Raw genomic sequence first — 115,343 nt, forward strand, 5'->3', positions numbered from 1 at the left:
TATATTACTGGTCGCAACATTAGCTTACTTTCCACAAAAGAGGAAAATATATATAGACTTTACAAATACTAAAAATAGCAAACTAGATAGTTTTATTACCGCATCACATAAAGTGAAACTTTAATCAGTGGGGGTTTTGTTCATCCCCACTGATTATTAGCCCACACCAATCGGGCTTTTACGGGCAAATAGCGAGATAAACTTATTATTAATTTCCAAATACAATAGTTGTTAATCAACCAAAAACTTCAATAACCAAGGTGCACAGTAAATTGACATCAAAACAATTCTTACTACAATATCAGGTTTTGCTTATTCTATGAAAAAAGAAATATCACTTAAAAACTATTCCTTTATATCGATTTAGACATAAAACATTTTATTATATCGGCTTAAGTATTATGGAATTAAAATTGCAAATAACACCAAAACTCTTTAAAGGGTTCATACATCGCTCGTATCGAATTTATCACCTTTCGATACCTACGTCATTAACATAACTAAAAAACATCATTACAAAGGAATCTGAGAGGTTTTTTCAATTCCGAAATTTATTTTTTTGTAAATTAAAGGAAAAATAATCCGTATATATACGGATTATTTTCTTAGTGTAGTCTGTATTGACCTGTTAACTGTTTTTCAGCCATTCGAACTAAGCGTTTTGTAATCTCTCCACCGATCCGAACCATTTGCAGATGATGTGATGTATCAGGTCCCAGTGTGACTCCTAGTTCAAAAGCAATTTCATACTTCATTTGCTCAATAGTACTTGTAGTAGCAGAAATAAGAATTTCATTTGTATCACTTTCGTATCTTTGAATATTTATAAATAACATGTGCCTAATTATGCTATTTATGCATGATCAACCTAATTTATTCCAGTATTTTTATAGGAACCCTTTCCCTCCCCTTATTCCACCAATTAAATTTGAAACACAAATGTACATTGCATTTCAATATAACAATAAAAGCTACAAAAGCAACGAATTTACTACTTTAAAGTTAAGTGTTTAACCTTGAAGTACTTAAATTCTTTTTTCCAGATAAAGCATACATTATATCTTGATGTTTTATTGTCCTCTTATAATTATGTGGTATCGGGAATTTTTTTCGGTATTCTTTCATTATAATTAAAGTTTGAAGTTCTATGCTCAATACTTTTGCGAGGATATGATAGTTATATCCATTGTTTAACAGAGAAATTATGTCATAAAACATAGTTTTTCCACCCACTAATTTTACTAATTTATTCTTTAACTCATCCCCCTTTTCTTTAGCTTTATCAATTTCTAACAACATAGATTTTTTATTTGTCTGCTTAATGTATTGAGTATACAACTCTGGGAATTCTTTTTGTACTTCTTTGTTTAATACTGGTCTATATTTAATCATATAAGTAACTTGTAACAAAGAGCGTTTTAACAAACTATCTTCAATGAGATACGCTACTTTATTAAATAAATGTACATATTCCTCAATATTGGAATAACTATTAAAATGAGCTAATACTCTACTTTTTATACTAAAAGCCTTGCCTACATAAATAATATTGTCATTATAGTCTTTAATGAAATAAATACCACTGTCAGATTTTTTCAATTTATTATCCAATTCTTCTATACTCATAAAATGCAATTCACTCATACTTCTCTCTCCTTAGCAGTGTTAAATCGTAAAAAACAAGCAAGGTTTCTAAAAAAGTACTTAGCTGCCCTAGCATCTCTTATTTTATCTCTTGCTAAATGTCAAAAAACTGTTTCTATGTTACTCAACTATCAATATGATTATTAATAAAATTTTCGATCGTTATTATCTCGCAATTTTATCATGTAATTTCGAGATCGTTTCCTCATTTAAATTACTGTATTTTATCGAATAAAGGAAATATACTACTACCCCAATAGTAATCCAAATACTAAAGTACACCCATGTCCTTAACGGTAAATTTAGCATTAAAAACACACAGCATACAATTGCAACGCATGGTAATACAGGTACAAAAGGTACCATAAATCCACGTTTTAAATTTGGGTGTGATTTACGAAGGATAATAACTGATAGACAAACTAACGCAAATGTCACCAAACTACCGATATTAACTAAATTAACTAATTCTTTCAAATCAATAAACCCAGCTATTATAGAGCTCCCTATTCCTGCTAATCCAGTTATAAAAGTGGGTGCTCCAGTTTTCTTATTAACTTTCGCAAATGATTTCGGTAACAATCCATCACGACTCATTGCAAAGAATACTCGTGTTGCCGCATACATATTGGAAAAAATAACAGCCATAAGGCCAATTACAGCACCTGCAGCAATTGCACCAGCGACTTTTCCTTGTCCTACAACTTCCATTACATAAGCCATTGCCTCAGGAACATTTAATTCTTTATAGGAAACCATTCCTGTCATAACAAGGCATACCATAACATAAATAATTGTACATATGATTAATGATGCAATAATACCGATGGGAAGATTACGTTTCGGATCTTTTACTTCTTCTGCTGAAGTTGCTAATATATCAAAACCCGTAAAAGCGAATAAAATAGCTGCTCCACCCGTAAAAACTCCACTTAAACCGTATGGTGCAATTGGTATCCAGTTCATTGGTTTTACATAGAATATACCAACCGTAATAAACAACAAAATCATTCCAATTTTAATCAATACCATTATATTATTGATTCGTTTACTTTCTCTCGTACCACGAGATAACATCCATGCCAATATCAATGTAATAATTACTGCTGGTAGATTCACAATACCACCATGCGAAGGAATCGTTACTAGAGCTTTAGGTATCTCTAATCCAAATCCCTTTATTAAATTGTGGAAATAGCCTGTCCATCCAGCAGCGACAGCTGCTGTTGCCACGATATATATTAACAGCAATGACCAACCTACTAGATGAGCAACAAACTCACCAATTGTTGCATATGAGTACGTATATACACTACCAGACGCCGGGAGTGTAGAAGCAATTTCCGCGTAACATAATGCTATAAATCCACATATAATTGCTGCAAGTATAAATGAAAAAACAACTGCTGGACCAGCATTTCTTGCTGCTACTAATCCAGTTAACACAAGAACACCCGTTCCAACTATCGAGCCTACCCCTAACATAATTAAATCAAATGCTCCTAATGTTTTCGTTAAAGTCTTGCTTTGATTATGCTCTAACAATTGTGTAACGGATTTCTTTTTTAGTAAATTACTCATATTTTCTGTATCCCCTTTAAAATAAGGTTTGTTCTTCTCGTTAGTGTTGTATATAAATTTACTTAGTTATTAACTAGCCTCATAATATTTCTTTTACATTAAATAGATTTGAAATATTATATAAATTCGCTTCTCACTTACTAGTTAAACTAGACATTTCCATAGATTTTTGCGTACAACGTTTCATAGCTGAAATGATAGCTGTTCTTAAACCTTTTTCTTCTAGCGTTACTACAGCTTCTATCGTCGTTCCACCTGGAGAACAAACCATATCCTTCAATTCACCTGGATGTATTCCTGTTTCCAATACCATTTTTGCAGAACCTAATACAGCCTGAGCCGCAAATTTATAAGCTTGTTTTCTAGGCATACCGCCAAGTACAGCAGCATCTGCCATGGCTTCTATAAACATATACACATATGCTGGAGAAGAACCACTAATAGATGTAACAACATCCATTAGTTTTTCATTTATGACCTCCGTCTGGCCGAAAATATTAAATATGTTCAGTACCTCTTTTATATCTTTTTCTGTAACCATTTCATTAAAACATAACGCAGACATTCCTTCTCCAACAAGTGCCGGTGTATTAGGCATTACTCTAACAACCTTTAACTTTCTACCAAATTCATTCTCAGTGCTCTTAATACTTTTTCCTGCAGCAATAGTTACAACGATTACATCATTTTTTATTTGATCTTTTATTTGGTTAATTACCGATGAGTATAAATCTGGTTTGATTGATAAAATTAAAATGTCAGCACTGTTAGCGACTTCATTGTTGTTAGTAGTTATAGTTATGCCATATTCATTACTAGCATTTTTTAAATTAATGACGTTTAAATCTGAACAAATTATTTGATCTGGAGAAACTATATATTTTTTTATCATCCCACCTATCATAGCGATACCCATGTTTCCACATCCGATGAATCCTATTTGTTTATTCATAATAATTTGCTCTTGCTCCTTCTACTCTAAATTTTATTGATTTTGAAATTATTATTCTAAATAAGGGCTATTACAATTACTTGGTTTATTAATAGAATTTCAAAATTCTCCTTCCTATATAGAGCTTACATATACCTCTAATAACTTCTTTGCTTTCGCTGAATTTTGAGGTGGGGGTCTTACTGCCCGGCAAATAGCCGGATAAAATCATTTCTTTAATCTATAATAAGAAGGACATAAAAAAACAAAAAGTTACAAAAATTTTCAAATTAAAACTTTTATAACTTTTTGTTTTGATGCAAATATAATATTAATTAAGGTATCTCACCGTTTTAAACTTGACGCTCCATAATCTTGTATAGTTACATTTATATGATATTTAATCGGTACCTTACTAAATGTTTGATCCCAATTTTTTTTGACTTTCTCCCATGTTCTCGGGTGTTTAATTCTTAATTGGTTGCCAAAACCCGCAATATCGACTTGGTATTCTTTTTGTATTTTTTTTGTAACATGATGTACTAAGTGCTTTACTTCTTTTTCAATAGCTTTTTCTTCCCTTTTTAAAAATTCATTTTCAAAATCTTTTCCTGATTGCATCCAATTTTCAGACAAACGCCCTTCTGATTCAATGTTTACATCAAAGGAAATATTATTTCCGTTAACATGTGGTATGATTTTGCTTTTTATTGACTTTATTTCGTATATAATGAGTTTCTTTGATTCTTTATCAAAAGTTTTTACCACACCACCATTCCTTTTTCCGTTTATCCATACTACTCCTTCCAATTCCTGCTCATTTAAAAAGCCCATCAACTTTTTTGTCTTCCCTTTAATTACAGCAGCTCCTGCAAATTTTGTTTCCCCATTTATCGAGATTACATTTTGCAAAAGAAAACTGGCCCCTGACCGCATCTTTCCTTCCAATTTAGCGAGCGATACAGGAGGTAAAATCCTTGTTGTTCTATTTCTATTATCTGCAATTCCAGACAAACGAAATGCTGGGATTTCTCCTTTTTTGTTTGATTCCAGTACCTCCTTCGCTAGACCCTTGCTAATTAAGAGCATACAGCTAAGCCGAACTTCATTGTCACGGAGATACTGTTCAAGTAATTGTTCTAAACTGTATGTACGTACAAGACTATCGCTAATAACAATATTTTTTAAATGTGGGCTGAACATTGTGCTCTCTCTTTTCAATGAAAACTCACGAACAATTTGATGAATGGAATCACCGGTCTCAGAAACATTTATATAACGTTTTTGTTGTCCATTTCCTTTACTTTGTGCTTGCGAACTAACAATTTGATAAGTAGCTGTTATAAGGTTTCTTTTAGGATAACCTCCTTCCTCATCCTCTTTCTCAATTGTTGAATCCTTCCCTTTATCTAGTGCTATACCTGCAGTTAAACTCAATTCTTCTACTTCTTTACTGCTCCAACACCCTGTTAAAAATAGAAGCAAAAGCGTCCATAACAAAGCCAAATAGAACCGCATATAATTAAATTTATGTTTCACACTACTCCTCCTTTTAATCGCGTAATAATAAGAAGAAGCAGTGGCAGTAAACCAAATAAAAATAAAGCAGCATTACCGAGCATATCCCCCAATTTAAGCAAGTCATTTATATTTTTCGAAGTCATAGCAATGATGTAAATGATTGGAATCAAAGCAAAAATAAATGGATGAATACTCTTTTTAAAGAGTTGCGCTAATCCTAATGCAGCTGCATAATAACTAATCGTATAGGTAGCAAATATTTGCATAATCCATATTACAAGCAGTAAAGATTCAAAACGTTCAAATATCAAACCAGAAATTTCAAAACTGCGCATAAGGTCAATTGTCGGCCATGTTCTTGTTACAACCCCATCAATTGATAATGCACCAATGACCATTACAACAGTTATTACATAAAAGATTAACGGAATAGAAATTCCAACTAAAATAGCTTTTACTGCTTTCTTTCGTTGTTCCATAAATACCAAAAGAATTAACATAATTTCAGGACCTGTATATGCGAGAGACGTTGTTTTTATCCCATCTAACACTGGTTTAATTCCCAAACCTAATACGGGACGGAGATTATCTATCTCGAATATTCCGATACTCATAAAGGAAATGATTAAAAAAATAAAAACAGTAATAGGAAATATTATTTCAAACATCCGTGCAATTGAATTAATACCACCCATAATCAAATAGAGACCTATCCACATAAAAGGCATAACAATAGCCCATGTGGGGGTTCCTTCTAGTAAAAAAAAGCTTATTACTTCTGCCATTGAACGAATTTGAAATGCTGAAGTTGTAAGAAAATACCCTATAATAAGAAAACTAAGCAATCTCCCTATCCATTTCCCTACAATATCTTGACTGTATTGGTAAAATGTTTTTTCTGGAAACTGCTGACTTAATTTGACCATAATTACTCCTGAAACCATTGCCAGTATCCCACCTAATATCACACTTAACCATACATCTGGTGTTTTCACTTTTTCCACAGATGCTCTGGGCAAAGTAAGAATTCCTGTCCCAAGTATGTAATTTACAATAATAACAACTGCTTGTGAAGTTGTTATTCGGTCTTTAGGTATAGTAATCACTGAAGGCCACTTCCTTTCGTCATCAGCTACCTTTTGCGGATAGTTTTTTTGGTATGCATTATTTTCGGTCGACGTCTCATTATTTTTAATGGCATGCGAACCATAAAATCTTTCCAATCACTGAATCGATATGGAACAGCAGGGCTGGTATAAGGAACGCCAAAACTTTTCAGTTTCACTAAATGACTGCAAAGTAAAAGAAAGAAGAGAATAACTCCATACAATCCAAATATCGCAGCACAAAACATAGCTACAAAACGAAGAATGCGTAACGTAATTCCCACACTATATTGCGGAATAGTAAAAGAAGAAATAGCTGTTACCGCAACAACGATAACCATTATTGGACTAACAATTCCTGCTTCTACGGCAGCCTGACCAATTATTAAACCGCCCACAATTCCCATTGCCGGTCCAATCGGTTTAGGCAGACGTAAACCTGCTTCTCGTAAAACTTCGATAGCTACTTCCATAATTAACGCTTCTATTAAAGCGGGAAAAGGAACTCCTTCTCGCGATCCGATAATAGAAATAGCGAGCTTAGTGGGAATTAATCCTGGATGAAATGAAATAAAAGAAATATACAGTGCTGGAGCAAATAATGAAACAAAAGCTGTCATGAAGCGTAATAAGCGGAGAAGCGTACCAGGAAGCCACCTTTCATAATAATCTTCTGGTGATTGCAGCAGCATACTAAATGTAACTGGAGCAATTAAAACAAATGGTGTTCCATCTAACAAAATAGCTACTCGACCTTCCATCAAAGCACTAATAACACGATCAGGTCGTTCTGTATTTTGAATCTGCGGAAAAGGACTGAGATAATTATCTTCAATAAGTTGCTCTATATAACCAGATTCGAGTACACTGTCTATGTCAATTTTCTGAATTCTGTTTTTTATTTCATCCACCAATTCTGTACTAGCAAGATCTTTAATAAATGCGACGACTAACTCTTTCTTTGCACGTTCTCCTACTGGTAGCTTTACTAATGATAAGCTCTCATCCGCACAGTGTCGTCGCAAAAGTGAGGTATTATCACTTAATACTTCAGTAAAACCGACCCGTGGCCCTCTGACTAATGCCTCCGATACTGGTTCTTCAATGTTTCGTTTATTTGCTTTTGTTGTACCAAGAATAAACACATCTGCTAAACCATCAATTAAAAGAGCTGTTGAACCTATCAATACTTTGGGTATTAAATCTTTTATGTAATGGACTTCTGCTACTTCACTAATTGTAAGAACTTTATTTTTAATATATTCTTTTGAAACAGTCCCCTCCACATAAGAAGATTCATTTTTATATTCATCAGAAAAATCATCCATTAGTAATTTCATAATATGTTTGTCAATTATCTCTTTATCTGATAGACCATCAACAAAAACGATCCCAGCCTGAATATCTGTGCGTCCAATATTAAACTTCCGAAATCGAACATCAGAATTATGTCCGATTTGTTGCTTTATAAGTTCTAAGTTAGAGGCAAAATCATTTGTGAAATGAACGTTTGTATTTTGAGATGGTTTATGCTCTTGTTTCGTTTTACTTTGAATATTATTTTTTTTCACTTGTTTGTCTCTTGACTTCCACCAACTCATTCTTCCCACTCTTTCTCTGACATACGAACCCAATGAAAAAATCTTGAGATAGTATACGGAATTAAAAACAAGATAAAAGCTTGTACAAAGACTTTCCAATCTGGAAGATAAGAAGTAATTATGTTCCACATTTTTATCACCCAATTTATATACTCTGCTAGGATTGAGATTTCTAAAAAACGATATGTACTTAATAAAAAATAACGATAAGATTAAAGAGCAGAAAAGCGAGACATTATGCTTATTTAGTACCAATAACCTAATTAGTATAAAAACATTTCTGACCTAAAATACCATTTCCAATTATAATTTGTTAAATATTATCTCCTTTTCCCTTATTTATATGCCCGCATTTGAATTTCAAATAATATAAGGATCAATGATATTTCCTCTTAAAGAAAAAAAGATGCCAGAAGATAGCATCTTTTTTTCAATTCAACTTACTATGTATTTATATTTTATTGTGAAAATACTCGTTTTTTTTAATGAATATTAATGTGTAAAAAATACATATTCTTTTGTTTTAAGTTCATACACTTCTACCGAATCGATACGGAATTTTCTGATTTTAAAGCCAATATGAAATAAAGGAAAATCCTCTCTTAGAAAAACTATATAAAACCAATAACATAAAAACAATTATCAATCTATCAATTGAAAATAATACTTAGCAAGAGTTTATCATCTTAACTCCAAGTGTATTCGTTTTGCTTCAAAATAAAGAACTTGAATAAATTTTTTCGTATCAATACGAGCAGGTAATGTTGGTTCATTATTCAATTCTGTCATCTTTCTCCTTACGGTAGTAAAATCAAAAAATCTAGAAGCATAATTTTCGAACTTCGGGTTTAAAAAATCAGTAAGTCCAAGGGATGCTAAATGGTTTAATGATTGATAAATTGCTCTCCGAATCCGTTGTTTGGAAGCTTCTATGAACCTTTTTAATTCGGCATCTTCAGCTGAATCCCCAAGTTTTTTTTGAGCTAAATTCATAAAAATCTCTTTTAGTGAGGGAAAGCCTTGTTCCAACGTGTTATCTTGTTCATATTTATATAAATAATCTAGCATATCCATTAAATCTTTACTTCCACTTTCACTGGCTATTCCTAATTCAGACAAAAGAAAATGAATGGAATTTTGAAAATGATTGAAAGTATTTAAATGTTTTTCATTACGGTATTTTTCTTGCACAATTGAATTACTATCCAATTTTAGTACCATATTAAGCGATTCTTGAATGTTTTTTATTGATTTTTCCAAACGAATTCGTTCAATGACTTTCCGAACAACTGTTAATACTTCAATCCGGTTAATTGGCTTAATAATATAGTATTCAACACCAAGCGAATAAGCTTCAGCAATTAATTCTTTTGATTCTACTTGAGAGACCATGATGATTTTCCCTTTAAACGAAGGCTTTATTTGACGAATTGTTTTTATTCCATCTTGATTCGGCATTAACAAATCGATAAATAAAATGTCTATATTTTTAAGGATTACCATTTGTTGCTCTAAAGATAAACCATCCTCAGCTTCTCCTATAACCTCCCCAAGATCTTCATCCTCGATAATTTGAGCCAACATTGAGCGAACCGCTTTTTCATCATCTACTATATAAAAATACATAGAATCACCCTTTCGAAATTATATGATCAATCCCTAATCTAATTATAAAAATTGATCCTTTTCCTTCGGTTCTGTCCTCAAACGTAACATCACCTTCAAGTTGTGCGACCATTTCTTTAACATACGATAATCCGATACCTGTCGATGGGTTGCCTAAATCATCATATTTAGAAGTAAACCCAGGCTCAAAAATTGAATCTTTATATTTTGAAGAAATACCAGGACCATTATCGCCTATTTGAAATTCAACAAAATGGTGGTCTTTATTAATGTCAATTGTGATGGTTCCCATACCTTGGATAGCTTCTACAGCGTTTGTAACGATATTATTTATAATAGATAAGATTGTGTAAATATGATAATGAGGATGCACACCATCAATTTTATACACAAATTGGATGTCTTTCTCTAGCAACCGTGCATATTTCGTATTTGCCCGTATAATGATATTTACTAGTTCATGCACAGACATATAATCTGTAAAACTTTCATCAGAAATTAATTTTGAAAGTCCCGCAAAAATACGTTGGTTATCCTTTTTAACATCATGGACCTCACCAGCAATTTGTAATGCCTGTTGCCTTAAATCCTCAAACTGAAAATCCATCTGTTTGTGCTCAAAAGAGTCTAAGGTTTTATATAAATCATAGGATTTTTTTGTTATATTCTCAGCATCTTGTAATGTTTTCTTTAAATGAACAGCATCTTCATATAAATTAGAGATGAGCATGAGCATGTGTTCATTTTGCTTCTTTATATGTCTCTCCCTTGATTGTGCTTCATACAATTTCATCATATTGAAAAAGCTTAGAACTATAAAACTATGGGAACATGCGATAACAATGATCTCATTTATTGCCTCGGATGTGATCGATGTTTTTAATACGAAATATTGAATCATTAATTCCACACAGTCTGACAGTATTTCAATCATGCAACCAATAAAACCAATCATTAGTGGTTGATGATAAAAACGTTTAATTTTTGCTAAATGAAAGAGATACGAATAAGTAAAATAAAAGAAAAAACTAGGATAGTGAGTATGAAAAGCGGCTAGCCAATCCATATTTCCCTTTATAATGACATCCATTGAGATACGAAATACTACCACGACTATCGCTGTTAAAAAACCCGGTAAAAATGCTGGAATTCGTCGAAACAATAACAAAAAAAAGAAAAATGTTGGTGCGCCAAAGCTCATTCTAAATGTTTCATTTAAAGGAAATGACTTTATTTCACCTACTAAGGGTACTGTAAGTATCATTAAAACGAGAATATAGATGTCTTTTTTTACTAAATTACTAAGATTCAAAATAATCACTTCTCACTTTCGCCTAACAGTCAGTATACAAACCTATTTGCATTAATACAATACTTACTCTATTTTTTTCAAAAGCTGATAAATAAGATATAAACGAAAGCATTATAGATTGTGAGTATTCATTACACCCTTCTACTTTAGAAAGATACTTTATAACTCAAAAATGTTCAGACACAATATAAGGTCTGAACACTTTTGGACTCGCTCTAACACCAAAATATCTGTGCTCCTTTTTAAAATATACTTAAATCCCATTCTTTTGCAATATGTTCTAACAACATAATTCCTGGTAAACTATTCCCATATTCATCAATGGCTGGTCCGTAAATACCAATACCACATCCATCTTGGAACGATAAATCCTTCCTAGATTTTGAGGGAACAAGTGTCATAATTCCGCCGGATACCCCACTCTTAGCTGGTAATCCAATGAAAGCAGCAAATTTTCCAGAAGCATTGTACATTCCACAAGTTAGCATTAAAGCTTTTGTTAACCTAGCTACTTCTTTAGGGAGCACTTGTTCTTTGCGAATAGGATGATATCCATCATGTGCTAGTATAAGCCCTATTAAGGCAATATCTTCTGTATTTATTTCAATCGAACATTGTTTTAGGTAAACCTCTAGTGTCTCCTCCACATCTGATTCTAGAAAACCATTCTCCTTTAAATAGTATGCTAATGCTCTATTACGATGAGCCGTTTCCCATTCTGATTGAAATACTATTTCATTAATAGCGGGACGCTTCTCTATCATTTTTTCAATTAATACGTATAGAGATTCTAATTTTTCTTGCACCGATGTCCCTGGCAAAAGTGAAGCTATCGTAATCGCTCCAGCATTGATCATAGGATTAAAAGGTTTTCCTGGTTTATGTATCTCTAAACGAATAATTGAATTAAAGGCATCTCCAGTTGGCTCTACGTCAACTCGTTCTAATACATAAGAAATACCGCGACTTAAACAAGCGGCTATAAAACCGATTACTTTTGATATACTTTGTAATGTGAAAGGTATCTCCCAATCTCCTGATTTTATCATTGTTCCATCTGGCTTTACTATACAAATACCTAACTGCGATACATTTATTTCCCCCAGAGCGGGAATATAACTGGCGCTTCGTCCCTTAGCTGCATACGCTCGATAATGAGCTACCCATTGATCTAAGCAAACTTTTTCTTGACCCTCAACTTGAACGCTAGAATCCTTTATCATTTAATCATATTCCCCCGTACTATTAACTTTATATAGAATGATTTTTTCTTTACTATAATCAATAATATTTGCACTAGAACCAAGAAAAATATTCAGACATATTGCAGTCTGAATATCCTTCTTATTACACACTTTTCTTTTTTGAAGTTTTCTCATAACTATCCCAACATTCAATATTTTCAAGCCCTTTAATGTTTTCTTTATAAAAAATAGGATCTTTACCAGCTTTTTTCTGGTTTATATAATCTTGTAACGCCGCAAATGCTACTTTTGAAAGTAAGGTAATAGCAATTAAATTAATAATAACCATAAAGCCCATAAATAAGTCCGCTAAATCCCATACAATTTGAATCTTTGCAACAGAACCAAATACAATCATAGCCAACACACTTATTCTGTATATCATTAACCACACTTTACTTGTATGTAAGAAGCGAATATTTGTTTCACCATAATAATAGTTGCCAATTAACGCACCAAATCCAAATAAAAAAACAAAGATAGCAAGACAACCCGATGCCCAAGGACCTATGTGTTCACTTAATGCTGCTTGTGTAAGTGCAATACCATTTAATCCCGGTTGTTTATATGCATCAGACAGCAAAATAATAAAGGCAGTGCTAGTACAAATGATCAGTGTATCCGTTAATACACCAAATGCTTGAATCAGTCCTTGTTTCACCGGATGACTTGTTGTTGCTGTTGCGGCAACGTTTGGTGCACTTCCCATACCAGCTTCATTTGAAAATAAACCACGTTTAACTCCATTCATAAGTGCTGCACCAATTGAACCGCCTGCTATTTGTTTAAAACCAAATGCGTTTTGAACAATAAGAGAAAGAACTTCCGGCATTTTTGATATGTTGGTAACTACAACAAATAATGCAACTCCAATGTATAATACCGCTAAAAATACCACCTTGTATTCAGCCATTTTTGCAATACGTTGTACACCACCAAAAATAATCGCAGCGAAAGCAATGGCCATGATTATCCCAACTGTTAGACGATCTGTACCAAATGAGTTTTGAAAAGCAATTGTAACTGTATTTGATTGTACTGAATTGAATACAAGTCCAAAAGTAATTGTGATTAAAATAGAGAATAATACTCCCATCCAACGTTTATTCAACCCTTTTTCCATATAATAGGATGGACCACCGCGGAAACCAGTTTTATCTTTTACTTTATATATCTGTGCTAATGTGCTTTCGACAAAACTGGAGGCCGAGCTAATAATAGAAATAATCCACATCCAAAATACAGCTCCAGGACCACCTAATGCAATTGCAATCGCAATTCCTGTAATATTCCCTGTTCCAACGCGGGCTGCCATACCAATACAAAACGCTTGAAAAGGAGAAACTTGATCTTTAGCACCACTTTTTCCCTCCATTAATACACGGACCATCTCTTTTAACATTCGAAACTGTACAAAATTCAATTTAAATGTAAAATAAATTCCGCAAATAACAAGCATAATAATTAACAATTTAGACCATAAAAAATCATTTGTTGATCCGACTAAATCTACAAAAAACCTTTCCATATCATCACTCCATACCAAAATTTATCTATCATAATCTATATAAAATCACCTATATTTCCTGGTATAAATACCTCTTTCATATTCAAATACAACAAGGATAAAAATTTTCTATATGAATCGGATTGGCCTGTTTAAGCAAACATCACAACATGTAACCGTAAAACTGAAATTTTGAAGTACTTAACAATTATACAAACGGATGCTCTACCCCTTTCTGCAAAACTAATATTTTTATCCACTAACATTGTTGTACTACTATGTTTGTTTCGTTTACCGGTGATTTAAATCATAATAATCAATAGTGATTAAGTGGTTTTTTGTTAATCTTCTCAAGAACATGGAAATATCTCCTTTCTCACTACTAATCTCAAAAATAGGCTAGGTAAAAACTTCGCGAAAAACTCTATAAAGCGCTTTCACTATTCAACTAAGAAAATCTTGTCTTTAATTTATAATTAAAAGTACAGAATGTTACGAAAAAGTACAGATTTTTATAAAAACAAAAAATATTTTAAGTTTTTTCCATCTAAAAAACACTGAGATTTTGTAAATTTTATACAGTATCCAAACGTCGCAGATTCTGTTCTACCTAACCTTTGACAAGCCTCTATTTTCTTCATAAAAAACATGCATACTTTTTCTCTTTTAGAACTTCTTATAAAGTATTTGAAATCAAGAATCAATAGAATATTATAAGAATATTAAAAAAATAAAGCATTTAATTTATTTATGGTATCATACAAAAAACATTTGTTTTCTCAATTAATCCCCCTAGCTGGATTCGTCTATATTGCACATATTTACAACATGAAAGACACTAAGCAAAAAAGGATTTTATTGAAGGGATGAAACATTACAAAACTCTTATTTAGGAACTTATGACATCCTCTTTTCTAGCAATATCGAGTTATCCCAAAAAACGTATATTTACTAACATAGATTACAGGTGGTGTATTGTGAAAGAAATAGTATTCGTTCAAAATAAAAAAAGACTCCTTATGAAATTCGGATTTTTAAAAAAAGATTTAGTACTTACCATTTCACTAATACTAGCAATTGTAAGCTGCTTAATACATTCGCCAAAGATCGAATATATTAACTTTGAAGTGTTAATTAGCTTATTTAATCTAATGGTGGCCATTAAGGCCTTGGAACAGCTAAAGATATTAGACAAACTTGCCGTTGCCATTTTAAATAAATGCAATAACAGCAGGTCAATATCTATTATTCTAATTTTGTTATGCTTTATTTGCTCCATGTTTGTAACAAATGATGTCGCTCTTCTCACTTTTGTACCAATAACACTTGTCATTAGTAAAAAAACACAAATGAACATGATGGATACAATCATCCTGCAAACAATTGCGGCAAACATCGGTAGTAGCTTGATGCCTATGGGAAACCCACAAAATTTATACCTATACTCTTACTATGGAATTAAGCTCATCCCATTTTTAGGTTCAATCCTGCTTTTAGCTGTACTTGGAATTAGTTTGTTATTTATATGTACTCAAAAACTTCAAAAAACAGATTTGAAAATAGAACTACCTGTTATTACCGTGAAAAATCGAAAAAAAGCTACCGTCTGGATTTTAATACTTATCACTATCATTGCATCTATTTTTGGTGTCATTAATTATTACATTGCGCTAATAGTTACATTAGTGGCAGCATTTACATTAGATAGAAACTTACTATTTAAGATCGATTACTTTCTTCTAATAACCTTTGTCTGTTTTTTTATTTTCATCGGAAACATTTCACATTCGGATGCACTGGAGACATTTGCTCGCGCTAATTTAAGAGGAGATACTTCAGTCTTCTTTAGTTCCATATTTTTGAGTCAATTGATTAGCAATTTTCCTACTTCAATTCTTCTATCAAACTTTACTTCTGATTGGAAAGCTTTATTACTAGGAGTAAATATTGGAGGGCTTGGAACAATTATCGCATCTTTAGCCAGTGTAATCTCCTATAAACTATTCATTCAGGCCAATGTTAAAGAGAGTAAGGCGTATTTAATTAAATTTAGCATTTACAACTTTTCATTTTTAATCATACTTACATGTATACAATACTTTATGTTTAAATTTCTAAAAATTTTTTAAAAAATTAATTCCTTTAGAAAAACCCAAATTTCTCAATTTAATGCTGAGATATTTGGGTTTTAATATAGGTATGTTTAAAGAGCTACAACAAAGTTACCATCAATTTAATATTTTGAGATGTTCTCACAGCGAAAATCTTTTAGCTTTTACGTTGTTTATTAGATTTCAGTTCATTTTTGAAGTCTTCTTCACAAAATCCTTAATGTCCCTCAATTTTTTCCTGCTAATATTATCTTTAATGGTTGAATCTATTTCAATTTTTAATTTTGCAAATGCTGCTCCTACACAATTATAGATACTTAATCCAAAAGCAAGATGTCTTGCAGTACCACTAAATGCCTTTTTAATATCAATGTCAGGACGATAAACGTTGAATTTATCAGGCCTTTCAAATACGTTAGAGTCACAATTTGTTGCACCAATCATACAGTAGTATCCACATAACTAGTTACATTCTCCTTTTTTCTATTGTTAATAGCTTCGTAATAAAAGCTGTTAAACAGCAAAAGTGCGAAGTCTTAAATTAGACTTCGCACCTTATACAAATTTACAATCCGTGAAGATACCAATACAAATGCAATACTAGATACATACTAATCACTCATTATATCTGTTGCTCTTTTAATTGGCCAATGTATAAACAAATCCTTTTACTTAGCCATTCTTCATGATTGGCTTGATTGTTTCTAGATACTTAATCCCTCTATACTCTTTCAAGCGGTAATCCATTCCGATGGAAATTACAAATGACAAAATTTATCCGTTTTTCCTACTTTCTAAATTCAGCAAGTAAAATGTTCTTAAAAACTTCCGGGTTATTAAGGTTTAAACTGTTCGAATTGATAGCGAGTGTATGTTTACCTCCAAGTGTTCCACCAGCAAAAGTGGAAAAACCTGGAACGGCACCCCTGTGTCCCCATACCGAGACACCGTTCGGAAGCTTAATTTCAAGTATTCCAAGACCATATCCGGTTCCCTCTCTATTTGTAGGAACTGTAGTAAGCATTTGTTTTAACTGCTGTTCCTTCAGTAATTTGCCACCTAGTAAGCAAGAGAAGAATTTGTTTAAGTCGTCAGCAGTAGAAATCATATCTCCATCCGAGCTACCTGGGTTAATATAAGTAACATCTTTTAGCTCACTCGCTCCGTCTAGTTGCAAGTAGCCACGGGCATGCTTGGTGCCTGGAATCACGCTTGAATTACCAGGTAGAAATGTATTTGACAAATCAAGCGGTTCAATAATCCGATTTTCAACCTCTTCCGCATAGCTGTTTCCTGTTACTTTTTCAATAAGGATTCCTAGTATTACATATCCTGTATTTGAATAAGACCAACCCTTTCCTGGTGCAAAGTCTGGGGGAAGTGAAATCCCCATCTTTACAAATTCTTCAGCCGTATACGATTTTTTTATATCCGTAATATCGAAGTCTTTTGAATTTATATAATCAGCAATACCACTTGTATGATTCAATATTTGACGGATCGTAATCTGGTTACCATCATATCCGTTTCCTTGAATAACGCCAGGTAACCATTTTTCAATGGAGTCGTCTAGATTCAAACGGTTCTCTCCAGATAATTGAAGTAGAACTGTTGCAATGAACGTTTTCGTCACACTGCCAATGCGAAAGCGAAAATCTGCTTTCATTGGTTTCTTAGTTCTCAGATCCGCTATCCCAGCCGTATAACTCCAAGTTTTACCACCCTTAGAAATTTGAGCGAGTATTCCTGGGTATCCAAGTTGCAGTTCATCTCGCATTGCTTTCTTAACGGAAGTACGATCGCTTTGCGTACTTGTTTGTAACGAACTAGATACATTTTGCGTAGGTTCTGCTTTTACAACTGATGTTGGTGTTATGTATAACAGGGAACTTCCACCTATTAAAAGTGCTAGACTTGCACATGTAATTTTACTGCGTGTTTTCATAAAGAATTCCTCTCTTCTATTTAAATTGTATTGATGGCTAATAGCTGTCTCATATACGAACCACACAGCTATCAACTCTCCCAATGATAAAAGTCAACACTGAATTTGCAATCAACGTACTAATCATTATTTTCACAAACACCATTGTGTTCTAACAATCTCTAAATCACTCTTTTTCTACATACATATTAATCATAGAAATTACTTCTTTTCCTTAAAACACTCTTGTTACTGATTATTTGTTTTATATGTAGGCCGTACTTGTTCCCCCCTTCATGCCTCCTTATATTTTTATCCTACACAATGAAAATCTCTTTTTTCTTACCTATTCCTTACAAATTCCTTACATACAAAATCACTTCTACAATAGGATTGAAGTAGCATCTGTGCCCGAAAGCGCAAAAAACACCGATGCTTTTCGCTTCAGTGTTTTTGCGCTTTACATATTGTAAGATTCGTTTTACTCTTAACAGGTTAAACTGCTGATTTTTTCTAATGCGATTATTCTTCTTGCTATATAAAACAAATTTCATTGTGTTATATGAAACACTATGAAATTTGTCATTAAGGCACATGATTCTAAATTTATTGATGTACTTGAGATGGACTCACTTTTTGAATTTGAACAAGTATATCAAACGCTTTACCTAATGATATATCAACAGTTTTTGGTATATCAGGCCCTTCGGTAGTTATTCCAGCGAAAATTGGATGTTGTTCGTTTAACCAAGTTTTTGTCACGCCGTTCGCCTTACGTAAATCAATAAAAAATTGATCTTTTTTAACTTGTCCAAAGATGTAGTTATAACTGTTTGGATCATCCGATTTTAATGTTCCATAGGGGCCAAATTCACCATTGCTATTCTTCACATTGTATTGTCCTTCATAAACTGACGTTCCAATAGATACGTACCGTTTTCCGTAATATTCTGCTAAATGCTGCCCTGCTACTTTAGGGTATATAAAAGAAAGCATATTTGTTTTCGAAACGTGTCCATTATGTCCCCATACAATGGTTTTTCCTAAATGTTCTTCAGTCCACTTCGCATTTTCATACATTGCAATATCATGTTTCAAATAAAAATCCGCTGGTTTATCAGGAGGTGTCGCTAACATTGTAGTAAACTGTTCAATAATACGAGCATTTTGCTTTATCCATACGAACTCTTTAGATTTCCCATTTAAATGACTTTTATTTTCCTCTAATAAAGCACTAATTTGTTTAGCATCTAAAACATACTTTTCTTTTTCTTCTTTCGTAAGGCTTTCAAAAGTATTCATATCCTTTGTTACAGGAATAAGCCCTTTTATCTTCTCTTCTACTCTAGGCAACAGTTTTGAATTATTCGCTTTAATATATTCTATTATATTATTATAAACATTTTCGTTTACTGATTGAATGTCCATCCCGATGACACGTACTTTCGATTTATGTTTTGGATTAGCATTATATTGCCGAATCCAATCAAGTAAATCTAGCATTTCTTTCGTCTTAAATACAGGTGTTAGATGTTGGCTTGGGTTTCCCTTACCAGTAAGAACATATCGATCAAGTTCCAAGGCCCTGTCCCATCCCTCTTCTAAAACTAGATTGGTAAAGCCCTTTTCAGATACTAAATACTTAACAATGCGGTGTTTCATCGTAAAAACTTCATGAGCCCCATGCGTAGCTTCACCTAAACCTACAATTGAAGCTGAACCTACCATATCCTTAAGTGGTTTCAAATCATTAAGAGATGCAGTTGGATTAGTTGTTTTTAAAGGCTTTGCATGTGCTTCTAACCATTTCGCTATTTGATTTGTATTATAGGGAGCTGTAACAGAAACCTCTGTTTTCGAATCTGCATAAGTATTTCCTACAAAATGAGTCATTGTTATAGCAGAAACAACAATTGCAATAATCATTTTCTTTTTCATAAAAAACCTCCTGAAATATTTACTTATAGCTTTTTGACATACTCTGCCAACTTCCGTTTAAAACATTCATTTTCTTATTACTGTTAAGATACATTTATTCTAGTTCCTAAAACTCACTTATTTCTTAATAGGTTCTTAAGAAATTCTTAATTCATTTATACGAATATAAAACTAAATAAGCTTCAATTCATTGTATTGTAAATTCCTCATTGCATAACATTATAATGTACAGATATTCGTTATAAATGATGTTATCTAAAGTATTCAATTTCAGTATGTATTATTAACGTAGTTAATATATGGTTAATATGAAGTTCCAAATTTTGATTGTTTGTAGTCTCTTTATCATAGAGTTAATTTAGGGGTTATTTTTTGTTCACTTCATTTTTTTCGGCACTCTGCATCTAGACGGTATACCCATTGGCCACAGTTAGACTATTTCAAATCAAAAAAATAGATTACCTGCACACTAAAGAGTATAGCGCACAGGTAATCTAGTTGTTTTTGAGATTAATAAAAAACTAATTTATCTTTTGAATTCTTCCATCAATAATAGACTGAATTGGTTCTTTTGATTTTTTTATATAATCTACTAATGCTTCAAAATCAGTTGGTCCTGTTTCAGCATCTTTACCGTTTTTAAAGGATACAAATCCATCTCCACCTGAAGCTAGAAATGCGTTCGCAACGACGCTGTAAGTTTTAGAAGGAATAATTTCTTCTCCATTTGTTAAGCGAATACTTGTTACTTTTTCTCCATTAGGCTTGTTCGCATCCCAAGTGTATTGGATACCTGAAATTTGAAGCATTCTTGTTATGTCTTTTTGCCATTGTTGATTTAAAATATCACGAATGTCTTGACCTGTTAAATTTACTTTTATTAATTGATTTCCGAATGGTTGAATACCATATATCTCTCCCCATGTAATATCACCAGCATCTAAGTCATTACGAATACCACCAGGATTCATAAGTGCAATTTGGGATTGCATTGTTGTACGCTGAGCATCAGCAACTAAATTTCCAAGAGTAGATTCACCAGCCATATTTTGTTTGCGATCTAGTGGAGCGATAGACTTACCTACAACTTCATTAACAAGAGGTGCGATTTTTGCTTGATATTTCTCCATCTTCTTCTTTATTTTTTTATCAGGCTCTATGCCTTCATGATAAGTTGTAACAATTTCTGCTTTTTTCTCAACAATATCTTGTGTCTTACGATCAATCTTTACATCAACATCAGCAAAAGCCATACCATAAGAATTTGCTTGTACGACAAGTTTATTATTAACAGTTCCATTTACATAGGTGTGGCTATGGCCACCAAAAATAACATCGACTTCTGGATCAGTCTCATTTGCTAATCGGACGATATCACCATTTGTTACGCCGTTCCCATCTGTTATACCTCCGTTATGTGCAAGAACAACGATAGATTTAACGCCTAGTTTTTTTAATTGCTTTACGGATTTGTTAATAGCTTCAACTTCATCTGTAATTTCTACATTCTTTAGCATAGTAGGCATAACAAGGTTAGGAACATCCGTTGTTACGACTCCGATAAAGCCAACAGGAACTCCTTGTACCTTTTTTATAGTGAATGGTGGTAAAAATAAACGACCGGTGGATTTATTATAGAAATTTGCAGCAACATATGGGAATTTTGCTCCTTTAAAATTTCCTGTTTTCTCATGGTATCCACCATAAATAAGGCGGTTCATTTCTTCAACACCTTCATCAAATTCATGATTTCCTATCGTTCCAACATCGAATTTCAAATCATTTAGAAATTCAATTGTAGGTTCGTCTTGTAATAATGCTGAAACAGGAGTACTTGCTCCAACAACATCTCCAGCATGTACCTTTAATGTATTTGGATTTTGTTTTTCACGATCACGTAAATAAGCCCCTAAGTACTCAATTCCCCCTGCATCTTTATTGTTAATTTTTTTTACAGTGTCTAGTTGCCCATGAAAATCGTTAATACCGAGCATTTGTACATCTATGTAGCGATTTTGTTCTGTACTTGCTTGGATTGAAGGCGCAACAAATACACTAGTAAAAGTAACTGTACTTAATGCTAAAGCAACTGGAATAATTTTTTTCAACATAAAATTTCTCTCCCCTAATTAAAATCTGACATAATACGATGTTATTTTAATATATTAAGAGAATTATTTCCATAAAAATTCTACCAATTATAAAAATTAATAAGATTTTATTGTTTTCTGACAAGATATTTCTTCCTCAAAAAATGTACATTTCTTTGTTTTGAGGATTATTCAAAATATTATCTTGATAGTAATATAGCAATACATCTAAAAGACCTAAAAAACTCTAAACAATAAATTTTTGCTGTTAAGAAGAATATTCAATTCGAAACTAATGAAGATTTATCAACCTAACATATCAATACCACCATTTAAAAAGATGCTCCTGGATTTATCCAAGAGCATCTTTTATAAAGCTTTATTTTTTACTTATTTATAATTTATCAACTAACAATTATATAGTTGTAATCAGTCCTTTAAAAATAATAGGAGTGCTTCATTAAATTCTTTAGCATGCGTTGCATTTAGCCCATGTGGACCACCCTTTATTAAGGCTACTTTAGAATTAGGAATTGCTTCATGTGTTAATTTCCCACTATATTCATATGGTACAGTTGCATCAGAATCACCGTGAATAATAAGAGTAGGTATATTAAACTTCTCCAAGTCTTTTCTAAAATCTGTCTTACTAAAGGCGGTAATACAATCAAGTGTTCCTTTAGGTGATGCACTGGCTGCAATATCCCAATTATATAAACGGAATGGCTCACTAACTAAATCTGTTCGATTACCAGCCGCGAAAAATCCCTTAGTAAATTCATCAAGAAATGCAAGGCGGTCATTTATCACACCACTTTTGAATGCTTCAATTGTTGCATCATCTAAGGCCCCTTCAGGATGATCCTCTGATTTGTATAAATACGGAGGAACTGCCCCAGCAAAAACAGCCTTTTCAATACGATCTGTTCCATACGTACTAATATACCGGGCTACTTCGCCTCCACCCATAGAAAAACCAACAAGTGTGACATTTTGAAGCTCTAAATGTTCTAATAGTTGATGTAAATCAGAAGTAAAGGTATCATATTCATACCCTTCCCACGGCTGAGATGATTGTCCAAATCCTCGACGATCATATGTTATAGCTCTGTATCCAGCCTCAACAAGAGCGGGAACTTGGTATTCCCAAGATCGACCACTTAACGGCCAACCATGAATGAGTACAACTGGTTTTCCTGTGCCATGATCCTCATAATATATCTCAATTGGTTCTTGCTTTTCGGTTCCTACAGTAATTTTAGCCATGCTTCTACCTCCCAAAAATATTCCAATATGTATCCTTTTCTTAAATAATCTGGATGAACGTCATAACCTATTCATGCACGTTTATGTTGTGAATTCTAAGTATGAAACTCTATTGTTCCAATGCATTCATTTTCTCCTTTTGGAACAATCCCCCCCCTCTAATACCTTTTGCATCATAAAATAATTACTGAACATTACTCCTATTCAATTGTAATAACAAAAATAGGTGACTATCAATATCGTTCTATCTATAGGATGTATAGGTAAAACCAATCTATTTTATAGTGAAAACAACTATAGTTACGACCTATACGAATTATAGATAATTTAGAATTGATTAACGAATCAGTTTTCAAATACTATAAATTTGTATAGCACTTCATGTTCTGTGAATGCTGCTATAACCAATATTATTGGTCAGCTTAGTTATAAACGAAGAAACTTATGATAGTATCCGACTATTTAAACTTTCTTCGATTACTTAATTTTTAGGAGGAATACATAATGACTGATCTCTATTCTCGTATTAACAAAGATGATGCTGTTGTGCTTTTAGTAGATCATCAAACTGGTCTTATGTCCGGACTAGTACGTGACTATGGTGTTGATGAATTCAAGAACAATGTTTTAGCTCTTGCTCATACTGCTAAGTTTTTTAATTTACCAGTTATTTTAACAACAAGTTTTGAAAACGGGCCTAATGGACCTTTAATGCAAGAATTGGTTGATCTCTTTCCTCATGCACCAAAAATAGCTCGACCTGGACAAATTAACGCATGGGATAATGATGATTTTGTAAAAGCAATCGAAGAAACTGGAAAAAAACAACTTATCATCGCAGGCGTAGTTACGGACGTTTGTGTTGCTTTCCCGGCACTTTCCGCTATAAAAGCTGGATATGAAGTATTTGCTGTTACTGATGCTTCAGGAACTTTCAGTAAACAAGTTGCAGATGCTGCCAATACACGTATGGCACATAGTGGCGTGCAACTTATGAACTGGTTTAGCGTAGCTTGCGAATTACAACGCGATTGGCGCAACGATGTCGAAGGTTTTGGCAATTTGCTTGCTAGCAATCTTCCAGGTTATCAAAATATAATTGGAAGCTATAGAGGCGCTCAGCGAGATCTTAGTAAACAAAATGCATAAATGTATCTCAAGGAAATAGCTTTAAATCACCTTTTTTAAAGTAGATAGTATAAATTTAGTGCTGATTAAATCAGCACTAAATTTAAATTAAAAAGTATAGTAGAGCTTCAATTGACAGAAGATACATTACTTTCAATAAACAATTGAAAAAGGAGCGTTTTATTATGAGTAATTTAGAATTGTTAAATCCGGAGAACAGTGCCTTAATTTTAATTGATTTTCAACCTCAAATGACTTTTGGAGTTGCAAGTATTGATAGACAAACATTGATTAATAACGTTATGCTACTTGCTAAATCAGCAAAAACTTTTAACGTACCTACTATTCTTACTACAGTTGAAACACGCAGCTTTTCTGGTTATTTTTGGCCACAAATTCTTGATATATTCCCAAACCATGAAATTATAGAACGTAGTTCAATGAACTCTTGGGAAGATCCGAAATTTGTTGAGGCAGTTAAAGCAACCGGTAGAAAGAAATTAATATTTGCAGCACTTTGGACTGAAGTTTGCCTTGCATTCCCTGTGCTTGAAGCAATTAAAGCTGGCTATGAGGTATATGCAGTTGATGATGCTTCAGGTGGTACTAGTTTGACAGCACATAACGCTGCTATGCGTCGTGTAGAACAAGCTGGTGCAATTCCAGTGACAGCAATTCAAGTTTTACTTGAATACCAACGTGACTGGGCACACAAAGACACTTATGATGCTGTAATGGAGATTGTAAAGGAACACACTGGTGCTTATGGTCAAGGTGTAGAATACGCATATACTATGGTGCATGGCGCGCTTCCAAGCAGGAAAATATGAAACAAGAAGGAGTAGCTGTCGAAGAGACTTATACAGGGAACACGATGGATGCTGGCAATCCAGTAACAACCATTGTTACATGGGAAATTCAAGAAGGTAGAGAAAAACAGTTTGAAACATGGAGACATGAAATTGAGGCTGCGGCTACTAAATTCCCAGGACATTTAGGTGTAAATCTAATAGTCCCAAGTAACGAATCCAGAGAGTATACTGTTATTTTTCGCTTTGATACGTATGAGCATCTACGTACTTGGCAAGAATCAGATGTTCGCCGGGATTTGTTAAAAACGGCGGAGCAATTTCAAGCCACTAATCCAACTTACAAAACTGAAAGCAGTTTGGCTTATTGGTTTGTTACTCCGAAAACGCCAGTTCCACCGCCAAAATGGAAAATGTCTATCGTTACCCTTCTGGGTGTATGGCCTCTTAGCATGTTAGTTCCTAAAGTGATAGGACCTATTATAAAACATATGAATCCTATTATGTCAGCTTTTTTTGTTTCTGTATGTATAGTGTCCTTGCTATCATGGGTAGTCATGCCGATTTTCGGTAAATTATTTCATCCATGGTTACAAAATAATAGAAAGTAGACGAGGTGTGAACATGAATTTACCGGATATGATCTTATATAACGGAAAAATTACTACCCTTGACCCTTCTCAGCCTGAGGTATCTGCTATCGCCATAACTGATGGTTTAGTCACTGCAGTAGGTGGAGATGAGCTTCTTAATAGTGCCACGGAAAAAACAAAAAAAATAGACCTTAAAAGAAAGAGAGCTATTCCAGGCCTGAATGACTCCCATATACACGTGATTCGTGGTGGTCTGCATTATAATATGGAATTACGTTGGGAAGGCGTGCCATCACTTTTTATTGCTCTAGAAATGCTCAAAGAACAGGCAAGGCGTACACCTGCTCCTCAGTGGGTAAGAGTAGTTGGAGGTTGGTCTGAATTTCAATTTAAAGAGAGACGGATGCCAACATTAGAAGAGATTAATGCTGTTTCTGAAGACACGCCTGTCTTTGTGCTACATCTTTACGATAGAGCACTTGTAAATCGTGCAGGGCTACGTGCACTGGGATACACGAAAGATACCCCAGACCCTCCAGGCTGTTTAATTCAGCGGGATAAAAGAGGTAATCCAACGGGCCTTTTAATTGCTAACCCTAACGCTTCTATTCTTTATTCAAGTTTGGGTAAAGCTCCAGTACTTAATCTTGACGACCAGATTAACTCAACTCGCCATTTTATGCGTGAATTAAATAGATTAGGTATTACAAGTGCCATCGACGCAGGTGGTGGTTTCCAAAATTACCCTGATGACTACAAAGTTGTTGAACATTTAGCCGAGAAGGAACAATTAACTTTGCGTATTGCTTATAATCTATTTACGCAAAATCCTAATCATGAATATGAAGACTTTGCTTCATGGGCAAAAATTGTTTCTCCCGGTCAAGGAAATGATAAGTATAAAATGAATGGTGCCGGAGAAATGTTAGTATTCTCGGCAGCCGATTTTGAAAAATTTCAAATGCCACGGCCCGAACTAGCTACAGTAATGGAAGCCGACTTAAAGAAAGTAATTTCTCTATTGGTGGAAAACCGTTGGCCATTCCGTTTACATGCAACTTATGACGAGTCAATCACACGTTTCTTAAATGTATTTGAGGAAGTTAACAGAGAAATTCCTTTTAATGGGCTACGCTGGTGGTTTGATCATGCAGAAACAATCTCAGATCGTAGTATGGAACGTGTTAAGGCTTTAAATGGCGGTATTGCCATCCAAGACCGCATGGCTTTTCAAGGTGAATACTTTGTTGACTTATACGGAAAGGAAGCTGCAAAGCATACTCCTCCGATTTATCGTATGTTAGACCTTGGTATACCTGTTGGCGCCGGTAGTGATGCAACCAGGGTTTCCAGCTATAACCCTTGGGTTGCTCTTTACTGGATGGTTGCTGGAAAAACCATTGGTGGGCTTTCCATATACGATGAAAAAAATAAACTTGATAGAAAAGTAGCCCTGGAATTATATTCAAAAGGAAGTGCGTGGTTCTCTGGCGATGAAGGTAAAAAAGGAACCCTGGCAGTAGGTCAGTTTGCTGATATTGCTGTATTGTCTGCTGACTACTTTACTGTGCCGGAAGAAGAAATCAAAGACCTTGAATCATTGCTCACCATTATGGGTGGGCAGGTTGTTTATGGAAATAATGAATTTAAAAACTTATCACCTGAATTGCCGCCAGCATCACCTGATTGGTCACCGACGGGCGTTTATGGTTATGGTGGTGCTAACCTAGCCAACACTATACTTTCTCACGATTCCCATGATAACAAGTTACATAGTTGTAGTAACCCTCTCCATCAACACACTCATACCGTAATAGGAAAAGATGGAACTAAATGGGGTATTGGTTGTACTTGCTTTGCTTTCTAAATCAAAACCACCGGTATAATGCCGGTGGTTTTCTTTCTACAATAAGGATATATAAATTCAAAATAGCAGTGTATATCCCTACATGGAATCTGTTACTATGCGATAAGACCGAAGAATTGATTGATTAACTTAACTTGTTTTTGATATCCTTCTCTCCTTGCAAAGTCTGTCCTTTTTTCCTTAATTAAAAGTCAATGGTATCCCCCTTTTTGATCGACTACACCACACATATAAATCCACTGTCCTTCGACTTTAATATAGATTTTAATTTTTTCAATTGTTACACTAGGATCATTATTATTTCTATTACACTGATACTTTTTGAGAATCATTTAACTTCTGCATAAAGATGCGTGCTGCAAAACTTAAAAATTTATCATCAAAGTGTATAAGATTAATATCTTGACTTGGTGTTGGATCAGTAATACGAACTATGCTCAAAGTATCATTATTAACAAAGTTAACCAGTGAAAGAGGTATTATGGCAACACCATGTCCATTGTATACAAGACTCAATAGAGAAATAGAAGATTTTGTTTCTATATTTGCTTCAGATAAAGATAACCCTAAACTCTCACAATATATCTTAATAGATTCACGACAACTACATGAAACCATTACTCTACTGAGCCCTACTAATTCTCGAAAAGAAACAAATGATTTTTCATTCAAAGGATGATTTTTGGGAATTACAAGGACGAGCTCTTCACTATACAAAAGGGTGTTTGTTAATGTGTCTGGAATTTGAGCACTACGTGTAATCCCGAAATCAATATTTTTGTCAACGATTTGATTTACAGCAACTTCGGATTCTATAATCTTTACTACAATGTTGGGATAATGTTGTTGAAACTTCATAATATAGGGTGTTAAATAAGTGAGATCCTCTAATAAACCTCCTATAGTAATCACACCTCTTTTTACACCCTTTAATTCAAAAATTTCATTATAAACGTCATCAAATTGTTTCATGATAAATTTTCCTTTATCAAATAGCAGCTTACCCGCTTCTGTCATTTTGATACCTCTTCCAACTCGATGAAACAAGGGTGTATCAAGTTCACCTTCTAAAACTCGTATTTGTTGACTTAAAGTCGGCTGTGAAATACCTAGAACTTCCGCAGCTTTAGTGAAACTATTATTATTACAAACTTGAATAAAATACTCTAAATGACGTAATTCCATTCTTGATACCCACTCTCCGCTTTATGAAAGATTTATAATTTAAAGGACGATATGTATACATTAACATAACAACTTTATTTCATATTATACCGATTGAAATTACACGCTTTATTCATTTTGTATTATAATAAATTTACTACCATTTATTAATTTTTCCTCCTATTTATTTAAATTATATTTAATTAGGACATTACTAATTCGAGATATATTTCTAAAGATTTATAGTTCTAGTGCATAATACCCTAATTTTTTCAACTTTTCGATTATCATTTTTTTCTCAGTATAGTCCAAACCACCAAATATTTGCTGAATCGCCTCTTTATGCTGGGGAAAAATAATATCCATTAGTTCAATACCTTCTGAAGTAATTGACGCATACGTGACACGGCGGTCTTTAGGACATGGTTTTCGTATTAAGAACCTCTTCTTTTCCAACTTATCCACTACATACGTGATACTACTACTTGCAAGTAATATTTTGTCTCCAATTTTTTGTATAGGCTGATCGCCTTTACTATACAGTAGCTCAAGCACTGCAAATTCAGTTGGATTAAGTCCATAACTTTTTATATCCTCTTCAATACGCTTAGTAATTGACTGTACTGCCCTTGATAATATAACAAATAACTTTAAAGATAAGCTCTCATCGTTAATCACGCTCATAATTACCAATCCTTTACAAGTTATCTTGAATTCGAGATTCATTATATTATCGTCAAAATATTATGTCAATCATTCATTTTAGCTTTATCAATCCATTTATAATTTATTTCTCAACATATGACATATGGAATTAGAAGAAAACAATTGTTACTATATAAGTATCTCAATTACGTTATTTCTTTTAAAGAGAGCTTGTTTTTAATCGCAAGTTCTCTTTTGCCATATTCTAAATTGAATCCGGACAAATTTCAGAGTATATGATATAGTTTTTAAATAAAGATTAGAGCTCTCCTACAGGAAGGAGAGCTCTAATCTTTCATATAAATATTCACCATTTTTATCATTGTGAGGACATCAAAACTTTAACTTGATGGGGATATGGTGCTATCTCAATTAATAAATATTACAAACCATATATCTATCATATTTTTTATAAACAGGATTAATTAGATTTAAAAAAAGATTTCTTTTTCTTTACTCGTAATAAGTCACCTGTCCATCCTTTGAATCGCATATACATATACATACCCGCTGTTGTGAAAATAATAAATAAGAGAGCGATTAAATAGCTATATTTCCATTCTAGTTCAGGCATGTATTTAAAATTCATACCCCATAATGCTCCTAAGGCTGTCAAAGGCGTACTCACAGCAGTTAATACAGTAAGAGCTTTCATAATTTCATTCCCACGATGAGAAGAAACAACTTCTTGTAAATGAATCATCGTGTCTAATTCTTCTTGGTACTCTTTAACAAGTTGTAATCCACGCTCTAATTTTACGTATGTTTGTTTATAACAAAGGGTGTTTGTTAGTTTTTCTAACCAAGCTTCTTTTAGGCCTTGTAACACTTCTTGTATTAAGCGAAACACATGTGTGTTCATAAATAATTCATGACGAATATGATAAATCCTTTCTAAAACTGCTATGTTATTATGATGATAAAAATCCCATAATACATTTCTGAAATTGTTTTCAAAGTAGTCAACCTTTCGCAAATAATGAGATATAAACATTGATAAGATAGCACATAATCCTTCAGCGGAACTATTACAATTTTTTGTACCCATAGGGAAATTATGTATTATTTTTTGGAAATCCTCTTCCTCTTTTTCCTGAACTGTTATCAGTATTCCATCAGCTACGAAATAATGAAGAAATTTTTGAATTTTGGCGTCCTTTTTATCTTGATCATATAAAAACGAACCATATACACAAGTTTGACTTGGTGATAACGTATAAACATATAATCCATTTTCACAAGGAGAACTTATTTTCTTTACAAATTGAGCGAAATAAGATGTTACATCACGAGGGATTATAGAAGAAAGTTTTTCAAGCTCACTAGTTTTCACATGATACCAACTCCATTTCGTCATTTTTATGCATTCCATATTATTCTTCCTTTCTAAATAGTTTTATGTTTGATTGAATCATATCCGTAATACGAAATTTGTATGTAGGTATTCATGTCTTGGAGGAAGAGTTTTTAGATCATCTAAATTACAAAATAAATAACATAGGAGGTCTTATTCTTTTAAAAGGAAGACCCCCTATATATTAGTTATTTTTATTTTCAATTTTAAACATTTCCTCTATACAAGCACTTTTTATCTTTTCTTATAAAGAATTTATTATATGTGGAAAATAAGCTACATAATTTGGCACGTCTATTCAACGAACTCCATTTCATTCGTTATTATAATTTGGATTCATATGCAGATTGATTGGTAATGTCCTCAAATACTTGACTCCCAATAATGTAGTATCCATGGAGTGCAGCCTCTTCCGAAGCGTCTACCATACGGAAAGAAGAAATTTCACTTTGCATTTTTTCAATTCGTTTTTTGTGGAGATCTACTATTCCTCCTGTCCAAATAATAGTGTTATACTGTTCTAACTTAAATTGTTCTTGTAATACACGCATGACGTCTTGGAAGTGTGCATCCAACTCTTTTTGAATCAAAGTATGAACCTGACTTGTCTCATGATTTTCTTCTCGACATTCATATCCTTTTTCTAATATGTTTGGCATGTCGTTAATATGCAATTGATTACTTTCACCCTCATGATTCTGCACGATATTCTTAATATTTTTCAAAGGCTTGCTACATCCTAGTTCCGCCTCATAATGATTTAAAATGACATTCTGTTTCATATCTGTCATTTCTACTGTACGAAATCCGCCATCAATAATTAAGATGCGATCTCGTTCCTGAATGATTCCCTCTTTTAAGAAATAGGCATGTAAAGCGACCGGTTGCTGAAGAATCAAAGCATTTTCCACCGTAATATGAATAAATTTCCCATCAATTTGTACGGAAGTCTCTTTTTTTAGTGCACGTTGTAATTGCTCATGCTGACTACCAAAACAAGTAACGGGGAGCCCAGTAACAACTAGAGGTAACACGACATTTTCTTTATAATCCTTTGCAATGCAACCAAATATTTGTTGTTTAAATCGTTCGCTTTCATAATAATTTTCTATTTCTTCGTCAAATGGAGGAAGAAACGAAGCGTCAGATTGATGTGCTTCATTTCCCATGTAGTATGCAAAATCTAAGTCTATAAAACTTACCTTTGTTAAATCTTCACTTTCAGCATGATTAGGTACAGGGGCTAGTGTGGAAGCTTCACTCTTGATTGTCATCTCAGAATCTACATCCTGTCGATATGCCCTTTTGGTAAAGCCAATTCCTACATCAATTGCATACAGAGATTTCATACTTTTTTCCTCACTTTCTATTTTTAGAATTAAATCTAGGCACTCTCTTCTTTCCCTTCTTTCACATATTTCTTTTCATTTTTCGTTTTTTCCCCGTCTAAGTTCTTACTATTTTCATTTATTTCGTAATCCTTTTCACCTGTTTTCTTTTTATTATTTTCGTTTTCTGTTAAGTCTTTAATGGTAGAAATGACAACTGGTGTGGCTGTAAGCAGTTGTGGTAATGTTTGTTTTGCAACATTAGCTGCAGTTACAGAAAATTGTTTACTTGTCTCAGTTACCTTCTCCAATGTTTCCTTTATGTTTCCTTCTTGTAGTTTTTCTTTTACGCTTTTTCCTTTTGTTTGTATAGCTTTCCGATTTTCTTTTTTTAATAGGGAGACTATGACTCCGGTCGTAATTCCAATCACAGCATATTTAAATATTGTATGTTTCATTTTTCTCATCCTTTTCTATTTTTATTTTCTTCCATGCTACAAACTAAAATAATTCCCTTACCTATTTATCAGATGTTGCAATCTATTACAGAGAATGATAGTTTTGCGGCTGCCTAGCATTCGCCATTGGTACTTCAGCTGTTACTAGGAGTAAAATCTTCCCTTGATCTAGTTTTTCTTCATATAAGTTAGCTTCCTCCTTCGACAACCCCATTTCTTCCATTTGATTTCGAAGTTCGTCCCCTTTTTTGGAGAAAAAGTTGATAATACTTGTTCCCAATCCTTGTTCTTTTACTCCAATCGTATTTGTGTTTGTATCATCCGCAATCCTTTTTGTTATATGTTTTTCATGTGCTAAAACATAAATGTCATCGTGGCGAACCCCTTGCAATTCTAGCTCTTTTACTTTCATAACTACTTCCTGTTCATTTTGATATTCATAAACTACCGTTTTTCTTTCATTCGTATGCATCGTATCTTTCCTCCTTTAGATTTTTTATTTTTTTATTTAGTTGTTATGTAATATGTAATACACCTATTTTAAAGATGTTAAACCTAAATTTTCAAAAAATTTTACACAATAGGTTATTCATGTTTTTAATATCAAAGAAATGTCACAAGCACTTTGCTTTGATAAAAGCGCTCCAAATAACGATTTGTTTGGAAGGTAAGCCCATTGTTTTATAGAAATCATAGCAAAATAAAAAAGCACTCCTTTTCAAAGAGTGCTTTAAAAAAACATACAACCTAATCAAAATATTTCTATTTTGATTACGGAAAGAAAGTCCTTATTAAAACATATGGTTGCTAATTTAATTGCGATCTGCCTTGCACCCAAGCAGCAATATCATTTATAACATACTCAGGGATATTAGCAGGACTATAATATTCATCTGGCTTACTTATTTCCCCATCACCCTCTGTAAAGAAATGATTTAACTTTGGATATAGTCGATAATCTACGTTATCTCGTTCTTTTAATTGTTCTTTCCAAAGAGGAATTTCAATTTTTGATTGAACTTGATAGTCTCTTTCTCCTTGAATAATAAGAAGCGGTGTCTTTTGTTCTTTTGACATTTCTGCCGCTTTAATTTTCCGTATAGAATCCCAAAATACTGCTGACCCTAAGTAAAAATCTTTTGGGGGATTCTGACCAGAGAAATTGGGATCATTTAATAATTCAAATTGCGATTTGTAGAATTTATATTGATCCAGGTTCATTGCTCCAATAGAGAAAAGGTACTCAAATTGATCTAAAACAACGTCTTGGATCGTACGAGCTGGCCCTCCCATTACAATTGCTCCAGCAATATTTTTATTTTGGTCTTTTTCAATCATTTTCGGAAGCATCATTCCACCTTGACTATGACCAAGAATATATATTTGATTCTTATTTATTAGAGGCTCATTTTTAAGAAATTGAGTTACAAGAAGAGCATCATCTGTTGTCTCTTTATCAACTGTATAAAAGGGACTGAATTGTGTTTTCAACCCATGTTCATACGTTCTTTTATTATAGCGAAGGACAGCAATTCCCTTCGATGCAAGACCTTCAGCTAAATCGCGAAATGGTTTTAAAGCAAACGCTGTTTCATCCTGATCAGTTGCTCCTGATCCTTGAACAAGAATAACCGCTGGAAAAGGCCCCTTTCCTTTTGGAACCGACAATGTTCCTGGTAATGGAAATGCACCACTTCCAACTACTACTTCTTTATCAACAAATGACTCAGGCTTACTATATGATGGACGCTCTGCAACAGGACTAAACGACATGCTGAGTTGAAAATCGTCTATTTTTCCAGATGGATCTAGTTTAATTAGTAAAGGTACAGTCATTTTTTCAAAAACTAATTGAATCTCCACATTTGTATGAACAGGATTTGTCTCTTTTTGTGTAACCTCTCCAATTTCTATAAAAGAACCTGCTTGTAATTGCACTGGGAGTCCCTCCCAATAGCTTTTCAGCCATTCTTCGGATATTATTTTCTGTAATGACCTTGAGGTTAAATCAAATGCAGATTTATAATCTTCACTATTCATATGGCGAATAAATGAAAGAGTAGTAGATATAATAGGATTTTCATCATCACTATTGTCTACTTTTTTTATAGTTGTGTTTGCTTCCTTTAATTTCGAACTAAATTGGTAGTTAAACGGATAGTTATATGTAACAGGATATAAGCTTGTTTTCAATACTTCCGTATTCCGTCCCTCATACAAACTTGAAGAACTCGTAAAATTTTCAGGTGAAATTACTTCCTCCGCATATGTGACTGAAGGAATTGCTATTGTAAAAATTGCACTGACAAGTAATAACTTATTACTTATTCTTCTTTTCTTACCCATAATTATTGATTCTCCTTCCAAAATTTAAAATTTCTAATAGAACATGCCAACTATAAGGAAAATAAAAATTATTAAAGAGATTAATAATCTATTTTACGATCCCCCCTAACTAGTTAAAAATCTATCATTAACAAACTTCAATAAAAAATGCCTTCCCCCTCTTTTTTTATCATTGGATTTTTCAGTGACATAGAAGCGCAGCGCTGCATTACATGTAACTGACCCATGGGGTTCTCTATTCTAAAAGAAAGCAGCACCCCACAAGATACTTTCTTTAATTGTTCTCACTCTAATTTATTTAGATAATTCTCTTATTACTGTAAGATACATTTATTCTAAATCCTAAAACTCACTTATTTCTTGATAGGTTCTTAAGAAATATCAAAAAATAAAGAAAAAAGTTATTTGGTTATTCATTCCGCAAGCTTAATGCTCAAGTTAGTTTTTTTCACATGGTGAAACTTTATTAAGAAAACTTTAAGGAATTTCCCTCTATATTTATAAGAATTTTTTTCTATACTGAAGCATGTAAATGAACAAGAGGAGAAACGATAATGAGAAAATTTGTAATTTGCATATTAGGAATAGGCCTTCCTATATACTTACTACCTTTCATATTACGCGGGGATTTAGACAGATTTAATCCGTTTGCTGAAGAAAAAAATGTATATGCCGTTGCGAAAGGATATGGTGTTCCGGATTATCATCAAAAAGGAAAAGCTATGTACTCACTAAAAGCTGTTGATGAATTAAGCAATGAAAAAGAATATAATGTTGGAACGAACACGCCTAATGATTTTATAAGAAAAACTTACTTAAAAATTCATGTGAAAGGAAAGTATGTGTATTCTTACGATATTATTTCTAAAGAGGATATTCCGGAGAAAATAAGGGGACAATTGGAGATAGCAAATAAATAAAAGAGCCAATTCATACGATTTGGCTCTTTATTCTCTCTCCCATCTACCGTTTGGATAATTCTTTCGGTAGATTTATTAAATTCGTTATCATTGTTTCAATAACCATTCTTCAATTACTTTCACTGTTTCATCTCGTTGTGCTTTTGCCGTAATTAAACTCGCATTATCACCTTTTTGCTCACCATACATGCCAAAATGAGCATGATTGCCCCCTTTTATCATGTGCATAGTTGTATTCTTTGACATGAACTTTTTATTGTTCTCTATTTTTTCTACAGTTGCTAAAGCATCTACTTCCCCGTAAATTGATAACATTGGAATCGACTTAGTAGAGAAGTCATCTGCAGGATACGAACCTAAGAAAATAATCCCGTCTACCTTTTCTTCATGTTGAAAGGCATACCTAGAAATCATAGCTCCACCCATTGAATGCCCAGCAACATACCATTTTTGAACTTCCGGATACTGTTCAATTACACTATCTACCTCATTTATTCCAAATATCGCTAAATTTAATGGTAACTTAGGCATTACTACAAAATGCCCATCTTTTGCAAGAGCTTCTCCTAAGTAACTATAAGCCTCGGCTTCTACTTTAGCTCCTTGATAAAAAATAACTCCTATTTTTGCATCTTTCTCTCCAAAAACTATATAATCTGCATCTTTTTTATCATCTACTAAAGACAAAGCCTCTTTCGTTGGTTTATAAGTAAACTGAGACCAAGTTAAAAAAGTAATACTTCCGATCATTAAAATACCTACTACAGAGTACAGAACAATTTTTATCCATTTCTTCACACATATGACCTCCCTAAGATGTGTATATTCTATACTTTAGATTATCATTAATAAACATAAAAACTCGAGCATTTTCTTTGTGCTCAAGTTTTCATTTACGTCTTTAATTTATACTATAAATTGTCCAAGATAAATATGTAGCAAATGCAGACCATAAAAAATATGGGATTAGCAACCATGCCGATACTTTAGATAAATTGGAAGAAAACATAATGAGAAGTAACGTAGTAATAGCGACTAGTAAACAATCTACTGTTGCTAAAAATAAATTTTTTTCACTAAATTGAAAGTAGCTGAACGCTTGATTACATATATAATTTAAAAGGAATAAAAACCAAAATGTTTTTGACTTGAATCCATAGTTGTTGTAAATAATTGCAACTGATAATGCAATAAGTCCAAATAATACAGCCCATATCATTCCGATTGTCATACCAGATGGTGTCCAAGACGGCTTTTCTAACGCATCATACCAAGTACGATCAATAGGGAATAAAACACTAGAAACATAAAACAAACCATATGTTAGTAAAAATACTATAATACTAGATTTTTTCATAAACATTCTCCTTTTTACTAGAAGATTATAGAAACTTTATATGATTAGTATGTCCTTGTAATGGATAAAATTCTAATATTAAAATTCAAAATACATATTGTTTAACCTATTTCATACAAATTCTTTCATACTTTTATATGCACAAAGGGCTCTCTCCCGTGCTGCCTTATGATCAACAATCGGAAAAGGATATGTATCCCCAAGTTTTATATTGGATTTTTGTAAAATATGCTCAGGTGCTTCCCAAGGCTTATGTATATATTTGTTTGGGATATCTCTTAATTCTGGTACCCATCTTCTTATATACTCTCCATTTTTATCAAACTTTTCTCCTTGTGTGATTGGGTTAAAAATACGAAAGTACGGTGATGCATCTGCTCCACTTCCAGCAACCCATTGCCATCCCATTGTATTATTTGCAATATCAGCATCTAGTAGTGTATCCATAAACCATTTTGCTCCTTCTTGCCACGGAATTAACAAATGCTTTACAAGAAAAGAGGCTACAGCCATTCTTGCCCGGTTATGCATAAAACCTGTTTGCCATAGTTCTCGCATTCCCGCATCAATAAACGGATAACCCGTTTTCCCCTTTTGCCATACTCTTAATAACTCCTCTTCCTTATCCCACGGGAAATTTTCAAAGCTCTTATTAAGAGGTTTATATACTGTAAATGGATAATGATATAGTAAATAATAAGAAAACTCTCGCCAAATTAATTGACGTATAAAGCTATTAACTTGTTTTTCAAAAAGACTACATTGTCTTTCGGTACTTTTATTTATTAAGTAATGAAACATTAGCTTTACTGATATTTGACCAAATGAAAGATACGGTGCCAACATCGAATGGACATTTTGACCTGGAAAATCTCTTCCTTCACTATAAGAGACTAATTTACTAGAGAAAAATTTCTTGAATGTTTTATATGCCCCTTCTTCTGTCGGATCCCATATTACTTCCATATGAGATGTCCACGGTATAATCGGCAACAATTGTAATTCTGAAACAGATAAGCTTGCTGGTAAAGAGTTCCCCCACTTTATACTCTGCACTCTGCTAAAAGGTTTAGGTATTACCTGCTTTTGAAATGCATTGTAAAAAGGCGTAAACACCTTATATTCAGTGTTATCTTTCTTTTTAATAATCCACGGTTCTAATAATAAATGCGAATTAAATTCTTTACAGATAATACCTTTATCCTCTAACATCATTTTCATTTTTTGATTAGATTGTAATCTGTCCGGATCATAACAAATATTCCAATATACAGCCGTTATATCTAATTGCTCTATGAGAGAAAGTATTTCTTCCTCCGTACGTCCTTTACGAATTATTAAAGTAGAGCCCAATGCCTCAAGTTGCTTCTTTACATCTATTACAGCATGGTGCAACCACCACTTTGACGCACTTCCTATTGAAAAAGTTTCATCTTGTATATATACAGGAAGAACCTCACCAGACTGAACAGCCTCAAATAGAGCTGGGTTATCATATAAACGAAAATCTTTTTGAAACATAACAATAATTTTATTTTGCATGGCTATCCTTTCTAATTCTTAAAGCACAATTCATTCTTTATTAGAACAAATACTTCTGTTATTTTTAAATGATTATAAGAATCATTTTTTGTAATTGCAAACAAACTCTTCTATCTTTAATGGATTTTTCCAACTCTTAATAAAGATAAAAATATAATGCACTTTGTACTTATCTTAAACTCTTATAAAATAAAAAAGAAAATGGAGAGAAAGATGAAAAAACAATTTTATAAACAATCAAACTTAAATACATCTATAGATTCAACAATCCTATGGACTTTTCAAAACCAAAATGCCATAAATACACTTTTGAATGAAGGTAAGCTTATAGCCGATCCTATTTTTGTTAGTAAAGAAGATTGCACAGCATATAAATACATTGTAAGACACATGAAACAGAAAGGTATTGAATTTATTATAGATTTACCCATTTGGGCATGGCATTCATGCAATGGTTACCAAAAGAAGCCTACTTATGAGACTGCAAGAGAATTACTATCAGATATTCAATTAGAGAAAGAAATATACCTCATCGAATTCACATGTCCTAATTTTTTATTCATGTTAACAAACTATAGCCGATGGTGCGACATTTATTTTAAACTTACTGGCAATCCTAAAGCAAGTGTAACAAATGATGAAGAAAAATACTTATTTAATCTTTACCCTACCATTGAGGAAGAATGGGAATATCATCATATCCAAGCAACTCTACCCTACCTAAAAAAAGAATGGATTATACAAATAACTGAACTTAGTAAAATGAATGGATTTAACAAATAATATTGTTTATGAATGCTTTATTTAAGCATTCATAAACATAACAAATAGTCACATGAAACTAATACATTTAAAATAGCTTTTTTTATAATGGAATCCTAAATATGCTCCTTACTACTATGATTTTGTATACATGCAGTTTACTCATTTAGTTTTGGTCTAGTTTGTAAATATAAATTCAAATCTGGACTTGAACCGTTAATAATTATATCTCGAACAATTTTAGAAAGTACCATACTATAAACTAATCCATTATCTCCATACGCATAGATAAAGTGACAATTTGGAAACTCTTCATACATTCCAATTATAGGTAAACCATCATGAGTACCACCATAAAAAGCACTTAAATAAAATTCAGGTTCAACTGTTATATTGGGAAAGAGCTTATTAAATTCATTCACTAATTTCTCTTTTTTATGGATTAATTTTGAATCTCTTTCTTGAGCAATGTTTGTATCTTCATCTAATCCACCTATAATAATCCTATTATCTACAGTAGTTCTCATATAAATATATGGTCTCGCAGTTTCCCAAATGAGAGTGCGTTTATACCAAGAAGATAAATCTTCCACAGGATTAGTAACAATTGCATATGAGCTAATCAGTGTAGCGTTCTTTTCCTTTTTAAATTCCAATCCTTCATATCCTGCAGCCACAATTACTTTATTGGCAGTAATAGAATTGCCCTCCTTTGTATAAAAGATAGCACATTCTTTCTCTAACTTTTTGCCAACAATCTCTGTATCTTCATAAATGTGAACTCCTTTATTAGAGGCTTGTTCTAATAAACTATGTGTAAATTTATAAGGATTTATTTCACCATCATTATACGTATAAATAGCTGCACGTTTTTTAAATGGATATCTCTGTCCAATTTGTTTTTCTGATAACCAAGCCGCTTTAAAATCATGCTTATGTAAATAATACAGTTCCTTTTCTAATTTCTTTATATCCTCTTCATAACTTGCATAATATAAGCTGTCACGTCGTTTAAAGTCAGAGCAATAAGGCAAGTTTTGATCAGCATATTCAATATCATTAATAGCTTGTTCACATAATTTCATATGCTTAACTGCATACTCTTCCCCAAATGTATTTACAAGTTCAAAAAACATCTTATCACCTAAATATTGAATAAGTGCTGTATTTGTAAGGTTACTTCCATGTCCTACCTTTCTTTTATCAACGATAACAATATTTAAATCTGATTCACTCAAATAGTATGCTGATTGAGCACCCGAACTTCCTGCTCCTATTATTAGTACGTCACATTTTATATCTTCGTCCAAACGAGGATAAGAAGGTGTATTAGAAAAAGTCGTGTTCCAATATAATTTCCCTTTCTGTAAATCCATTTTAATTGCACCGTCCTAAATAAAATAGTTATATCCCCATCGGTATCTCCAAATCATTCTTACTATATACTTCTTATCAAAATTATCTTGCTATCATGAATAAAGGTTTTCATAAACCTAAAAGCCTTGTCTTAAAAATTTTTTCGAAAAAACGTCAAATAATTTTTTATTTTTATTATAAAAAGAGCAAAAGATCTCCATTTATAGAAGATTTCTTTTACTCTTTTTTAAAGGAAACAACTCCAAATATTTAACATATTATAGTATCTACTAAATAAAAGTTGCTTATCTATCGATAACTTACACATAAGAATGCATTTGTTTCACTACTTTATTAACAGAAACTTTAACAACCGTTTCTTTTTCCCCTGTTCTATCAATCTTGAAACCATGAACTTTAACATCAGACGGTACTAGTGGATGATGACAAATCATATCTATACTCTTCTCAATATTTTCACTAACATTTTCTTTTCCACTTAGCCATTCATCAAGGCTACCACTTGAAAATTCAGGCATGCAATTTTCAAAGAGATAGTCTAGTTCCCTGTTATTTTTTATGGAATTACGTTGAATTTGTAGATTAACTACATCAGTTTCTTTATCCTCTATTCCTACAACGAAAATTTCTTTAACATTTTCTTGATAAATAGCAATAATAATAGATCTCATTATATCTCCATAAGGATGCACAATTACAGAATCGTAGCTGTGTATAGTCAACATGTTTTCTTGTTGAATGTTAGTTACTTGTTGGATAATAGGCTCTATTTCATGTTTAATGTCTGTTAACAATAAAACTTTTTTATTCTTTGAATTCATATGGGGCACTCCTTCTTCATTATTTTATTTATGAAACTTTTAAGCTAGTAACAATAGTTGATAATTCATTACATGATTGTTACCAGTTTTTCCAGTGTCCCTCTGGATCAACACTTGCAAGTCTAACCCATCCATTTTGAACTTTTTCTCGAAATGTGAAATCATTATTTAGCAAACGTTCTATATATTGACTAGGCGCTTGAATTACAATTAGTAAACGAAGTGGTGAATGATACGTCTCACTATCTGACTGCATAACGGATTGCCAAGGTAAGCCTGGCAACAAATCACTTGCATTTCCCTGCATAACACCTAGACCCGCGGTTACAGTTTGGGTTGTTTTGTTTCCACTACCATAATAATGAGGAGCTACAGTTGAAGCGTAATATTGTAGATTTATCCACTGAGCTACTGTTCCTGGTCCTGCAATAATGTTAGCTAATATATCGCCACTTTCATCCTGTTTCCAATCATAATTATGAAGGAAAGCCCTACCTTCTAAGTCACAATCCTGAGTTAATTCTCGTTGCCCGATAATAAAAGATGCATTACGAGCTAATCCCCATTCTGGACGTATTTCACTCCAATCTTCTGCAAATCGATGTGCCTCTTTACTCGCATTTTTTATTTTCGTTTTAAAATTTGGTAATTGCGTTAAACGCTCTCTATTTGCATGTTGGCTCACATTTGGCATAATCGATTCGATACAATCAAATGCTTCTTGCGCAGTTTCCGAAAGTTCTGGGACGTAAATCCATTCCAATTCATCCACTGTTGTTTTATGTTCAGCTGCTGCAAAAATGGTATCCTCAGGAATTTTAATACCTTCCACAAACAACGCCTCTCTCACTTCTGGGAGATTACATAAAGTAGCAAAAACTCTTGCATTGAATCCTCCTGCTGCTCCGCCACAAGCACCACACTCAAGTGCTGCAGCATAAGGATTGTTCGTACTTTGACTACTATGTCCGCACATTACAACTAAAGGAGCAAATTTTTCTGTCAGTCCCACCATTTTTAAAGCTTGACGCACATAGTTCACTTTTTCTTCTTTCGTAAAACCGATAGGTATCTCCCCCTTTGTGTCATGAACATGATTAAGCGAGAATGTTGTATCAGGTTTTTGTAACATAGTTTTACGAAGGTTACGAATGAAACCACCAACTCCTCTTGGGACAAAGCTTCTTGTCACCATCTGTAGACCAAGTAAAGGACCACTTAACTCAGGTAGCGCCATACTTGTCAGTACGTTCTGTTTCATCGTTTTAAAAGTATAACGTACCGAACTGCCTACCCTCTTACGTTGCTCATAAGATTTAAGTTCATTTTCATTTGTGAGCTCTTTTATTTGATGTTTCGGTTTGAGTATAACTGGCAAAGAAGGATGGTTGTTATTACTACCTAGTTCACTAGTTGCAATTGGTAACCCAAAGAAACCAGCTATTCCAAATGTTTCAAACGGACCTAATTTTTCAAGGTGGCGACGAAACGGTTCTGAACGTACATCAATACAGAATGCTAATTGAGCTAATACACGCTTTTTATCATTGGTTGCACGTTGTGTAGAAGCAATCTTCTCCCTTAATTGCTCTGCATGCGTTTGTTCCCAAGCTTCCAGCCAAAGTTTCTTGCGAATATTTTCATCAAAACGATAAGCGAATACTAATAATTCACTTTGTTCAGTAGCAGGCATTTGTAACCATTCCCGTGTTGAAATATTCCCCCAATAAATCCAAGAAGCTATAAGTGGGACGATCGAAACTTTTTTCTCAACCTTTTGATTTTTTAAAGGTAAATAAGGTTTTACAATAGCCAGCTCCATAGAAATTCGAACTGCTAAATATTCTATGAGAAGTTCCTGTTCCTGAATTGATTGTTGTGAGCGCCATCGTATCATTCCTGCCCACCCAGGCAAAGAAAGTAAGTGCCCTTCAAGGTAAGATTGTATGTTAGATTCAGAAATTCCTAGTTCAGATAATGCTCTCGCTAAAGCTACTTCGGCATCTTGTGGCCAATTTTTTAAAACTTTACGCTCATTTTTACTGAGCGCTGGATCAAATTTAATAAGGTGTTGCCATGCGCGATAAAAACCTTTCTCACGATTTGGCATCGTCCAATTTGATCCGGAGTCATCAAGATATAATTTACACCATTTAATGATATGATAATTAAGAACATCAGATAGGTTTTCACTATTTTGATTCTCTATAAGCGAACTTATTGGCTGCATAACAGAGGCTTTCATACTTGCTGTATTTATATAACTCATTTCTTCTGCCAATTTATTTAATTCTGGCGATGATAATAGACTAGAAGGTAATTTTTCTAACTTTAAAGCTGCTTGGCAAAATCGCTCTGCTTTCTCTCGCGGAATATTAAAAGATTGTGAATCCAGCCAACGAGACAAACTCATTTGTAAAAATGATTCCTCAATCTCACCTTTTGCTTTTGCCGAATGAATCATGGAGGCACTAGGATAAATATCCACATTACGAGCTTCTTTTAACCAATTTGCGACTTGTTCAAATGATTGCTTTTCAAGTCCCATCCAAGGGTGGTGAGCTGCAAACGTAGAGATAGGCCAAAGTGGTGCAATAACTCGGCTAGCAGATGCAACTAAATCATTTATATTATTTTCTTGCATATCAATGTTTGTATCTTTCTTTAATATTGACGGTATGCTCATCACGAATTACCTCCCTTTGATACATAATGTTTCAGATAGCTTGGGTGACTTTCTACTGACTTTCGTCTCGCCTCACCTACTCGAACTAACCAAAGATAAAGTACAGCGAATAAAGTAGAAGATTGATGACGAGTAACGAAAGTACTAATAACACTACTAAATAGTAAAATACATATAACAAAGATAACGGCTGGAGCTGAAGGTTGAACACTTTGATAAATATCAGTATGCAACCATTTATAAAGAGAATTATGAACGGTAAAGTAAATGAGAGAAAATCCAATCAAAACAATTACGCCAGCAATTCGTCCCATTCTTCCCTCTCCAAAAACAACAAGCTGTTTCCATGAAAAGTATAGTGACCAGCCTAAGATTAACGCACTAACTAGTTGATACCCCTCTCCAGAAGTCATAAACCAGAAAGTAATTGCTATAAATAATCCTAAAACACGCCCAACTATAATCCATAAATTGGACATCTTTTCATTAGACTGATTCACTACCCCAAAACGTTGCACGGAAGAACCAGCTTGTAAAAATAGTGTAGCTTTAAACAAACCATGTAAAATTAAATGAATAATAGCCGCTAAATAGGCGCCTAATGCACATTGAATAAGCATAAATCCCATTTGTGCAATAGTTGAACCTACTAGCTGACGTTTATAATCAACTTGGACTAAACTAATTCCTGTACCTATTAAGATAGAAATACTAGAGAAAATTAGTAAAATTATTTGTGCAATATCATCATGAAAAAGAGGTGAAAATCTAGTTAACATGATACCACCAGCATTTACTAAACCCGCATGCATAATAGCTGAAACAGGAGTTGGAGCAACAGCAGACTCAATTAACCATCTTTGAAAAGGCCATTGTGCTGCTGGAATCATCACCGCTAATATAATTAATAAGTTAATTCCTGTTCTCTCCAATGTTCCATGTAGCACTACATTTTCATTCGTTAAAACTGATGTTAACTGCCACTGTCCTGTTACTTGAAAAAGCCAAATGATAGCTGATAGTAAGGCAATCCAACTTATTGTAAATAGGTAGCCAGAGATTTTAGTTGCTTCACTAACTACTTTCCACCCTTTATTTAGCCCTATAAGTAGAACCAATCCTATAAGCGTTGCTCCCCAACAAATGAGCATTAAGCGAAGATCATCACTTAACCATGCAACCGAAGATACACCTGTAGTAAATGTAAAAAGTGCAAAGTATTTTCGATATGAACGATCTCCCATTAAATAACGTACAGAGAAACGCTGAATGATTAAACCAATTGTAAGAACAAAGAAAGCCATTAACCAAGCTAAAGTATCTAGATGCCAAGGCCCCACAACTCTATCTCCATTGTTATTAACAAGTGCGAGTAAAGAAACCAATGAAGGTAAAGCAGCGATACCAATATGGATATGAACAAAACGTAAAGGTATCCTTGCATTTAAAAATAATAATCCACTTAGCCAAGAAGCACTAAGCGCCATAAAAAATAAAGTTAACAGTGTTGATGAACTCAGCGAAATTAACATGTTAAATACTCCCTTCTAAGCGAAAATAGCCTATAAAAATTCCTTTTCATTACGATAGTTTTTTAAATTTCAATTTTCATTCACTCTTTTTCGTGCATCGTTTTTTCCCATAAAAAAAACCGACAACTTCCATAATTCAATGATTTTATATCATCATTGAATTATGGAGATTGTCGGTTTCACTTCAACTAACTTCAATAAAGTTTTTTGAAGAGCTCCCATTTTATAGAGGATAGTAATGTATGTATTACTCCTATTAAAAATAACAGTATATCTCTGATCTCCTAGATTATGCAATCAATATATCAATTTATGTTATGCGCTATCTTTCAATTAAGAAACTTTTTCATTTAGTCAATATTACATATTAAAAAAATGCTAAAGCCTTAATTATAGCAAACAGTTAAAATAAGCATCTATTAATTTTTTAAAACAATTATAAGATAAACTATATTAAGCAGTTTGTCAATTTATTTATCAGTTTTTTTGAGCGTTATTCCAATTAAAATTCAGTATACGTAAATAATTTCAAGTTATTAATTATTATCATGTTAATAAATTTAAATAAAGCGCAAAACTTTTAGGTTTCTTAATTATCTCCCACTAACCCTACGGTGGTTTTAATTTTTAAAATTTTCCCTCAAGATTATGAAACAATTTAAAAATCATTACTCGTTCACCAGTACGGGAGCTTATATCCGTATGAAAACTTTTCACTTTTTCTCCAGTTAATTCTAGTATAATCTCTTTCAAATCTTCAATTCCAGATTCAACTAGCTCCGAACGATTTTTCTTTATCGTTAGCATACCGTCTTTTGTTTCGCAAACCGTATATTCAGCCGGCGTTAAAATACCTTGTAAATTTACGATAATCATATCCCGTAATATATCTGTCTTAACGGATATAGACCCGCGTCCTAGGTAGTCCTTTTCCCAGTGAGTAATTGCTTTGCTTATCTCTGATTCAATAGAGCCTTTTGAGTTTTTCATCTTTGTATCCTCCTTCAATAAAATGTAATTACATTTATAATTACAATAACAATATAATAATCTGGATTGATTTTATTTTCAATTATTGAGAAGAATTTATAGGAATCGTTGTCATGTATCCTTTAGTATTAAGATGAATTTTTATATTGTAATATACATTTTTTTGATTATTCCCCGATAAAATACTCTTACTATAAAGACTCTGTTGCATAGATTTCAAAAAAGGACATTCCAGAGAAAATAAGAAAACTCTTGTAACGTAATATACAAACAAAAAATCCTACACTTATGAGTAGGATTTTTCTCTTTTTATATTAGTCAAAAAACTAAAAGTATACCTGCCCTCCAAACATATTACCGATTGGGTTTATGCATATTTCCTTCGAATTTTGCCAACCACCAATAACAGTAAAGGAATCCCTAGCTCATAAACAGGAAATGCAATTGGAATTACGAAAAATATGTAGTAATAATGGGTAAATGTTTGGATATTTTTAACTGACACAGCTATGATGAACGAAATAGGAGCAAGAACTAACGCTACTTTTCGCCAATCCTTCAAATGAAATATTTGTGCTGTTCCATAACAAGCGATAAACATGTATAACGCCAATTTCACAAAAATACTAAAAAACCAAATAATAACTATCAAAATATCCACATTTTGAATGAACTCCATGACAGATATGTATCGGCTCAAATCGTAAACCGGATACAAAAAACTTGAAGATAAATTCGGACCGAATGTTAAAATGACCGCTAATGTTCCAATCGTTACCATGAAAACGGCTAATCCTACCCCCAACATCGCCCTTGATGACGCTTGCTCTGGTTTATCCATAAAGAAAACGAACATCATCATCATAACAGCCTCTCCAAAAAATGCGGCTACAGGAGTATAGGAACCTTTAAGGATGGGAAGCCAGCCAGAATCGTGATAAATAGGCCGCATATAATCCCAATTCATATTGCCAACATTCAAAATGATTACAAACGTTATCATTAAAAGTACAATTGGCCCTATGATTTCACTTAAACGTCCAATACCTTCCACCCCTCCTTGGTAAATGATAAAAATGAGCAATAACATCGCAGTAAAGACAATGACCCACAAAGGTGTATTATGAAACAAAGCGATAATAATGAACTCACCAAATTCACGGACGGTTATCCAAATTATCATGTACCACCCAAAGAAGTAAGGAATCATCAGTAGCTTTCCTAGCCATTTACCAAGAATAGTTTGACTAAATTCAATGAGAGTTTGTTTCGGATAAAGCGAACCAAGTGTAGTTGCCAAAAAAGTAAGAGCAACCCCTATCACTCCTGCAATCAAAATCGAGATCCACGCATCTTGTTTGACAGTACGAATCGTCGCTGGAATAACTAGAAGGAGTGATTGTCCCACTTCAAATGTGAACATCATCCAAAAGATTTGCCTGCCAGAGATTTTCATCGAATTTCTCACACTCTATATTCCTCCTTATTTTTTCATTTCATTTTTCTTCAACTGCAACGGTGGTCCAGTCAGTCCTACTCGCCGAATAGTAAGCTTTGTATGAAGAGAAACCTCCACTTTTCGAAATTGTTTACTCCAATTCTTTTTTAACTCTTTCCATTCGGATGGATATTTTTGATGAATGGCTTCTCCAAATCCAAAGATATCGGTTCCGTATTGTTTTTGAACCTTTTTAATAGTTTGGAGAGCTTCCTTTTCGGACTGTTTTTCCAATACACGTTCTAAAAGAGTAAGATTTTTTGGCTGCGAAAGATCTAAATTCGTATTGTTCTCCTGAATTGTTCCTTCACCAGAAAAAACAATGTCACACTTAATTGTGTCCCCTTGTATAGTAGGTATGATTTTTCTATTGATCTTTGTCATATATAAACTTGCACTACCATTTCCTTTAGAGGCCGTTGCTGTAACTGTCTGTTTACTTAAACGATTCACTATCCAAAGAGTAGTTAACCATTCCTGCATGTTCAAGTATCCTACCAATTTGAAATCGTTGTTAAATATAGCACCGCCTACAATTTGAAACCCTTTGACCTCAGTTTTTCCTTTTTTATGAGACATATTTAGTTTAATAACGGGTAAAATCGGAGTGATTCCATCACTCGTACCAGCAATAAGAAAATTTAATAAAGACATATCTCCCGCTGCCTCTATTTGCATATGCTCTTTAAGTGCCCCAAGTGCCGGGATAGACTCTAAAGGGATGGATGCTTTCAGAAAATCTTTTGCAGTATTCCCTTTTATGACAAACACACCTGCTCGTAATCGAATATCAGGATCGCGGCTATATGCATCTAAAACTGGAGCAAGACCACTTTTAGCCATTTTTTCTCCAATCAATATTACACGCTGGTGCCCTCGAAAAATTTCTCTCGACATTTTTGTTTGCATCATTTGTATAGCTTCATGTGTATCCCTTCCCGTTCCCGATTCTGTAAAAAACGCTTTTCCTGCATTACTTCTTCCGCTCTGTCCCATCCCCATTTTTGATGGAATAATAAACTGAGCACTAATTTCAATCTTATTATTCTTCGCTTGATCAAGTCCCCATCCTAATTCTATTGCCAAATCATTTAATTCTGTCCGATCCCAACATCCCGTCAAGAAGCATAAAGAAATGACCAGTATCATACAGAGTGCCTTGTGCAGGCTCATTCTGTTTCCCCTCCCCGTTTCTCATCTGGCTTTTGTCCACCTGGAAAACGGACTTTCTCTTCACCAGATACCATTATTGGGCGGTGGGTCATATTCCAACGAGGTGTTCGGAGAAAAACATCCTTTAAATCACGAGGAGTCTGTGGTGCAACTGGACTTAAATACGGAATGCCAAAAGAACGAATGTTAGTTAAATGAATCAAAATCGCAAGGGTACTTATTGCAACACCGTATAGCCCGAGCATCCCTGCCAATAACAGCATCGGAAAGCGTAACATCCGGTAAGCTGTTCCTAAGTTGTAGCGCGGGAACGCAAATGACGCAATACCGGTCGTCGCCACAACAATGACCAAAGGTGCGGAAATAATACCTGCTTGCACAGCAGCTTGCCCGATAACAAGTGCTCCGACAATACTAACTGCTGATCCAACAGGTTTTGGTAACCGAACCCCCGCTTCCCTCAAGCCTTCAAATAAAAACTCCATCATTAGCGCTTCTATGACAGCCGGGAACGGAATGCCTTCTCGCGCAGCTGCAATACTAATAAGCAAATTTGTCGGTATTAATTTAGGATGAAAGGTTGTAATAGCAACATAGAGAGAAGGAAGAAATAATGAAATATTAATTAATATTAAACGTATCCATCGAACAAAAGTTGTGTAGATGGAGCGTTCATAATAATCCTCCGCTGCTTGTAGACCAGTCCAAAATGTCATAGGAACAATCAAAACGAAAGGTGTGTTATCTACTAAAATGGCGACTTTCCCCTCTAATAAACTTGCACAAACCGCATCTGGCCGCTCAGTATTTTGAATTTGTGGAAAGGGTGAAAAGGGTTGGTCCTCAATAAACTCTTCAATGAAAGCTGACTCCAATACTCCATCAATTTGAATTCGCTTTACCCTTTGGCGAACTTCATCCAAAACCGAATCAGGTGCAATTCCCTCAATATAAGCAATTACCACATCTGTCTGTGACAATTCCCCAATCGAATAAGGTTCCATTTTTAGTTTTTGGCTTCGAATTCTTCGGCGAATCAGGCTCGTATTGACCCTTATCGTTTCCGTAAACCCGTCCCGAGGGCCACGAACAGAGATCTCGGCAGCCGGCTCTTCAATACCTCGTTTTTCAAAACCTTTTAAATCAGCGACTAGAGCTTGACTTTCTCCTTCTGTTAAAATGACAACATTCGCTTTCAATACTGCTTCTATAACCTCACGAACTTTAGAGATTGTCTTTACTTGAGAAACCGCAATTAGCTGATTTTGTATAATTTCTCCTACCGAATCCACACTCTTTACTCCACTAGGCAGACCTTCGAACATCATTGGTTTCAAAACAACTTGTTCCACAACTTTAGTGTCAATTAATCCATCTATATAAATAAAAAGAATTTTATTTTGACTATCTATGATTATTGGACGAAAAACAATATCGGAACAATTTTCAAAAACTTGTCTCAAAACTTCTTCATTCGCAGATACACTCTGCTTGAGTTCGCACTCTTGATCATTTTGGAGCAGCATACTTGCACTCTCAAGTTCCTGAATATCTTTTCTCAAACGCTTTCTACTAAGTTTTTTCATCATACTACCCCATTTATCGAGTGGTTTATGTTTTGAACCCAATTGTTAGTAATTTCTTGACAGAATAGCTTTAAAAAACCGTTCCACTAAATGTTTTTTTGTAAGTAATCATTTATCTAGAAAACAAAAGGAAAATATCCCCTCTATATCCTTCTTAAAATTTCCTTACACATGAAAATTATTCAATTTTTTCTATAAGTTAGTTATTCTAAAGTGAGGTATCCATAAAGTAACTTGTAAATTCTGCTTTGTTAAATTGGTAGTAATAAGCTTATAGAAGCGAGCAAAAAAAGCATGTTCTGAAGAAAGATAAATCAGAACATGCTCTTAATTTATTTATTTGATACTATAGACGTTGATCTTTCTGGAAGTTTAGTTGAAAATGATCCGCTTCATTGTATACCCCGAATTCATATCCTTTTTCCTTATAAAATTTAATAATTTCCGGAAGCGCTTGTAATGTCTGTAGTTTTTCATGCATTAGAACTACTTCCACATCTTCTGTTGTTGTACGCTTTACATTTTCTATAATTTGCTGTGGGTTACCTTTTAATTTCCAATCATTTGAATCTATCGTCCAATCCCAAACTTTTATTCCTGCTTCTACAATTTTGTTACGAATGTCCTGCCCCTTTAATCCTGGTGCAGATCCGTATGGGGGACGGACTAGTTTAGGGGTTGTACCTGTAATATTATGAATAAGAGCTAACGTTTCTTTCATCTCCGTTACAAATTGTCCTTTTTTGTATAGCTTATCACTATTATGTGTCATACTATGTGCACCAATATAATGTCCTTCTTTTACTGCTCGTTTTACATTTTCCTGAAAACCGGTATTCTGTAAATTGCTACCTTGCATAAAAAATGTCGAAGCAACATGTTGCTCTTTTAGTACATCTAAAAATTTGCCAGTTAATTCGCTAGGACCGTCATCAAATGTTAAATAAACAACCTTTCCTACTGGTTTTCCATCAGCTCTTTTCTGTTTTGCCAGCGATGTGTCTTCTTTCTTTCCTTGTTGTTGCGTATTAGCTAGCCTAATATTTTCATTAGCTACCCCTTTCGCTGGGATAGAGTTCCATTTCCCTATTAAAAAGAACGTGAAAAAGGTCGTTGCTAAAACAACTCCTAGAGATAGTATTGCCTTAGTTACTACACTTGTTTTTTTCTTATTTTGTGATTCTTTCATTATGTTTCGATCCTTTCCCTACTCATTTTCATATTCATTATTTATGCAGCTAAACATTAACTTCAGCTGATATTTACAATAAATAGATTAATAGAGGAAGGTGAAGATAAAATGCAGATAATGTCGAAATTAGTTAAAGAATAGCCTATTACATCCACTCTTTAAAAAAATATTTGTTTCTCTACTACAGTTAAATTTGAAAACTGGATATACATCCAAAATAAAAAATACTACTCTTTCTAAATAACATTTTCACCTCAAGATAATAGCATACCGGTATAAAGATAAAATACAGAGATGGCCGTACTATTGAAATTCTATTATAATTTTGTAATTGGAATTCATTTGAACCAAATGAAGAACTAGAAGAAATATTATTATGTGGAGGTACTCCGATGAACCTTGTAATTAGAGAGTTAGAAACAAATGATTTAGATAATCTCCCGGAGATTGATGACAGTTTTATAGTGAATGCTCGGTTAATTCTTTCTCTTTCCAAAGGAAATAGACGCATAGAATATACAGTAGAAGACGTTCCAAGTTATGAAAAAAGTTATTTACAAAATCAAGATGATAATGAAGAACTGGCTTACAATGAATATATGAATAAACCTAATCAAGTCATTTACATAGCTCTGTTACATAACCAAATCATTGGATTAATGGTATTAAAAAAGAATTGGAACCACTATGCTTACATAGAGGATATAACGGTAGATAAAAAATATCGTACAATCGGAGTTGGCAAAAAATTAGTTGATCAAGCAAAGCAGTGGGCAAAAAAAGGAAATATGCCAGGTATCATGCTTGAAACGCAAAATAATAATGTCGCAGCATGTAAATTTTATGAAAAATGTGGATTTGTAATTGGTGGGTTTGATTTTCTTGTTTATAAAGGTTTGGATAAGACAAGTGATGAAGTTGCAATTTATTGGTATATACATTTCAAATGATAATAGTTTATAACGTAAAAAACTCAAAATAAAACCCCAATTTCTCTATATTAAAATCGAGAAATTGGGGTTAAGTTATTTAAAACAAATAACTAATTAATAATCCTGCTGACAACAAGAAGCCGAAAATCGTATTTGTCATCGCTGTTGATTTCATTGCGATGCGCATATATCCAGGATCCTTTGCCCCTTTTTGGAAACTTTGAATCGCAGAAATTGGCTTTCTCAAGCCTAAGAACATAACTAATGCCCAAGGGCTTATATAACCCATTAATACAATTACGGCAATCCATAAATACGCAATGAAAAAAGCTACCGCTAGTGTTACCACAGCTTTTTCTCTCCCAAGGAGGATTACTAATGTCTTTCTTCCACCTTTAATATCTTCTTCGATATCTCGGATGTTATTTGACATATTGATTGCACCTACTAAAATTCCAATTGGAATGGAAATCAATACACTTTCAATCGTTACAGTATTCGTTTGAATAAAGAAAGCAATGAGCACAAAACATGTCCCCATTAACAACCCAGAAACTAATTCTCCAAACGGGGTGTACGCAATTGGTAATGGACCGCCTGTATATAAATAGCCAACTGCCATCCCAATTAAACCAATAACCACTAACCACCAACTACTATTCATACAAATATAAATGCCAATAAAAGCTGCTACGACATATAATAAAAGCGCAACTGTTAACACATTTTTTGGCTTCAATCCATGACGGACAATTCCGCCACCGATGCCAACGGATTCAGCGGTATCTAATCCGCGTTTGAAATCATAGTACTCATTAAATAAGTTCGTTGCTATTTGCAGCGCTAAACATGCAAGCATCATCGCAATAAATAAAAGCCAATCAATTTTGGCAACATAAAGTGATGCCACTGTCCCTAAAATTACAGGAGAAAACGTCGCCGTTAATGTATGCGGGCGCGTCATCTTCCATATTAATTTAGCGGAACTAATTTCCTTTTCATTCCCCATAACTCTGTTCAATCTCCCTACATTTTAAGTATAAATTACTAGCAGTATCTTTCTATCTATTTCCTGCCACGCATCCATTCATTATAGCAATAAATGATTATCCTTTCTAACAAATCAACTTTTAATAAAGTAAAATTTATAAAATGAAACTTTAATCAGTAGGAGTTTTGTCATCCCCACTGATTATTAGTACATATCCATTGTTTTTTTACGGGCAGCCCTCCCATTCGCTGAATTTTGTGGTGGGAGTCTTACTGCCCGTTAATGCGGGATAAAAAAGAAGTCAAATTACTTCCAAACAACACCTCGCCTCTCATATTCCATTCTGTATTCAACAGCAGCCGCAATTTTAGGACTTGCGAATCTTTCCGTGATCCAAAGTCCCAAATCAACTCCTGAAGTGACCCCTCTTGCAGTGATAATATCCCCTTGATCCGCAATTCTGTAATGAAGAAGCTCTGCCCCGTATTCACTCATTTCATCCTGTGCAAAACAGTGCATCGTTGCCTTTCGACCGTTCAATATACCAGAGGCAGCTAATAGCATCCCCCCTGTACACACACCAGCAACGATTGTTCCTGCATTGTGCATCTCGCTAATCATTTTAGTCAAAGTTCCAAGCTCTGCTTGTTTTCGTGCCCCATGCTCTGCTTTATGATTCCAGCCACCACCAGGTACAATTAACAAATCTGGACGATTCTCCTTCGTAAAAAATCATGTAGTTTAACTGTAACTCCAAACGAGGTAGTAACTTCCTTCTTTTGTTCACTCGAAACGAATTCAACTATAAATTGAGCCCCTTCTTCTATCGCTCTTTTCAGTACCTCAAACGGTGCGAAAGAGACAAGTTCTCCGAAACCATCAAACCATACTATTTGTATTTTCATTTTCGCACACCTCATATGCTTTCTTTTTTAAATTGTAGATATATATAATAATTGGACAATCTCAAAGTGTAAATTGTAAAGTATACCTAGATTATTCAAATAAAAAATAATATCCCACATAGTTAAATACATTTGTAAACCCTACATTTTCTACAACTGCAACAGAAGGCTTGTTCAATTCCATACAGTCCCAATATGGAATAATATCATTCTCCAAACAATCTTTCACAAAACTATGCGCTATCTTTTGAGCTAATTTTCTCCCTTGGTGACCTTCTATCGTTTCAATATCTATACAGTGTATATTTTCAAAGACGAATCCTGAAAAACAAACACTCACAATTACATCATCATAAACAATGCAATAGCCAATCCCCTCATTGAAAAAAGAATCCGGTGAAGACCAAAACTCTAAAATTTTTGATTGTAAAAAATCAATGTTCTTAAATGTATTATTATTATTTTCATAGAGAGCTTTACTCATTTTCAGTACAGTATATCTCTGTTCAAATTTAGGCTCATGATGATTTTCATAATCCTCTTTTCCTAGCATATACACTCTTTGATTCCAACTCTTTAATTTACGATGCTGAAATATTCTTTCGATTGTTTTATTCCACTTCGAATGATTCCCGATTCCTTCAAAGCAATCTAATCCTACTTTCCTCGCCTCAGGTACTATTACATGATTAATAAAACGATTCACTTCTTTATTAAACTCTTCATTTTCAGCATCTCCAATAAAGAAGAAGCCATCATTATTACCTAACCAAATGAGTCCCGAATTAGGAGAAGTCACGTTATCTACAAATATACGACCAGGATTCACTCCTGCAATTACAGCACGTACCTCTAATTGACCTTGTTCATTCACTAAACGATTACACCTATAAAAATCATCCTTGCTTAGTTCACAGATCATACGTTACACCCCTTTTTTAAACTGTTCTATTCTAACTTTACCATTTTTACATAATATTCTGTATTTTTACTAAGAGTAGTTTTAAAGCGATGCGATAAGTAAATGAAATACATAATAAAAAAGAGCCAATCTCCAACACAATAGAAGATTGACTCTTTCCTTTATTTACTCACCTGTTTCAGAAAATCGTTTTATACGTTCACCAATTTCATCGCGAACACGTTGAAATTCAGACCATTCTTTTCCTGCCGGGTCATCAAATCCCCAGTGAACACGATTTACGTGCGAAGGTGTCGAAGGACAAACAGAATCCGCATGACTACAAAGTGTAACGACTAAATCAGCATTATTTAAAATGTTTGTATCAATCATATCTGATGTTTGATTTGTTATATCGATATTCACTTCATTCATTGCTTTAATCGCATTGGGATTCACTCCATGTGCTTCGATTCCTGCAGAATATACATTCCACTTACCTCCTAAATATTGTTTACCCCACGCTTCTGCCATTTGGCTTCGGCATGAATTTCCTGTACATAAGAAATAGATTGTTTTTTTGTTTTCCATGTTGTTTTCCACCTTTGTTTTTAAGTTGATTGATCATTAAAATATTTACGTTTAAACCAAAAAGCGACATTTACAAGTGCAATCATGACAGGTACTTCGACTAACGGTCCAATGACAGCTGCGAATGCTGCGCCCGAATGAATACCAAACACACCAACTGCTACAGCAATTGCTAACTCAAAGTTATTACTACCTGCTGTAAATGCTAACGTTGTCGTCACCGGATAGTTTGCACCAATGTTTCTTCCCATAAAGAAAGAAACAAAAAACATTACAATAAAATAGATTAATAACGGAATCGCTATTCTTACCACATCTAGTGGCACGCTAACAATCATCTCTCCTTTTAAAGAGAACATAACGATGATTGTAAATAGCAATGCAAGTAATGTAAGTGGACTAATTTTAGGTATAAACACTTTTTCATACCACTGTCTTCCTTTTAACTTAACTAGTACAAAGCGTGTCAACATACCTGCTATAAAAGGAATTCCTAAATAGATACATACTGATTTTGCTACTTCTATCATTGTAATATCGACAATAGCACCTTCAATCCCTAACCATTCTGGAATTACAGTTACAAATACGTATGCATAAACTGAGAAAAAGAGCATTTGGAATACCGAATTAAAAGCAACTAAACCTGCCGCATACTCTTTATCCCCATCAGCAAGATCGTTCCAAACAATTACCATTGCAATACAACGTGCTAACCCAATCATAATGAGACCAACCATGTATTCTGGTTTATCAGGAAGAAAAATAATTGCTAACACAAACATAAGTATCGGACCAATAATCCAATTTTGTACTAAAGATAGCACTAACACTTTTACATCTTTAAATACTCGGCCCATTTCCTCATAGCGAACTTTCGCTAACGGTGGATACATCATTACAATTAAACCAACAGCAAGCGGAATAGACGTCGTTCCAACCTGTAATGTATTCAGTCCGTCTACTACACTAGGGAACACAAACCCTAAACCAATCCCAACAGCCATCGCTAGAAAAATCCATAGTGTTAAATATCGGTCTAGAAAAGATAAACGTTTCATTTTATTTTCCATCTCCTATTAACAACAAGAATTTTTAGCTACCTCATTTGAAGTCGCGCAACAAGATGACTCTTCAATTTTGTGAACATTACTATCTGCTTTCGTATAAAAGAATTCCCACTCATTCCCATCTGGATCTGTTACCCAAAACTTATCTTGCACTGCATAGCAACAAGTCGTATCCATCTCATCACGCGCGAAGAAACCTTCTTTTTCTAATCGTTCTTTATGCAATGTAATTTCTTCAGCTGTATCCACTTGGAAACCAAAATGATTTACCTGATTTCCCTTCACTTCATCTCGCACGTTCAGCGTAAAATTAAGTCCTGGCGTCTCTAATAAAAATTTTGCATAATCTGTTTTCACTTTAACTGGTGAAACACCAAATACCTTTTCATAAAATTCAATAGACTTCTCTAAATTCGTAACGTTTATACCGACGTGAACATATCTCATACCTTATTCCTCCTTTTTATATATCATTAATCAATTTTTTTTGATTAATAACTCAAAATTTTAACAGCAACTACCTTTCCCTGTTTTTCTAAAGATACAGCACAATTCTTCTGATAATAAATTATTCACTTCCGCATCATTTAAATCATAATAACTCCACGTACCTTTTGTTTCTTTTACAATCAAACCTGCATCTAATAAAATTTTTAAATGATATGATAATTTAGATTGCGTCATTTCAAAAACTTCTGTTAAATCACATACACACGTCTGTCCTCGCTGGCAAAGTTCATACATGATTTCTAAACGTTTCTGATCCGCCAACGCTTTAAACTTTTTCTCATAGAGCTGAAAATTTTGTGCCACTGTAGTTCACTTCCCTTCATCAACTTTTTTTGATGTTTATAGTATATACGTAGATGAGTTCTATATGCAACTTATTAATCAAGTTTTTTTGATTTATCTAAAAAACTTCCTCGCATCATATCTTTGTTACAATTAAAAAAGACCATAACCTTTTCAAAAATGAAAAACTATGGTTCTTTTTACAACTTAATAGTTACAATATTTCCGAGAAATGGAGTCTCTATAACTATTTTAAATTTTAATTTGATCATTATAGAGTAGTGCCCCATCACCCTCAATCTAAGAAAAACAAATACCCCAAAATGAGAAAAATCGATATGCTCTTGTTTTTGGTGCATATTCATAAAAATAGTCTAAATCCTTAAGTTGATGGTTGTGGGGCGGGCCCCCCATAAGAACGGTATCTAAAAGATTGTATGATAGGTGTTAGTTCCATTCCAATGGCCTCAGCCGGCGATTAACTCAAATACCGATTTCGGATGACCGCCATGTGATGAAGTTCGTGTCCTGCGACGCCGTATGCGAGGGCGCGCGCCGTAATGCTTAGGTTGTTGGCTGTGCCCTTGCGGGTCCACGCCTCCGCTGGTAGCCCGCGCAACAATGTAAGCGTTGATTGCCGTACGGCCCGGTAGTCTTCGGCCAATTGCGCGGTTGTCCAGCTTCCGAAAGGAGGTATGAATAATTCCTGATCGAAACCGGTCAGAGGCGTCTGGTCCCCTCTTGCGAACCGGAGCAGGCGGTAGGTCATGACGCGTTCCGCGTCTGTAATGTGGCCCACGACTTCTTTCAGCGTCCATTTTCCTTCCGCATACCGATATGTGGCCTGGCTTTCGGTCAACGATGCCAGGAGCTCGGTCATTTGCTTTTCCTGGGCGAGCAGAATATCGATGATGTTACCGTCCGGCACCAAACGGATATATTCGCCGGAGCTCCCGGCATATTCTACTTCTGACGGTCTTTGATTCATGCGTAGTCACCTCTTTATGTAGATATAGAAAATTATAGCACTCGTCTATGTCTAATAAATTCGCGAAATAATAGAACTTCCCTTCTAATAATTGAGGATAAGCAACTATTTAGTCAGTCGCCACACTATCCTGATTCGTTAGCACAATAAGCAACGCTAATCAATAATGCATAAAAATTAGAAGTTATACAATATTTCAAAGTTATTAATATATATTAGATTATTCCGAAAAATATATAAATACATTTTGTCGAAACTATTAAAAAGGGAGAATTTCTCTAGCTGGAGAATTAATAATTGTGTTACCAATATGTAAAAATCTCAATTTAAAATTAAAGGAGAACAAAATGGGACAAATAATTGTATCGATGTACCTCTCACTAGATGGTGTCATGGAGGAACCAGCTTGGACTGCTCCATACTTCAATGAAGAAGTAGCAAAGTTTCAATCCGATTTACTGTTTGAAAGTGAAGCGCTTCTACTAGGGCGAGTAACCTATCAAGGTTTTGCAGCTACCTGGCCTTCTATGACTGATGAAGAGGGTTTTGCTGATAAGATGAACAGCATACCTAAATTTGTTGCTTCAACAACTTTGGAAAAAACCGAATGGAATGCAAATCTTATCAAGGGTAATATTGTAGAAGAAATATCGAAACTGAAGGAACAGCCCGGTCAGAACCTTTTAATTTATGGTAGTGGTGAGCTTATACAGACATTGATGCAACACGACCTCATTGATGAATATCATTTTATGGTCAATCCTGTTATCGTGGGAAGCGGAAAGCATCTCTTTAAAACCGGAAACGATACAAAGGCTTTAAAACTGATCGAAACAAGAACGACCAGTTCAGGTGTCGTTATTCTTTCCTATCAGCCGGAGAAAAAAGAATAATTATTGATAAATTATATAAACAAAAAAAGATTGACTCTTTCAGATCAGGAAAAGTTAAAAATAACTTCCAATAACAAGAATAATGTAAATAAGCTGTCCATGTGGACAGCTTATTGTTTTTTTGCTTAGCGTGCAAAATTCGCGTCTTGTTCGCGTGACCCCAAACAGTACGATTTTATTTCAAAGACACAACGATCTTACTACACACTTTTTATTTATCCCACACTCTCATCTACTAATATTACTATTTTTTATTACTAATGTTGCCGTTTCACTCGGATGGCTAAGAGGAAAATGATGGCCATATGGAACAAAATCAACCTTACCAAGATGCGATGGAGCAGAATAGCCTCTGTCATACTCCCCCCAAATAATGTGAAGATTATACTTTGTTACTTCATTGAAATCACCTTGATCATTTTTTAGTAGTAAACTGTTAAGCTGAACCGTAGTATTTAAAATTCTAGGAGAAGTAAAACTGTTTCTTATTTTTTCAATATAATATTCAGGGATGCTCTCCATACTTTCAAACAAACCATTACTTAATAAATATCGCCCTATCAAATTAGTAGTTGCCAGTTTTAATTTCCATTTGTTCATAAATTGAGGAACTTTTAGCGATTTAGCATTTTTTTTAACAACAGGCGGCTGAAGTAAAGTGATTGAATACTTCTTATCTATGTACTCTTGTACCAATGCTTCCAGAAGAATAAACGCACCGAATGAATGGCCAATTAGATGTGCACCATTAGTAGCTTTCTCCAATAATTTTTTCACTACATTCAAATAGATATCTAGAAGATTTTTCTCTCGTTTAAAAGGAGAACGTCCCAAACCTGGAAGATCCAAAATCCATACAGGTTGACCAGTTTTTTCATGAAGCTCTTGTGCTAAAGGAAATAAATCCTCTCCATCACTCAATAAACCATGTAATAAAATAAACGGTTTACCCTTTCCTTGTAATTGGTAAAGGGTAGTGTTATCGCATAATGTTCGTTTAAATAAATGATTATGCCGGCCATTTTGATACATCATTCGATAATCCAGATCAGCTACTACGGCAGGGAAAAATTTCATTACACTCGTCTTCTTAAACCAATCTCCTCCCATAATTTTTTTCGCTGAAACATTTAAAAATTTTTGTCTTGTAATAAAATTCAGTCCATCAGAAGGAATTTTTGTTATTTTACTTCCTCCACTATTCATAATTGCTTTCATAAATGGCATTGGAACAGAGATTTTTGGTGCCCTCATATTCATACTTTCCGACATAATACTTAATAATTCAGCAATGTTCTGATCGTGCTGTTTGTCTTCAACAAGTGTATATGTTTGAATAGTCGGTTGCTCCAATCTGAAAACCTGCACAATAAACTTCGCAAGCTCATCGTTTGAAATAAGTGGTAACCTATATCCCTTACCTCCAGGAATCACTGGCATGAGCCCTCTTCGCATACTCATCACAAGCAAACCTAACCCTGCTATCTGCTCTGTACTCCCTGTTTTACTACTACCGACTACAGTTGGCGGATTAATTACAGAAAGCGGATAACCTACTGCTGATGCCTGCTGACGGATATAAAGATCTGCTAAAAATTTTGTTCTCTCATATGGATTTTTTATTTTCAAATAATTGTTTCCTTCTTTAAACACATCAATTGCAATCTTGCTATTTTTATCATCAAAAGGACTCATATAGCCTACAACATGAATAAATTGTTGCAAACCCTTCAATTGATGAATACTTTTAGCTAATTCACTAATATGTTTGGCGCCATTTAAAAATACGGAAGCTGCCTCTTTACTTGTCGCTTGAATATCCATGGGGCCTCCTGCGTGAATAATCACATCCGTTTTCAATACCCTCTCCTTATCTTCAGCACTTAGACCTAAATCTATTTTCGTCAAATCACCTTCAATAAAGTGCATAACTTCCTTTTTTAAGATGCCTCTTTCTTGAAAAAGGCGTGTTGCTTTATTTTTCGACCTCACTAAAAGAAGAATTTTAACATCCTCTTTGGCTAATTCTTTTACCAATTGCTTTCCAATAAAGCCTGTTCCGCCAGTTAAAAATACTGTTCTCATATAAAATCCCCCTTTTAGTACTACTTAGTACTAATTTGATGTAAAAAAAATGCTTCTTTTATCGAAGCAATTTTAAAAAATGATCTGCTGTTTTCGTAATTACAGTTGCATCCTTCAATGTTTCTGAAATAAATAACGCTCCTTCAAGATTTGTAATAAAAAGTGATGCAACCTCATCAATATTAATCGTATTTCTGAATTCTCCATTCTCTACCCCTTGTTTAAGTAATAGAGAAACTTTCTTTTGTAATCCTGTAAAAAAAAGACCTATTTTTTCTTTTATTTGCGTGGCCTGTGTAGGACTTTGAATATAAAGAGTAATAAATGGACAGCTTCCCTTATACTCTCTCGATTGAACTCCTTGTGATAATTGCTTTAAAAACAGTTGGATACGATCTTCAACTAAAAATTGGTTCTGAGAAAGTACGTCATCAATTGCAGATTGATACATTTCAATCCAATAATCAACAACCCCTTCTAATAATACTTCCTTATTAGAAAAGTGATAATACACATTAGACTTTGAAACTTTGCTTACACGTACTAATTCATCCATACTTGTATAAGCAAACCCTTTTTCTAAAAATAATGTTGCAGCTACTTCAATCACACGTTTTTGATTCATTAATTTTACCTTTGTCATAACTAGAACTATATAGTACTAATTTAAATATTGCAAGTATTTATGTTAATTTAGAAAAAAGTTGAACTGAACCCCGAAATTGTTCATTCACTATCGTCTAATAGAAGTCACCATACATGCCCATCAACTTAAGAAAAAGAAATGCCCCCAAAACGAAAAAATGAGCGGCTTCTCAGAATAATTATCTGTAGAGAAAGAAAATTTTAATTTAGGAGTATATGAAAATATTAGCTTGATGGTGATGTGGTGCTCCCCCAATATGTAAATAAAAAGTAGGAGGAGCCTATATTAACAGACTCCTCTTTAAAATAGCCATTCTATACATGTTAGAAATAAATTCATTTTACTAATAATGAATATTCACCGTTTTTATCATCGAATTTATATACATTTAAATAATATTTACCTGGTTTCGCTGCGAATTTCCCCTTTATAACATTTCCTTCATCTTCACCACAAGCTACATAATTTTGCATGTCTGATTCATGATAAAGCACCCATGTCATCCCAATATTTTGTTCATTTACCACAGAAATATCTACTTCTTTTGGATCTGTAACATTAAACGTATAAACATCTGTTTGATCAGGAGTAATCAGATTTCCTTTTACAAGCGTATTAAACGGGAGTACCTTCTCCTCTTCATAAGATTCACTTGTTTGCGGATCTTGTTTTACAGTAACTTTTGTTTGTTCTTTGCTTTCTTTTCCTCTACTATCTTTTACTGTTAGTTCCACAGTGTATGTTCCTTTTTCTCCATATACATGGGTAGGATTTGCTTCTGTACTTGTAGTACCATCTCCAAAGTTCCATAGATAAGAAATAACTTTTCCATTTTCACTTTTTGTACCATCGCTATGAAATTGAATCTCTTCATTTACTATCCCGCTGTATGGTCCATTCATATTTACTATAGTAGTTGTTTTTTCCTTTTCCTCTGTCGCAACACCATGAAAAACAATATCATATTCAAACTGGTTAGCTGCATTCACACGATAGTTTACGAAATAGGCTGTAACTGTTTTATAACCACTCCAACCTTTTTGGGATAACTGCTCTAAAGTTTGGTTTACTTGTTTACTCATCGCTTTCCAATCTTCAGACTCACCTTTTGATGTACCACCTGTGTACTTGCCTTCCACGGTAAATGTATTAAAGAATTGCGACTCATATTTTGTAATTTTGGCATCTTTTATATTTGCTACATCCACAATTTCGTTTTTCACTTCAGCTAGCGGCTTTGGTGCATGTTGAATTAAATAATCATTTGTTACTTTCGGTACATTATATTTATCTTGATTATCAATCAACTGCTGCATATACGCTTGATATTCTGCATTCAATTGTGTATTGTTGCTCAATGATTCACGATATGAGTCATAATTTTTCACATCGTTTGCACGGATTAAATCTTGAAGCTTATCAAATGTTTCAAATTGATGATTATACAAATATGACTGTAGTGCAAAGGAATACTTATAAAAGTCCCATGATCCATATTTTGAGAACAAAGTTTGCTTTGCTGTATAACGACTTGCTGGATTAGATGATAAGCCACTTATCATACTTTTACGCGGAACAACATTATTTGTACGTGTAGATCCTGCAAAAAATTCTGCATTTCCTTCTTGGAACCAAGTTAATCGTTCATTTTGATACATTTCTCCGCTTCCAAATAAACCAGGAACCTCATACCTTCCTTGTAAATAATGAGTGAATTCATGACGGAATAACTCTTCTAAACTATAAATACTCTGCTTTGGCGTACGCTCATATGTAAAGAAGGTCCCCTTCTCTTCAATATAAATTCCACCGTTGTTTGTTTCATATCCATATAATTGTCTATTTAATTGATATTCATCTGGATTATTATAAATTACTATTGTTAGTACATCATCAGCGTTACCTGGTTCTAGCGCTTTATCATTACCAATTACACGGTGATATTGTGCTTTTACTTCTTTGGCTGCCCAATATAATTTCTTAATTTTTTCTTCTGTTACTTTATCTCCCGTCTTGAAGACAATCGATCCGTCATCAAATGTATATGTTTTAGGTAAGTATTGTCGTTTCCCTTCTTCACGTATTTTCTGTAGATCTACTGCATTTCCACTATAATCTTTTCCACCATAGTTTGTTTTCATTTGTTCTACTGCTACAAAATAAGGTCCACTTAGACGAGGATACAAGCTCATCGATTGTGTAATAACTTCCAATCCTTTGTATGGATTACTATGAAATTTCCCTAAACGACCTGCATAATAAATGCCATTATTAATTAGCCAACTATTTTCATTTGTTATATTCCCCACGAGAGCAATTCTACTAACCTCATTTATAAAGTTATCAATCTTTCCATACCACATTGTTTCATTAGGTTGCTTATTCGTATCCTGCAAATAAGACTGTATATCATAATCAATTCCTTTTACAATTTCATATACGGCTTGTCCTTTCGCATAATCGCTTACATACGTAGAAAGATTATCATTATAGTGTTTTAAAACATTTACCGCATACTGTACTGTTTCAGTATCACTAGAGGCATTACCAATTAATTTTCCATACGCAGTTACTACTCTATCTTGCTCAGCTGTACCTAATGTGAAGTTTCGATTTTTCGCGATTGCTTTCAATGCTGGTAAACACTTGTCATGGAAGCTTCTCTCTTTTAAGTAACTTAATTCATTATTATAATATCCCACATAAAAAGCAGAACGTAATACTTCAACAAATGTTTCAATGCCCTTTGAATTTTCTTTCGTAAACGTCCTTCCTCGTTGTCCTAATTCATTAATGATAACGTTCATGCGTTCTTTATTCTGATAAAATGCTTTCGTATCTTGATTGAATTGAAATAAATCCGTAATTTGATTCCAAGAAATTTTTGATAATGTATCAATGAGTTCGCTATTAGGCATTTTATTCAGTTCTGCCAAAGTATAGCTTTGCTTTAATTGAATTTCATCACGTTTCATAACCAGAGTAGGACGTTGTGAAAAATCTCCTATTTTTAAACGCTCTTCAAAATTCAAAGTTTCGTCCGCTTTTGTAGCATGTACAATTTCATCTTTTGAAGTTTCTGTCCCCATTGGTTTCATCTGTAAGATATTATAGGGTGCTGTTTCTTCTGCTGATACCTGTGTTTGAATACTTCCAAATGATAATGCCATTGTACTAATCCCAATCATCATTTGGGTAAATCTTAAATTCTTGTTCATTACATTTCCTCCATTTATATATTCCACCCAAAAATATAACATTTTATCTTAATAAATTATTATAATATGTATTATTTCATATTTAATTACATGAATTTCCCTATAAAATGATATTAAATAAAACATTATAGAATTTTTTTCTTTTTTCATTCTTACTCATGAATTGGGTATATCTTTTGTTTGAAATTTACGAGTTCATCGCAAGAAACCAAACTCTCTGGCAAAATTTCGTAAGATATTTGACGATAAAAATCTTTGAATTTCTTAAGTAAATAGTTGTAATTCATCGGATACAGAAATAGATATACAAAAACGTCATCCTTTCTTATAATTTTACAAAAAGAATAACGTATTTTTTTATAAAAAATACTCGTCAAAGTGTAAAACAAAAAGGGCTATCTCAGCCCTTTTTGTTTTATAAATCCTCTATATTATATTCGGTATATTCCTCATAATAGTAACTAATATTAATACTTTTCATGAATATTTCATGACTATTTATTTCATCTACTAATGCATTTTGGAGTAAATGCTTAATTTCAATATCTTTAATTGGGCTGCGTTCTATTGCAGTAAATAATCTTCTTTATCAATTTTATTGCAGTCGATCACCTGATGAAGTTCATTTTTAAAGATTAAATCTAGCCATATTCTATTCGCTCTACCGTTTCCTTCTCTAAAGTGGTGGCTATATTCATTTCAACTTAAAGAGAGTCTGTGTTTTGGCACAAGCTCTTTTTTATTACATTTCAAATATATTCAACAAGGTGAGTCTTTTGCAATTACAGCAATATAGAAAAAAAGTCTGGTTCTGATATAAAAACTTCAAAATAAACGCAATTAATCTATAAAGCTCGGACATACCAATGAAGAAGCATTCAAACGAATCCGGGCTGTTTAAATTTGATTATAAAACTATTCTTCTCTAGCAAAATAAAGCAAGGCTATGGTCGGAAAAGCGATTCCTATCCATAATGTTAGATTCCATCCTCCTAAGGCATATGCCCATCCTCCAATAAAGGATCCAACAGCACCTCCTAAAAAGAAAATAGCCATAAATAGCCCATTTAATCGACTACGAATTTCTGGACTCAACGAGAAAATTAAACGTTGGCTAAGCACAAGGTTTGCAGATACTCCCATGTCCAACAGAATTGCAGCAATTACTAAAACAGCTATTCCAAAGGACGAGCTACTTTGAATAAAAAGTGGGAGTATTAAAGAAATAATAACAACAGTGAGAGCTATCCCAGTGGCGGGTCGTGTCCAGCCAAGATCAGCTAGACGACCACCTATTGGAGCGGCTATTGCACCTGTAATTCCGACAAGTGCATATAATGCTATGGCAGTCTGAGAAAAATGAAAAGCAGGACTAAATAATAATAATGGAACAGTGGTCCAGAATAAACTAAAAGCCCCAAATACACAAGCATGATAAATGGCGCGACGGCGTAAAATTGGAGTAGTACGTAGCAGTTGCCACATTGAATTAAGTAAGGCTATATAATTTGTTTTTGCCTTTGGTTTCCTAGTAGGGAGTACTTTCGATAATACAAACGCTAAAACAATAATTACAGTAGCAGATAAAGCAAATATTGCATTCCATCCCCACATATCGGCTACTAGACTAGAGATCGGTCGCGCAAGCATAATACCTAATAACAGACCACTCATGACATTGCCAACTACGCGACCGCGTGCATTCTCAGATGAAAGATATGATACAAGAGGTACGAGCACTTGCGCTGCGACCGAACCCAGTCCGATAAAGAATGAAGCAATTAACAACAAGGTTGCGCTTTTTACAAAAACCATAGAAATGAGTGCAAATGCACTTAAAAATAACAATATAAGTATCAATTTTTTATTCTCAACAATATCCCCCAAAGGCACAAGAAATAATAAGCCAACAACATATCCAATTTGAGTTAGCGTTACAATTAATCCAGCGCTACTATTAGAAAGCCCAATTTCATTACTAATTAGCCCAATTAAAGGCTGTGCATAATAAAGATTAGCCACAATAATACCACATGCAGTTGCTAAAAGAATGATTAAACCTGATGAAATGTCCTTATCAATTGCTTTATTTTTAAAATTAGACATAAGTATTTCCTCCCATACTTTTATTTCAAAATTACTAAATCACTTTGGCAAGTACTACTGCGATGCCATTTTTTATTGTAATAAATTAAGTCTGAGCTAATTTCCATTCTGCTTTTAAAAGGTCCAATTTCCTCTCTTTTTCCCCCCCTTTTCTAAATGTTTTTTAGCAATGTAATTTGTGATTTTTGGAACCTAAATATATCCATACCATTACAAGATGTTAGTTAATTAATAAACTGAACGTACAGTTCATTAATTAACTAAAATATATACTAGACGTTCAGTTTTGTAAATAGGATATTTCGTTTTTTGTTCGTATTAAGTATACTAAACGTATAGTTTATGTTTTGAAAGGAATGATTAATGTGCAAAGTAAAAGAGGTCGACCACGTAATATTGAAACCCAAAAGGCCATCCTGTCTGCGTCCTATGAGTTATTATTGGAAAGTGGCTTTAAAGCAGTCACAGTCGATAAAATTGCAGAACGTGCTAAAGTCAGCAAAGCTACGATTTATAAATGGTGGCCAAATAAGGCTGCTGTGGTAATGGATGGTTTTCTTTCTGCTGCTGCCGCCAGATTGCCTGTACCTGACACAGGTTCAGCGTTGAATGATATTTTAATTCACGCCACAAGTTTAGCCAATTTTTTAATCAGTCGAGAAGGAACCATTATCAATGAGTTAGTTGGCGAAGGACAATTTGATTCGAAACTAGCAGAGGAATATCGTGTTCGATACTTCCAGCCACGTCGACTGCAAGCAAAGCAACTTCTGGAGAAGGGAATTAAAAGAGGAGAATTAAAAGAAAACCTCGATATTGAATTAAGCATCGATCTCATTTACGGACCAATTTTTTATCGTTTGCTAGTAACTGGTGAAAAGTTGGATGATTCCTATGTACATGATTTGATTATAAACGCCTTCGAAGGGATACGTTTGAGGTAATTAACATATAAACAAAGATTTAGATTTCCACTGTTTCCTATACTGATGTAACTAGTATTAACTTGGTAAATAAAGTATCTAATGTTTTAAAACTGATGTATATGGGGTTTTCCCCCATATGCATCAGTTTTAAAAAAGGCTTAATCTACAAGCTATTTTGATAACGTAGTATTAACACATCCAAGCTTTATTTAATACCGTTTTTATCATTATCAAAAACCCTGATTTTTGCTAACACAATTAAGTCTTATTGCCGTTCTTGTTCCATTACTACAAAGACCCCAAGTTCCGCTATGATATATTGGAATGAAGTGAAAGATAACATGTTTGTAATAAAATTGTGTACAATGCTAGGATTACCAAAATTAACATTCTATCTTTTGAAAACACTTTGTGATTTTTGAATGATAATTAAATTGTATAGACTCGAAATTAAACATATAAATATCCTTTACAATAGCGAATTCTTAATTACATTATAATCCTCTATTGTATTCACATCATAAAATAATTTAGCATCGCTATATACAGTAATCTTACCTTGGAAAGATTTATCAAAGAAAATGGAGCGCGCACCTTGATCCCCTTTTAGTTTTTTTAAACTCGGAAAAATCCCCTTTGAAAATAAAATTGGTGGCTGTGGGATACCTTGAAAGCTAGCAGCTACATAATCAAGCTGTGGGAGGTGCTCATAACTATCTATTAATGAATTTAAAAGCTTAACTGTAATAAAGGGTTGATCTGCAAGCATTACTACTACTCCATCAGCATTCATACTTTCTGCCTTTTCTAAACCACAATGGAGAGAGTAAGATTGACCCAGACATGATTTTTCACAAGAAAGAATATGAACCCTTTCAACTTGTGTATAATGTAACAACCAAGACGGTTGATTTGAAACTACTATAACATCACTCAAATTGGAAGAAAGTGATGTATGTAATGCTTTATTCCCAAGTAATGTATTTCCAGTTGGAAGGTACAGCTTATGTAACCCCGGACCTGTTCTTCTACTCTTTCCAGCTGCTAGATATATTCCTACTATTTTCATCGTTCTTCATCCTCATTATTTGTATCATTTCTGCCAGAATGCTTATAGCAATTTCCATTGGTCCCTCGGATCCAATGGATAAACCAGCAGGAGAGAAAATCCATTTAGGTTTATCCAGTCCTCCTAGCAAACGTACGGTACGATATCGGGACCCTAAAATACCTAGGTAACGACAAGGATGGTTCTGCAATAGACTAAGTAGTTCTTGATCCCGTTTGAAATGATGTGTCATTATCATTATAAAATCCTGTTTCTTTATAGATATCCTGGATAGAATCTTTTTTGGAAAACCGACAACATGCCTATCCGCTTCTGGAAACCGTAGCGGTGTGCATAATCCCTCTCTCCAATCACAAATAGTAACAAAAAACCCTGTTTTTTTTGCTAAGGAGACAAGTGGCTTGGCATCTTCTCCTGCACCAATTACAAACAATTTTGGTCGTGGTTCGAAGCAATATACATATAGATGTTCATACCAACCATTTTTCAATTCAGGAAGTGCTGGAATTTCTCCTTCCCAATCTCCAAATTCATCTCCTTCTTCGCTAAAAAAAAGAGTCTTCGATTTTAATAAATCTTTTATCATCCAGACACGTAGCCCTTTTTCTGTATATTCTCTTACTTTTCGTAAATACTCTTGATATATATAATTCACTTTTTCTAATAATATATAAATAATTCCATTACACCCTACTCCCCATGATAAATCATTTTCTTCCCTCATATCGAATTCATGTATGCTCCATTTTTCATTAATTAAATCTTTAGTATAAAGATAAAGTTCTTCCTCAATACACCCCGCGCTAAGCATTCCAACCTTTGTCCCATCTTCTCCAAATACCATCATTGAACCTTCTTTCCGGTATGATGAACCGGCTACCCGAAGGATGGTTGCAATAGTGCAACCTTGTGGGCTTGCTATTACTGTCTCTAATATCTCACGTATATCAACCATCACAATTCTCCTTTCCTTTAACTTTGAAGAAGGGATTTTACTGCTTCTCTAATTTCTTGATAGCTTGTACATCGGCAAATGTTTGATTCTAACCACTCCTCAATTATTTTGTCTGTTACTTTTGGATAATTTACTATAAGAGCATGACAGTTTACAATAAACCCCGGCGTACAGTACCCACACTGAAATGCCCAATGTTCTATAAATGCTCGTTGTACAGGAGATTCATGTAAACCTTCAATTGTTGTTATCCTTTTTTCTGTTGCTTCTACTGCAAGCATGATACAAGATTTTATCGGCCATCCATCCACTAAAACCGTACAAGTTCCACAGTCCCCATTTTCACATCCACGTTTTGCACCTGTTAGATTAAATTGATCTCTCAATGTATCTAAAAGGGTATCAGCTGTTCTCACTATTCCCTGCCGATTTTCTCCATTTATATAAAGGGTAAGCTTTTTAATCAAAATATCCCTCCTTCAAAATGCTCTAACATGTCCCGTAATATATTTCTTAATACAAACAACCGATATTCTCTTGATCCACGAATATCATCTAGTACAGGTGCTGGAATACGTAACACAGTATTTTCTATCCTCTCTTCAACTGACATCTGATTATTATTAATAGCAAATTCCATAGCAGTAGAACGAAAAGGAAAAGCACATAATCCACTAAATGCCATACGAATTTTATTTCCTTTTTTCAAAGCAGCTAGTGTAATTAATGGATAATCAATTTTTTCAAGTTTTCTCTTTTTCACACTATAAAAAGGTAGTCCAACATACTCTATATCAGTTAAGACTTGTAAAAGAAATTCTCCCTTACTTAATTGTAGTCTTTCTATAAATAGAGAATGGATAGAGACGTAACGTATACCTTTCATTCCTACAATTCCCAAAGTGCTGTCTGCTAATAAAAACGGAAGCACTGCCTCTCTATAACAGATTTCCCCTGCAATGTTTCCACCTAAAGTAATTTTGTTCCGTGCTGTACGGTCTGCTACTCTTGACGCTGTTTTACTCAAAAGTGGAAACACATTCGAATCTGAAACATGAGTTAAAGTAAGTGCTGAACCAAGAACTACATAACGCTGATACCTTCCAAGCACATTACATTCCGGAATTTCCTTTATATCAATTACAGACTTGAGAGAAAGATTCCCCAATCTACCAAGGGTAATAATTTCAGTTCCACCGTTGTAATATATCGGCGTTTTCCCTTCTTGATAAAGCTTAGAATATAGTTGTAATGCTTCTGTTATAGAGTTGGGGCGGTAATATTCAAAGTCAAATGGAATCATAATAAAGGATTCTCCTTTTTCAGTTTCGTTCGCCAAATTAGTTCTGGAGTAATCGGTAACTGATGCAAAGAAACCTGCGCTGCAACTGATAAGCAATTTGCAAGAGCCGCTGGCATTCCAAGGATGCCATGTTCGCCAAGAGCACGGGAACCAAACGGAGAATCGTCATGAGGAGTTTCTATAAATTCTACTTTATATTCAGGTTGTTGACCGTAGTGGGTTACTTTATATGAACGAAATTGATTGTTTAATACTTTCCCTTTTTTGTCATAAGTAAATGCTTCTCGTGTTGCAAAGCTAAGTCCCATACTCATTGCGCCCATTATCTGGGTCTCAGCTCCTTTCAAATTTAATACCTTTCCAGCATCTATTACACTAAAAGCACGAATTAATTTATATGTATAATCTTGCGTGTCAAATTCAACCTCTACTGCCTGTGCTGCAATTCCCCACTCCGGGCCTGGTTTTCCTTTTCCAGTTTCCTTGTCAGGTTCTGTGATTCCTTCAAACGTATATGCTCCTCTTCCTATAATCTGTTTGTTAATTACTTGTCCGTTTGAGGAGACATATCCTAACGCAATATGAGCTATTTCTATAGAAAGACCAGGAGATTCTTTAACATATACTTGTTTATTAGCAATTTCTAAACTCTCTATCGGATACCCTAATAAAATAGAAGCAGATTTTTTCAACTGCGAAATGATATCTTCTGTTGCTGCTAGCACTGCATTTCCTACTAAATATGTAGTTCTGCTTGCAGCTGTTTTCCAATGCTTTGGCGCAACTTGTGTATCCACTTCCATTTTGATATGTATATCTTCCATCTTCAATTGCATTTTTTCTGCTACCATTTGCGCAAGCACAGTTTTTGTACCCGTTCCAATCTCCACTGCACCACAATGGATATTTACACTACCATTTTCATTAAACGTTATTACCGCCCCTGCCCCTGCATCTGGTGGTGTTGTAGAGTTTTTCCATGCAAAAGCAATACCCTTTGCGCGCACTTTTCTATCTGAAATTTGTATATACTGTCCTTTATTCCAATTAATAAGTTTTTTTAATCTTTCTAAACATTGTTTCGGATTTCCCATATTACTTCTTGTTACTGGAACTTGTGTAGGTGTCATATCTCCTGGTTTGATTGCATTTTTTAATCGAAATTCAAGTGGACACATACCTAATTTGTTAGCCATAATATCTATAGTTCGTTCTACAACAAAAGTATATTCAGAATGTCCAAATCCACGGAATGCTGTAGCATAAGGATGATTTGTATACATACAAAGCGAGTCACACTCTACATGCTCAATTGAATAAGGTCCTGTACAATCTAGACCCGCCGCTTTACTGACAACTACAGCTCGATCCGCATAAGCTCCACCATCAAATAAAAAAAGGAATTCTGCAGACTTTAAAATCCCTTCTTTCGTACAACCTAGTTTAACTTTTGCTTGCAAACCAATATGAACGGGCGAAGTAATAAAATCCTCTTCTCTGCTATTACGAAGTTTTACCTTTCTTCCTCCTACAGCTTTGGAAGCAATGTAGGATAATATTTCCAATTGAACCATGGTTTTCCCGCCATATGCTCCGCCTACTAAAGGTACGCTAACATGTATATTGCCTTCATCTATACCAAATGCTTCACTCAACTGTTTTCTAATCTCAAATGGTGCCTGAGATGTTGAAGTAACAAGAACAACTCCGTTCGACTTAATCTCGACTTTTGTACATCTCGTTTCCATTGCAGCATGATCAGATTGCGAAAATGAAAAAGATTCTTCTACAATTACATCGCTCTGGTTAAATCCATTTTTAATATCACCCTTCCGAACTTTTGTCCGTGTAGCAATATTTGTATTGGGCTCTGGTTTTGCTTCTTCTATGATTCTATATTCTCCTAAACGCTCATGAACAAGAGGAGCATTATTTTGATATGCCTGTATTGGGGAATTAACAACAGGAATTTCTTTGTACGTTACATGTATTGAAAAAACCGCTCTTTGAGCTGCCGATTCACTGTCTGCAATCACCATAGCAACCGGCTCACCAAAGTATCGTACCTTCTCAAAAGCTAACGGTGGCCGATCCACTATACTACTACCGACCAGATAAGGATAGTCTCTACCCGTAACAATATTTCGAACACCCGATATTTTCCAAGCCTCACTTGTATCAATGCTCTCTATATACGCATGTGCATATTCACTAGTTAAAAGCTTTACATGCAATATTCCTGTTTCATTTTCATCGTCAATATACTTTGCTCGTCCCGTTACTTTTTCCATTGCTTCTTTCCTGGTGATACTTTTTCCAATGATATGATATTGACTCATAAGTCTCCTCCTTTTTTCCTACTCTATACTATTAGTCTTCTCCTATTTTTAGTACATGGAAGAACTTTCTCTACAAATACCTTTTATATTTCTATGCGAGAATAAGTTTTGGTTTATTTTATGCATTCCTAAAATTTAATGCTTATTTTTAAAATTGTGGGGGCTTCCTATATTTATCAAGCTAACCTTAAAGTCCTTTGACCTTGAGTATTTAACAATACCACTTGTATGGTTCAATATCTGCCGGATAGTAATCTGGTTACCATCATATCCGTTTCCTTGAATGACACCAAGCGACCCCTTTTTAATAGAATCATCTAGATTCAAGCGGTTCTCTCCAGCTAATTGAAGTAGAACTTTTGCGGTGAACGTCTTCGTCACGCCGCCAACGCGAAAGCAAAAATACTTTAATTACATTTTTCTAACATCCATTTTTTTAATAAAAAAAGAGAGCCCATATATTAGGTACCCTTTCATAAAAGAATTTTTTATTATTTTTTCTAATTTATATTTTGCTTTTAGGCATATCTTCAGGTTTCACTTCTTCGTATCTATCGATTCCATAATAAGAGTCACCGCTATATTTCCCACCTATTTCAACACGGAGATACACATTCACTTTTAATTTTTTCTTTCCATAAAACTTATCAAAAGTATTCAATGTTAAAAGAAAAATAAACGTTTTTGAAATCTTCCAGAATTGCGCGCTATTGTTGAATAAATCTTAGATTTCCAAATGACTTTATCGTTATATTTTTAAGTACAGTGAAGTATTTTATATCGAAAATTAAATAACTATATTTTAACCCCGTCCTAAATTTAGAACGGGGTTATGCTTGTTTTAGGTTTTAAAATTAAATAGTTTTTTTGTCTATTTACAGATACAAATGGTAGCTAAATCTGAACCAGAAAACTTTCGTTTTCGTTTTACAAACTCAAGTTCTCTTGCAAGTTCTTCTAAAAATACAGGTGTAATATATCGTTGTAATTCTTCCGCAAATGGTTGTAGTTCTTCTTGAAGCGAGAGATTCATAAGAAAATGTCATCCTTTCTAGTCTAGCTTTTTTAGAAAGAATAACGTTTTTTTACTCTTAGGGGTAGTGAAAATTCTTAAGTTGATGGGCATGGGGTAGCACCACATCACTATCAAGCTAATACATTATATTACCCCAAAACGGAAACAACGAGTTGCATTTATATAAATAGATTTTGGAAAATTGATAATTTTGTTTAAGGATACTTTAAGATTTTAGCTTGAATGACATATAGTGCTACCTCATAATGAATGATTAGGATATTGAACTTAAACGTGTTATTTTTAGCATTCTAAATAATCGGGTTCAATGTATTTTTCTGTTTCAGGTGAGCTTTTAATTTCTATAGGATATTTCTTAAAAGCTACAACAGTAATTCTATCTTCTTGAACTAAACTTCTGGATTCATTTATAGAAGAGAAACCTGTTCGCTTTAAAAAATTGTATAAAGAAGATTTTGTCATCCAAAAACTATTAACGTTATCTAATGATGCCCATTTTGATTGTAAACGTTCTTCTAATGATGAATTAGCAGAGTGCTCCAGCATTGTGTGCCCCTTATATTCATAATTTTTATAAAGTACTGATACATTGGGAGTACAAGTGATATGAGTATCAATTATTACAAACCTTTTGCATACTTCATACACTTTTTCTAAAAAAGGGAATACATCTGAACTGTCTAAATGATATAAAATACCAGAACATAAAACAATATCAAATTGACCGTATTTTTCAGCACTTAAATTTCTTACATCATCTTGATAAAAGGTTAAGTTTTCTAAATTTAATATGTCTTTAGCAAATATAGCTTTTTGTACGTTTGATTCTCTTCCTTCTATCCCTACAACGGTTGCTCCTTGCATAGCAAACTCAATAGCGTAATGCCCCTCTAAACAAGCTAAATCTAAGATTCGAAGATTTTTAAAATCACATTGTGTGATATCTTGAATCATTGTCACAATTTTTTTTAATGCAGGATTTGGTTGTCGAATATCTCTTGTATATAGAGTATCCGTTAATTTAATATCATAAGCGGTCCATTCACCATATTTACGAATAATGTTTTCTTTCTCGAGAACAAAATCTTTCATGATACAATTCGCCACCTTTAACAAAATATTAGTGTAATATATACCTTTATAAGATCAATATATGTGTGTATAACTTGTATTTAGACGAAGGTAAACGTTTTACGTATTCTCCGAAAGAATTCTCCTTCCTCAAGCGGGTGAAGGGCGTAGCCCAACGATAGGTGGGCGATGAATTTCGGTTTGGCATAGCCAAAAACTTTTGATAAACTAGCTATATGAAGTTCTTTGATAACTTGATATAGAAGGTTGCAGGAAGAAAATAGAGTGCGAAAACCAAGCCATTCGGTTCCTGCGTAAAATATCAACCGTACCAAAAGAGCATCCATGCGTTGGACCTAGGGGCGGAACACCCCGAAGTAACGCTCAGGGAGACGAAAGGTTACTTTCGTCGTGGAACTGAGAAGCTCCCACTTCAAGCTTTGCTAAGTGGCGAGTAGTTCACAGCTTGTCACTTTATCATGTGATATGTCAAAGATTCCTTCTTTTTGGGAGCCACTCGCAAATTTATAACAATAGGCAGCTCAAAATGAAATAACTAAATTAGACACGTTAAAGCTCTTTCAACTTATTAAAGCTATTGAAATTGTTAAAAGCATATCATTTGAACAAGATAAACAAGAGGTTTCATGAATAAGATTGTAGTTTTGCGGTACTGATGCTATAAGTGTGAGTAATGAAAAACTCATTTTTTTATTTTGGGGTAATTCTAAATTCTTAAGTTGATGGGTATAGGGTATCGCCAGTATTTTGGAAAAATCCACGCTAAGCAAAATATTAGTAACATTAAGTTATGACACCGTTTGTTATAAAAAAATCCCCAAAAACCGATTTCTAAATTAGGAAACCGACTTTAAGACATCTTATTCAATATTTAATAATCGTTTATATCTTTCTATTCTTTCCTTTGCTACCCTTAATCTTTCGTTTTTTAATAAACTCTCATGCCTCTGTTGTGATGAAAAACCAGTCACTTCGAGAATATTTATTTCAACATTAAAATTCCAATCATTTATTTTATAATCAATGGGATACTCAATTTGACCAATATCCTGTTCAGCGTCTACTGCTATATATTTACCATCTTTTAAAAAGAACTTATAGCTTAACCCAATTGTATATATCCCTAACAATTCTCCTAATTCAGAATGCGTTATCTTTAATACCTCTCCACGCACTTCAATGTCCTCATTGTTAATTAAATTATTTGCAAATGATTTTTTATCTTTAACAAGATAAAAATAATCAGTGTTACCTACAACTACAGTTTGATCTAATTCATACCAACTTGGTTTCCAGTTAAAAATCATAATACAACACCTCTAAAAGTGATTATTCAACTACTTAGGGGACTGGTGGCAAAACGCGGATTTTATCCGCTAAGATAGTTACTAAAAGTAAAATGTAATCTTTACTACTGTAAAAAAATAAATAGTTCCACGCAAAAGATGTTAGTTGACGTAAAATTCGTTATAGGAAACTAATTTTTAATATTAAAGCAAACTCTTCCCCGAACAGAGAGGAGTTTGCTTTTTTAGCATGCTTACCTTTCTATAAATTACTAGTTATGAAACAAGGATCGTTTCATAACTAGTAATTTACTTGATTATCTTGATGGGTATGGAGTAGTGCCCCTATAAACAAAACCCTCCAGAGACATCTATAATCTGCCCTGTTACCCAGCGGCTATCAGAAGAAGCAAGGAATGCTACTGCATCTGCAATATCTTCAACTTGCCCTATTCGTCCGAACACAGATGAGTTTTTAGCAAAATTTCGTATTTCCGGATCATCTAGCAATTTTGCATTGATATCTGTCTTCGTATATCCAGGCATAATTGTATTCACTGTTATACCTCTTTCTCCAAGATGTTTAGCTAGAGGCAGTGTCATCGTATTTAATGCACCTTTACTTAAGCCGTATGCAATGGACCCTGTAAAACCAAGTCGTACTTCAGCTGATGAAATGTTAATCACACGGCCCTCTGCTCGTATTAATGGTAATGTTTGCTGAATTAAAAAGAATGGTGCTTTCATATTTACAGACATAATTTCATCAAAAACTTCTTCTGTCGTATTTTCAATCGTTCCTTGTGTACCTATCCCTGCATTGTTTACTAAAATATCAATCTCTGATGTACCAACTTTTATTTGTAATTCATTCTTTAACTGTTTTACTAGCTTTTTGACACCATCAATTGAATTAAGTTCAGCTTCAATTAAGAACGCTTTTCCTCCATTAGATTCAATCTCACTAATCGTTTCATCTGCAGCTGTTTTATTTCGGCCGTAGTGAATCGCAACTAATGCTCCATCTTTCGCCAATCTCATCGCAATCGCACGGCCAATTCCACGACTCGCTCCTGTTACTAACGCTACTTTTCCATCAAGATTCTTCATTTTTTCCATCCTTCCTAAATTTCCGTTTGATAAAAACCTATACTTATATTTTCATGTAAACACCAATCATTTTAAATATAGATTTATAGGTAATTTAGTCCATTCGCTTATGATATTATAGTTATAATTCGTAATTTACTTTAGAAAACAAAAATAAGGAGGCTACACAATGCAAAACGCCGTAAAACTGGATGAAATCGATCATAAAATTATGAACTTGTTGTATGAAAATGCGAGAATTTCTGTTTCAGAAATAGGACGAATTATATCCATGACGCAACCTGCTGTAAAAGAACGTATTAACAAGCTTGAAGATCAAGGAGTTATAGCGGCTTATCGAACGAAATTTGAGCCTTCCAAAATTAATAAAAACATTCAAGCATTCATCATGTTTAAAACGAGCCAATGCTCTGATTTTATTCAATTTTGTAATGCCGCTCCTGAAGTAACAGATTTATATCGAATTAGTGGGGAATTTAATTATATGATGAAGGTCATGAGCGATTCGATGGATTCCCTCGCTGCGTTTTTAGACTCGTTAATGCAATTCGGATTATCATCTCCTTTAATTGTTTTAAAGAGTGAGTTCGAGGAGAAATTGTCATTCTAATAAAGGGATACGTATTATCCTCACTAACAGTAAAATTTTCTCTTTCTTGAGAAAAACCAACAAAATCAATGATTAGTAACAAAAAAAAGAACATTGATTTTCAATGTTCTTTTTTATATCTCTACTTATTAATTAGATTGCTATTCGAAAAAAGCACCTTAATCCCCTTACCCTTGATTCCTCTGCGCCTCTCTAAACTCCTCCTTGACCTTCTCTAACAACCCTTCTTCCGTAATTAATCGATACGCCGTATTTGCTAATGCTTTTGCCGATGTAATTAATGCTTTATCTCCAAGTTCTGAACGTGCTGCTTCTCTAAATTCATTCGTATGTGCAATTAAATCATCTGGTCCGATTTTAATGTACGGATGAATTGTCGGTACAACTTGACTTACGTTTCCTGCGTCGGTTGAACCAATACCCACTCTTTCTTTACGGTTTACGTCTTCGCCTAATAATTCTAGTTCTTCTGCTACGACGTCGTTATATGTTTTTGTTACGAGTAGTTCATCGATTTCATTTTGGAATTGATGGATTTTCACTTTTGTGCCTGTTGCTAACGCTGCTCCCTGTGCGATATTTCTTACTTTTTCTGTTACTTCCGCACATCTTTTTCTCGTTGCTGCGCGGATGAAGAATCTTGCTGCAGCGTAGTCCGGAATAATGTTAGGTGCTTTTCCGCCCTCTGTAATAACACCATGAATTCTTACATCTGACGGAAGTTGTTGGCGAAGTGCGTTAATACCGTTATAGAGCTGAATAACCGCATCTAATGCGTTAATCCCTTCTTCTGGCGAAGCTGCAGCGTGAGCTGTTTTTCCGTAAAAATGAAAATCAAGTGGATCGACTGCTAGTGAAGGACTCGTTGTCGCTGTCTTTCCGCTCGGATGAATCATAAGCGCCGCATCAATGTCTTTAAATAAACCTGCCTTTACATAACTTGATTTCGCGCTACCATTTGGCCCGCCTTCTTCTGCTGGTGTACCAAACACAACAACTTCCCCGCCAATTTCTTCAAGCGTTTCTGATAATGCGATTGCTGCTGCAACACTAATTGTGCCGATTAAATTGTGACCACACGCATGGCCTAGTCCTGGTAAAGCGTCGTACTCCGCTAAAAATGCGATTGCTGGTCCTTGTTTTCCAGAGCTTTTTCGCGCGATAAATCCCGTTTCATGTCCAGCTATATTGTGCTGCAACTGAAATCCTGCACTGCCTAGCAATAAACTTAACGTTCTAGATGCATAAAACTCTTGGTTACCAATCTCTGGATTCGCATGAATATCATGACTTGTTTCTATGTACTTTTCCTTATTTCTTTCGATACTCTCTTCAATTGTTTTTCTTTGTGACGTTACTCCTGTCGCTCCCATTGTTCTTCCTCCTTTTATTTTCACGTAAAAAAGCCTCTTTCTAAAAGATAGAAAGAGGCTTCTGTATATACAGTCAAAATGAGCTTCTTTCTTATCTTTCAAGTTACCTTGCTGGAATTGGCACAGTATTCATAACGAATCCGCTGCCGAGGTATCATAGGGCCAGTCCCTCCACCTCTCGTGATAAGAATTTTCATAAAATTATATTAAATTATTTTTTATTCTAAGTTCATTCCAAGTAAAAGTCAAGGAATTCCTATCCGAATTTACCGAATATCTAAAAATCCTTTTAATACACCAATTGTTTCTGGTGCTTGCAGTCTTGCACATACGTACGGAAATTCCGTGCTACCTTCAAATATCATTTGAGATGTGAGCGGTGCGCCTGCCCAGAAGATTTCATCATCAATTACGATAAACGGGAATGCTTTATTTTGTCTTTGTAACTTTACATTTTTCAGTGGAACTGGTCCATCACTATAAACTATTATTTGTGCATTTGTACGCATGAACGCTTGCCATACTCGTTTATCTACTTGTTTTGTACTTGGAAGTGAAATAATAATTTTTCGTTTTGCGGCTAAAATATCTTTTAATAGCCCTTTCGGCTCTTCAAGATTCATTTCCATAAACCAGCGTAAACGTTTCGAAATTTTCCGTTCCCACAATTGTCTTGATGTCGTGCGATCACACACATCTCCATGACGTTCTATATGAGCTGTTAATTGCGATAACGCTTGTTTTCTAGAAAGATTTTTACGCATATAATGGCAATCTGATAATTGAATGAACTTCCCTCTCGCTCTTGTCACTGCTACATTGACGAGGCGATGGTTTTTATGGTCAAAGAATAGTACGCCAGGTCGTTCTTGTGGATAACTGTCAACCGTATCAAAGATCATCATATCTCTTTCAGAACCTTGGAACTTATGAACTGTAGCCGCTAAAACTGGTATGTGTTGATATTTCGTTCTCTGCAACATTTCTCTAATACACGTCGATAAAAAGCGTGACTGCGCCCTGTAAGGTGTCACAACACCAATTGATTGAATACCGTCTAACAATCCGATTAACATCATTTGCATCGCTACTAAACCAGACATAATGTTAAAACGTGAACCAGAAGCAGCATCTTTTAACGAAAAAGCTCCCATTTGGCTCGTATCAAATAAAACACTCGCTTCATTTGCGAACGGTTGCAATTGCGCAAGTTCTTTACGCTCTGAAACAGACGGATGATCGTATACTCTATTTTTATAAATAAACGAATTCGTAAACTTCGATATATCCGCATGCATACGTCTTTGTTCCTGCAACATAAATAGGTTTGGGTGTGCTTCTGATTTATTAACAGACTCAACAATCCCAGCGTGGTAAAACATATCTTCCCCAAGCCATTTGCGAACAAGTTCATGATTTGCCATCGCAATTGGAGGTAACTGTAAAAAGTCACCGCAAACGACGATACGTTTCCCAAGTGAAGCAGCTAATGCAATTTGCGGAACGAACGCCATACTCACCTCATCTACGACAACTAAATCAAATGTACGCTCATAAATTAGCGCATCAATGGCACATTTCGATAAAGTTGCGCCGATTACTTTCGCATTTTCAATATATTCTTTTTCTACTTCTTTAATTTTAGCCTTTTGCTTTCGAAGATCACTTTCAATCTCTTGTATACGCTTCTTATCAGCAGATGTTGCTTTATACGATAAGATTTTTTCACGAAGATCTTGGCGTGTCTCTTCTAAGTAGAGTCTTTCCTCACCCCATGATCCGTTCGTCGTTTCAACTAACTTAGATGCAAGTAACGTTTCATGATTTCGTATATGTTCATGCTGACTATAACCGTAACGAACAATTTCGCCAGGCGTCCATTTCTTTTTCTTTTCAATTTGCTTCGTTACTTCACTCATTAATACGTCTACTGCCGCGTTACTATGAGCTAACACAAGTACCGATTTTCCTTTTTGATAATGAGCCGAAATAATACGTGATAAATTGTAAGACTTCCCTGTTCCAGGTGGTCCCCATACGTACGTTGTCGGATTGTAAAACGCGCGATATGCCAGTTCATTTTTCGGATTTTTCATCTTCTCAATATGTTTCGGACTGCTCGTCCCATCAACAAGACGCTTTATACGATTACGTTTTAGCTTGTCTTTACGTGCTTCTTTCAATCGCTCTTGCAGTTGCTCTAAAAGTTGCCACGGTTCACTGTATAAAACCGCTTCTCTTATTTCACCTTGTATATAATCATTTAATTTCAATTCTATTTCTAATCCATGTACAGATAATACTTCTCCTGTCGCTTCCTCACCATCGAACTCAATTCGAATTGGTGATCCTTCAGGTAAGCTTACTTCCGAAATAAGCTGAAATACATACACTGTATTCTCATAATCTGTATATAAAAAACGACCGTTCATGATAGAAATTTTACTACCACCTATCGTTTTCCAATGTTTAATTTCATATGCTAATGCATAATGCCACTCTTTCATCGTTTCTGATAATGAAGGAGTTTGAGTATTTGTATTCATCGTATAATCTCCTTCCTTCTCCCCAAACATACTTTCTCACTATACCATACAACACGCTAAAATTTGTAAGGTTTTTATCTTGCTTATTTTCTTAATTTTCAATAATATGTTGTATATAATTTTCAGAAAGAAGGAATCTACATGCCAGTTAGAAGAATTGAACACGTAGGACTTATGGTTGCAAACTTAGAAGCATCTATCTCATTTTATGAAGAAGTAGTCGGCTTACAGCTCCTTAAACGCATGGGGCACCCAAACCCAGACTTAAAACTCGCTTTTTTAGGTGTGGAAGAATCGAAAGAAACGATACTCGAATTAATTGAAGGCTACAACTCTTCCCTTCCGGCAGAAGGAAAAGCACATCACATTTGCTTTAAAGTGGATTCATTAGAGGATGAAATCGAAAGACTAAAGAAACACGCAGTAACCTTTTTACTAGGAGATGAAATCGAAACATTACCAGATGGAACACGTTACATATTCTTCGCTGGCCCTGATGGGGAGTGGATTGAGTTTTTTGAGACGGAGAGATAGAGTGAAACTTTAGTCAGCCCACAATAAACGGGATAATAACTTTATGATTCACATAAGGAGTAGAAACTGATGAATATAGTTTTTTGGGTACTTATACTATTTCCACTTCTTAATATAATCCTGTTAAAGAGGTGGAATATAAGTCCCATTAATCTCATGGGGGTATTTGGTAATTTAAAAATGCTGTTTATTTATAGCACTTTTACGAATGCAAAAACAGCCAAAATACTCAAGCAGTTTCGCATAAAAACTTGCATATTTTAGGCTGTTTAATTGTACTCCTTATTTTGTTAAAGTTACCCGTCAGTTCAATTCCAAAGACCTCAGCTGACGATTAACTCAAGTACCGATTTCGGATGACCCTCATGTGATGAAGTTCGTGTTCTGTATCCGCTACACTATCTGTAGCAAAAGTTGTTATCTCATTTTCTTCAACACTTGACATTGCTCGATTTATAGCCTGTTCTAGCTTTACGTTCTTCTTGTTCATAGCTGTTACTAAGCGTTCTATAGTTGCTACATCTTTATGATAAAAAATTCTAGAATTATTATTGCTACATTCTTTCATTTTATTAATTAGTATGATATACCATCACAGCACCAGAAAGACTAATATAAGCTAGTATCATCCATACGTTATCATTTCTAATCTATCCTGTTTAGAAATGATAACGTTTTTTTGTACTTAAAGGTATTAAAATTTCTTAAGTTGATGGGAATATAGGGTGCCCCCTATATGGTGGAGATAGAATCGTAGCGGATAACATAGGAGAAAAACTAAACGGCCTAAAAGTATTGTATTTTAATATTGAAATTTTAAGGGTAGCCAACTATATAAAATGTAACACTGACGTTCCAGGGGATTATGTTGAATACAATAATGAGGAGAAATGGTTTATGTCTATATTATTTTCTCTTCCAATTACTATATATTTTTAGCATACTATTAACTATAAGGAGGGAGTGCAGAAATGGAAGAAAAGAAAGTGACGTGGTTAGAACTCTTTTATGATTTGTTATTTGTGGCGGCAGTGACGGCTGCGACTCATGTTTTACTTCATGTTGAAGATGGTCAAATCCATGCAGAGTATTTAGTAAAATTTGTCTTAATTTTTATTCCGATTTGGTGGGCTTGGGTAGGGCAAACCATCTTTGTTAACCGGTTTGGAAAAGATTTATTTCATCAAAGAATTTTTTTGATCCTGCAAATGTTTTTTGTCCTAATAATGACATCAAGCTTATCAGCTGATTTTGATCCTTATTATCTTTCTTTTTTAATTGGCTATATTGGCTTAAGGGTCGTGACTGCAATTCAATATCTTGTTGTCCAGCGTATAGAAGAGGGAGCTCGAAAAAAAGCAGCACTCTTTTTAGGAAGATATTTTTGGATTGGAATCGTTATTTCATTATTATCCGTCTTTTTTGATTCTTGGATTCGATATGCTGTGTTATATTTTGGGATTCTTATCGATATTATTGTCCCACTGCTTGGAAGGAAGTGTTTAGAAAAGGTTCCTACAAATACAGCCCACTTGTTAGAGAGATTTGGTCTATTTTCCATTATTCTCTTTGGGGAAGCTCTTGTAAGCACTCTTGTGGTCATTCAACCTAAACAAGGAAATTGGGATTCAATAAGCTTTGCGATCATTTCATTTATCCTCATTATTTCGATGTGGTGGCAATATTTCGATAACATGGAGAAGAAACTCGACAAGTCTAGACAAACTTCTGGTCAAATTATTATTTACGGTCATCTATTTATTTTAATGTCTTTGAGTATGGTTGCAGCATCCATTAGATTATTATTTTTACATGAGGTCTATTATTCTTTTATCTTATATTTTGTTTTTGGTTCTGTATTGCTCTATTTCCTGTCAACTACAATTGTTTTTCATCAATACAGGTTTGAACAACACCGCTTGAACATTTATCATTTGTGCTTGTTTTTAGGAATTTTAGCAGTCTTTTTTGTTATTAATTTAATTATAGTAGTGCCGAATATTGTGATAATAGGACAATTAACCTTATTTTTTATCATCTATGCTAAATTAACAAGCACATAAATAAAAGAATCAAATAAATTAGTATCAAACTATAATACTGGTTTATATATATATATTGGTAAATTTTATATTTATATTAAATCTTATAATTCACGGTGACTCTGATGCAACTGTACCTTTTGAGTTAAGTGGAAACGCACATATGATTCCATTCCTGATAGTAAACTTGCTCTAATACAGGTTGTCCTCATGGATTAAACGCAACTCCTGCAAAAGAATTTAATGAAGTATTATTAACATTTTTAAAAGAATAATCTTTGAGGAACTACCAGAGGCGGTTCAACAGCAATATCAAGAATAATAACACGAATTTATCGATTAGGGTTTTCCAAAAAGAGTAGCGCTATGCTTAATCTTTTGGAAAACCTTCTTTACATAGTTTTTTTAGGTCTCTTAGGGGAATCGTCACAGTGCTATCAAGTTAAAAAATACATTCTTCCCATAAACGAAAAAAACGAACTGAACTTCTATGGACAACTATGAAAGAATGAAATTTTCGTTTTGGGGATAATTCAAAATCTTAGGTTGATGGCGATGTGGCGGTACCCCAAATCCAACATCTCTAGCTAGATTCTGTAAGGTATTTGGTGATAAAAGACTCTTAATCTCCTGTGCAAATAATTGTAAGTCGTCAGATACAGAATTAGACATAAAAAAACGTCATCCTTTCCTATAATTCTACCGTAAGAATAACGTCTTTATGGCGATATGGTGGTATACCTACTTAATTTAGCTTATTCTCCCTTTTCGGGGATTTGGGCAAAATTACCCCACAAAAAAACAGCGAACCCTTCGAATATGTGGGTTCGCCATTATAAATCATTTATTTCACGTCTAATTTTTCTTTCACCTTCCCAGGAAGCTCGTCTTTCTTCACCTCTTCCCAAGCAGTTACACCTTTTTTATCGGAGTGGAACACGCGTAAGAATGCTTCTTTACGAAGCTCTTTAAATCCATTAAATTTCACTGTTTTTTCATTACCATTTTCGTCAAATCCTTGTAATTCATAATTATACTCTGTGTATTTATTTCCTTCTTTAGATACCCCTGACTTTATTTTCGCATCAGTTGTAATTTGAACATAGTATTCATCTTTTCCCATACGATTCACATCGCAACCAACTAACATTGTAGCAAATACAACTAGAATACTAAAAAGTGTAATATATCTTTTCACGTCATTCACCTCATGTGTTTTTTATTATGCTGTTATCATAACCCCTTTTTATTTGAGAAGAAATTCAAGAACATGACATGAAGATTACACTTTTGTAAGATAATAAAAAGACGACTACAACAGCTGCCTTTTTAATCAACATCATAACAATCACTTGCATTGTAGTCTAACATTTAAATAAACCAACCCATATAAACACAAAAAAGAGGAGTCACCCTAAGGTGACTCCTTTCCTAAGATAACTCCCAAAATATAAGTTATACAACATCCTTAAAAAAATAAATAATTTACTCCGGTTGCTATGATAGAGAATCCCATAATAATTGCTATTACAATACTGTGACGTACACGATTCATAACGAAGATTGCAATATACTCTCGAATCATCGCATTTGGCCAATAATAGAAGGCTGTTTTTGAGCCAATTCCTTGGCTATTTAATCCTACTATTTTAGCGTATAATCCTGCGCGAAACACATGGAAGTTGTTTGTAGAAAAAATGCAGTTATACTGTGTTCCTTTTAATGATTCCATAATTCTCTTTGAAAAAAGCATATTTTGGTATGTTGTAGTAGAACGGTCCTCTTTTATTGTATTCTCTAGAGGAATCCCATTATTCACAGCATACTCCTGCATAGCTTTCGCTTCAGAAATATTTTCATCTGATCCTTGTCCACCAGAGAAAATAATCTTAGGTGGTGAGGAAACTGCTTCTTGTTTCTTATAAAATTCAATAGCTCTATTAATTCTGCTAGCTAAAAGTGACGTAACCTTAAATATTTAGAAATTTAAAAAGCCCCCTAATATTGTTAAAGGGGCTTTACTCATACGAATGATAATTTTTATAAATAATTGCTAAATAGTGAATTTACATAAATGCTTTTAGAAGCTCTTGAACTAATGGGATTGCTCCACCTATAAATTTTAAAACTGCCATTGCGATTTCCATATTATTTCCTCCTCTTTTGTTAATACTGGGATGTGATTAAACTTTATACTTTCATTATAGTAAGCGCTTGCATTTGTAACAATACATTTCTGTATGCAATATTGCATATTTATACGTTTTGACAATATTTGACCTCTATTAGCCATTCTTTAATGGTACCATAACGAAGTGAGAGTCTTTAAGGGTTCTCCTTAATAGGAGGAAATATGGAAAAAGTTCAAGATATTTACAGTAATATAAAATTTAAAAGTTAGTTTAAACAAGTATTAGCTGTAGGAGGAATATTAGGATTCTGCTACTTGGTGTTATATGGTTTTTGTTTTTTAGTTGATATGTAAATATTATACAACGATACTAGTGGAGTCTTGCCTACAGAGGTAAGACTCTTTTATTGTACTTGAGATGAACAAACTACATACAATAGCTTTCAGGTTCTTCAGATTTCTCTGTATGGTTCTTTGTTCCTCTATGTTCTAGACCCACTATTTCCTATCATTGAATATAAATGAACTTCCATTTATATTGAAAATACAATTTTATTGATAAAAAATGTCTTTTTACTAGATACATATTAAAAAGAAAAGTATAAGTTGTATTCCATTTCGGTACAATCTTTTTATCTTTGAAAAGGACTTAAATCTTATTAATAGATTTGAGTCTTTTTTGTATACATCAATCTCTATATAACCATATAAATATAATATATTAAAAATAATTTAAATGCAAGAATACTTGTAGAGGAACCGCCAGCACTTCGAAAAAAACAAGCTAAGCCAAAAAATACAATAAGCTGCCCATATGGACAGCTTATTTACACAATTTTCTTTATGGGAAGTACACTTAAGGTCATTTTTAACTTAATAGGAGTCTAATATCTCAAGTTTCTTAGCTAATACCCAGCTATTTAGGCCTAAAGATGCATAAATATTGTAATAAAAATAATTCCCGTTTCTCAATGTTTCCTATAATTCTTTAGTATCTTCATAGAACATAGGCCAACCTTGCATTAAGATATTATATATATATTTCTTACTACAAATATGGACGGTATTATCCTTGTTGCAGTTTTAATTTTAATCAAGTCTATTGTAATTACACAGATTGAAATATCTATTCAATTTTAAAAATAGTAAAGGAAATGTATATAAAAAGATTACTTGTCTTAGAAACAAGTGATCTTTTTATTAGATAAACTGCAACTTGCTAACAGCAGGTAATTGTTATCCTATTCATATGTTCAATAGATATCATAATACATTTTTTAGTTATATAGACGGAATTGTTTCTAATAAAATGAGACCAAAAATATTTCAAAAGGTACCATTAATTATTTAATACTTTAAAAATGCAATTTTGAACCTTTCGAAGCACTAAATTAGGTAGATTTTAATAAACTTCAAACTTTGTCTGCATCAGGATCTCACAATTGAGTCTGAGTAATTAATGCTGTCAACATAACAAAAGAGTCCTGATTGAAACAAACTCTTTTATGAGTTTTTACAAGAGTAAACTTTTAAGCACATAATTACATTTCTATTATTTATTTTACCACTTGTACAGATGCTGGTTTCCACCCTTGATTCTCTACCCAATCAATATTAACCTTATATTTTTTATTACTTTGTTTATCTCGTACATTACCGTAGGCTTTATTATTACCATTATTTCCAATAAAATCGAAAATCAATTGGCTCTCTGGAACATCAACAGCATAAGAGATTGCTTTTTTCATCTCACTCCAATCTACTGTTCCTTCTTTAAATTTCATATCAGGTTTTGCTCCTTGCTCTGTACCAATTGGCTTCCATGAAGGATTAGTTTGAGGATCCTTTTCTTGAGATACCGTTTTTTCTTCCTCTTTATTTTCAGTTCCGTTCGTTTTTACCGATTTTTCTACTTTTTGTTTCCCTTCTAACTGTGCTGCTTCTTTATCTTCGCTTTTCTTTTCTTCTATCTTTGCTGTTTCTTTATCTTTAGTTTTCTTCTCTTCTAACTTTGTTGCTTCTTTATCTTCAGTTTTCTTCTCTTCTATCTTTGCTGTTTCTTTTTCTTCAGTTTTCTTCTCTTCTATCTTTGCTGTTTCTTTTTCTTCAGTTTTCTTCTCTTCTATCTTTGTTACTTTCTTTTCTTGAGCAATTGCTTTCGTTGATGTATTAGAAGGGGTAAACAATTGGTATGTCACTATACCAACTGTCACTAATACCAAAGTAAATGCAATATTAAAAATTGCATTTTGACGACGATTCTGTTGTTTTTCTTGAAATCTGCTTACTTGTCCCATTCTTCAAACCTCCGTGTTTACTTTCTCCTCTACTCTTTATGTATTATCCCTAAAATTCTTAATATTTTTATTAAACAATAGAAATAAACTACACTTTCCATACAGGATTTCATATCATAATAAAATTTGTGTTTTTTCAAGTATCTGACATATGTTATTCAAAATAGTTTAATACATTAAAAATTGATAAGCTTCTGCACTTAAGAAACCTTCAATTTTATTCAAAGGTGATTCCAATTACGTCCACATTAGATCTCCTGTAGAAAGCTTTTTAACAATTAAACCTCTTCTTCCCTTATTAATAATTTTAAAATTAAATTTCCCTCTATAGTATAATAAAGATGTTTCGTTTTCTAATGGGGTATGTCGTAAAATCAAAAGAGATTTTATCTCTTTTACCTTCTTTTCAGAGTAAAGTTCACCACTAGGAAATTCTATTATTCCTAATGTAATCTTTAATTCGCTCTCATCAAAAGCCCACTCTTTATTAAGTTCTCTTATCTTTTGTATAAAGCTTCTTTTAGTTTGTCCTATATAGAGCAATGTTACATTCTTAGCATATACTCTAGAGATTGCAAATATCCCCTTCTTAGAAGCTTCTTCCCTATTATAAAAGTCATTTATACTATACATGCCATACCACTTAATATGTACTGTTTCTATGAATCTCACCTCGTTTTTAGACAATATTATAATTTCTGAATGTTCAAATTATTATGGGTACATATGCTTGATTACTTGAATTATAAATTGTGCTTTTCAATAATACATTTTATTATTACTAATTTCAATAATGAAGAAAAAATACAATATTATAGTTTAATTACAAAGCTGTATAAAAACAAAGTGATGTCGTGCCACATATTTTCTTTTTTTACAATTTCAAACTATCGTGAACAAAATTTTAAAATTTATGGAATAAAAATATAATGTGTATGTACATACACATTATATTAATTGAAGAAAAAGAGTAGAAATTTAATCTCTCTACGCTGTTAAAATTATTCAACTCCAAAAAAACTGTACATCTTCTAGAGATACTAATTTTCTAGTTTTGATGTTTTTATAGTGCTTGAGCGTGATATTATTCAAGCTTTTTCATTGAGAATGCATAAATACAAACAAAACCAGTAATACATCTTTTCTGTACCGTACTGGTTTTGTTTAAGATCATCTTAAATTATAGCTAGTTCACCGAGATTGCAAATTCCGATTTCGGTGCCCCAGCGAATACGATTGTTCCGTTCTTCGGAAGTTCCACCTTGTTATTGCCACTCACAATGGTGAAGTTGACGCAAACTCCCTTCTCATCATACACCGCAAATGAACCATTTGATGGCAGCGTCACGGTCATCCTTTTGTCTGTTGCCGCTTGTGGAATTGTAAACCATTTCGCATGTCCATTTGCTCCCAGCGTAACTTTGGATGATTGGCCTACATCAATTGGTTTTACATTAGATTCACTTACGTATAACAATCCAGCCATCTCCATATATTCATTGCCGCCTTCTGTATAGAAGTGTGTTTCCGTCGTATCACGACCATTCATCACGGGTACTTGGATCTGATGCACCGCGGTGTTCGGACCTGTAATTTTTCTGCCATCCCAATAGCCTGCTGGGCCTTCCTTGCGAGTAATTTGAGTACTAAGATGTTTCGACTGAACAAGATATTGAATAGAACTAAATTTCTCGTTTACACGATAAAACTTGACACCTTCCCTCTTTGCCCATGCAGCAGCGGTTTTCTTCGAAAGCACGTTGTCTTCTAGTTTCTCAGCTAAATAGTGGGTCATCACACTTTGCCCTAAACCTGGATAAGATTTATATGCGCTCTCCTTCAAATAAGTTCTTCCATTCTTCTCGGTTACGAAGTTGAGCTTGGAAGTACCCCCCTCATTATTAAAGCTTCCATCAGCAGTATATACATATTTTTCTTCTGGATTAGATGGTAAGAATAGTTCACCGTTCTTCGTAATTTCAATTTTGAAATGAGTTTCGCTATTGCCATAAAATCCTGCTTTCTTTGCTACGCCTTGAGGCATTTTGACTTTGACCGGCTTACCAAAGGATTTGTTCGGCTTGATTTCCTTAATAGTACCTTTTTCTTTAAGTGTAGCGAGCAGCAATTCAGTTGCCATTAGCTGATTTGTAGAGCTCCGTCCACCAGATGTCAATACAGCCGCTGCTATTTTCTGTTCCGGAAGCACGACTAATATAGCATGTTGCAATGCCGTATCGCCGCCCTTAGCCAAAGCTTTGATCCCATATTCACTGAATGGGTATAGTTTCACACTATCCCAGCCAAGACCATAGTTAAAAATATTCTCGCCAGCCCCCGGCCACATTCCTTTTTTATATTCCTCTTCCTCCATTGCCTTAACTACCTTATCAGAGAGGATTCCTTTTCCCTGTCCCATAAATAGTTGTGAGAATCGCACCATATCTTCTGCCGTGGAAGATATGCCTCCCGTACCAATAACATTCACCGATTCAATTGGAAGTTGCCCTTGGTACGCCGAGTAATATAGTCCAGCCCGATTTTCATCCCTCCATTTGTCCTGTGGCGTTTTCGTATGATTCATTTTTAAAGGCCCTGTAAAGTTTTGATGTAGAAATTCAGTAAAGCTCATACCACTAACTCTTTCCACCAAAATTTCGGCCAGCGTAAAACCATCGTTACAGTATACTGAGAAAGCACCAGGGTCCGCCTTCAAGTTTTGATTTGACAATTGCTGTAACAAGGTATCATGGGCATAGGTATCATTATCGTTAAATAAAAATGCATTACCTAACGTAGAACCTTGCAATCCAGAGGAGTGATTCAATAACATACGCGGTGTAATACGTTTGTATCGACCGTCCTTCATCTTAAAATCAGGAACATAGCGGACAACAGGAGCATCCAAATCGACTTTTCCTTCATCGACCAATTTCATTACAGCCGCTGTTGTATACATTTTACTAACTGAACCAATCCCGTATAAAGTATCTTTGGTTAGCGGCTTTTCCCCTTCCATATCGTTCTTGCCAGCCTGACCAGACAAAATAAGTTTTCCATTATCAATTAGTGCATACTGCACGCTAGCTGCCCCATGGGACTTCGTAAGTAGCTCCGCTTTCTCTGCTGCAATCTTCTTCAGTTCCTGACTAGCTACTTCTTCACCAGTTACAACAGTAGTCTTACTTTCAGAAAATGCTTTCGCTCCTGTTGGTAGAATCATAGTTACCGCTAATGCAGTGGCTAACACACCAGTTAGCTTATTTTTCATCACGGAATTACCTCCTTAAATAATTGATCGTTTTCATCATTCCTTTGTGTAACTATGAAACTATGATAAATTTTACCCGTTTTTACTTTTAGACTACTTGCTAAATTCAGCAAGTAAAATATTTTTAAAAGGATCAGGAGTATCAGCTTTAAGGCTGTTCAAATTGACTGCCAATGTATGCTTGCCTCCAAGTGTGCCTCCAGCAAAAGTTAAAAAGCCAGGAATGGTTCCTCCATGCCACCATATCGATACACCGTTTGAAAGCTTCATTTTGAAAATTCCAAGCCCGGAATCGCCAAGTTCATCTGTTCCTGTAGGGACTGTTGTAAGCATTTGCTTTAGTTGCTGTTCTTTCAATAATTTGCCCCCAAGTAAATAAGAAAAGAATTTGTTTAAATCATCAGCTGTAGAAATCATATCTCCGGCTGAGCTCCCCATACTTGGGTTATAATAAGTAACATCTTTCGGCTCACTTGCTCCGTCTAATTGGATATATCCACGGGCATGCTTGGTTCCTGGAATGACGCTTGAATTTCCAGGTAAGAATGTATTCGCTAATTCAAGTGGTTCAATAATTCGATTTTCAATCTCTTCCGCATAGCTGTTCCCAGTTACTTTTTCAATAAGAATTCCTAGTAATACATATCCTGTATTTGAATACGACCAGCTCTTTCCTGGAGCAAAATCTGGAGGCATGGATATTCCCATCTTTACTAATCCTTCAGCAGTATAAGATTTTTTTGTATCCATCATATTAAAATCCTTTGACCTTGTGTAATTAGCGATACCACTTGTGTGGTTCAATAATTGGCGGATAGTAATCTGTTTATCATCATATCCATTTCCTTGAATGACACCAGGTATCCATTTTTCAATAGAATCGTCTAGATTTAAGCGGTTTTCTCCTGCTAATTGAAGTATAACTGTTGCAGTGAACGTCTTTGTCACGCTGCCAATTCGAAAACGAAAATCTCTTTTCATTGGTTTCTTAGTACTCAGATCAGCTACACCAGCCACATAACTCCATGTTTTTCCACTCTCAGAAGTTTTAGCAAGTATCCCTGGATATCCTAGTTTCAATGTATCCCGCATTGCCTCTTTGACGGAATTATGATCTCTTTGGGTGCTTGTTTGTAACGAACTAGATACATTTTGAATGGACTCCGCTTTTACACTTGAGGTTGGAGTTGTATAAAACAGGGAACCTCCAGTTATTAAAAGGGCTAAACCTGTACATGTAATTTGGCGATGCTTTTTCATCAAAATATTCCTCTCCCCTATTCATATTGTATAAATGGTTATTTGCTGTTTGGAACTAATCACACAGCTTTCTTCTTACCCCACTGCAAAAGGACGATATTGAATCTGTAATGTCTCTTTTCCTCCAAACAAGTCTTATTAATTGATTTGTTTTTTATAGAAATATATAGTATTTTTCTCCTCTCACTCTTCTTTACATTTTCATCTTACACAAGGAAAATCTCTTTTTTCTTACCTCTTCCTTACAAATTCCTTACGTTCAAAATTACTTTTATAATTAATTATTTTTTATTTTAATAACATTTAGTTGTATTAATTTGATAGGAATTTAACTTCACATAAAAGTTTATTTATTTCAAAAAATGAATTTAAATACAAATTAACTATTTAATATTCGACACCTCACCTATACATGTCCTAACATAAGTTCCTATCATCTATATGTATTATTTATTACAACAGCTTCACGCTAAAAATAAGATATTTCAAAAAAGAGAAATATAGGTATCTCAACAAGAGATTACCAATATAAACAATGTGAAAATGTAAGAACCCCTGTATTACTGCTGATTTCCCTCTAACTAATACAGTTTCAAACATTGGACACAAATACTACATGTAATGTTGAATTTATTACCTATTCAAAATTCTGTTAGTTCATTTTTTCTTAAAATACAAAAATATTTAACTTATAAATATACAAGCTATAATAGGGACGTCTAGGGATAACCTATTAGCACCTTAGAAAATATCAACTTTCTAAAATTGGACAAGATGAAAAAATCACTCAAAGAAAGGTGTGTAATCAAAAAGAAAATTCATTAAAAATTCTTTAGCAGCAAAAGACATCGCATTAGCTATGCCTTAGCAATGTCTACAATGTTGACGAGGTTATTGAAGCGATGTAAAGGGATGGAAGACAGATGTCTTGCGAATTAAAAGCAATAGTTTTAGAGGAATTCTGGACATACTTACAATTTTTTAATCCTTATTCACTTAAATACACCCATCTACAATCAACAGATTTTGAAAGCGTTAACAAACATTAAATTTTAGATTCAATTAGAGAAGAACACACGATTTGAGGAACTTGTAGGAGATTCATTTTCCAGAACGACTTATATTCCTAAGACTTAAGAATAGGATACAAGGAGGATTTATTATATGAATGGGAATACTGCTAAAAAAATAGAATTGCAATCTGAAAATACTGTGATTACAAACGAGAAATATTTGGATCCTAAAAAGTGGCATAAGCAAGATACTACGTGGGCATTGAGCCTTTTTGGGACAGCAATTGGAGCAGGAGTACTCTTTTTACCAATTAATGCAGGTTCAGGTGGTTTATTATCATTATTACTCATTACATTACTTGCCTATCCAGTTATGTATTACTCACATAGGGCGCTTGCTAAAATGATATATGCTTCCAATTCTGCCGATGAGGGAATTACGGGGACAATAAGAGAGTATTTCGGAAATACAGCGAGTATTATTTTTAACATCGTATACTTCGTCTCAATTTATACAATTGTCTTGATGTATTCAGTTGCACTTACAAATACTGCAAGTAGTTTTATTGTGAATCAATTACATATGAAAGAGCCCTCAAGAGCCATTTTATCGCTTGTCTTAGTACTGGGTCTTATCGCTATACTAAATTTTGGTCAAGATATCACTGTAAAAATTATGAGCTTGCTAGTATACCCTTTCATAGCTTCTCTACTATTTATCGCAATATCCCTAATTCCTCAGTGGAACACATCAATGCTTAGTTTTTCAGATGTCTCTACTGCTTCAACCGGAACAGGATATTTGGGAACGATATGGATGATACTACCTATCATAGTGTTTTCATTTAACCATTCTCCAATGATTTCGTCTTTTGTGATAAAACAAAGATCTACGTATGGGATAGAAGCAACTGATGCTAAATGTGCTCAAATACAAAAGATTTGTTATATCATGACGTTCGTTGTTGTTATGTTCTTCGTTTGGAGCAGCGCACTGAGTTTGACTCCAGATGATTTAAAAGTGGCAAAAGAGCAGAACTTATCAATCCTATCCTATCTCGCTAATGAACTTAATTCGCCAGTAATTACGATTGCAGCTCCTATTATTGCTTTTATGGCTATAACAAAGTCTTTCCTTGGTCATTATATAGGATCATATGAAGTAATGCGTGATATGATTATCAAATTTGGTAAAACACGTGGAAAAGATATAGAAGAAAAAACAGTTAAGACAGTAATTCTTACTTTTGTCGTATTAACATGCTGGTATGTTGCTTATGCAAATCCAAGTATTCTTGGGCTCATTGACGCTCTAAGCGGTCCATTAGTTGCTGCTATCTTATGTCTATTACCAATGTATGCGATCCGTAAAGTACCGGTATTAGCTAAATATAGAGGTAAAATGAGCAATGTATTTGTTATTATTGTAGGAGTACTTACAATCTTAGCAAGTATTAAATCTTTATTCTAACTTACTAGTTGATTATCGTTATTACAAATCAGAATAACAAATTATCAAAACGAAAAGAAGTTGACGAACGATGTATATAAATATAAAAAAATCTATGTATATTTAAAATTTAATTTATGGTTGTCTATATTAATATACTAGGATTAACCAGGAAGCATCCAACAAATTATTATTAATCACTACATTTTCTTTCATAGTATGTCAACGTATAAAAAGACACTTTCTATAGTGTCTTTTTATACGTTATAAGATGAATACACTAACTACATACTTATAATTGGAGAGCTTTTGTGAATATCTTCTATGAGTTGGTCCTTTTCTTTCCCCGTTCATTTCTTCTTTTGAAAAGGTACCCCTATATGGACTAAATATCATAAAATGTTAATTTTCTTTTGCTTGCCTATATATTCAATCGCCATCCAGCCATTTTTGGGTATGTTCGATAAAACGTTTTGTCGCTGGTAATGCGTGTTTAATTGAAGTAAGTGACAACCCAAGCGATCGTGTAGGTTTGTCTTCCAATTCCACAACCGTAACATTTTCGCATTGTCCTTGTAATGCGAGTTCAGACATGACACTGATTCCCAGCCCGTTCTCCACCATCGCGACAATCGCATGATCATCACCGGTTTCAAATTGGATATCGAGATGAATCCTAGCAGCTTCTAATACTTTCCTAACATCGTAACCACATGAAGAAGCAGGCATAATAAAAGGCTCTTTCTCGAGCTGATCGTACTGAATTATAGATTGTTTACTTAATGAGTGATTTTTAGGAAGGACACATAGCATTCGATCTTTTCTTAGTGGAATAGATTCTAGATGGCCCGCCGATGGTAGTGACATAAAACCTAAGTCAATCACCCCTTGTTGAATCCACGTTTCAATCATTCCGTAATCACCTTCCATTAATTTGATTTCAATTCGAGGATATTCCAAGTGAAATCGATGAATGATTGCAGGCAACCAGTGAATAGAAACGCTTGTAAAGGTTCCAATGCGCAAGGTTCCTGCAACTATCCCATTAATCTCTGCAACAGTTTGCTTCAATCGCTCATTATGATTTACTACTTCACGAACATGCGTTAAAACACGCTCACCATTTTCCGTTAATCGAACTCCCGTTTTATTCCGGGATAACAGTTGAAAACCATACTCCAATTCAAGACTTCTAATCGCATGGCTGACACCTGACTGAGTCACGTTCATTGCTTCGGCCGCTCTTGATAAGTTCCCCATTTCAACCGTCTTCAGAAAGATTTCTAACTTAGTCAGACTCATCGATTCTCCTACTTTCTCATGTATGAATTTTGTTCAAGTATATCATTACATATATTCGTTTTACTAATACTTGAATCACAATTAAACTAAGTACATAAAAATTTTAAAGGAGAACTAAAAATGAAACCAATAAAGGCTAATCTTATGATCTTACTTATTACAATGACCTGGGGTACTTCCTACCTTTTTATGAAAATCGGATTGGAAACTGTCCCTTCATTTTCTCTTGTTGCATTACGCTTTGGTATTGCTTTTTTTGTTTGTGCTGCTGTTTTTTTTAAACAATTTCGTTCAATTCATTTTGTCACCTTAAAATACGGCTTTATTCTAGGATTTTTACTTTTCGTTGTATCTGCTTCAGTCATCTTAGGTTTAAAAACGACATCAGCTTCAAATGCTGGTTTTCTAGCCAGTTTGACCGTAATCTTTATCCCTTTATTATCTATCGTTCTGTTTAAGGATCGACTGAGCTACAGACTAATCATTAGTTCCCTTGTAGCAATGACTGGAATTGGTTTACTGACTTTGAATAATCAATTAACACTTAATTCTGGAGATTTACTCTGTATACTCGCTGCTCTCTTTTATGCTTTTCATATTATTGTCACCGGAAGGGCGGCTAAAGTGGCCAATACATTGCAGCTTGGAATTCTTCAGTTGGGATTTGCAGGAGGGTTTGGCGTACTCTCTGCCCTGATTTTCGAAGAGCCGCAACTTCCATCCACTAAAGAAAGTTGGATCGCTGTACTGGTATTAAGTATATTCTGCAGTGCTTTTGCCTACATCATTCAGGCGATGGCCCAGAAATACACAACACCGACACATACAGGACTCATTTTTTCATTAGAACCTGTATTTTCTGCACTATTTGCATACCTGTTCATGAACGAAGTATTGTCACTCAAAGGGTATATCGGAGCATTACTTATTCTAAGCGGTGTTATACTTGCTGAGATAAAAGTAAAACGAAAATCTACATTATTGCTCTAAACCTAATCGTTCTTAACATAACAGAATCGGCAATTGCTGTCTCTTATATATATATTATTAGGGCTTTATCAACATTGTTTACTAATATTTGGTCAGGAAGTCTTGTAGATCGTTCAAATAAAAAATGTCTCATGATAGCACTAGGTTTATTTTTTATACGAGCCCCCTCACCATCAATTTAAGAATTAAAAAAAGAAGGGGATTATCCCCCTCCTTTTTACGCTTGCTCCGACTGTCGGAATTATTTAATAAAACCACGATTCAACTTAGTTAACTTTTCATTGATGTTAAAAATTCTTACTCTAATATCTTTAACACCAGCTGCTTCAAGTCTGTTCTTGTGCATTTCCGCGTATTTTTCAGCATCTTGTTTTTCTTCAAATACATAAATGCCTCCAGCTTCTTTTGTTTCTTCATTCTCAGTCCATATTTTCCAGTGGAATCCTTCTTCTTCGTTAATACTATTTGCTAAATCCCAAAATCCTTTTTCCATTTCTTCACCAAAAGGACCTTCAAACGGAAAATCAACTTGTAATAAATATGCCATTTTCACTCACTCCTATTTTTAATATAAAATTCTTGCCATTCTTTTACTGATTATGATCCGAATGATCGTAATGTCTAAATTCGTATTGCTATTATTATTCAAGCACTAATTGGAGAATCCCCCTATTTGTAACATAATCACAAAACGATAGTAACTTGAACGCATAAAGTGAAAGTTTAATAGTTTTCAGTTATGTTTAAAAAATATGATACAAACTTACCCCTAAACTAAGGACAAACAAAACAAGTGCAGGTATTGCTTTCTTAAAGGGATCTCTCGCTAATACAATTAGAGTTAATGCGGCTGCAAGCATCGTACCGCCTAATAACAATCCTGCCCATAAAGCTACTACCGGAATCCAAATTCCTATCAACATTCCAATCGCTCCTACAATCTCAAAAGCTCCAGTTAAGAAATTAAAAAACGAAGGTAAACCAAATCGTTTGAATTCATCTGCCATTTTCCCGGATATAATTTTCGTTCCTGTCATTAAAAAGAACAGAAACAACACTACTTTTACAATATTGATGAAAATTAAAATAGTAATCACACCTTTCTTATTATTTGATAAAAACTCAGTATTATTCAGGTAGTAGTCACTACCTTTACCCTATTTCCTGAGATTACCCGTATGGAAGTCGCTTCAATTTACATTACCCTTTTCCATATTAAAGGGCTAGAAATTACATGCTATAGCATGTATAATACAAAAAAATTTGACTGGTACTAAGCAAAAAAGTGACCCTGAATCAGATATCATACAAAATAAAGTTATCTTCCCATTCTTCCAAATGAAAATTATATGCTACAGCATATATAATACCTAAAACAAAGTTTGTTCCTTATGAATAGCATAGCATCAATAAGGAACAAATATTAATAGCGTGTATCATACAATTTGTTTAATAACGATTGTAATACTTTAATTTCTTCCTCGCTCAAATTACTCGTAACGAAATGGTGAGCGTCTTTCACTACAGGCAAGATTGTTTTCTTTAACTCGTCACCTTTTTCAGTTAAAAAAAGGTTATGTGAACGCCTATCTTGGTCATTCAAAGCCTTCCTTACAATCCCTTTTCTCTCCATTGACTGTATCATTCTAACAACAGTAGTTTGATCTTTATCAATAGCTTCCGCCAACTCTTTTTGAGTAGTGCTCCTTTGGCTACAAAGAACACTAATAATCCCCCACTGCTCTGGCGTAACTCCATAAGGCTTTAATTTCTTCGTAAAATAATTGGTCATTTTCACATCAGTACGATGAACAAGATAGCCTATTAAATCATGTAAGTTCATATATCACCTCTATAAATTAAGATATAAAAGGATATAGCATACCAGTCAATCATTCACAATGAATGTATTTGTTTCACCATATATATGCTATGGCACATATAATAAAGTAGATTATTTTAATTGTCAAATGATTTACCTATTATTTTTCAAAAACAAAATCGCCTCCTTAGATTATAGAAGGAATGACTAATTTGACGTATCTCTCTGACGATTTCTCCCTTATCATTTTATGATATGCTAATAACATTTGATAAAATATGGTATCTACAAATAGTCAAACACCTTTAAAGATACCTCATCCAGTTCTTGCTGTTGCAAGATAAACAGCATATAATCCGTTAACCACCCACATTAGCAACGAAAACATAAAGAAAAGGCATTCCAAATATGAAACACCTTCTTTCGTTTTATAAAACCATCCACTTAAATCTATTTTACAAATATAACATTCAACACGCTGAAATCTTCTATTTAACGTAATCACTCATTTAACTAAAAAACTTAGTTAATTGCACAATGCTCTTCTCACTTTTCTTGCAAAATTTAGTGGATCATCAACGTCTTCGATATTAACGTAAATCAAATTTGGATCATCACATAACCACTCATTGTGTATAGACGAAACGATTATTCCTTGTTTAATAATTGTCGCCACAAATTCAGTGACTTCTTTTTGTAAGAGTGCTACTCGGCCTAGGCATAATGCCCGTCCAGTTTTATTGTCTCGTGATTCGAATGAAAAAGAAGTGGTTACTCTAAAACGTTTCCCCAAGATTGTTGCTCGTATTTCATCCCTGTTTATTGTTGCCACGCATTTCCCACCGGCGAATCCTTCTTGTCCACCGATAATTCTTGCAAACTGTTGACAAATTGATTCCTCATTAACTGCCATACCTTTAATCATCCCCCCTTTTACTGTTAGGTTATGAATGAATACATAGGTCTGAAACGGTAATGAATCTAATCTATTATAAAAAAATGATGACAATCTACCGAAAGCTATTAACTCAATTATTCTTGATCGTATGAATTGTTATCAGAGTTTAAATGGTGCGGAATTTTCATTTTATGTTTAATGGGCATCGGAGACTGAAAGCAAAACTCAGCTATTATATGGTAAGACATTTTTAAAAAGCATAAAAAAGACACCCTAAGGTGCTATCCTCCGACTTGAGAATCTTATCTATGTATGGAGAAATTTTGAAAAGACAAATACAAAAGAGAAGATTCTAACTATAATTTATAGAACTCTTATGCCATGAATTACTTACATATTTCCTTATTTACCAGAAGAAGAATCTCAGTTACATTATTTTCTGAACAGTCTCGTTAAAGCCATCCCAAGAAATCCAATGCCCATTCCTATTAGCCATCCAGTTTGGGCATTACCTAACATAGATCCCACTCCTCCACCAAGAAACATACAGCCAACGAATACTAATCCTCCAATTCCCCAATTCGGCCGTTCCATAATTCAATCACATCCTTTCAATAAAACATATGCGATTAGCTCCTTCAACTTTCTTCCATAGGATAGTTCATTATTTTGCTTAGGTTTAGCGCTATCAGGGAATTCGAAAATTTCTCTTTTTTATATAGACCATTTATTTGCCACATTTCTGTTTACTTATATTTTTTAAAAGAAGGTTTCCATTCTGTTAAATCCTGATAAACAAACGTTATATTGTTACATATTTCCTCTACAACTTCGTACATACGTTTCATATCACTAGTCGTAAATAATATAGATCCTTTGCGTTGAGTGCTATCTACAATAGGTGGTATGATGTCTCCCTCTTTTAGTAATAGATCAATTAATACGACCTCGGATATGTTACTTAACTCCTTATACTTGATTTCTTTTAAGCAACCTGGTTTTGGAATCAAGCTTAAAGACATAGCATGACATTTTGAAGATACACATCTAAATTCATCTATAGTCTCAGTAGCTAACGCATCATAATAGTATCCAAATTGGGATATGCCGGTTGTTAGTTCCACCATATTCCAGATATTACCACCACCTATTCTAACTTGAGATTCTATAATTATCGGCTTATTTTTTTTGTCTATCTTTACTTCTGTATGAGTAATGCCGTTTTCCATTTGCATGTCGTCCAAAAATAGCATTACTTTTTCCATAATTAATTGTTTTTGAGATTCATCTATAGGTGCTGGCATAATAGTATAGTTTATTATAAACGTACCTTCTTTAAATACTTCAGCTGATATCGCTAGTATAGAATGTTTTTTGTTATAAGAAACGGCTTCGACCGTATAAACTACATCACCTTCAATGTACTCTTCCACTAAAACAGGTAGTTGAATACCATTTTCTTCAAAAAATACCTCTACGTCATCTCCCGTGTCTAGCTTAGATACACCTTTACCACCTGCGCCAATCGGGGGCTTTATTATAATACTATCTTTTTTGTTCAAAAATTCATTAATATCTTTAATGTTATTGCAAACTGTCGAATCTATCGAAAAGTCTTTACCTGCTAGCATTTCACGCATCATGTCTTTATTGCGGGTTATCATATTAGCATTGTAAGAAGGCCCTTTAACATTAAAAATCTTTGCAATTATGCAAGCCGTATCTAATGCTGTTTCGTTGAAAGATACAACCACATCAAATGGTTTCTCTTTGAATAATTCTTCAGCATAGTATATAGACAAGGGTATATTTGTCGTGTCTAATTCTTTTTTATAGAAACATTTTTCTAAGATAGTCCCATCAAAATATATGTGTTTAGCGTACGATCCTATGTACGAAACAATATAGCCACTGTCTAATGCATCTTGTATAGGCTTTGTCCATCCCCCTATAAATAAAATGTGGGGTTTATTTTCTATGTCAGTTCCTTTTAATACCTTATGCATCACAATCATCTCCTCTAAAATGAACTCGTATATTCAATATCATTTCCTTTTGATACGCCACGTCTTAACAACGCCACTAAACACAATGTTGTTCCGAATCCCCCTATGAATAACGTAGTTTGAAGCCCAAATATAGAAACTAAAAATGCACTAGCAAAACTTCCTAATGCCCAAGCCCCCCAATTCAGCGTACGTTGTACAGCATTTACTCGGCCTAGCATGTGACTTGGTGAGGCAAGTTGTCGTATGGTTGCAGCGTAAGGGCCAAATACACCTTCTCCCATACCATGTATGATACTTGCAGCTACTATACCGATAATGGTTCCCATATATCCCATTATCGGTATAAAGGCCAAACCAGTAACTGATACAGTAGCGCTATAAATAAGCATTTTTGTATTATTAATTTGTTGACTTTTTTTCATGAGTATCGTGTTACCTATTAAAAATCCCACCGCTGCTGAGCCTACAACAAACCCTATTTCAAGTTCAGATAGACCCATTACCTTATACAGGAATATTACTAAAATACTATTTAGTATGTATTTAAAAAAACCGTAAACAGCGCCACAGGTTACAATTGGTTCTAATACAGGGTGTTTTTTAAAATATACCAAGCCTTCATATATGTTTTGGTATATGGATTTTATATTTACGTCTTTTAAAGAGCCCTCTGTATGCGGTTTAAACTTGGAAATAAATAATACAAATGCAAAACAAACAAAATACGTTACTGCGTCAATAGTAAAAGAGCCTGTTAATCCAAATAGAGTAATGATGATTCCTGCTAGCATAGGACCAATTACTACAGAAAGAGACTCCGAAAGTGCTAGTTGAGCATTTCCTTTTTTTAACTTGTCTTTATCTGTTACTATTTCCGGTAAGAAAGAAGGAACAGCAATGTTATAAAATGTAGTAAATATTCCATTTAAAAACATGATAAACACTAATAAAGGGAACGTTAAAATATTTGTTACAGTCAGTATGAATACTGATAAAAATAATACTCCTTGACATATACTACAAATTAGCAAAACATTTTTCCTATGAAAGATGTCTATCAAAGCACCGGCTACTAACCCGAAAATTAGGTAGGGTACAAATATAATCCCACGAAGCATGGCAGCATTTGCCTCGCTTGTTTGTAGCACCTCTAATGCAAAAAGAGGCAAAGCTACCATTGTAAGCTGGGTACCTAACAAACTTATAGACTGTCCTAGCCAAAGCTTGTGAAAATTAAAACGTTTGCTATCTTTCATAATATCCCCCCACTAAATTCATATTTATAAATTATCAAGTTAACGATATAAATAAGAACAGGAAAAGCCTATCTTTCAACTAATGTCTGTACCACATAAAAATTCGAAGCCTAATATAAAAGCGATTTTAGTTTCAAAATGAAGACTTGATCTTTAAAGCTCTCTTGACTATTAAAAAGCTCATTTTCCGATTTTATGTCACTTTGAATCACCTCCAGCATCAGTATAACCTTGAAGGCACGCTGTTGTATGCATTTTGGAATGTAACAGCAAGATATCAAAGTTACGATGACAAGTTTTTATGTAATTATACGTAATCAAATCTGCACGATTTGAGGAAAAGAACAATCTGTGAATCTAAGGTATCAAGTTTGAATTCAACTCGTCACAAATATACACTTGGATTGGAACGATACTTTTATAGCGGTGATATATCAAGTTACCCTTTCCTAGGATTCTTCAGAAAGAACAGCGTATTTTTTCATATTAGGTGTTATTTTGTTTTGTTAGTTTAATAGCGATGTAGCACTCCCCTTTCAAAATAGTAAAGTATAAACATGAAAAAACTCCAAACAAATTTTGTTCGGAGTTTTTTCAAATACGCGATATTTATTTAATCTTCATTATCAATTTCTATTGTACCTGTCCTTGCACTAACTTTTAAAATATTTAACAGATTATCAGGTGTCTTGATTTCCACTTCATATTCAAATTTTGATTGTGCTAAGTTGTCATCTTCTAATTCGAATTCTTTTTTCACATTAATAATTTCTCCATTTGTATGAGCTAAAGAAATTTCACGAACTTGTTTCTCTGTGTAGTTTTCATTCTTTTTTGCATAATTGTAACCCATGCCATAATATCCACTAATAATAGCAATACCACTTACTAAAATAGCAATTACACTTATCATTATTTTCTTTTTATGTTTTAACATTTCCATCCACTCCTTAATGATTAATCCTCTATTCCAAATCTTGCTTCAAGTGCATTTTCTGCTTGTTCTAATTGATCTTCCAGTATATCGTGTTCTTTTTCTTGCGTTTGATATTGCTCAACAGTTATCGTTCCAGCGCGATAATCTGCTTCTAGCTGATTATCAGATAGATCTATCTTGTCATCCAGTTGGTCAATTTCTTTTTTTACTGCTAAGTACGTATTTAGGTTTTCTTCTTTTGCTCCAACTGGTTTCGTGTTATTTGCCTTTTCTACAATAGATGTGACTTCGTTTTTGAAATCTTGTGTTTGCTTCGTATCATTCGTAGCAGGCCCTATTTTGCTTGGTTCTTGTTGTAATTGAGCGACTTCTTTTTGTAATTTATCATTTTCCACTTTCAGTTGTTGTACTTCTGTATTGTTATCAGCTTGAGTAGAACAAGCTGTTAAGAATAAACAGGACATTGCTCCAATCAGCATCCATTTTCCCATTCTGTTTTCCTCCCTTTACATGTGCACCTTATCCTTGCCTTTATGTTACTGAACAAACATTAAAGGAAGATTAATGTACAAAAAAATAAAGTGAAGGCTTTTACAGGCAGTTAATCCCTACCTACCTCGCATTCGCCGAATTTTGAGGGAGGAGTCTTACTACCCGTTAATACGGGATAAAATGATATAATTAACTAGTTTCTAATCTTTCTTTAATGTTTCGGAATTATAGTGATACATATTAATAAGAAGAAAAGGAGAATGTTAATGCGAGTTCTTATTGTCGAAGATGAACAAGACTTACAAAATATATTGGTAAAACGATTAAATGCAGAACATTATAGTGTCGATGCATGTGGGAATGGAGAAGATGCCCTGGATTATATAAATATGGCTACCTACGATTTGATTGTACTTGACATTATGATTCCAGGAATAGATGGTTTACAAGTATTACAAAGATTACGCGCGGACAATAATACAACTCCTGTCTTGCTTCTTACAGCTAAAGATACAATTGATGATCGTGTAACAGGACTCGACTTAGGTGCGGATGATTATTTAGTAAAGCCGTTTGCTTTTGACGAACTGTTAGCAAGAATTCGAGTGTTAATGCGAAGAAAAACAGGAAATACATCGAATGTGTTTGAAATCGCTGATCTAGTGGTAGATTGCAATATGCATAAAGTAACACGAGGAGACCAAGTCATCACTCTTTCCAGTAAAGAATTTGCTATTTTAGAATATATGATTCGTAATAAAGAAGTTGTGCTGACACGAGATAAAATTGAGCAACATGTGTGGAATTACGACTATGAAGGCGGCTCGAATATTATTGATGTTTACGTCCGCTATCTTCGTAAAAAAATTGATAGCCAGTTTGAAACGAAGTTAATTCATACAGTGCGCGGAACTGGTTACGTATTGCGAGTAGAACCATGAAAAGACTATCAATAAAAATGAGAGTGACCCTGTGGTATACGGGGCTAATTGTAATTATTATGGCACTCGTGTTAGCTTTTATTTTAACTTCTTCAGATAAAGTTTTACTTTTTAATATGAAAGATCAATTGAAGAGCACAGTAAAAGAAAGCATGGAAGATATCGAATATAAGCATGGGCAGTTAAAGATTGACGATGATTTTGAAACCTTAGAAGATGGAGTAAATATAAGCATTTATAGTAAACAAGGTGAGCTGTTGGTAGGACATAGTCCAACAAGCTTTAATAAAAAGATATCCCTTAAATCCGATGAAATACAAACCATTAAAGACGGTAATAAAGAATGGATAGTATATGATTTTCTCCATAATGCAGGCGGCGATGAGCAAGTCTGGGTTCGTGGAATAATGACTATGAACCAATTATCCTCAACGATGAATACGCTTATCGTGGTAACAATCATTTCATTCCCATTACTTATTCTTATTGCGGCATTCGGAGGATATTTTATTACGCAAAGGGCATTTCGACCTGTGCAACAAATGAGTGATTCAGCCAGTAAAATTGGTGATGGTAAAGACCTTTCGAAGAGAATTAATTTACAAGGTTCACCGAAAGACGAAATGTATCATTTAGCACAAACCTTTGACAAAATGTTTGAGCGATTGGAGACATCATTCGAAAGTGAAAAACAATTTACATCTGACGCATCTCATGAATTAAGAACACCAACATCTGTTATTATTTCACAATGCGAATACGCTTTATCGCAGAGGAATCACCCGAAAGAAATGGAAGAATCGTTAGAAGTAATTTTAAAGCAATCACGTAAAATGTCCGCTCTAATCTCACAACTCTTATTATTAGCAAGAGCTGACCAAGGAAATCATAATACTTTCCAATTTGAATGTATCAATATGAGTGAATTAACGGAAATCGTTGTAGAAGAGCTTTCATTAATGGTTCAAGAAGCTTCGATTGATATAACAACTAATATAGAGGAAGACCTATTTATTAAAGCAGATCAAACATTGATGATGCGTTTATTAATGAATTTACTAACGAATGCGATTGCTTATAGTAAAGCGAGCGGAACTGTGCATATGCAACTATTCCGTGATGAAACCAACATAATAGGTAAAGTCTCCGATAATGGCATCGGCATCAGCGAGCAACATATTACTAAAATATGGGACCGCTTCTATCGAGTTGACGCAGCACGAACATCTTCAAACATCGGAAACACAGGTTTAGGATTGTCGATGGTAAAATGGATTGTCGAACTACATGGAGGAGAAATTACGGTTGAAAGTAAATTAGGAGAAGGCAGTACTTTTACATTTAAACTACCAATTGAAAAAAGAGCATAATTTATACGTGTCTGTCGCTTCAGAATAAAGATTGATTCAAAGGCTCTCAACAATCCTTATGTAAAAATAACTGACGCATTTTAAACATCATCGATTTTATCATTTTGGACAACCTATTCTGTTAAATTAATATACATGCGAAAAAACTATCAAAATAAAACCCCAGAAATCCAATGGTCTCTGGGGCTTCATTATATATTTAGCTCTTTTTGCTTTTTGTTTTGTTTATGTCTATACAGTAACTTTCGACTTATTAGAGAAATCACTAATAAGGTCAGAATTAATAAGATAAGTTGCATAAATGATAAATCAAAATATTTAGCACCTGTAACGATTAAAAGTGTAGAAATCGTGCCTTTTACAACGAAAAAAATAATAACCCATAACCCGCCTTTTTTCCAGTTCATTTTATATTACCCTTTCCTACGTTTAAATTCTTAAAATATTTAATGATAGTTCGTAAATATGACAACTTAATAGAAATCTATTATATTAACAAAAAATTCATGTCTAATTAAATGCGACGATTCTATATTAAGTGAAAATGATATTCATTGTCAATTTTATTGATTATTTGAATACTTATTCTTAATCTCTTTCTACTTTGTTTCTTATAAGCAATACACTTTTATATTCAAACAAAAACACCTCCATTACATTTGCACACTTAGTATGCGAATGCAAGAGGTGTTTTTTCATATACCATCAGGTAAGATTTCCTACTTTGTTTATTTCTAGATACGTAGTTATTTTTTAGTACACAATTACTGGATCATACGTGTTCAAACTATCATATACAGTTTTTGCAACATTAGGAAGAAGGTTCACACACCCACCTGATCCACCTGTTAAATAAGCGTTATTTCCCCAGTCTTTTCGCCAGCCGGCATCGTGGAATCCTTGACCGCTATTTGTGAATGGAACCCAGTAATCTACTTTAACCGCATAATCAGCTTTTCCTACTGCGTTACCTCTTAGCGTGTATGGTGTTCGTTTGTATAGAACGTACCACACACCTGGTGATGTATCTTCACCCGTGCTATGTTTACCCGTTACTACATTTGTTGTAACGACTAATTTTCCATCTTTGTAAATCCAAATTTGTTGCTCTGCAATTGAAACTTCCGCATACGTGTCTCCGATGCCATTATTCGCTGTTGTTTTATAACCGATACCTTCCTTCTCCCAACCATTTCCGTGAATATTAGAAGCAGAAAGCGATTTTTCGCCTTTCTCAAAGGCTTGTTGAACTTGTTTAGTTTCTTTTTCAACATCTAGTGCCCAGCCGTATCCTTGTCCTTTTACTGATATGACTGAACCGGAATGCGTTTTAAATGAGAAATCTTTATTTAATGTTGATTTGGCATTATTAATTTCAGTAATTTTCTTCTTAATGTCACTCGCATCAATTGTAACTTTCATATCCTTTGACATAGAGGCATTTTGAATTAAATCTTTCGCTTTTAAAGGATAAACTTCATCCTGCACTTTATACTCAACAGACTGCCCAAGAAGATTCTGTAGTGCTTTCTCCTCTTTTTTGACAATCGGATCGTCTTCTTTAATAGGTTTTATGTATGCAGACTTCAGATGAATTTCGCTTTTATATTTTTGCTTATCGTAATCTTTCAGTAGACTAGTAACATCATACTGTTTTCCTTCAACACTTTTCGAAATAACAATTTTCCCTTGTTCTAGCTTCGCCATAGCATCTTGAGGCGCTTTTAATTTTTCATTCATAGAGATGAGCGTTTCTTCTACAAGTTTTTTCATCGTTTCACTACGATACTGATCTGCCTTCTCTGGTAGCAATGAATAATTTTCTCCCTTTGAGGAAGGGAAAAATGTCCACTGACTTTTTAATAGTTTCTTAACTTGAGGCAAATCTTTTTCCGTAAGTTCCGTTTTTGTATCTTTTTCATCTAAAATTTGTTGTTGGTCAACATAGACTTTGTTTGCTAGTCCAGATGTCTTTAATTTCTGTATTGCCTGATCAGCGCTCAGACCACCAACTTTTGTGTCATTAATTGTAACATTCGAATTGAAGTGAGTTGCCTGATAATAACTCATTCCCCCAATAAGAAGTGCAATTACACCAATACCCACTGCGATAAACTTCCAATTTGTATAACGTTTTTTTGATCTTACTCGTTTTTGATCAATTTCTTCAACTGATTCATTTGTTGTATTGTTGTTCATCAATCTTTCCCCCGTATGCATTAACGTCAAACGATTTTCAATTAAAATCATAGACTAGTGTACCTTATTTTTCCTAAAATTTCATTATTTCCGACCACATTTTATCGCAATTTAATGATTTAATTTAGATTTTTTAATAGTACGATGCATTGAACAGCCCTTTACAAATCATAAAGTGAAACTTAAATTAACCGTCACACCAAGAGATTTAGCTTAATATTCTAGGGGGGAATTTTTCTCTTTACGTAAAATACGAATTATATTATCCATTTTTATGAACATCAATCCCTAATTTTGTTTAAAAAAAAAAAAAAAAAATAAACGATAGTCCTTCTACATTTTTGATAAAAGGACTATCGTTTTTTCAGTTAGAGTATTTGTATAATTGTTTAACTTTTTATTTCCTGAAGGTCTAATGTGATGAAGATGGTGAAATTTCATCTCATAGCCTTTAAATGAAAAACATTATTTTTTTATGACAATCAAGTTTATTTTTATAAATTAAACCCTTAGCTTGATGCCTTCCATATATCCAGCAGCCTAAGATTAAGTAAGAGTCCGTTCAACTAGATTTTTTCTAATATTTTTAGGAGCATCTTATTTCAGCCTCGTCATATTACACTAATTGAATTTAAAACACATCCGTATGCTATTTAGTAAAATTTACGATTCGAGACATAATTATTGCAGTAGCCAAGATAATAATAGCGGTTATCAAACCAGATTCTCCAATCCAAATCTCAGTTTGATCTCCTGTACTTGCACGTGCGAAAGGTCCTTGAATAATGGCATTCCAAGTAGCATGAATGATAACCGAAGGCCAAACGCTACCTGTGATAAGTCGTAAATAAGCTGTAATATAACTGAATGGCACAATACAAAAATAGATGCCAAGTACTGAAAGTAGGGCAGATGTTCCCTCTACATATAGACCAGCAATAACAATTGGAACATGCCACGTTGCCCAAATTAATCCGCTAATAAGGATTGGGCGTGAAAACTCTGCATCGATTAGTCTTGTAAGCATATAACCTCGCCAACCCATTTCTTCTCCCATAACTGGAATTAAGTTAAGCAAGCTACCTAAAACTCCGCTCAATACTACTATAAAAATGAAACTTAATGGTATCGGTAGATATTGAAATCCAAGTATATTGTAAATAGGTTCTAGCATACCACCTTGCGGGGGCTGAAACCTCGCAAGTCCGCTAAACCAGGCGATAGAATAAGTAATTCCACATATTATCATAGGTATTAACAGCGCAAAACCAATCCCCTTCCATATCTTTAAGTTACCGAGACTAAAAGATACATCTTTAAACCCTTCTTTCAATATTATGCGAGTCAAAATAGAAGAAAATGCTGGGGTAAACATATATACCACAATAAGCGGCATACTTTTAGTAATCATTACTACTACATTTAGAATAATAGAAGTAATGGTTAAGATACTTAGAAAGAGTTGAAGTCCTATTTTAGCACGTTGGATTTTATCTTTATTGTGGAATGCTTCTCCGTGTAATAACATTGTAATCCCCCCTTCCCCTTTTATTCATTTGTTTATCAAATTTACTTCCTGTCATTTCAACAGCTACAACTTAGAATAAAAATATTTTGACATACAGATCATTCATCTTTAAAATCCCTCCCAAATTCATAATCTAGTCTTACTTGCGATTCAACAATTTAATTATTATTTATAAACTGTCATAGCCGATAGTACAAAAGTGTAATGATTAACCTATGACTTGTGTCAATTAATCTTATGACAATATGTAACTAGAAAATATGATATGGAATAAATAACAATTGAATTAAGGCAATTGATTCGTGCAAGTACATGAATCAATCTTGTTTATAAAAATAATTCAATTGAGGTGGGCAAAAATGAATAAGAAAAGAATGATTGCAATGGTTAGTACAGCTTTATTAGTCACAGGATGCGCGGAAGTAGGAAACGCTCAAACTGTAGCAGTCGAAAATTCAGGTCAATCAGTCCAAAAAAATATAGTTAAATCAATACAATCACAGGCTAACCCATTAAAAACGATAGAGCCGTCAAAACCATTTGAAGATTTAAAACCACTTAAGAAAATGATTGGGAACGCGCAATATGTAGGATTAGGAGAGAATACTCATGGAAGCTCTGAAATTTTTACTATGAAGTTTCGCCTTGTGAAATATTTGGTTACTGAAATGGGTTTTACGAATTTTGCAATGGAAGAAGATTGGGGAAACGGCTTAAAACTAAATGAATATATCCAAACAGGAAAAGGAAACCCTAGGGAATTTTTAAAATTGTTATATCCTACTGATGAAATTATAGCCATGATTGAGTGGATGAAAGATTATAATGCTGATCCATCCAATAAAAAAAAGATCCAATTTATTGGGCTCGACTTAAAGGCGTTGGACCAAGGTAGCTTTAATAAAGTAATTGATTATGTAAGGCTTCATCGACCAGATTTGCTGGCAGAAGTAGAAGAAAATTATAAAGAATTGTCTTCTTTTACTGGAAGTATACAGGAATATATGAAACTTGCTCCTGAAAGGAAAGAGAAGTTTAAAGCAAACGCTGAGAGAGTAGCCCGATTACTAAAAGATGAGAATGAACAAGCCAACACAGAAATAATTCCATCCGATTACATCTGGGCGAAAGCAACGGCAAGTGCAATAGAGAAATTTACCACAATGCTACTCCCTAACGACTATCCAAGTATAATAAAACTACATGAACAATACTTGGCCGATCATGCAATGTGGGCACAAGAGACAT

Annotated in this window: 92 protein-coding genes, 8 pseudogenes and 1 riboswitch (1 of these 101 only partly in view); of the genes and pseudogenes, 20 read left to right on the forward strand and 80 right to left on the reverse strand. The window is 34.0% G+C overall.

Going from position 1 to position 115,343, the window contains the following annotated elements:
- Window positions 1-605: 605 nt before the first annotated feature.
- The 11 genes from C3Y97_RS15260 to C3Y97_RS15310 all read right to left on the reverse strand — a co-directional run bounded on the left by C3Y97_RS15260 (window position 606) and on the right by C3Y97_RS15310 (window position 14,094).
- Entirely contained in the window at window positions 606-836 is a 231-nt protein-coding gene (locus tag C3Y97_RS15260; protein WP_000897399.1) for an alpha/beta-type small acid-soluble spore protein, read from the reverse strand.
- Window positions 837-1,002: 166 nt separating this feature from the next.
- Window positions 1,003-1,644 carry a GIY-YIG nuclease family protein gene (locus tag C3Y97_RS15265; RefSeq protein ID WP_001292165.1) on the reverse strand — a complete coding sequence of 214 codons (642 nt, stop codon included), beginning with the start codon at window positions 1,642-1,644 and terminating at the stop codon, window positions 1,003-1,005.
- Window positions 1,645-1,809: 165 nt separating this feature from the next.
- The gene (locus C3Y97_RS15270) at window positions 1,810-3,225 is read right to left on the reverse strand and encodes an amino acid permease (protein WP_000067451.1); all 1,416 of its coding nucleotides are present in this window, start codon (window positions 3,223-3,225) and stop codon (window positions 1,810-1,812) included.
- A gap of 133 nt (window positions 3,226-3,358) precedes the next feature.
- Window positions 3,359-4,177: a pyrroline-5-carboxylate reductase gene (gene proC, locus C3Y97_RS15275; RefSeq protein WP_001041302.1), complete on the reverse strand. Its 819-nt coding sequence runs from the start codon at window positions 4,175-4,177 to the stop codon at window positions 3,359-3,361.
- Between the two features lie 324 nt (window positions 4,178-4,501).
- On the reverse strand, window positions 4,502-5,695 hold the full coding sequence (locus tag C3Y97_RS15280) for a Ger(x)C family spore germination protein (protein ID WP_000680794.1): 1,194 nt from the start codon (window positions 5,693-5,695) through the stop codon (window positions 4,502-4,504).
- The gene (locus C3Y97_RS15285) at window positions 5,692-6,783 is read right to left on the reverse strand and encodes a spore germination protein (protein ID WP_000628606.1); all 1,092 of its coding nucleotides are present in this window, start codon (window positions 6,781-6,783) and stop codon (window positions 5,692-5,694) included. The genes C3Y97_RS15280 and C3Y97_RS15285 overlap by 4 nt, the downstream gene beginning before the upstream one ends.
- Before the next feature lie 26 nt (window positions 6,784-6,809).
- On the reverse strand, window positions 6,810-8,384 hold the full coding sequence (locus C3Y97_RS15290) for a spore germination protein (RefSeq protein WP_000119234.1): 1,575 nt from the start codon (window positions 8,382-8,384) through the stop codon (window positions 6,810-6,812).
- Between the two features lie 681 nt (window positions 8,385-9,065).
- Window positions 9,066-10,010: a response regulator gene (locus C3Y97_RS15295; RefSeq protein ID WP_000274087.1), complete on the reverse strand. Its 945-nt coding sequence runs from the start codon at window positions 10,008-10,010 to the stop codon at window positions 9,066-9,068.
- A 4-nt stretch (window positions 10,011-10,014) separates the two neighbouring features.
- Complete coding sequence (locus C3Y97_RS15300; RefSeq protein ID WP_000584789.1) at window positions 10,015-11,331, reverse strand: sensor histidine kinase; 1,317 nt, start codon at window positions 11,329-11,331, stop codon at window positions 10,015-10,017.
- 233 nt (window positions 11,332-11,564) lie between these two features.
- Window positions 11,565-12,545, reverse strand: coding sequence for a glutaminase GlsA (glsA, locus tag C3Y97_RS15305; protein WP_000588648.1), 981 nt, complete (start codon window positions 12,543-12,545; stop codon window positions 11,565-11,567).
- A gap of 124 nt (window positions 12,546-12,669) precedes the next feature.
- The gene (locus C3Y97_RS15310; RefSeq protein WP_000439275.1) at window positions 12,670-14,094 is read right to left on the reverse strand and encodes an alanine/glycine:cation symporter family protein; all 1,425 of its coding nucleotides are present in this window, start codon (window positions 14,092-14,094) and stop codon (window positions 12,670-12,672) included.
- A gap of 956 nt (window positions 14,095-15,050) precedes the next feature.
- On the opposite strand from C3Y97_RS15310, the gene C3Y97_RS15315 reads away from it, so the two are divergent.
- Entirely contained in the window at window positions 15,051-16,202 is a 1,152-nt protein-coding gene (locus C3Y97_RS15315) for an anion transporter (RefSeq protein WP_033695827.1), read from the forward strand.
- A 165-nt stretch (window positions 16,203-16,367) separates the two neighbouring features.
- Here the strand turns inward: C3Y97_RS15315 and C3Y97_RS15320 are convergent, their stop codons facing one another.
- From C3Y97_RS15320 to C3Y97_RS15340, 5 genes are all read right to left on the reverse strand, one after another.
- The gene (locus C3Y97_RS15320) at window positions 16,368-16,628 is read right to left on the reverse strand and encodes a cytochrome P450 (protein WP_002204756.1); all 261 of its coding nucleotides are present in this window, start codon (window positions 16,626-16,628) and stop codon (window positions 16,368-16,370) included.
- A gap of 343 nt (window positions 16,629-16,971) precedes the next feature.
- Entirely contained in the window at window positions 16,972-18,129 is a 1,158-nt protein-coding gene (locus C3Y97_RS15325; RefSeq protein ID WP_033695826.1) for a serine hydrolase domain-containing protein, read from the reverse strand.
- A gap of 585 nt (window positions 18,130-18,714) precedes the next feature.
- The gene (locus C3Y97_RS15330) at window positions 18,715-20,046 is read right to left on the reverse strand and encodes an erythromycin esterase family protein (protein WP_025687850.1); all 1,332 of its coding nucleotides are present in this window, start codon (window positions 20,044-20,046) and stop codon (window positions 18,715-18,717) included.
- 521 nt (window positions 20,047-20,567) lie between these two features.
- Window positions 20,568-22,157: a bifunctional metallophosphatase/5'-nucleotidase gene (locus C3Y97_RS15335; RefSeq protein WP_000913808.1), complete on the reverse strand. Its 1,590-nt coding sequence runs from the start codon at window positions 22,155-22,157 to the stop codon at window positions 20,568-20,570.
- Window positions 22,158-22,565: 408 nt separating this feature from the next.
- Window positions 22,566-23,402, reverse strand: a complete 837-nt coding sequence (locus tag C3Y97_RS15340) for a bromoperoxidase (protein ID WP_100655322.1) — start codon at window positions 23,400-23,402, stop codon at window positions 22,566-22,568.
- Between the two features lie 504 nt (window positions 23,403-23,906).
- Here C3Y97_RS15340 and ycaC point away from each other — a divergent pair.
- The 4 genes from ycaC to C3Y97_RS15360 all read left to right on the forward strand — a co-directional run bounded on the left by ycaC (window position 23,907) and on the right by C3Y97_RS15360 (window position 27,799).
- Window positions 23,907-24,551, forward strand: a complete 645-nt coding sequence (ycaC, locus tag C3Y97_RS15345) for an isochorismate family cysteine hydrolase YcaC (protein ID WP_000131227.1) — start codon at window positions 23,907-23,909, stop codon at window positions 24,549-24,551.
- A gap of 164 nt (window positions 24,552-24,715) precedes the next feature.
- Window positions 24,716-25,360, forward strand: a complete 645-nt coding sequence (locus tag C3Y97_RS15350; protein WP_000067162.1) for a hydrolase — start codon at window positions 24,716-24,718, stop codon at window positions 25,358-25,360.
- A complete protein-coding gene (locus tag C3Y97_RS15355) occupies window positions 25,357-25,950 on the forward strand; it encodes an antibiotic biosynthesis monooxygenase (RefSeq protein WP_000806860.1) in 594 nt (197 codons plus the stop codon). The genes C3Y97_RS15350 and C3Y97_RS15355 overlap by 4 nt, the downstream gene beginning before the upstream one ends.
- Window positions 25,951-25,963: 13 nt before the next feature.
- On the forward strand, window positions 25,964-27,799 hold the full coding sequence (locus C3Y97_RS15360) for an amidohydrolase (protein WP_001052854.1): 1,836 nt from the start codon (window positions 25,964-25,966) through the stop codon (window positions 27,797-27,799).
- A gap of 306 nt (window positions 27,800-28,105) precedes the next feature.
- Here C3Y97_RS15360 and C3Y97_RS15365 read toward each other — a convergent pair whose 3' ends face one another.
- The 7 genes from C3Y97_RS15365 to C3Y97_RS15395 all read right to left on the reverse strand — a co-directional run bounded on the left by C3Y97_RS15365 (window position 28,106) and on the right by C3Y97_RS15395 (window position 35,154).
- Window positions 28,106-28,984: a LysR family transcriptional regulator gene (locus C3Y97_RS15365; RefSeq protein ID WP_000423182.1), complete on the reverse strand. Its 879-nt coding sequence runs from the start codon at window positions 28,982-28,984 to the stop codon at window positions 28,106-28,108.
- A 219-nt stretch (window positions 28,985-29,203) separates the two neighbouring features.
- A complete protein-coding gene (locus tag C3Y97_RS15370; RefSeq protein ID WP_000111425.1) occupies window positions 29,204-29,647 on the reverse strand; it encodes a MarR family winged helix-turn-helix transcriptional regulator in 444 nt (147 codons plus the stop codon).
- Window positions 29,648-30,089: 442 nt separating this feature from the next.
- The gene (locus C3Y97_RS15375; RefSeq protein ID WP_000388923.1) at window positions 30,090-31,040 is read right to left on the reverse strand and encodes a magnesium transporter CorA family protein; all 951 of its coding nucleotides are present in this window, start codon (window positions 31,038-31,040) and stop codon (window positions 30,090-30,092) included.
- A gap of 305 nt (window positions 31,041-31,345) precedes the next feature.
- Window positions 31,346-32,371, reverse strand: a complete 1,026-nt coding sequence (locus tag C3Y97_RS15380; RefSeq protein WP_136363500.1) for a ParM/StbA family protein — start codon at window positions 32,369-32,371, stop codon at window positions 31,346-31,348.
- A gap of 35 nt (window positions 32,372-32,406) precedes the next feature.
- The gene (locus C3Y97_RS15385) at window positions 32,407-32,808 is read right to left on the reverse strand and encodes a hypothetical protein (protein WP_000683216.1); all 402 of its coding nucleotides are present in this window, start codon (window positions 32,806-32,808) and stop codon (window positions 32,407-32,409) included.
- An 85-nt stretch (window positions 32,809-32,893) separates the two neighbouring features.
- Window positions 32,894-33,280 carry a YflT domain-containing protein gene (locus tag C3Y97_RS15390; protein ID WP_000557320.1) on the reverse strand — a complete coding sequence of 129 codons (387 nt, stop codon included), beginning with the start codon at window positions 33,278-33,280 and terminating at the stop codon, window positions 32,894-32,896.
- 335 nt (window positions 33,281-33,615) lie between these two features.
- On the reverse strand, window positions 33,616-35,154 hold the full coding sequence (locus C3Y97_RS15395) for an alpha/beta hydrolase (RefSeq protein WP_136363501.1): 1,539 nt from the start codon (window positions 35,152-35,154) through the stop codon (window positions 33,616-33,618).
- A gap of 554 nt (window positions 35,155-35,708) precedes the next feature.
- On the opposite strand from C3Y97_RS15395, the gene C3Y97_RS15400 reads away from it, so the two are divergent.
- Window positions 35,709-36,074, forward strand: coding sequence for a YxeA family protein (locus tag C3Y97_RS15400; protein WP_121868432.1), 366 nt, complete (start codon window positions 35,709-35,711; stop codon window positions 36,072-36,074).
- An 87-nt stretch (window positions 36,075-36,161) separates the two neighbouring features.
- Here C3Y97_RS15400 and C3Y97_RS15405 read toward each other — a convergent pair whose 3' ends face one another.
- From C3Y97_RS15405 to C3Y97_RS15415, 3 genes are all read right to left on the reverse strand, one after another.
- Window positions 36,162-36,872, reverse strand: coding sequence for an alpha/beta hydrolase (locus C3Y97_RS15405; RefSeq protein ID WP_000758855.1), 711 nt, complete (start codon window positions 36,870-36,872; stop codon window positions 36,162-36,164).
- A gap of 103 nt (window positions 36,873-36,975) precedes the next feature.
- Entirely contained in the window at window positions 36,976-37,431 is a 456-nt protein-coding gene (locus C3Y97_RS15410; RefSeq protein WP_000749756.1) for a TspO/MBR family protein, read from the reverse strand.
- A 111-nt stretch (window positions 37,432-37,542) separates the two neighbouring features.
- On the reverse strand, window positions 37,543-38,973 hold the full coding sequence (locus C3Y97_RS15415; protein WP_001179969.1) for a cryptochrome/photolyase family protein: 1,431 nt from the start codon (window positions 38,971-38,973) through the stop codon (window positions 37,543-37,545).
- A 213-nt stretch (window positions 38,974-39,186) separates the two neighbouring features.
- On the opposite strand from C3Y97_RS15415, the gene C3Y97_RS15420 reads away from it, so the two are divergent.
- On the forward strand, window positions 39,187-39,756 hold the full coding sequence (locus tag C3Y97_RS15420; RefSeq protein ID WP_025688064.1) for a DUF3841 domain-containing protein: 570 nt from the start codon (window positions 39,187-39,189) through the stop codon (window positions 39,754-39,756).
- 137 nt (window positions 39,757-39,893) lie between these two features.
- Here the strand turns inward: C3Y97_RS15420 and C3Y97_RS15425 are convergent, their stop codons facing one another.
- The 9 genes from C3Y97_RS15425 to C3Y97_RS15465 form a co-directional block, all read right to left on the reverse strand.
- Complete coding sequence (locus C3Y97_RS15425) at window positions 39,894-41,111, reverse strand: NAD(P)/FAD-dependent oxidoreductase (RefSeq protein WP_000365632.1); 1,218 nt, start codon at window positions 41,109-41,111, stop codon at window positions 39,894-39,896.
- A 300-nt stretch (window positions 41,112-41,411) separates the two neighbouring features.
- Window positions 41,412-41,933: a carbonic anhydrase gene (locus tag C3Y97_RS15430; protein ID WP_136363502.1), complete on the reverse strand. Its 522-nt coding sequence runs from the start codon at window positions 41,931-41,933 to the stop codon at window positions 41,412-41,414.
- A 79-nt stretch (window positions 41,934-42,012) separates the two neighbouring features.
- Entirely contained in the window at window positions 42,013-44,619 is a 2,607-nt protein-coding gene (locus tag C3Y97_RS15435; RefSeq protein WP_136363503.1) for a DUF2309 domain-containing protein, read from the reverse strand.
- Window positions 44,619-46,151: an NADH dehydrogenase subunit 5 gene (locus C3Y97_RS15440; protein ID WP_000908940.1), complete on the reverse strand. Its 1,533-nt coding sequence runs from the start codon at window positions 46,149-46,151 to the stop codon at window positions 44,619-44,621. The genes C3Y97_RS15435 and C3Y97_RS15440 overlap by 1 nt, the downstream gene beginning before the upstream one ends.
- Before the next feature lie 627 nt (window positions 46,152-46,778).
- Entirely contained in the window at window positions 46,779-47,141 is a 363-nt protein-coding gene (locus C3Y97_RS15445) for a Na-translocating system protein MpsC family protein (protein ID WP_000798163.1), read from the reverse strand.
- Window positions 47,142-47,508: 367 nt separating this feature from the next.
- The gene (locus C3Y97_RS15450; protein WP_000703146.1) at window positions 47,509-48,597 is read right to left on the reverse strand and encodes a GerAB/ArcD/ProY family transporter; all 1,089 of its coding nucleotides are present in this window, start codon (window positions 48,595-48,597) and stop codon (window positions 47,509-47,511) included.
- Window positions 48,598-48,624: 27 nt separating this feature from the next.
- Window positions 48,625-49,812 (reverse strand): Ger(x)C family spore germination protein, encoded by a 1,188-nt coding sequence (locus C3Y97_RS15455; RefSeq protein WP_086692952.1) that lies wholly within the window; start codon window positions 49,810-49,812, stop codon window positions 48,625-48,627.
- Complete coding sequence (locus C3Y97_RS15460) at window positions 49,809-51,401, reverse strand: spore germination protein (RefSeq protein ID WP_025688055.1); 1,593 nt, start codon at window positions 51,399-51,401, stop codon at window positions 49,809-49,811. Before C3Y97_RS15460 ends, C3Y97_RS15455 begins: the two co-directional genes overlap by 4 nt.
- 343 nt (window positions 51,402-51,744) lie before the next feature.
- On the reverse strand, window positions 51,745-52,587 hold the full coding sequence (locus tag C3Y97_RS15465) for a polysaccharide deacetylase family protein (RefSeq protein ID WP_000665165.1): 843 nt from the start codon (window positions 52,585-52,587) through the stop codon (window positions 51,745-51,747).
- Window positions 52,588-52,982: 395 nt separating this feature from the next.
- On the opposite strand from C3Y97_RS15465, the gene satA reads away from it, so the two are divergent.
- Window positions 52,983-53,540 carry a streptothricin N-acetyltransferase SatA gene (satA, locus tag C3Y97_RS15475; RefSeq protein ID WP_001054999.1) on the forward strand — a complete coding sequence of 186 codons (558 nt, stop codon included), beginning with the start codon at window positions 52,983-52,985 and terminating at the stop codon, window positions 53,538-53,540.
- A gap of 79 nt (window positions 53,541-53,619) precedes the next feature.
- Here the strand turns inward: satA and menA are convergent, their stop codons facing one another.
- From menA to C3Y97_RS15515, 8 genes and pseudogenes are all read right to left on the reverse strand, one after another.
- Entirely contained in the window at window positions 53,620-54,531 is a 912-nt protein-coding gene (gene menA, locus C3Y97_RS15480; RefSeq protein WP_000526090.1) for a 1,4-dihydroxy-2-naphthoate polyprenyltransferase, read from the reverse strand.
- A 288-nt stretch (window positions 54,532-54,819) separates the two neighbouring features.
- Window positions 54,820-55,418 (reverse strand): annotated as a pseudogene (locus C3Y97_RS15485) (DJ-1/PfpI family protein).
- Window positions 55,419-55,509: 91 nt separating this feature from the next.
- Entirely contained in the window at window positions 55,510-56,340 is an 831-nt protein-coding gene (locus tag C3Y97_RS15490) for a GNAT family N-acetyltransferase (RefSeq protein ID WP_000562832.1), read from the reverse strand.
- Window positions 56,341-56,505: 165 nt separating this feature from the next.
- A complete protein-coding gene (gene arsC / locus C3Y97_RS15495; protein WP_000428364.1) occupies window positions 56,506-56,910 on the reverse strand; it encodes an arsenate reductase (thioredoxin) in 405 nt (134 codons plus the stop codon).
- Window positions 56,911-56,930: 20 nt separating this feature from the next.
- The gene (gene arsB, locus C3Y97_RS15500; protein ID WP_000826551.1) at window positions 56,931-57,971 is read right to left on the reverse strand and encodes an ACR3 family arsenite efflux transporter; all 1,041 of its coding nucleotides are present in this window, start codon (window positions 57,969-57,971) and stop codon (window positions 56,931-56,933) included.
- 18 nt (window positions 57,972-57,989) lie between these two features.
- Complete coding sequence (locus C3Y97_RS15505) at window positions 57,990-58,427, reverse strand: ArsI/CadI family heavy metal resistance metalloenzyme (protein ID WP_001271013.1); 438 nt, start codon at window positions 58,425-58,427, stop codon at window positions 57,990-57,992.
- A gap of 60 nt (window positions 58,428-58,487) precedes the next feature.
- Window positions 58,488-58,793, reverse strand: coding sequence for an arsenical resistance operon transcriptional regulator ArsR (arsR, locus tag C3Y97_RS15510; protein WP_002026021.1), 306 nt, complete (start codon window positions 58,791-58,793; stop codon window positions 58,488-58,490).
- A 457-nt stretch (window positions 58,794-59,250) separates the two neighbouring features.
- On the reverse strand, window positions 59,251-59,760 hold the full coding sequence (locus C3Y97_RS15515; protein WP_001076326.1) for a DinB family protein: 510 nt from the start codon (window positions 59,758-59,760) through the stop codon (window positions 59,251-59,253).
- Between the two features lie 347 nt (window positions 59,761-60,107).
- Here C3Y97_RS15515 and C3Y97_RS15520 point away from each other — a divergent pair, with 347 nt between their 5' ends.
- Window positions 60,108-60,653, forward strand: coding sequence for a dihydrofolate reductase family protein (locus C3Y97_RS15520; RefSeq protein WP_136363504.1), 546 nt, complete (start codon window positions 60,108-60,110; stop codon window positions 60,651-60,653).
- A 228-nt stretch (window positions 60,654-60,881) separates the two neighbouring features.
- Here C3Y97_RS15520 and C3Y97_RS15525 read toward each other — a convergent pair whose 3' ends face one another.
- The 4 genes from C3Y97_RS15525 to C3Y97_RS15545 form a co-directional block, all read right to left on the reverse strand.
- A complete protein-coding gene (locus tag C3Y97_RS15525) occupies window positions 60,882-62,738 on the reverse strand; it encodes an alpha/beta fold hydrolase (RefSeq protein ID WP_001261126.1) in 1,857 nt (618 codons plus the stop codon).
- A gap of 58 nt (window positions 62,739-62,796) precedes the next feature.
- On the reverse strand, window positions 62,797-63,363 hold the full coding sequence (locus tag C3Y97_RS15530; RefSeq protein WP_001072324.1) for a TetR/AcrR family transcriptional regulator: 567 nt from the start codon (window positions 63,361-63,363) through the stop codon (window positions 62,797-62,799).
- Between the two features lie 356 nt (window positions 63,364-63,719).
- Complete coding sequence (gene colA, locus C3Y97_RS15535) at window positions 63,720-66,602, reverse strand: collagenase ColA (RefSeq protein ID WP_001039013.1); 2,883 nt, start codon at window positions 66,600-66,602, stop codon at window positions 63,720-63,722.
- 915 nt (window positions 66,603-67,517) lie between these two features.
- Complete coding sequence (locus tag C3Y97_RS15545; protein ID WP_000064481.1) at window positions 67,518-68,708, reverse strand: MFS transporter; 1,191 nt, start codon at window positions 68,706-68,708, stop codon at window positions 67,518-67,520.
- Window positions 68,709-69,073: 365 nt separating this feature from the next.
- On the opposite strand from C3Y97_RS15545, the gene C3Y97_RS15550 reads away from it, so the two are divergent.
- Window positions 69,074-69,652: a TetR/AcrR family transcriptional regulator gene (locus C3Y97_RS15550; RefSeq protein WP_001190899.1), complete on the forward strand. Its 579-nt coding sequence runs from the start codon at window positions 69,074-69,076 to the stop codon at window positions 69,650-69,652.
- 451 nt (window positions 69,653-70,103) lie between these two features.
- Here C3Y97_RS15550 and pucB read toward each other — a convergent pair whose 3' ends face one another.
- From pucB to C3Y97_RS15605, 10 genes and pseudogenes are all read right to left on the reverse strand, one after another.
- Window positions 70,104-70,703: a xanthine dehydrogenase accessory protein PucB gene (gene pucB / locus C3Y97_RS15555; protein ID WP_000706287.1), complete on the reverse strand. Its 600-nt coding sequence runs from the start codon at window positions 70,701-70,703 to the stop codon at window positions 70,104-70,106.
- A complete protein-coding gene (locus tag C3Y97_RS15560; protein ID WP_136363505.1) occupies window positions 70,663-71,658 on the reverse strand; it encodes an XdhC family protein in 996 nt (331 codons plus the stop codon). Before C3Y97_RS15560 ends, pucB begins: the two co-directional genes overlap by 41 nt.
- A 17-nt stretch (window positions 71,659-71,675) precedes the next feature.
- Entirely contained in the window at window positions 71,676-72,125 is a 450-nt protein-coding gene (locus C3Y97_RS15565) for a (2Fe-2S)-binding protein (RefSeq protein ID WP_000592341.1), read from the reverse strand.
- A complete protein-coding gene (locus C3Y97_RS15570; RefSeq protein WP_000611958.1) occupies window positions 72,122-72,961 on the reverse strand; it encodes an FAD binding domain-containing protein in 840 nt (279 codons plus the stop codon). Before C3Y97_RS15570 ends, C3Y97_RS15565 begins: the two co-directional genes overlap by 4 nt.
- The gene (locus C3Y97_RS15575; RefSeq protein ID WP_121868439.1) at window positions 72,958-75,300 is read right to left on the reverse strand and encodes a xanthine dehydrogenase family protein molybdopterin-binding subunit; all 2,343 of its coding nucleotides are present in this window, start codon (window positions 75,298-75,300) and stop codon (window positions 72,958-72,960) included. Before C3Y97_RS15575 ends, C3Y97_RS15570 begins: the two co-directional genes overlap by 4 nt.
- A 180-nt stretch (window positions 75,301-75,480) precedes the next feature.
- A pseudogene (locus tag C3Y97_RS15580) lies at window positions 75,481-75,702 on the reverse strand (serine hydrolase); the annotation flags it as partial.
- Between the two features lie 478 nt (window positions 75,703-76,180).
- Window positions 76,181-76,333 (reverse strand): annotated as a pseudogene (locus C3Y97_RS15585) (IS4 family transposase); the annotation flags it as partial.
- A gap of 285 nt (window positions 76,334-76,618) precedes the next feature.
- The gene (locus C3Y97_RS15590) at window positions 76,619-77,428 is read right to left on the reverse strand and encodes a class I SAM-dependent methyltransferase (RefSeq protein WP_000651402.1); all 810 of its coding nucleotides are present in this window, start codon (window positions 77,426-77,428) and stop codon (window positions 76,619-76,621) included.
- Window positions 77,429-78,288: 860 nt separating this feature from the next.
- A complete protein-coding gene (locus C3Y97_RS15600) occupies window positions 78,289-78,735 on the reverse strand; it encodes a hypothetical protein (protein ID WP_000577091.1) in 447 nt (148 codons plus the stop codon).
- 324 nt (window positions 78,736-79,059) lie between these two features.
- Window positions 79,060-79,824: an SDR family oxidoreductase gene (locus C3Y97_RS15605; protein ID WP_000792651.1), complete on the reverse strand. Its 765-nt coding sequence runs from the start codon at window positions 79,822-79,824 to the stop codon at window positions 79,060-79,062.
- 169 nt (window positions 79,825-79,993) lie between these two features.
- Here C3Y97_RS15605 and C3Y97_RS15610 point away from each other — a divergent pair, with 169 nt between their 5' ends.
- The gene (locus tag C3Y97_RS15610; RefSeq protein WP_001178565.1) at window positions 79,994-80,434 is read left to right on the forward strand and encodes an Lrp/AsnC family transcriptional regulator; all 441 of its coding nucleotides are present in this window, start codon (window positions 79,994-79,996) and stop codon (window positions 80,432-80,434) included.
- A 167-nt stretch (window positions 80,435-80,601) separates the two neighbouring features.
- Here the strand turns inward: C3Y97_RS15610 and C3Y97_RS15615 are convergent, their stop codons facing one another.
- Window positions 80,602-81,807 carry a M20 family metallopeptidase gene (locus tag C3Y97_RS15615; protein WP_065484379.1) on the reverse strand — a complete coding sequence of 402 codons (1,206 nt, stop codon included), beginning with the start codon at window positions 81,805-81,807 and terminating at the stop codon, window positions 80,602-80,604.
- Between the two features lie 88 nt (window positions 81,808-81,895).
- Window positions 81,896-81,997: riboswitch (SAM riboswitch) on the reverse strand.
- Between the two features lie 76 nt (window positions 81,998-82,073).
- Window positions 82,074-84,383, reverse strand: a complete 2,310-nt coding sequence (locus tag C3Y97_RS15620) for an AAA domain-containing protein (protein ID WP_002195651.1) — start codon at window positions 84,381-84,383, stop codon at window positions 82,074-82,076.
- Between the two features lie 111 nt (window positions 84,384-84,494).
- Between C3Y97_RS15620 and C3Y97_RS15625 the strand changes: the two genes are divergently transcribed.
- Complete coding sequence (locus tag C3Y97_RS15625) at window positions 84,495-84,887, forward strand: VOC family protein (RefSeq protein ID WP_136363506.1); 393 nt, start codon at window positions 84,495-84,497, stop codon at window positions 84,885-84,887.
- Between the two features lie 379 nt (window positions 84,888-85,266).
- On the opposite strand, the pseudogene C3Y97_RS28365 reads toward C3Y97_RS15625, so the two are convergent.
- Window positions 85,267-85,449: pseudogene (locus C3Y97_RS28365) on the reverse strand (hypothetical protein); the annotation flags it as partial.
- Between the two features lie 409 nt (window positions 85,450-85,858).
- Here C3Y97_RS28365 and C3Y97_RS15640 point away from each other — a divergent pair.
- A complete protein-coding gene (locus C3Y97_RS15640) occupies window positions 85,859-86,950 on the forward strand; it encodes a low temperature requirement protein A (RefSeq protein WP_000391548.1) in 1,092 nt (363 codons plus the stop codon).
- A 73-nt stretch (window positions 86,951-87,023) separates the two neighbouring features.
- A pseudogene (locus C3Y97_RS15645) lies at window positions 87,024-87,204 on the forward strand (alpha/beta fold hydrolase); the annotation flags it as partial.
- A 569-nt stretch (window positions 87,205-87,773) separates the two neighbouring features.
- On the opposite strand, the gene C3Y97_RS15650 reads toward C3Y97_RS15645, so the two are convergent.
- From C3Y97_RS15650 to C3Y97_RS15680, 7 genes and pseudogenes are all read right to left on the reverse strand, one after another.
- Complete coding sequence (locus tag C3Y97_RS15650; protein WP_000833211.1) at window positions 87,774-88,127, reverse strand: YxeA family protein; 354 nt, start codon at window positions 88,125-88,127, stop codon at window positions 87,774-87,776.
- A 270-nt stretch (window positions 88,128-88,397) separates the two neighbouring features.
- Window positions 88,398-88,901: pseudogene (locus C3Y97_RS15655) on the reverse strand (YdcF family protein); the annotation flags it as partial.
- 94 nt (window positions 88,902-88,995) lie between these two features.
- Window positions 88,996-89,183 (reverse strand): annotated as a pseudogene (locus tag C3Y97_RS28370) (hypothetical protein).
- 1,433 nt (window positions 89,184-90,616) lie between these two features.
- Window positions 90,617-91,357: a YrrS family protein gene (locus C3Y97_RS15665; protein WP_136363507.1), complete on the reverse strand. Its 741-nt coding sequence runs from the start codon at window positions 91,355-91,357 to the stop codon at window positions 90,617-90,619.
- 237 nt (window positions 91,358-91,594) lie between these two features.
- On the reverse strand, window positions 91,595-92,029 hold the full coding sequence (locus tag C3Y97_RS15670; RefSeq protein WP_002164503.1) for a hypothetical protein: 435 nt from the start codon (window positions 92,027-92,029) through the stop codon (window positions 91,595-91,597).
- A gap of 514 nt (window positions 92,030-92,543) precedes the next feature.
- Complete coding sequence (locus C3Y97_RS15675; protein ID WP_136363508.1) at window positions 92,544-94,628, reverse strand: serine hydrolase domain-containing protein; 2,085 nt, start codon at window positions 94,626-94,628, stop codon at window positions 92,544-92,546.
- A 93-nt stretch (window positions 94,629-94,721) separates the two neighbouring features.
- A complete protein-coding gene (locus C3Y97_RS15680) occupies window positions 94,722-95,888 on the reverse strand; it encodes a serine hydrolase domain-containing protein (RefSeq protein ID WP_136363509.1) in 1,167 nt (388 codons plus the stop codon).
- A gap of 1,164 nt (window positions 95,889-97,052) precedes the next feature.
- On the opposite strand from C3Y97_RS15680, the gene C3Y97_RS15685 reads away from it, so the two are divergent.
- A complete protein-coding gene (locus C3Y97_RS15685) occupies window positions 97,053-98,372 on the forward strand; it encodes an aromatic amino acid transport family protein (RefSeq protein ID WP_001014149.1) in 1,320 nt (439 codons plus the stop codon).
- Between the two features lie 408 nt (window positions 98,373-98,780).
- Here C3Y97_RS15685 and C3Y97_RS15690 read toward each other — a convergent pair whose 3' ends face one another.
- Entirely contained in the window at window positions 98,781-99,653 is an 873-nt protein-coding gene (locus C3Y97_RS15690) for a LysR family transcriptional regulator (protein ID WP_000059810.1), read from the reverse strand.
- A gap of 120 nt (window positions 99,654-99,773) precedes the next feature.
- On the opposite strand from C3Y97_RS15690, the gene C3Y97_RS15695 reads away from it, so the two are divergent.
- Complete coding sequence (locus C3Y97_RS15695; RefSeq protein ID WP_136363510.1) at window positions 99,774-100,643, forward strand: DMT family transporter; 870 nt, start codon at window positions 99,774-99,776, stop codon at window positions 100,641-100,643.
- Window positions 100,625-100,795 (forward strand): annotated as a pseudogene (locus tag C3Y97_RS28150) (MFS transporter); the annotation flags it as partial. The gene C3Y97_RS15695 and the pseudogene C3Y97_RS28150, both read left to right, overlap by 19 nt.
- 89 nt (window positions 100,796-100,884) lie before the next feature.
- Here C3Y97_RS28150 and C3Y97_RS15705 read toward each other — a convergent pair.
- The 9 genes from C3Y97_RS15705 to C3Y97_RS15745 all read right to left on the reverse strand — a co-directional run bounded on the left by C3Y97_RS15705 (window position 100,885) and on the right by C3Y97_RS15745 (window position 108,056).
- The gene (locus C3Y97_RS15705; RefSeq protein ID WP_000323764.1) at window positions 100,885-101,190 is read right to left on the reverse strand and encodes a monooxygenase; all 306 of its coding nucleotides are present in this window, start codon (window positions 101,188-101,190) and stop codon (window positions 100,885-100,887) included.
- Between the two features lie 196 nt (window positions 101,191-101,386).
- Window positions 101,387-101,737, reverse strand: a complete 351-nt coding sequence (locus C3Y97_RS15710) for a DoxX family protein (RefSeq protein WP_033690982.1) — start codon at window positions 101,735-101,737, stop codon at window positions 101,387-101,389.
- 329 nt (window positions 101,738-102,066) lie between these two features.
- Window positions 102,067-102,486 (reverse strand): MarR family winged helix-turn-helix transcriptional regulator, encoded by a 420-nt coding sequence (locus tag C3Y97_RS15715; protein WP_001048567.1) that lies wholly within the window; start codon window positions 102,484-102,486, stop codon window positions 102,067-102,069.
- A gap of 505 nt (window positions 102,487-102,991) precedes the next feature.
- Window positions 102,992-103,378, reverse strand: a complete 387-nt coding sequence (locus C3Y97_RS15725; protein ID WP_002204749.1) for a DUF1259 domain-containing protein — start codon at window positions 103,376-103,378, stop codon at window positions 102,992-102,994.
- A 417-nt stretch (window positions 103,379-103,795) separates the two neighbouring features.
- Window positions 103,796-103,957, reverse strand: coding sequence for a hypothetical protein (locus tag C3Y97_RS27870; protein ID WP_000441009.1), 162 nt, complete (start codon window positions 103,955-103,957; stop codon window positions 103,796-103,798).
- A gap of 152 nt (window positions 103,958-104,109) precedes the next feature.
- Window positions 104,110-105,369, reverse strand: coding sequence for an ATP-grasp domain-containing protein (locus C3Y97_RS15730; RefSeq protein ID WP_000549725.1), 1,260 nt, complete (start codon window positions 105,367-105,369; stop codon window positions 104,110-104,112).
- Between the two features lie 14 nt (window positions 105,370-105,383).
- Window positions 105,384-106,628, reverse strand: coding sequence for an MFS transporter (locus C3Y97_RS15735; RefSeq protein WP_000655287.1), 1,245 nt, complete (start codon window positions 106,626-106,628; stop codon window positions 105,384-105,386).
- 613 nt (window positions 106,629-107,241) lie between these two features.
- Window positions 107,242-107,565, reverse strand: a complete 324-nt coding sequence (locus C3Y97_RS15740) for a PepSY domain-containing protein (protein ID WP_000912138.1) — start codon at window positions 107,563-107,565, stop codon at window positions 107,242-107,244.
- 20 nt (window positions 107,566-107,585) lie between these two features.
- Window positions 107,586-108,056 carry a hypothetical protein gene (locus C3Y97_RS15745; RefSeq protein ID WP_000521300.1) on the reverse strand — a complete coding sequence of 157 codons (471 nt, stop codon included), beginning with the start codon at window positions 108,054-108,056 and terminating at the stop codon, window positions 107,586-107,588.
- 267 nt (window positions 108,057-108,323) lie between these two features.
- Between C3Y97_RS15745 and C3Y97_RS15750 the strand changes: the two genes are divergently transcribed.
- Window positions 108,324-108,998: a response regulator transcription factor gene (locus C3Y97_RS15750; RefSeq protein ID WP_001264525.1), complete on the forward strand. Its 675-nt coding sequence runs from the start codon at window positions 108,324-108,326 to the stop codon at window positions 108,996-108,998.
- Window positions 108,995-110,368 carry a sensor histidine kinase gene (locus tag C3Y97_RS15755; RefSeq protein WP_136363511.1) on the forward strand — a complete coding sequence of 458 codons (1,374 nt, stop codon included), beginning with the start codon at window positions 108,995-108,997 and terminating at the stop codon, window positions 110,366-110,368. The genes C3Y97_RS15750 and C3Y97_RS15755 overlap by 4 nt, the downstream gene beginning before the upstream one ends.
- A gap of 191 nt (window positions 110,369-110,559) precedes the next feature.
- Here C3Y97_RS15755 and C3Y97_RS15760 read toward each other — a convergent pair whose 3' ends face one another.
- The 3 genes from C3Y97_RS15760 to C3Y97_RS15770 all read right to left on the reverse strand — a co-directional run bounded on the left by C3Y97_RS15760 (window position 110,560) and on the right by C3Y97_RS15770 (window position 114,095).
- Window positions 110,560-110,775 (reverse strand): hypothetical protein, encoded by a 216-nt coding sequence (locus tag C3Y97_RS15760; protein ID WP_001104104.1) that lies wholly within the window; start codon window positions 110,773-110,775, stop codon window positions 110,560-110,562.
- Between the two features lie 346 nt (window positions 110,776-111,121).
- Entirely contained in the window at window positions 111,122-112,567 is a 1,446-nt protein-coding gene (locus C3Y97_RS15765) for a L,D-transpeptidase family protein (protein ID WP_136363739.1), read from the reverse strand.
- A gap of 649 nt (window positions 112,568-113,216) precedes the next feature.
- Complete coding sequence (locus C3Y97_RS15770; RefSeq protein ID WP_136363512.1) at window positions 113,217-114,095, reverse strand: CPBP family intramembrane glutamic endopeptidase; 879 nt, start codon at window positions 114,093-114,095, stop codon at window positions 113,217-113,219.
- Between the two features lie 359 nt (window positions 114,096-114,454).
- Here C3Y97_RS15770 and C3Y97_RS15775 point away from each other — a divergent pair, with 359 nt between their 5' ends.
- A protein-coding gene (locus C3Y97_RS15775; RefSeq protein ID WP_136363513.1) for an erythromycin esterase family protein crosses the window boundary here: on the forward strand, window positions 114,455-115,343 show its 5' portion. Its footprint extends 449 nt past the window's final position; 889 of the gene's 1,338 nt are visible here — the first part of the coding sequence; the start codon lies at window positions 114,455-114,457; its stop codon lies off the right edge, out of view.

Source organism: Bacillus sp. DU-106, from assembly GCF_004799705.1.
GTDB classification, from domain to species: Bacteria; Bacillota; Bacilli; order Bacillales; family Bacillaceae_G; genus Bacillus_A; species Bacillus_A cereus.

Excerpts from the sequence above, each read along its gene's own strand:
- C3Y97_RS15675 (WP_136363508.1), bottom strand. The coding sequence starts at position 94,628 with ATGAAAAATAAGCTAACTGGTGTGTTAGCCACTGCATTAGCGGTAACT.
- C3Y97_RS15690 (WP_000059810.1), bottom strand. The coding sequence starts at position 99,653 with ATGAGTCTGACTAAGTTAGAAATCTTTCTGAAGACGGTTGAAATGGGG.
- C3Y97_RS15450 (WP_000703146.1), bottom strand. The coding sequence starts at position 48,597 with ATGAAAATCTCTGGCAGGCAAATCTTTTGGATGATGTTCACATTTGAA.
- C3Y97_RS15310 (WP_000439275.1), bottom strand. The coding sequence starts at position 14,094 with ATGGAAAGGTTTTTTGTAGATTTAGTCGGATCAACAAATGATTTTTTA.
- C3Y97_RS15325 (WP_033695826.1), bottom strand. The coding sequence starts at position 18,129 with ATGAAAACACGCAGTAAAATTACATGTGCAAGTCTAGCACTTTTAATA.
- C3Y97_RS15390 (WP_000557320.1), bottom strand. The coding sequence starts at position 33,280 with ATGCATACGAATGAAAGAAAAACGGTAGTTTATGAATATCAAAATGAA.
- C3Y97_RS15705 (WP_000323764.1), bottom strand. The coding sequence starts at position 101,190 with ATGGCATATTTATTACAAGTTGATTTTCCGTTTGAAGGTCCTTTTGGT.
- C3Y97_RS15505 (WP_001271013.1), bottom strand. The coding sequence starts at position 58,427 with ATGAGATATGTTCACGTCGGTATAAACGTTACGAATTTAGAGAAGTCT.
- C3Y97_RS15715 (WP_001048567.1), bottom strand. The coding sequence starts at position 102,486 with ATGAACTTACATGATTTAATAGGCTATCTTGTTCATCGTACTGATGTG.
- C3Y97_RS15440 (WP_000908940.1), bottom strand. The coding sequence starts at position 46,151 with ATGTTAATTTCGCTGAGTTCATCAACACTGTTAACTTTATTTTTTATG.
- C3Y97_RS15610 (WP_001178565.1), top strand. The coding sequence starts at position 79,994 with ATGCAAAACGCCGTAAAACTGGATGAAATCGATCATAAAATTATGAAC.
- C3Y97_RS15425 (WP_000365632.1), bottom strand. The coding sequence starts at position 41,111 with ATGGATTTACAGAAAGGGAAATTATATTGGAACACGACTTTTTCTAAT.
- C3Y97_RS15340 (WP_100655322.1), bottom strand. The coding sequence starts at position 23,402 with ATGGCTAAAATTACTGTAGGAACCGAAAAGCAAGAACCAATTGAGATA.
- colA (WP_001039013.1), bottom strand. The coding sequence starts at position 66,602 with ATGAACAAGAATTTAAGATTTACCCAAATGATGATTGGGATTAGTACA.
- C3Y97_RS15355 (WP_000806860.1), top strand. The coding sequence starts at position 25,357 with ATGAAACAAGAAGGAGTAGCTGTCGAAGAGACTTATACAGGGAACACG.
- C3Y97_RS15685 (WP_001014149.1), top strand. The coding sequence starts at position 97,053 with ATGAATGGGAATACTGCTAAAAAAATAGAATTGCAATCTGAAAATACT.
- C3Y97_RS15590 (WP_000651402.1), bottom strand. The coding sequence starts at position 77,428 with ATGAAAGATTTTGTTCTCGAGAAAGAAAACATTATTCGTAAATATGGT.
- glsA (WP_000588648.1), bottom strand. The coding sequence starts at position 12,545 with ATGATAAAGGATTCTAGCGTTCAAGTTGAGGGTCAAGAAAAAGTTTGC.
- C3Y97_RS15730 (WP_000549725.1), bottom strand. The coding sequence starts at position 105,369 with ATGCATAAGGTATTAAAAGGAACTGACATAGAAAATAAACCCCACATT.
- C3Y97_RS15370 (WP_000111425.1), bottom strand. The coding sequence starts at position 29,647 with ATGAGCGTGATTAACGATGAGAGCTTATCTTTAAAGTTATTTGTTATA.
- C3Y97_RS15375 (WP_000388923.1), bottom strand. The coding sequence starts at position 31,040 with ATGGAATGCATAAAAATGACGAAATGGAGTTGGTATCATGTGAAAACT.
- C3Y97_RS15625 (WP_136363506.1), top strand. The coding sequence starts at position 84,495 with ATGCCAGTTAGAAGAATTGAACACGTAGGACTTATGGTTGCAAACTTA.
- C3Y97_RS15525 (WP_001261126.1), bottom strand. The coding sequence starts at position 62,738 with ATGAGAACAGTATTTTTAACTGGCGGAACAGGCTTTATTGGAAAGCAA.
- C3Y97_RS15360 (WP_001052854.1), top strand. The coding sequence starts at position 25,964 with ATGAATTTACCGGATATGATCTTATATAACGGAAAAATTACTACCCTT.
- C3Y97_RS15725 (WP_002204749.1), bottom strand. The coding sequence starts at position 103,378 with ATGGCAGTTAATGAGGAATCAATTTGTCAACAGTTTGCAAGAATTATC.
- C3Y97_RS15760 (WP_001104104.1), bottom strand. The coding sequence starts at position 110,775 with ATGAACTGGAAAAAAGGCGGGTTATGGGTTATTATTTTTTTCGTTGTA.
- C3Y97_RS15435 (WP_136363503.1), bottom strand. The coding sequence starts at position 44,619 with ATGAGCATACCGTCAATATTAAAGAAAGATACAAACATTGATATGCAA.
- C3Y97_RS27870 (WP_000441009.1), bottom strand. The coding sequence starts at position 103,957 with ATGGAACGGCCGAATTGGGGAATTGGAGGATTAGTATTCGTTGGCTGT.
- C3Y97_RS15545 (WP_000064481.1), bottom strand. The coding sequence starts at position 68,708 with ATGTCTAATTTTAAAAATAAAGCAATTGATAAGGACATTTCATCAGGT.
- C3Y97_RS15265 (WP_001292165.1), bottom strand. The coding sequence starts at position 1,644 with ATGAGTGAATTGCATTTTATGAGTATAGAAGAATTGGATAATAAATTG.
- proC (WP_001041302.1), bottom strand. The coding sequence starts at position 4,177 with ATGAATAAACAAATAGGATTCATCGGATGTGGAAACATGGGTATCGCT.
- C3Y97_RS15735 (WP_000655287.1), bottom strand. The coding sequence starts at position 106,628 with ATGAAAGATAGCAAACGTTTTAATTTTCACAAGCTTTGGCTAGGACAG.
- C3Y97_RS15740 (WP_000912138.1), bottom strand. The coding sequence starts at position 107,565 with ATGTTAAAACATAAAAAGAAAATAATGATAAGTGTAATTGCTATTTTA.
- C3Y97_RS15260 (WP_000897399.1), bottom strand. The coding sequence starts at position 836 with ATGTTATTTATAAATATTCAAAGATACGAAAGTGATACAAATGAAATT.
- C3Y97_RS15515 (WP_001076326.1), bottom strand. The coding sequence starts at position 59,760 with ATGAATCAAAGACCGTCAGAAGTAGAATATGCCGGGAGCTCCGGCGAA.
- C3Y97_RS15335 (WP_000913808.1), bottom strand. The coding sequence starts at position 22,157 with ATGTTGAAAAAAATTATTCCAGTTGCTTTAGCATTAAGTACAGTTACT.
- C3Y97_RS15290 (WP_000119234.1), bottom strand. The coding sequence starts at position 8,384 with ATGAGTTGGTGGAAGTCAAGAGACAAACAAGTGAAAAAAAATAATATT.
- C3Y97_RS15455 (WP_086692952.1), bottom strand. The coding sequence starts at position 49,812 with ATGAGCCTGCACAAGGCACTCTGTATGATACTGGTCATTTCTTTATGC.
- C3Y97_RS15490 (WP_000562832.1), bottom strand. The coding sequence starts at position 56,340 with ATGATCTGTGAACTAAGCAAGGATGATTTTTATAGGTGTAATCGTTTA.
- C3Y97_RS15415 (WP_001179969.1), bottom strand. The coding sequence starts at position 38,973 with ATGCAAAATAAAATTATTGTTATGTTTCAAAAAGATTTTCGTTTATAT.
- C3Y97_RS15365 (WP_000423182.1), bottom strand. The coding sequence starts at position 28,984 with ATGGAATTACGTCATTTAGAGTATTTTATTCAAGTTTGTAATAATAAT.
- C3Y97_RS15615 (WP_065484379.1), bottom strand. The coding sequence starts at position 81,807 with ATGGGAGCGACAGGAGTAACGTCACAAAGAAAAACAATTGAAGAGAGT.
- menA (WP_000526090.1), bottom strand. The coding sequence starts at position 54,531 with ATGGGGAATGAAAAGGAAATTAGTTCCGCTAAATTAATATGGAAGATG.
- C3Y97_RS15605 (WP_000792651.1), bottom strand. The coding sequence starts at position 79,824 with ATGAAGAATCTTGATGGAAAAGTAGCGTTAGTAACAGGAGCGAGTCGT.
- arsB (WP_000826551.1), bottom strand. The coding sequence starts at position 57,971 with ATGAAACGTTTATCTTTTCTAGACCGATATTTAACACTATGGATTTTT.
- C3Y97_RS15380 (WP_136363500.1), bottom strand. The coding sequence starts at position 32,371 with ATGAAATCTCTGTATGCAATTGATGTAGGAATTGGCTTTACCAAAAGG.
- C3Y97_RS15410 (WP_000749756.1), bottom strand. The coding sequence starts at position 37,431 with ATGAAAAAATCTAGTATTATAGTATTTTTACTAACATATGGTTTGTTT.
- C3Y97_RS15750 (WP_001264525.1), top strand. The coding sequence starts at position 108,324 with ATGCGAGTTCTTATTGTCGAAGATGAACAAGACTTACAAAATATATTG.
- C3Y97_RS15745 (WP_000521300.1), bottom strand. The coding sequence starts at position 108,056 with ATGGGAAAATGGATGCTGATTGGAGCAATGTCCTGTTTATTCTTAACA.
- C3Y97_RS15395 (WP_136363501.1), bottom strand. The coding sequence starts at position 35,154 with ATGGGTAAGAAAAGAAGAATAAGTAATAAGTTATTACTTGTCAGTGCA.
- C3Y97_RS15330 (WP_025687850.1), bottom strand. The coding sequence starts at position 20,046 with ATGAAAAAGAAAATGATTATTGCAATTGTTGTTTCTGCTATAACAATG.
- C3Y97_RS15460 (WP_025688055.1), bottom strand. The coding sequence starts at position 51,401 with ATGATGAAAAAACTTAGTAGAAAGCGTTTGAGAAAAGATATTCAGGAA.
- C3Y97_RS15430 (WP_136363502.1), bottom strand. The coding sequence starts at position 41,933 with ATGAATTCAAAGAATAAAAAAGTTTTATTGTTAACAGACATTAAACAT.
- C3Y97_RS15560 (WP_136363505.1), bottom strand. The coding sequence starts at position 71,658 with ATGGTTGATATACGTGAGATATTAGAGACAGTAATAGCAAGCCCACAA.
- C3Y97_RS15520 (WP_136363504.1), top strand. The coding sequence starts at position 60,108 with ATGGGACAAATAATTGTATCGATGTACCTCTCACTAGATGGTGTCATG.
- C3Y97_RS15765 (WP_136363739.1), bottom strand. The coding sequence starts at position 112,567 with ATGAACAACAATACAACAAATGAATCAGTTGAAGAAATTGATCAAAAA.
- C3Y97_RS15640 (WP_000391548.1), top strand. The coding sequence starts at position 85,859 with ATGGAAGAAAAGAAAGTGACGTGGTTAGAACTCTTTTATGATTTGTTA.
- C3Y97_RS15385 (WP_000683216.1), bottom strand. The coding sequence starts at position 32,808 with ATGAAACATACAATATTTAAATATGCTGTGATTGGAATTACGACCGGA.
- C3Y97_RS15755 (WP_136363511.1), top strand. The coding sequence starts at position 108,995 with ATGAAAAGACTATCAATAAAAATGAGAGTGACCCTGTGGTATACGGGG.
- C3Y97_RS15465 (WP_000665165.1), bottom strand. The coding sequence starts at position 52,587 with ATGAAAGAATCACAAAATAAGAAAAAAACAAGTGTAGTAACTAAGGCA.
- C3Y97_RS15295 (WP_000274087.1), bottom strand. The coding sequence starts at position 10,010 with ATGTATTTTTATATAGTAGATGATGAAAAAGCGGTTCGCTCAATGTTG.
- pucB (WP_000706287.1), bottom strand. The coding sequence starts at position 70,703 with ATGAAAATAGTAGGAATATATCTAGCAGCTGGAAAGAGTAGAAGAACA.
- arsC (WP_000428364.1), bottom strand. The coding sequence starts at position 56,910 with ATGGAAAACAAAAAAACAATCTATTTCTTATGTACAGGAAATTCATGC.
- C3Y97_RS15270 (WP_000067451.1), bottom strand. The coding sequence starts at position 3,225 with ATGAGTAATTTACTAAAAAAGAAATCCGTTACACAATTGTTAGAGCAT.
- C3Y97_RS15620 (WP_002195651.1), bottom strand. The coding sequence starts at position 84,383 with ATGTTTGGGGAGAAGGAAGGAGATTATACGATGAATACAAATACTCAA.
- C3Y97_RS15530 (WP_001072324.1), bottom strand. The coding sequence starts at position 63,363 with ATGAATCAAAAACGTGTGATTGAAGTAGCTGCAACATTATTTTTAGAA.
- C3Y97_RS15570 (WP_000611958.1), bottom strand. The coding sequence starts at position 72,961 with ATGATTCCATTTGACTTTGAATATTACCGCCCCAACTCTATAACAGAA.
- C3Y97_RS15320 (WP_002204756.1), bottom strand. The coding sequence starts at position 16,628 with ATGATTGGTGCAACAAATTGTGACTCTAACGTATTTGAAAGGCCTGAT.
- C3Y97_RS15600 (WP_000577091.1), bottom strand. The coding sequence starts at position 78,735 with ATGATTTTTAACTGGAAACCAAGTTGGTATGAATTAGATCAAACTGTA.
- satA (WP_001054999.1), top strand. The coding sequence starts at position 52,983 with ATGAACCTTGTAATTAGAGAGTTAGAAACAAATGATTTAGATAATCTC.
- C3Y97_RS15680 (WP_136363509.1), bottom strand. The coding sequence starts at position 95,888 with ATGAAAAAGCATCGCCAAATTACATGTACAGGTTTAGCCCTTTTAATA.
- C3Y97_RS15445 (WP_000798163.1), bottom strand. The coding sequence starts at position 47,141 with ATGAAAAACTCAAAAGGCTCTATTGAATCAGAGATAAGCAAAGCAATT.
- C3Y97_RS15770 (WP_136363512.1), bottom strand. The coding sequence starts at position 114,095 with ATGTTATTACACGGAGAAGCATTCCACAATAAAGATAAAATCCAACGT.
- C3Y97_RS15420 (WP_025688064.1), top strand. The coding sequence starts at position 39,187 with ATGAAAAAACAATTTTATAAACAATCAAACTTAAATACATCTATAGAT.
- C3Y97_RS15400 (WP_121868432.1), top strand. The coding sequence starts at position 35,709 with ATGAGAAAATTTGTAATTTGCATATTAGGAATAGGCCTTCCTATATAC.
- C3Y97_RS15665 (WP_136363507.1), bottom strand. The coding sequence starts at position 91,357 with ATGGGACAAGTAAGCAGATTTCAAGAAAAACAACAGAATCGTCGTCAA.
- C3Y97_RS15350 (WP_000067162.1), top strand. The coding sequence starts at position 24,716 with ATGAGTAATTTAGAATTGTTAAATCCGGAGAACAGTGCCTTAATTTTA.
- ycaC (WP_000131227.1), top strand. The coding sequence starts at position 23,907 with ATGACTGATCTCTATTCTCGTATTAACAAAGATGATGCTGTTGTGCTT.
- C3Y97_RS15575 (WP_121868439.1), bottom strand. The coding sequence starts at position 75,300 with ATGAGTCAATATCATATCATTGGAAAAAGTATCACCAGGAAAGAAGCA.
- C3Y97_RS15695 (WP_136363510.1), top strand. The coding sequence starts at position 99,774 with ATGAAACCAATAAAGGCTAATCTTATGATCTTACTTATTACAATGACC.